The following is a 113,490-nucleotide window of genomic DNA, read 5'->3' on the forward strand; positions in this document are numbered from 1 at the left end:
CCTTGCGCGTGACTCTTGTGACGGTTGTGGCCCAGCGGCGGGCATGAGCGGCGAGCGCCAGGGATTCCACCCATCCGTCAGTGCTGGCATGCAGGGGCGTCCAGCGGTAGGCGTCGATACCGAACGCACCGTCGGGGCCAATCACGAAACTGTAGGCCATGGACACCCGGCAGTCCCCTGCCGGGAACGACCAGCCTTCTGCGGGCATCTCCTCGGGGCAGCCGGCGTCCAGGACGCGCGGACCGCCCTCGTAGAACGGGGCCGGTGGCAGGGCGAGGCCGCCCCAGCGGTCCTGGAAGGCAGTGGCCCGTTCGATCTCCGTAGCGGGGATCCCGTGCTCGAGCCACGCGTCGCGGTGTCGCCGGAAGTCCTGCCGGCGAACGCGGATGCCCTCCGTCTCGATGAACCGCTGGGCCCTGCGGCTCAGGCCGGCAGGCGCGATCGGGACGGGCGATACGGGCTGGTCAGCCATTACCGCTGCTCGCCATCACCGGCGTGGAGCACGGTTGACGCAATCTCCCGCACGCGCTCCAGGCTGATCCCTGTGCGCTGCTCGATGGCGAGGGGGTGGTCGGTGGGCTCCAGCTCGACGAAGGGGCGCTCGCCGACCGGACGGGTATGAACGCGCGTCTTCAGGTTGAGCGTCGTCGCTGGGTACACCGGAAGATCGGTGGTGAGCCAGCCGAAGTACGGCTTCTCGGCCTCGCGGCCGGGCCTATCCCACAGATCTGAGGCCCGGGAGAAGCCTTCTCGGCTGAGCGAGACCCAGACGCCCCAGGAGAACACCTCGTCACTGCCGATGATCGGTATCTCGATCAGGCCCTTTACGAAGTAGTGCTGCCCGCGGACCACGCACTGGTCCGTAGAGAGCAAGCAGTCGTCGGCGCCGGCGAAGGCTGGATCCCACACGGCGGGGGCCTCGGCTGTGTAGTTCATCGGCAGCTCAGGGTGGTGGGCCCCGCAGCACGCGCAGGTGAACCCCAAATCACTGGTCATGGGCCCGGAGCCTAGCGACGGACTTCAGACGTACCCGAAGGGGGCTTGCCGGGCCACCGCTCTCTGCGCGGCCAACTACCGCGCTACCCGACCACAGCTGGTTGCCCCGAGGACAGGTGATGGCAAGCGGCTTCCCTGGCGCCTTGGCACTGGAATACCGCAGCTACGGAAACAAGTGCACTCCGCCAACAGAAAGCGAACAAAGCCGACTGTTTCGTCACGTCGGCCGCTTCCCTCGGTATCGGGATCGACGTGGCCAGCGCTCCCGAACTGGTCAGGGCCCTGGCCGGCGGGGTTCCTGGACACCGGATCGGGATCTCCGGTCCGGAGAAGGGCGACACGCTGCACTCCCTTGCCGTGCAGCACGGCTGTCTGGTCGCCGTCGACTCGATCAGTGAACTCCGCAGGCTTGCCGCGACCGCTCGGCTCGCGCAACGGCAGGCGAGTGTGCTGCTGAGGTCCCGGACGGTCGGGCAGCCGGCAAGTCGCTTCGGGCTTTCCGCCGCTGAAAGAGAGGCCGCTGTCGGTCTGTGTGTGGAACTCGCCGACCGCATCAGCCTCCGGGGATTCTCGTTCCACCTGAACGGTTATTCCACAGCGGAACGCGCGACTGCGGCGAACGAGATGATCGAGCACTGCCTCGACGCCCGGCGGCGCGGCTCGCTCTCCGCGGAACTGGTGAACATCGGCGGCGGGTTGCCGGTTCGCTATGTCGAGCCGCGGCTCTGGGACGAGTTCCTTGAGCAGAACAGGCCGGCCGATTACCACGCGGCCAAGGATTTCAAGGACTTCTATCCGTACGGGGGACAGTCCCCGGCCCAGGCCGTGCGCGCGATCATGACGCACCCGGTCGACGGGGACGAAAGCCTGGCGGCGAAGGCGGAACGCAGCGGCGTCCGCCTCGTGGTCGAGCCCGGCCGGGCCTTGTTGGACCAGGCCGGATTCACCGTGTACCGGGTGCAGCAGGTCGACGACCGGCGGGACACCGACGGGTACGCCATCGTCACCGTCGCGGGCAGCAGCTTCAGCCTCTCCGAACAGTGGTTCAACAGCGACTACCTGCCCGACCCGCTGCTGATGTCCGCCCAGCCGGCCGCGGACGAGTTGTTCCCGGCCTGTGTCGCGGGTTCGACCTGTCTGGAGAGCGACCTGGTCACCTGGCGGAAGATCGGCTTCCCGCGGCCCGTACGCCGCGGCGACCACCTGGTCTACCTCAACACCGCCGGCTACCAGGCTCGAACGGCGAGCCGTCGGAGCGGGGCGTCCAGCCGCTCGACCGCGCGGCCCGGACTCCCGCGGCGACTCGCGTGGCAGGACGGGCTCGGCCGGCACCGGGCCCGGTTCCATGGCGGCCGGTCGACCGGTCTCCACGACGAGTGCCGTCCCGGGGCGGGTCGCATCCTCCACCACGTAGCCCAGGGTGCCGAGGTGGTATTCACAGCACCGGCGGTTCCTGCTCACCCGCCAGCGACGCTCGACACCGTCGACGACGATACGGCGGGAACCCCTCTTCGTCAGTGCCGCTCTCTGCCCCTCCGCGAACGGCCGACCGGTCGCCACACCCGCGCCCCGAGGCGAGGAAGTGGCTGCCCCTTTGTTCGTACCGGATGGTCAGACGGCGGTATCCGAAGAGCCAGGAGATCGCCCTCTCGATTTTCCATCGGTGCCTTCCGAGGCGCTCGGAGGACTCCACGCCCGGCCGGGCGATCCGTGGAGTGATGTGGCGTTCGCGCGGCCACGCCAGGTTGCCGGCCGAGTGGTACGCCTTGTCGGCACGAACCTCGTCAGGACGTCGCCGACGAGGGCCGCGGTGCGAGCGGACGGCCGGGATCCCGCGGATGAGCGGGCGAAGCGCTTGGACATCGTTGACGTTCGCGGCAGACACCCCGACGACCACAGGCAGCCCCTGCGCGTCGGTCAGAACGTGCAGTTTGCTGCCCGCTTTGCCTCGGTCGACCGGATTCGGCCCCGTCAGCGAACCCCTTTCGCGCGCACCGAAGCGGCATCGGCGATCACGGAACTCCAGTCGAGTCCGCCACGGAAAGACGGCAGTACCGGCTCGATCATGGCCCATAGATCATCCGGCACGAGCCGCTGCGACAGATCCCCACCCATGAACGGTCACGATGCCGTCGCCGGCCACCCCGGCGACGGCCGGTGGAGGCGTTGGGCTGGTTGCCCCGCCACCTCAGAATGGGCGCATGGCCCCTCTTTCCATCGACCCGCGCTCCTTGAACGCCGACGAGCGCGCAGTACTCGAACACATCCTGTCGACGGAGTTCGTCGGCGCCTCGCAACTGCGAAGTCAACTGGACCGCACCAAGGTGACCGCCGTCTGGGGACCCGATTCCGTGAGCGTTGTCCTACAGGTCCGGGAACCTTGCGAACATGCAGCACTGCCGACAGAGCTCGTGCCCGTCGATGCGCATGTCCATAACTCGTCCGGCAACTACGTCGGCGAGATCCTCGTATGGACGGACCGCGGAGCCACGCTCGCGGCCCTGGAGTTCGCCTGGGTCACCGACGAGATGCCCACGTCTCTCCCGGCGGTCGTGAATGGTCGGCTCAGCTGGTCGTCCTGACGGCTGTGCCCGCCTCAGCGCCTACGGCCTCGCAGCGGGCGAGATCGCCACGTGAGGCACCGTCCAAGGCCTGTCCCATAACTGATCTTTGGCACGAGAGTGGTCGGCTGAGATCGGATCCTGGGCCCCACCTTTGGAAGAGGCGCCGACGTCGGTTCCCCCCTGTGACCGCACGACACAGCAGCGGATGGCATGGGCCGTCCTCCCGGCAACGTGTGGATCCACCCGCCCGGGGAGATGAGCAGGGCCCCTGTTATCGTGCGCCGATGTCAACGATCAGGCAGTTCCAAGTGACCTTCGACTGCGCGGAACCTGCGCGCCTCGCCGCCTTCTGGTGCGAGGTGCTGGGGTACGTCGTACCGGCAGCCCCGGAGGGCTTTGCCACGTGGGAGGAGTACCACCAGTCGCTGCCGCCTGAGGACGAGGTCTACTTCGCGTGCGCTGATCCCTCGGGTGGGGGCCCGCGCGTGCTCTTCCAGCGGGTTCCCGAAGGCAAGGTCGTCAAGAACCGGGTGCATCTTGATGTGCGGGTCGGCACAGGGCTCGTGGGTGATGAGCGCCTGGCCACACTCGAGGCCGAATGCGCACGGCTGATGGCGCTCGGCGCGAAACACGTGCTGACGCAGCGGGCCGATGGCGTCAACGAGTCGTGCATCACGATGCAGGACATCGAGGGCAACGAGTTCTGCCTCGCCTGATTCGATGCACTCGAACGACCGTGGAGTCGACAGACACCACCCAGCTCAGGTCCTCATCGGCATCTGCCTGAGCCGGCAGGGCGGTGAACACCCGTTCCCAGGTCCCGTCAATCGCCCAGTTCCGCAGACGACTGTAGGCGCCTTTCCACGAGCCGAACTCCCCAGGCAGGTCCATCGGCAACGGCATCGATAACCTGCCGGTGAACACGCCACCGCCCTCCTCGGCGAGGAGTCCGGTCCGGCAGCAGGGGCTCGATCCTGGCCCACTGGGCGTCGGTCGACACGCTCAAGACAACGACAGGCGGCCTGCGCCGAAACGGCTCAGAACCCGGCCATGGACTTGTCGAGCACTCCGCCCAGGGCACCGTAGGCGCTGCAGCGAACCGAGTGCATTGCCCTGCGGCGCAGCCCGAATCCCACGCCGAACGACAAGGCGAAGAGTCCGCCAAGGACCATCGTCACGACCGGGTTGTAGACGAAGTACGTGAAGCACGACACTCCAGTCCAGACAAGGACCGGCAGGAGCGAGCCGCGCAGTACCGTCCAGAACCCGATCCGCTCAGGTCCTGACGGCAGCGCACGGTCATGCCACACCTCGATGTGGTTCCTGGTCACACAATGCTCAGGTCGCATGGATCCATGACATCACCGGTAGCTCGGTACTTGTCCAGTGATCCATAAGAAGCGGCCTAGGTGTGCTGGGCTGATGCCAGGTGGTGCAGCCGGGCCCCGGCAGTCGCATGATGAGGCCTGGCCTAAGGCCTACCGGGTGGCTTGAGGAGCTCAGACGGTGAGGAGGTCGGGGCTGGCGGCCTTGTCGGTGGCGATGACTCCGTCAGGATCGGGGTACTGGCCGAGGACGATGGGGGGGATCGCGGAGTGCATCGCTTCGACGGAGGCGCGGCGGCGGTATTGGCAACGCCGACGTCCTCCGCGGCGAGGTTACGCGGGCAGGGCTCCCGGCCACGCACCGAGGACAGGGCCCGACCGGCGCCGCGCCATCCGGAGTCCGGAGAAGAGCGACGCCGGGTCAGATGCGGGCGGTGGGTGGTGTTTACCGGGGGGGCTACGGCGCGTCGAGGGCGTCGTCGTCGCTTCCGGTGATGTCCCCGCGGGAGGTCACCAGGCGGGCGCTGCCCTCGGTGAGCTGGTAGCCGAGACCGACCACGGCGATCTCCCCGGCCTCGACCTGCTGCGAAAGGAGACGGGAGCGGTCGAGGAGCAGGTCCACGGTGTGCCGGATGTGCTCGTCGATGATGTCGCTGTCGCTGGTCAGACCGGCCGCCCGGGCGGCGAGGATGCTCGGGGTGACGCGCTCGACGACGTCACGGACGAAGCCGCCGGCCGAGAAGCCGTCTTCCACCGCCGCGCGGGCGGCGGCGACGGCGCCGCACGAGTCGTGTCCGAGGACGACGACCAGACGGGCGCCGAGCACGCTGGTGGCGTACTCGACGCTTCCCAGCACCTCGGACCCCAGCACATGGCCTGCGGTCCGGACGACGAACAGGTCCCCGAGGCCCTGGTCGAAGATGATCTCCGCGGCGAGGCGCGAGTCGGAGCAGCCGAGGACGACGGCGAACGGGTCCTGACCGGGGGCCAGCTCGGTACGACGGGCGGCGTCCTGGTTCGGATGCTCGACCGTGCCCGCGACGAAGCGCTTGTTGCCGGAGAGGAGGGCGTCGAAGGCGATGTGGGGTGAAGTTCTGGGCATACCCGCAGCCTATGATCCGGCCTCGCTCCATGCCCGGCCGGGTGCCCGTTGACGCGCGCTCGCTTCACTCCGGCGCCCAGGCCGGGTGTTGAGTGCTCAACCGGTTATGAATCAACCAAATATGGTGGGATATGGGTGTTTTCATCGCCCGGGGACGGAAAGTCGCGCGGTGACCGCGACAGAATCAGGAGGGCCATCATGATCGCCCAGGAACAGATCCCCGCGGTGGTGGACCACCCGGTCTACGACGCCCAGGGCAAGAAGATCGGCGACGCCAAGCACGTCTATGTCGACGACGCCACCGGTCGCCCCGAATGGGTCACCGTCAAGACCGGGCTGTTCGGCACCAGCGAGTCGTTCGTACCGATCAAGGACGCGTCCATGGTCGACGACCACCTGGAGGTCCCGTACCCCAAGGAACGGATCAAGGACGCCCCCCACGTCGACGTGGACGGCGGCGGTCATCTGTCCACCCACGAGGAACGGCGCCTGTACGAGCACTACGGCATCGCCTGGGACGAGGCCTGGCAGCGGGCGAACCAGCCCGGTGACGGCGGCTGGGCGCACGGCATGGCGGACACCGACACCGCCCGGCGTGGAGACGGCGACGCCGCCCGCGCCCGCGCCCGTGCAGACAGTGGCACGGCACGCACGGGCGACGACTCGATGACCCGCTCCGAGGAGCAGATGCACGTCGGCACCGAACAGGTCGAGACCGGCCGCATCAGGCTGCGCAAGTACGTCGTCACCGAGGACGTCCAGCAGACCATCCCCGTCAGGCACGAGGAAGTCCGCGTGGAGCGCGAGCCCATCACCGAGGCGAACCGCGACCAGGCTCTGACCGGACCCGAGATCTCCGAGGCCGAACACGAGGTCACCCTCCACGAGGAGCGCCCGGTCGTCGAGACCCGGGCCGTCCCCGTCGAGCGGGTCAGCCTGCGGACGGACGAGGTCACGGAGGAGGAGACGGTCGCAGGCCAGGTCCGCAAGGAGCGGATCGACATCGAGACCGATGCCGTCGACGACGCCGAGGCGTCCGACGAACTCCGTGAGCGCCGCGGCCGGACGGACGAGGGCCTTCTCTGACCCCTCTGTCGGAGGAGACCGACCCGTACCGACCCGTACCGATCCGTAAGAACGCACGTGCCCGGAGGAACGACGGCCACCCGGCCACTGTCCCTCCGGGCCGTCGTCCTGCCGACGGCCGTCGAGGCGACTGCCGAGGCGCCCCCCAGCCGTTCGCCGCCGGACCCGTGCGGACCACGGCCTGGTGCGAATCACGGCCTCGTGCGGATCACGGCCTGGTCCCCGTGAGGGCCGAACAGGTGCAGGATCTCCACCGCTTCGCGGCCTGCGGGTCCGAACCAGTGCGGTTCACCGGTGTCGAACTCGGCCACCTCGCCCGGCCGGAGGACGACCTCACGTTCCCCGAGGATCAGCCGGAGCTCCCCGGCGAGCACGTAGAGCCACTCGTAACCGGCATGGGTCACCAGTTTCGGTTCGCGGTGGGCGAGGACCTGCTTGAAGACCTGGACGCGGCCCGGGTACTGCGTCAGCGGGACGAGCACGCTTCCCCGCTCCCGGCTCCGCGGTGTCAGATGGACCCGCGGATCGCCGGTGGCCGGGGCCGCCACCAACTGGTCGAGCGCCACGCGGTGGGCCCGGGCTAGCGGGATGAGGAGGTCGAGGGTCGGCCGCCGCCGGCCCGATTCCAGGCGCGACAGCGTGCTGACGGAGATCCCGGTGTCCTCCGCGAGGGCTTCGAGGGTGAGGTCGCGGTCGTGCCGCAGGGCGCGCAGCCGTGGCCCGATGCTGTCGAGGAGTTCCGCGAGTTCGGCGTCCATGCGCCCATTTTGCAGTCTTCGCAAAGTTCCTGGTCCCGGGCCCTTCCCCCGCCCGAACCTGGCGGCGTCCGGTCGCGTCGAAGTCGAAGGGGGAACTCCCGTGCTCACCACGTCCCTGTCCGCTCCACCCGTGCCACCCGTTCCGCTGAGCCCACGCCGGCGCTGGACGGTGCTCGCGGTCTGCGCGCTCAGCATGTTCCTGGTCGGTGTCGACACCACCATCGTCAACGTGGGGCTGCCCGAGATCGGGCGCGGCCTCGACGTGGGCACCCGCGGTCTCGAGTGGGTCGTCGACGCCTACACCGTGGTCATGGCCGGCCTGCTCATCGTCTCCGGCGCCCTCGCGGACCGCTTCGGGCGCCGCCGGGTCTTCCGGTGCGGACTGCTCGTCTTCGGTCTCGCCTCCCTCGCGTGCGCCCTCGCCCCTTCCCTCGGCGCGCTCGTCGCCGCCCGGGCCGTTCAGGGGATCGGGGCTTCGATGCTGAGCCCGGTGGCCCTGGCGATCGTGGTGAACGCGATGCCCGACCCCCGGGAACGCGCCCGCGCGATCGGGGTGTGGGCCTCGGTCTTCGGCCTCAGCATGGCGGCGGGCCCCGTCACCGGCGGGGCGCTCATCGCCGCGTTCGGCTGGCGCTCCGTGTTCTGGATCAACGTGCCGGTGGTCCTCGCCGCTCTCGTCCTCGTCGCCGTCTTCGTGCCGGAGTCCCGAGGGGAGCGTGCCCGCCGCCTCGACCTGCCGGGTACGGCGCTCCTCACCGTGATCCTCGGTCTCTCCGTCGGCCTCCTCATCGAAGGGCCCCGCATCGGCTGGACGTCACCCCTGGCCCTCACCGGTTACGTCCTGACCGCGGCGGCCACGGCCGGCTTCGTCCTGGTCGAACTGCGCCGCGACGACCCCCTGATGGACCTCGGCCTCTTCCGCCGGCCGCCGTTCGTCACGGCCGTACTCGGGGCGACGGCGGTGTTCGTCGCGCTGAACGTGACCCTGCTGCTCAACACCCTCCACCTCCAGCACGCCCGCGGCTGGACCCCGCTCGCGACCGGCGCCGTCACCCTGCCCCTGGCGCTCGGGGCCACGCTGTGCGCGCCCTGGTCCGGCACCCTGGTGGGGCGGCGCGGAGCGAGGCTGCCGCTGATGCTCGCGGGCGGGTTCACCGCGGCCGGCGGGCTGTGTCTGGTGAACCTCGACCGGGACACGAGCGTATGGCTGATCCTCCTCGCCTTCCTGCTCGTCGGCATCGGGTTCGGTTTCGCCAACGCCCCGCTGACCAACACCGCCGTCAGCGGCCTGCCGCCGTCCCGCGCCGGAGTGGCGGGCGCGATCACCTCCACCGCCCGCCAGGTCGGCGCGGCGGTCGGCATCGCCGTCGCCGGAGGCCTGGTCGCGGGCGTCGACCCCGCGGGACTCGCCGACGCGACCCGTCCCGGATGGCTGCTCGTCGCGGCCTGCGGACTCTTCCTCCTCGTCGTGGCGCGCGCGGCGACGCCCTTGCTCCGTAAGGGAGTTGACTCCACGTCTGACAAGAGAGAGCGTTCGGTGGGGTGAACATCCGGCCCCGGTGACGGCAGGACGGACGGGGGAGTCGGTCATGTGGGCACGAGTGCTGCGCGTTTCCGCGCTGCGGAAGCAACTGCTGTGGACGGTGCTCGCCGTCGTCGTCTTCCGGCTGGGGCAGAACCTGCCCCTGCCGGGCGTACGCGGCGGGGCGCCGGCCGAGGCCGTCGCGGGTGACGGGGGAGGGCCACCACTCCACGGCCTCGTCGAGCTGCTCACCGGCGGCGGGCTCGGGCAGCTCTCGGTGTTCGCGTTCGGGATCGCGCCCGTCATCGCCGCCCGCCTCGTCGTGGACGTCGTGGGCCCGCTCGTCCCGCGTATGCGGTCTCTCAAGGCCGCCGGCGAGGAGGGCGCCGCCGTGATCGCGCGCGGAACCCGCTGGGTGGCCGTCATCCTGGCCGCCGTGTTCGCCGGGGTGGTGGCGGTGGCGGTGACCGACGGCGGATGTGTCCCGCTCACCGGCGTCTGCGCCCCGGGCGACTCGTCCCCGCTCCACGCGCGCGCGGACGGCCTGCTCGTACAGATCGCCCTCGTGGCCTGTATGACGGCGGGTACGGCGGTCGTCGTCCTGCTGGCCGGACTGATCACGGCCCGGGGCGTCGGCGAGGGGTTCTCCATCCTCTTCCTCGCCCAGATCGCCGCGGTCGTCCCGGACCAGGTGCTGAGCGCCGCGCGGGAGACCGGAGGCACGCGGGGCGCCGTCGTCCTCCTTCTCGTCGCCGTCGCCCTCGTGGTCATGGTGGTGGTCGTCGTCACCGTCCAGCAGGGGGAGCGGCGCATCCCGGTACAGCAGGCGCGGCGGATGATCGGCCGCCGCCTTCACGGTCCCACGCCGACGTACGTACCCGTCAGGGGCGGCCAGGGCGGCTTCGGCGTGATGATCCCGGCGTCGCTGCTGCTCCTCGTGCCGGCGCCGGTGGGGCCTTGGCTGTTGCCCGTGTACGTCCTGGTCGTCTTCGCGCACGCGTGGCTGCGGGCGGGCATCGAGCCGGACGCCGCCGGACTCGCCGACCGACTGAAGGGGGCGGGGCTCTTCGTCCCCGGTATCCGCCCGGGCCGGCCGACCGCCGAGTACATCGCCTACGTCCAGTCGCGGATCGGACTCGCCGCCGCGCTGTGCATGACGGCTGTGGCCCTCATCCCCGTCGTCACGCTCCTCGTGCTCGACGGGCCGGCCGAGAGGTTCGCCCTCAGCACGACGACCCTGCTGATCACCGTGAGCGCCGCCGTGGGCACCGCTCTTCCGGTGACGAAGCGGATGGAGACCGTGGCGGCGCTCCACAGATACGCCCCGACCCTCCGCTGACCGACGCCGACGAACCCGACCGCGCTGACCGCGCCTGCTGTGACGCCCGCACGCCGGGCGCCTGCCGCGACGCCCACACGCCGGGCGTCACGCCCCGGCGGCCGTGCCGGTCACGCCGAGGCGCAGGTGTTCCACGTGGTAGAGGGCCTGGTCGAGGAGGCCGGCGACGTGGTCGTCGTGGAGCGCGTAGACGACGGAGCGGCCCTCGCGGGTGCCGGTGACGAGACCGAGGTTGCGGAGCAGGCGCAGCTGATGGGAGCAGGCCGACTGCTCCATGCCGACGGCCCCCGCGAGCTCCGTCGCCGCGCAGGGCCCCTCGCGGAGACGGGCCAGGATCAGGAGCCGCGACGGCGTGGAGAGCGCCTGGAGCGTGGTGGCGACCTGCTGCGCGTTCTCCGGGGTCAGACGGGTGCGCGGTGCCGCGCTGCTGTCCGGTGCGTTCACTCCGTGGCCCATGGCAGCATCCTACGGAAATGAACACATGAATGGATGTTCAAGTGTTCCTGTACGGTGTGGGCGTACGACTCCTCCCGTGAAGGGACTCCCTCTGTCATGGTCTCCACCCTGACCAAGCCCGCACCCCCGTCAGCCGACCCGGGGAACGCCCGGCGGCGCACCCGCGTCCTGGCGCTGCCGGAGGCCCGCTGGGCCCTGGCCGCCCTGCTGCTGTTCCTGGCCGGCCTCCCCCTGGACCTCCTCGGGGCCCCCGCCTGGACGTGGGGCCCGCTCTTCGCCGCCACCTATCTCACCGGTGGCTGGGAACCGGCGTGGGAGGGCCTGAAGGCGCTGAAGGGCAGGACCCTGGACGTGGACCTCCTGATGGTGGTCGCCGCCCTGGGCGCCGCCGCCATCGGGCAGGTCCTCGACGGGGCTCTGCTGATCGTCATCTTCGCGACCTCCGGAGCCCTTGAGGCGGTGGCGACCGCCCGTACCGAGGACTCGGTACGGGGCCTGCTCGACCTCGCCCCGGCCACCGCCACCCGGATCCTGGACGCCGACGCGGCCGACGGCGCCGACGCAGAGGAGAGCGTGCCGACCGGGGACCTGGTGGTCGGGGACGTCATCGTGATCCGCCCCGGTGAGCGGATCGGGGCCGACGGACGCGTCCTGTCGGGGGCGAGCGAGGTCGACCAGGCCACCATCACCGGCGAGCCCCTGCCGGTGGCCAAGGAGACCGGGGACGAGGTCTTCGCGGGCACCCTCAACGGCAACGGAGTGCTGCGGGTCGCGGTCGGACGGGACGCCTCCGACTCGGTGATCGCCCGGATCGTACGGATGGTCGAGGAAGCCTCCGAGACCAAGGCGCCCACGCAGCTGTTCATCGAGAAGATCGAGCAGCGCTACTCGCTCGGCATGGTCGCGGCCACCCTGGCCGTCTTCCTGATCCCGCTGGCGTTCGGCGCCGACCTGACCGCCTCCCTGCTGCGCGCGATGACCTTCATGATCGTCGCCTCGCCGTGCGCCGTGGTCCTGGCCACCATGCCCCCGCTTCTCTCGGCGCTCGCGAACGCCGGCCGGCACGGCGTCCTCGTGAAGTCCGCCGTGGTGATGGAGCGCCTCGGACAGGTCGACGCGGTGGCCCTCGACAAGACCGGCACGCTGACCGAGGGCACCCCGCGGGTCACCGCTGTCCGCCTGCTGTCCGTACCGGACCCGGCGACGGACGACCTGGACGAGGACGGGCTCCTCGCCCTCGCGGCGGCCGCCGAACACCCCAGCGAGCACCCGCTGGCCCGCGCGGTCGTCCTCGCCGCGCACGCCCGCGGCCATCGGCTCGCGCCGGCCGAGGACTTCGGCTCCACCCCCGGCATCGGAGTCACCGCCACCGTCGCCGGCCGAACGGTCCAGGTCGGCGCCCCCGCCCGGCTCCTGCACGGCGCCGACGACCCTGCCGACGACCCGCTCTCCACCCGCGCCGCCGACGTGGCGGCCGAACTCGAAGCGGGCGGACACACCGCCGTACTCGTCAAGGTGGACGGAGCACCGGCCGGCCTCCTCGGCATCGAGGACCGCCTCCGCCCGGACGCTGCCGCCACCGTCGCGGCCCTCACCGGCCTGACCGGCACCGCGCCGACGCTCCTCACCGGCGACAACCCGCGCGCCGCCGCCCGCCTGGCGGCGGCGGTCGGCATCACCGACGTCCGGGCCGGACTCCTGCCGCAGGACAAGGTCGCCGCCGTCCAGGCCCAGGAGAAGGCCGGACGCAAGGTCTTGGTGATCGGCGACGGCGTCAACGACGCGCCCGCCCTGGCCGCCGCCCACACCGGCATCGCCATGGGTCGCGCCGGCTCCGACCTCGCCCTGGAGACCGCCGACGCGGTGATCGTCAGGGACGAACTCGCCACCGTCCCCACCGTCGTCGCGCTCTCCCGCCGCGCCCGGGGCCTGGTCGTGCAGAACCTCGTCATCGCGGGATCCTTCATCACGGTCCTGGTGCTCTGGGACCTCCTGGGCACCCTGCCGCTGCCCCTCGGCGTCCTCGGCCACGAGGGCTCCACCGTCCTCGTCGGCCTCAACGGCCTGCGGCTGCTCCGCGAATCCGCCTGGCGCCACGCCGCCGCAGACGCCGTCGAGCCACGTCCCGTACGCACGGGGTGAGCCGAGGCGGGCGGGTCACCAGGCCCGGCCGGCCTCGATCAGCAGGTCACGGACGCGGGTGACGTCCGGGTCGGCGGGGCGGCCGGGGCGCTGGGCGAGATAGGCGGTGTTGATGGGCGGGTCGTCCGGACGGTGGAGGAGGACGAGGGCTCCGGAGGCCAGTTCGGCCTCGCAGAGATAGCGCGGCAGGACGGCGAAACCGGCTCCGGCGGTGACCGCGGCCAGGACACCGCGCAGGTCGGGGACGGTCACGGCGGCAGGCCGTGACAGCCGGGCGCCGAAGACGTGCCGCCAGTAACGGCGGGCGATCGGCAGGTCCTCCGCGTACGAGATCAGCGGGATCCCGTGCAGCGCCGCCGGAGCCTCCTCGGCCGGCCGGTCCTTGATCCGGTCGGCCCAGGAGGGTGCGGCGACCAGCACGAACTCCTCGTCCATGAGCGGTACGGCCGTCAGGGCGCGCCCGCGCGGCCGGAACGTGGCGATCACCAGGTCGTGGCGGCCCGCGCGGAGTTCGTCCAGGAGCGGTTCGGTCAGGCCCGGCGTGACGCGGAGCCGTACCCCTTCGGCCGTCAGCGGGGCCAGGGCCGGGAGGACGCGGGTGCAGAGCAGTTCCGCGGGGCCGGCCAGGTGCACCGGGGCGGCCCGCTCGTGGGGTGCGGACTCGTGGCCGCCCGCGGCGGCGAGCGCGTCGAGAGGGGCGGCGACACGGGCAGCGAGATCATGGGCGACGGCGGTGGGGGCGACACCGCGTGGCAGCCGCTCGAACAACTCCCGGCCGGACTGCCGCTCCAGGGCGCGGATCTGGGTGGTCACCGTGGGCTGCGACAGGCCGAGGAGCCCGGCGGCGGCGGTGAACGAACCGGAGCGGTAGACCGCGAGGAAGGTACGCAGCAGATTCAGGTCCGCCACCGGCGCCGCGGCGGGCCGCGCTCCACCCGTCGCCCCATCAGGATCCGTATGCCTCACGCGGAAAGCCTACGTGTTCCCTATGGCGGGCAGCGTCACGGACAGGCGACGACCCCGGTCGAGGGCGTCCGACCGGTGTCGCCACCCGACCGATGGCGTCAGCCGGCCAGGGCCTTGAGGACCTGGGCGGCGAGCGGGGCGGAGGAAGAGGGGTTCTGGCCGGTGATGAGGTTGCGGTCGACGACCACGTTCGGAACCCACGGCTCGCCCACCTGGACGTTCACGCCGGCTTCACCGAGACGGCTCTCCAGAAGCCACTTCGCCTTGTCGGCGAAACCGGACTGGGTCTCCTCGTCGTTGGTGAAAGCGGCGACCCGGTACCCGGCGAAGGCGTTCGCGCCGTCGGCGTCCGTCGCGGCGAGGAGTGCCGCGGGGCCGTGGCAGACGACGGCCAGCGGCCTGCCGGAGTTCAGGGCGTCGACCAGCAGCCTGCCGGAGGTCGGGTCGACGGCGAGGTCCTCCATGGGGCCGTGGCCGCCCGGGTAGAAGACGGCGGCGTAGTCGGCCAGGTCCACGTCCTCGAGGCGGAGCGGGTGCTGGAGCTCGGTGATCGAGTCGAGGGTGGCGGCGACCTTGTCGGCGCCGTCCTGGCCGCCGTTGAACTCGGGGGCGAGGCTGCTCCTGTCGACAGTGGGGACGACACCGCCGGGGGTGGCGACGACGACCTCGTACCCGGCGCCGGTGAACGCCTCGTACGGGGCGACGGCCTCCTCGGCCCAGAAGCCGGTCGGGTGCTTCGTACCGTCGGCCAGGGTCCAGTGGTCGGCGCCGGTCATCACGAAAAGGATCTTGGGCATGTGGGTTCTCCCGGGAGGTACGGGCCAGGGTCCGGCCCGAGGGGCGGTGATCGCGTACCCGGCGCCTCGGTCCGAGACCGTCGGGGTGGCGATGTCCTCGAACGTAGTCCCGTTCCGGAGAGCTTTCCAATGCGGAATCCAATGGCTGCCATGGGAACTCCGATGGGTTCCGGGGAATAACCTCATGCCTCTGGCCTGCGAGAACAAGATTCCCGCGGCGCGGGCACGGACGAGGGCGCGTGCCGCGACGTCCCGTGCCCGAGCCGGGGAGCGTGTGGGCCCGGCGGGTGACGACGGGCCCGTGCGTCAGATCCGGTGCACGGTGTGGAGCTTCGTGGCGTACGTGCCCGTACCGTCCAGGGTGGAGGAGCCCGCCAGGTCCGACATGGTCGGGCCGTTGCCGGTCTTGCGGCTGGAGAGGAAGCGGCGCTTGCCGTTTGCGTCCTTGCCCAGGTAGATGCCGACGTGGTCGACCGTGACGGTCGCGCCGTCGTCACCCGAGTCGGCGTTGAAGAGGACGAGGTCGCCCGGCTGCAGCAGGACAGCGGCCGGCGGGGTGCCACCGGCCGTCCGGTCGATACGGACCCCCGGCGCGTGGTCCACCATGTCACGGGACTTGCGCGGCAGCCGGGTCCCGGAGGTGTCGGCGCCGGCCGCCAGCGGGACCTTGTGGTGGTAGCCGAACACCATCCGGGTGTAGCCGGAGCAGTCCAGGTTGCCGATCTGCTTGCTGGAGGGGCCGGTGTACGTGCCGTCCGGGAAGGTCCAGCCGAGGTTCATGTACTCGTGGAAGTCGGCGCCTTCGTAGCGGTTGCCCTGCGGGTCGAGGTAGCCGTAGCCGGCCTCCCCCAGGACCTGCTTGCCCGCGGCGGTGCCCGCGCCCGCGGTCACCTTCGGCGCGCCCGGCAGGAACATGGCCGCGTAGGCGAGTACGTCGGGCGCGGTCGAACCGGCCCAGGCGCGGATCTGGGTCTCCACGGCCGGGGTCCAGGTGCCGTCGAAGGGCTGGTCGAGGACCCGCACCCAGTCGCTGTGGGTGACGGTCGGCGGCGCGTCCCACGTGGCGTCGGTGACCTCGAAACGGCTGACGGTCAGCTTGACCGGGAGGTTGGTGCAGCCGTCGTTGGCGAGGGCGCGCAGGCCCACCCGGCCCTTGGCGAACGTGGAGTCGTCGGTTTCGGTGGCCCAGGCGTCGGGCTCGGCGGAGGCCGTACGCCAGGCCTTGACCTGGATCCTGGTTCCCTCGCGGCGGACCCGTATGGCCCAGTTGGTGCCGGCGGGGACTCCGGTGGCCAGGGTGACGGCCGGTGCCAGCTGTGTGACGGCGTCGGCGACCTCCTTCTCGACGCGGAGTTCGACGGCCCCCGTGGTGGTGAAGGACAGCCGGGCCCGGTAGTTGTTGTGCGAGTCCTGGTAGCCGAAGGACAGGGCGTACGAGCACGCCTGGCCCGTGGGTACCTTGTCGAACCTGGCCACCGAGCGCACGTCGACATCGGTGATCTCACCGTCGCGGATGCTGGCGTGGCGGCTCGCGAAGTCCGTCGTCAGGTTGATGACGCCGGCGCCGGGGGTCACCGAGAAGTCGGTGGCGGAGCCGCCGAGGGTGGTCCAGCCACCGCCTTCGGGGGCGGTGCCCCAGTACACACGGTCGGCCTCGGGGACCGCCAGGTCCGGCAGGGTGCGCTGGAAGTCGTCGATGAAGAGCCGCTTGTCCTCGGTGAAGGTGCGCTCGGGCCCGGGGAGGACCACCGTGCGGGCGCCGTGCGTCAGGAGCGCGACGCGCTTGCCGCCGGAGGTGACCTCGGTGCGGGCCGGGGTGCCGGCCAGCACGCCGACACCGAGCGCGCCGAGAGCCACGGAACCGAACCAGTCGGCACCGAGAGAGGCGATGGTGACGGCGGATCTGGGCCCGCCGAGCCCGGTCACGGGGGCGGCGAGCGGAGCCGCGGCGGGCGCGGCGGCCGGAGCGCCCGCCTGCGCGGCGCGTGCCGGGGAGGCGGTGAGCGACGCGAGGGGGACCGCGGCCGCCGTAGCGGTCAGGGCGGCGAGGAGACTGCGCCGGGAGGTGCCGGCGACACGAGATGTAGGGATCATGACAGTCATCATCCGGACGCCCCGCGAACAGCCCTCACCCGGGTGCCTCTTGGGGCGTGTCGGGCGGCGGGCAGAATGCCCGGGGGTACGTACCCGACCGGAAGGCATCCTCATGAACCTGCCCGCATCTGGCCGCCGCGTCCTTGTCAGCGGTGCCTCCCGCGGTCTCGGGCGGGCCGTCGCCCAGGTGTTCGCGGCCAACGGCGACCGGGTCGCCGTCCACTTCGGCTCGCGCGCCGACGAGGCCCGCGCGACCCTGGACTCACTCGACGGCACGGGGCACACCCTGGTCGGAGGCGACCTCGCGGACCCGGCCGGAGCCGTGGCCGTGGTCGACACGGCGGCCGAGGCGCTCGGCGGGATCGACGTCCTGGTCAACAACGCGGCGGTGAACGTCCGCCACCCGCTCGCCGAGACGCCGTACGAGGAGTGGGTGGCGGTCTGGCAGCGGCACGTGTCCGTGAACCTGCTCGCCACGGCGAACCTCAGCCATCTCGCCGCTCGCCGGATGATCGACCAGGGCTCGGGCGGCCGGATCGTCAACATCGGCTCCCGGGGCGCCTTCCGCGGCGAACCCGACCACCCGGCCTACGGGGCGACCAAGGCCGCCGTCCACGCCCTCGGCCAGTCGCTCGCGGTCTCTCTCGCCCCGTACGGGATCGCCGTCGCCTCGGTCGCGCCCGGCTTCTTCGCCACGGAGCGTGTCGCGCCCCGCCTGGAAGGGCCCGAGGGAGCCGCGATCCTCGCCCAGAGCCCCTTCGGCCGGGTCGCCGAGCCCGCCGAGATCGCGGCCGCGGTCCTCTGGCTGGCCTCTCCCGCCGCCGAATGGTCGTCCGGCACGATCCTCGACCTCAACGGAGCCTCGCACCTGCGCGGCTGACTCCGGCCGCGGGGGTGGTGGAACCCGCGGCCGTCCCCGTGCGCCCCGGCCTCCGTGGATGGATCCTGGAGGGAGAGGAAGGGGCCGCGCTTCGATGTCCGCACGGCCCGGTGTACGAGGAGGCAGGCCATGACCCGCAACCTGGAATGGACGGTCGGCGTGGAACTGGTCGAGGAGGGCGGCAGGACCAACGCCGAGGCCCGGCTGAGCACCGGGAACTCGACCCTCACGGGCCACGGCTCCGCCCGGTGCAACCCGGCGGACGTGGACGTGCCGGCGATCGGTGACGAGCTCGCCGCGAGCCGGGCGATGAAGGACCTGGCCGGCAAGCTCATGCGCGAGGCCAACCGGGAGATGGAGGCGGTGGGCGCGGGGACCGTACCCCAGCACACCGGCCCCGGATACGGCTGGCCGGAGGCGGTCTCCTGACGGGACCGCCGCCCGCGGCGAGGGCCCGGCGGGCAGCTGTCAGGCGCCCGCCGGTCGCTGGTCCGCGCCTTCGGCTCCCGCCACGCCCTCGGCCGCTCCCGCCGCGCCTTCGGCTTTCGCCGCGTTCTCCATGTCCTCGGCCGCGCCCTCGGCCGCACCCTCGGCTCGCGCCGCGTTCCCCATGCCCTCCGCCGCGTCCTCCGTGCCCTCGATCTCCTCGTACGCGAGCCGGTCCGCGACCTCCACCACCCCGTCCACCGTCTCGCACAGCCGGACGAGGATCGGGCCGAGCCCCGGGCGGTCCAGGGTGCCGCTGAGCGTCACCCGGCCCTCGTCGACGTCGATGTGTACGGCGGAGGGGGAGAGGCGCAGGATGCGGACGACCACGTCCTCGCGGATCTCCTCCTGGATCGAGCGGTCCCTCCGCAGGAACAGCTGGAGCAGATCGCTCCGGCTCAGCACCCCGATCAGCCGTCCCTCCGCGTCCACCACCGGCAGCCGCTTCACCCGGTGCCGCTCCATCAGGCGAGCCGCCTCGACCGCCGTCCAGGAGGGCCGGGCCGTCACGACGGGACTCGACATCATGGCCTCCGCCGTGCTCGGCCCGTCCTTCGCCGTGTGCCGCCGGAGCAGGTCCGCCTCGGAGACCACGCCCACCGGCCGGTTCTCCTCGTCGACCACGGGGACCGCGGTGATGCCGTACTCGTCGAGGAGCCGCGCGATCTCCTTGAACGGCGTCCCGGGCTGCACCGCCACCGCGGTCGGCGTCATCAGGTCGGCGACACTGCGGTGCCTCATCGTCCGTTCCGTCCCTTCTGGGTTCCGGATCCCATGATCTCCTACCGGGAGCCGTCCGAGTCGCACATGTGCGGAAAACGGGCGGGGGAAGGGCTTGCGAGACTTGTCATGTCCATGGTTACTTCGGGTAAGCCACCCCAGGCGCAACCCTGCGAGCCGGAAGAAGGACCCCCGCATGCCCTCTCCCCGCCCCCGCCCTCCCCGCCCCGGGCCCCGCCGCCACACCGCGGCCGTCGCGGTCGCCCTCGCACTCGTCGCCACCGTCGGTGGCACCGGTTCGGCCGCCCCCGAGGGGACGGCGTCGCCCGCCGGGCTCCGCGAGGCGATGTTCGTCGGCAACAACTGGGACGGGACGGCCGACGTCATCGCCTCCCAGGGCGACTTCCACCGCATCGGCCGTCTGAACGTGATCCCCGACAAGGAGCAGCGCCTCCGGGAGATCTATCTCAACCCCGTGAAACTCGCCTTCTTCCTCGGCGTCCGCAACGGCCCGGGGGAGGGCCACGACCAGTTCGTCGACGACATGTACGCGACCCCCGACGGCTCCGCGATGGTCGTCTCCCGGCCCAGCTTCGCCGACGTCGTCTCCCTCGACCTGCGCACCGGGCGCGTCAACTGGCGCTTCCCCGTGGCCGGTTACCGCGCCGACCACATGGCCGTCTCGCCCGATGGCACCCGCGTCGCCGTCTCCGCGTCCACGGCGAACACGGTCCACGTCCTCGACATCACCACCGGCCGCGAACTCGGCTCCTTCAAGACGGGTGACAAGCCGCACGAGAACGTCTTCACCTCCGACGGACTCCTGTGGAACATGTCCATCGGCGAGGTCACCACCGCGCTCGACGCGCCCTGGCTCGACTGGACCAAGGGCGACCGCCGTATCACCGTCGTCGACTCCCGCACCTTCGAGACCGTCCGCGTCATCGACATGCGCGGACGCCTCGATGCCTTCGGACGCGGTGACCTCTCCGACGCCGTCCGCCCGCTCGTCTTCACACCGGACGAGAAGAAGCTCTACTTCCAGGTCTCCTTCCTCAACGGCTTCCTGGAGTACGACATCGCCACGGACAGGATCACCCGCGTCAAGGCCCTCCCCGGCAACCCGGCGACCGATCCCGACCGCACCACCTGGGTCAACGACTCGCGCCATCACGGCCTTTCGATGAGCCCCGACGGCACCAAGCTCTGCGTCGCGGGCACGATGGACGACTACGCCACGGTGGTCGACCGCGCCACCCTCCAGGAGGGCCCGCTCGTCGAGGCCTCCAAGCCGTACTGGGCGACCGTGAGCGGCGACGGGCGGTCCTGCGTCGTCTCCGAGAGCGGCGCCGACCGGGTGACCGCGATCGACTTCGCCACCGGGCAGCGGGTGGCCTCCGTGGACGTCGGCGACCATCCCCAGCGCGTACGGCTCGCCCGCATCCCCGCCGACTGGACCGGCGCGAACGGGAGTTGACCGCCGGGAACGGGGCCGGCTACAGGGCCGGCCCCGTTCCCGTACGGCTCTCAGGCCCTGTGGACCGCGACCTCGTGGAGCGAGTACCCCCACGTGGTCGCCCGCCGTTCCCCATGGATCCGTACGTAGCGGGCCGACGTCGACGAGAACACCGCCGTGTCGTACCCGCCGTCCCCGGCGTCCGTGGACCACACCGTCCGCCAGTCCGCGCCGTTCTCGGACACGTCGATCCGGTACTGACGCGCGTACGCCCGTTCCCAGTCGAGCGTGACCCGGCCGACCCGGCGTACGGCCCCGAGGTCCACGCCCATCCACTGGTCGTCCGACCAGTCGCTCGCCCAGCGCGTGCCCACGTCGCCGTCGACGGCACGCCCCGGGGCGTAGCTCGTGAACGGGTTCCACTCCGACGAACTGGCCGAAGAGGCCGCGCCCGCAGCGAGGTTGACGCCGGGCTGGTGGTCCTCGGTCGACTTCCAGGTGGTCAGGTACGACTCGGCGCCACCGGCCAGTTCGTCCACGACTCCGGGCCCGCCGGCCGTGAGCCGGATCTGCTCGATCCAGTCCGGCACCAGACCGTTGTGCGCGGCGCCGTCGGTGTTGAGGTCCCAGGGGCGCTCGCCCGTCACCTGCCGGTCGATCACCGAACCGCCGTCGAAACTCCGGAAGGGGTACTTCACCGCGTTCGGCGCGCCCGCCCCGACCGGGCCCGGCCAGCCGCCGACCCCGTTCATGTCCGTGCCGTAGCCGAGGCCGACCCCGTACTTCTCGCGCAGGTCCGCCTTCTGCCCGGCCTCCCCGATGAAGCCCTCCGCGCCGTGCATGTACTGGGCGACGAAGCCGCCCAGGCGGTAGAGCCGTTCGGTCCAGTCCAGGTCCATCCAGCTGTGGGTGGAGAGAACGCCCGGGTATTCCTCGGACTCCAGGATGTCGAGCGCCCGCCCGGCCGCCTTGACGCTCATGTGGTCGAGCTCCAGCATCATGCCCCGGTCCATCATGCCCCGCAGCGCGTACTCGCCGAGCCGGCTCAGACCGCGGGTGTTGCACCGGGCGTCGGAGGCGTACGAGGGGACGCTCACGCCGGGCGGCAGCTTGGAGGCCATCACCGGGGCGGCCGCCAGACCGATCGGGTTGTCGTGCTGCGGGCCCGCGCACTTCTCGGTGGCCCAGAAGGTGCCCGTCGACAGGAACTGGCCGATGTTGACCGCCGTGCCGATGGTCCCCGAGTCGAAGCGGACACCGCACAGCGCGTTGTCGAACTTGTGGCAGAGGAACATGCTGCGCACCCCGAGCCCGTACAGCTCGTCCAGGCCGCGGTCGATGTCCTCCTTGTCGCACTGGGCCACGTCGAGGATCATCTTGCAGCCGAACGGCTCCGAGGTCTCCACGCCGAGGACGACCGCGAGCTTGCCCTGCTCTACCACCGAACGCGCCTGCGCGGCCGAGGTGACGATACGGAACCAGCCCTTGCCTGGGCCGCCGTACAGCCCGTCGACGTAGTCCTGGAGCTCGTACGTCTTACGGGCCTGGAGGCGGATCGACGTCATCTCGTCGCAGCTGCGGTCCCGGGGCAGGATCGAGCAGATCAGGCCGTTCGTCACCAGGTCGTTGACGAGCACGCGCTGCCCGCCGCGCCAGGCCCGCTCCACCCACGCGTAGTAGTTCTGCTGGTGCGTCAGCGAGTCGTGGGCGGGCCAGTCCTTGAACGTCGGCCAGCCGACCGGGTCGTGATGGCCGTCGGAGCCGCCGGTGATGTTCTCGAACAGCGCGCCCGAACCGTCGGGGTAGTGCTCGGGGCAGTCCTTGAGCGCCTCGGCGGCGCCGCCCGTGGCGAACGTCTTGCCGCAGATCAGCCTGCCGCCGAAGCCCTCGTCGGACATCAGGTGGTTGTGCGCGTCGACGAATCCGCGCACCTTCCCCTGCGCGTCCGTTCCCGTGAACGGCGCGCCCGTGACGTCGATCCGCGAGTCGGCGGCGGGCCGGGACGTGGGCTCCCACCACGAACCGGCGGCGTCCGCCGCGGGGACGGGGCCGGAGCCGAAGAGGACGGCGGCCAGGGCGAGGAACAGCGCCAGGAGGGCGGATCGGCCGCCGGTCCCGCGCGAGTGGGGTCGAGTCATGGTCAGCGATGCCTCCGGTCGGTGGGGGTGTACCGGGCGCCCCGAGGATCGCGGTGTCGGTGGATCGAGTCAATAGTCCGGGACAGATGACCTGTTGACGGGCGGGAGAGGCCGCCGGGTCCGGACCGGGCCCGCCGCCGGGGCCGTCACCCCTCGATCAGGACCACCAGCTGATCAGCCGACAGATCGAGCTGCTGCGCGGCCGCCTTGTCGTCGCCGAGGACGAGGAACTGCAGAGTGAGCCCGTCGATCACCGCCGCCAGATACCGCGCGATCGTCTCCACCGGCACCCTCGGCTCAAGGCCCCGCAGTGCGAGGACCTGCTCGACCAGGGCGCCCGCCGAGAGCGTGTACTGCTCGTACTGGGCGCGCGCCAGATGCTCGAACCCCGGCTCCCGCAGGGCGTACTGGGTGAGGTCGTACGTCAGCATGTGCTCACCGGGGTGGGCCGTGACGTGGTCCCAGTACGTCTGGAGCGCCCCGCGTACGGTCTCCCGCAGCGTGGCGCCCGGCTCGACCGCCGACATCACCCGCGCCACGTAGTTGCCGGTGATCGTCTCGATCGCCGCCTCCAGGAGCGCTTGCTTGGACTCGAAGCAGTAGTGGAAGACACTCAGCGACACCCCGGCCTCGGCGCAGATCGACCGGGTCGTGGTCCGGGCGACTCCGTCCCTGGTCATCGCCCTGATCGCCGCCTCGACCAGCTGCCTGCGTCGTTCGGCCGACGGCATCCGCCCCATGATTCCTCCTCGCGTCCGGCGCCAGGGTAGGCGAGAGCCACGGCCGGTGTAACCGCCTCAGCCGAGGTCCCGGCCCAGGACTTCGCGCAGCGCCGCCACCGCGTGGGCCCGGTGTTCGTCGAGCCATCGGACGGTGGCCTCCTCGTCGCCGTGGCGGAGCGCGGAGATGACGGCGCGGTGCTCGCGCACGGCCTGCTTCCGGTGCGGTCCCTCGGTGTAGTAGAGCGAGCGGTACGCGTCGGTGGAGTCCCACAGGGTCGCGATGAGGCGGACCAGGCGCGGCATGCCCGACGCCTCGATCAGGGTGAAGTGGAAGAGCCGGTTCGCCGCGGCCATCCCCGGCACGTCACCCTCGTCGGCGGCCCGTTCCACCTCGCGCTGGATGCGTTCGAGGGTGGCCACCGTGCCGTCCGGCATCCACCGGACGGCCATGCGCACGGCCTCCGTCTCCAGGAGCTCACGGATCCGGTAGATCTCCTCGAGGTCGTCGAGCGACAGCTCCGCGACGAAGTAGCCCCGGTGAATGTGATGGACGACCAGGCCCTCGGCCTCCAGGGCCTTCAACGCCTCGCGCAGCGGCACCCGGCTCACCTCGAACCGGGCCGCGAGCGCGTCCTGCCGGATCTGCCCGCCGGGCCTGAGTTCCCCGCTGGTGATGGCGCGCCGCAGTTCCTCCAGGACGAACTGCTGGGCGGTCTGCGGCCGCCTCTTCTGCACCGCGCTGCTCATCGCCTGTGACCTTCCGTTCCCTCGTGTCGCCCACCCGCGCATTCCTGCGCCGGTGCCGACCATCTTCCTACGTGCGTCCGTTCGCCGCTGAGCCCCTGTGGACAGGCCGTCCCAGCTCCTCCAGCAGGCCGTCCGTGTGTTCGCCGAGGCGCGGGGGAGCGGCGCGGTACGTGGGCGGCGTCGCGTCGAGCCGGATCGGGTGGGCGACCTGGCCGGGACCGGCCGCGGACTCCGGGACCCGGGGGGCGAGCCCCAGCCGGTCGGCGAGGTCGAACGCGGCGGCCAGGTCGTTGATCGGCCCGCACGGCACGCCGGCCGCCGTGAGCTCCTCGAACCAGCTGTCGGCCGTACGGGCGCCGAGCGGCCCGACGAGCGCCGCGACCAGCTCCTCCCGGTGGGCGACCCGGGCCGTGTTGGTGGCGAAACGGGGATCCCCGGCGAGCCCCGGCAGGCCGAGCCGCTCGCAGAGGGCCCCGAACTGCCGGTCGTTGCCCACGGCGAGGACGAGTGGCCGGTCCTGGGCCTCGAACACCTCGTACGGGGCGATGCTCGGGTGCCGGTTGCCCATCGCGCGCGGTACGACCCCGGCCCCGAGGTGGGCGGCCGCCTGGTTGGTGAGCGCCGAGAGGAGCGAGGAGAGGAGGGAGACCTCGACCCGCTGGCCCTCGCCGGTTCGTTCCCGGTGCCGGAGGGCGGCGAGGACGCCGAGGCCCGCGTGGAGCCCGGTGATGACGTCGACCAGCGCGACCCCGGCCTTCGTCCCCTGACCGCCCGGTTCGCCCGTCACGCTCATGAGACCGCCCATGGCCTGGACGAGCAGGTCGTAACCGGGCAGCCGGGCGCCCTCCGCGGTGCCGAAACCGGTCACGGAGCAGTAGACGAGCCCGGGGTTGGCCGCCCGGACGTCCTCGTAGCCGAGGCCGAGCTTCTCCATGGTGCCGGGACGGAAGTTCTCCACCAGGACGTCCGCCCGGGCCACGATCGCGCGTGCCGCCGCCAGGTCCTCGGGGTCCGTGAGGTCGAGGGCGACGGAGCGCTTGTTCCGGTTCACCCCGAGGAAGTACGTGGCCTCCCCGGCGGCGAACGGCGGCCCCCACGCGCGCGTGTCGTCGCCGGAACCCGGACGCTCGATCTTGATGACGTCGGCGCCCAGGTCGGCGAGGAGCATCGTCATGTACGGCCCGGCGAGGACCCGGCCGAAGTCGGCGACGACGATCCCGGAGAGGGCGCCGCCCTCGGACGTCGGTGTGCCAGGCTGATCTGCGCGCATTCCGCTCTCCCTCACCGGCGATCGGATCCAATCGATCGGATCCGGTCGGTCGGACCGTACGGCCCGGATATCGGATTTTCAATACTGGATCCAATATCCGATCTGGCGCTACGCTTCGGCACGCCGAGTCGCCACAGCCGCCAGGAGGCCGTCCGTGAAGTCGCCGCAGTCCAGCACCGCCCCCGTCCACCCCTTCGACCTGCTCGCCGTCGACGGACTGCTGACCGACGAGGAGCGCGAGATCCGCCGAACCGTGCGCGCCGTCGCCGACCGCGAGCTGCGCCCGCACGTCGCCGGCTGGTTCGAGAAGGGCGAGATCCCCGCCCGGGAACTGGCCCGCACCCTCGGTTCCCTCGGCGTGCTCGGCATGCACCTGGAGGGCTACGGCTGCGCGGGCACCGGCTCCGTCGCGTACGGCCTCGCCTGTCTGGAGCTGGAGGCCGTCGACTCGGGCCTGCGCTCCCTGGTCTCCGTACAGGGCTCCCTCGCCATGTACGCCATCTGGAAGTACGGCTCCGAGGAGCAGAAGCAGCGCTGGCTGCCGCGGATGGCGGCGGGCGAGTACATCGGCTGCTTCGGCCTCACCGAGCCCGACGCGGGCTCGGACCCGGGCGCCATGCGGACCAACGCCAAGCGCGACGGCTCCGACTGGATCCTCAACGGCACCAAGATGTGGATCACCAACGGCTCCGTGGCCGATGTGGCCGTCGTCTGGGCCCGCACCGAGGACGGCGTGCGCGGCTTCCTCGTCCCGGCCGGCACTCCCGGCTTCAGCGCCCCGGAGATCAAGCAGAAGCTGTCCCTGCGCGCGAGCGTCACCAGTGAACTGGTCCTGGAGGACGTACGCCTCCCGGCCGATGCGATGCTGCCGGACGCCCGCGGTCTCTCCGGCCCGCTCGGCTGCCTCAACGAGGCCCGCTTCGGCATCGTGTTCGGCGCGCTCGGCGCCGCCCGCGACTGCCTGGAGACGGCGATCTCGTACGCCCGCGACCGGATCGTCTTCGACCGCTCCCTCGCCTCGTACCAGCTGACGCAGCAGAAGCTCGCCGACATGTCCGTCGAACTCGGCAAGGGCATGCTGCTCGCCCTCCACCTGGGACGGCTCAAGGACGCGGGCGCGCTCACCCCCGAGCAGGTCAGCGTCGGCAAGCTGAACAACGTCCGGGAGGCCATCGCCATCGCCCGCGAGTGCCGCACGATCCTGGGCGCCAACGGCATCACCCTGGAGTACCCGGTGCTGCGCCATGCCAACAACCTGGAGTCGGTGCTCACCTACGAGGGCACGAGCGAGGTCCACTCCCTGGTCATCGGCAAGGCGCTCACCGGCGAGCAGGCCTTCCGCTGAGCCGAGCACGGCCAGGCCCGTCGCCGTGACGCCGATCTCACCCCGGCCCGGCCCGTGGCCGTCACGCCGATCCCGGCCCGGCCCGGCTCAGCCCGACGTCACCCGGCCGACGAACGCGTCCAGGTTGCCCGTCAGACGGGCGACCTGCTCGTCGAGCGTGAGGGACTCCTCGTGGCGCCCGCCGCGCAGCTTCGGCAGCCGCCTGCCCCGCACGTACAGGGAGCAGGCCAGGTCGGCGCAGAGGTAGATACCGACCGTGTTCCCCTCGCGGCCACGGCTGCCGGCGAGGGGCGCCACGAGGAGCGTCACACCCGAGGAGGCGTGCCCGGTCAGACAGACCTGGCACATGCTCGACTTCACGGCGCTGGTGCGGCCGGAGGCCGGCACGCGCAGGGTCACGCCGACCGGCCCGTCCGCGCGCGGGACGACCAGGTGCGCGCGCAGCGGCGCGCCCGGGTCGACCCAGCCCAGGAAGTCCAGGTCCTCCCAGGGGAGTTCGGCGAAGTCGAGCGGCAGCTTGAGGCGCGCCGCCTCGCCCTTCGTGCAGTTCACGAAGGACGAACGGATCTGTTTGTCGGTCAGTGCTTCCACTCGGTGGACCGTACACGGATCTCCGCGAGCGGGCATCCGAATAACACCTCGTGCCCGGCCGGGCCGCCGTGCTCCACGGCACCATCCGCGGCCGCGAGCCGCGCGTGTCCTCGGGCAGGGGTACGTGCCCCGGATGCTGCCCTCACGGCCCTTCTCCCGCATGCCGCCCTACCGATGGGCTCGGGTACGTCCGGTACCCGACGAAAGGCACCCCATGAGGCACGACCAGAGGCCGGACCAGGCGTCTGCCGTCAGGAAGCCCGACCGGCTGGGAGGCCGGGCTCCGGCGGAGCGGCCCGGGCTCCCGGAAATCCAGCGCCTCGCGGGAAACGCCGCCGTCGTGCAGCTGCTCCGGCAGGCGGGGCACCCCTGGGCGCAGGAGACGGCCGTCCAGCGGGCACCCGCCGGGACGCCCGGCGGTTCCACGGCGGTGGTGCAGCGCGTGAGGAACGACAGGAAGAACAACGGGGAGGGCACCTCGGGGAAGGCGGCGGCCTCCCAGGGAGGCAAGCGCCAGGGGGACCACGTCTTCAACTCGCTCGACACCACTGCGGGCGATGTCTGTACCCTCCTCGAGAACGCGTGGAGCACGTTCTTCGCGGGCGTGGACGACGATACGAAGACGACCATCGTGAAGACGCTGAGGACGCAGTTCGCCCCTCTCCACCAGGCACGCAAGGACGCGTTGGCGGCCCTGACCGCTGCCGCCGCAGCCGCCAAGGAGTACGGACACCCGGACAAGGGCTCCGACTTCATGTCCTACATCGCCACTCTCCCGGAGCACTCGACCTCGGGGTCCGACGCGAACTCCGCCACGTTCGGCGATTTCAGTGACGAGCTCAAGGCCTTGGCCTCCGCATGCGGCGGGGGCACGTGGGCGGTCCCCGCGGACATGGCGACGGCGGCGGGAGCGGCCACCTGGCCGACGTATCTCGCCGACCGGATATACGACGCCGACGCGGCGGGCAAGGTGCTCAACCGGCGTCTGACCGTCACCGCGGACAAGAGGAGGTTCACCGTCTGGGAGACCGAGGCCAAACGGCGCTACACCGCCCTCTTCACCGCCATCGTCACCGCCATGACCGCGACGCGCGCCGCCATCGTCTGGACGCGCCGGCAGAACGACGGTCCGCAGCAGCCCGACGCCGCCACCTGACGGCCGCAGCCGGCGGCGCAGGCCGTCAGGCCACCGCCTGCGGACCGGGGACCGGAAGCGAGGCTGGGCCCGAGACCGTGGCCGAGTCGGCCGGGGGTGACAGCGGGGAGACGGTCGCGGGAGAGCCGACCGAGGCCGAGCGGTCGGCCTCCTCGCTGGTGGTGGTCAGATCCGCCGGACCCTCCGTGGCGGGCGACGACCCCGGATCCGACGTCTCGGTCGACGGCGACGACTCGGTCGGCGGCGACGAGTCGGGCGAGGACGTGTCCGTCGACGGAGACGTGTCCGAGGGGGACGTCGGCGGCGAGGACGTGTCCGTCGACGGGGAGTCGGAAGGCGAGGACGGGGATGTGGAGGCCGACGTGGGCGCCGAGGCCGTAGGGGACACGAAGGGAGGCCGCGGAGGCGGCGGGGTCGGCTTGTCCTGCCGGCCCGTGTCGCCGTGCTTCCGCGCGAACCACTTCTCGTCCTCGGGGTCGTACACGACGAAGACGTTCACGACCGTCACCGAGGGCGCCACGACGACGACCTGGGAGGTGCTGTACCCCTGCCACGGCGTCCCCGTCGTCCTCGGCGCCTTCTGCGCCACCGGATCGGTCAGCGGGTTCCCGCAGGCACAGCGCACCCGGGGCGCTCCCCGGTTGTCGACCAGGACGGCCGTCCCTGCCTGGAGCACCGCCTGGTACGTGGTGGCGGCGCCGTCCCGGAAGCCGTGGTTGGTCACCCGGGTGTCGGCACGGAGCTGAAGCGGGGTCAGGGAGCGGAGATAGGCCGGTACCTCGTTCGCGGAGATGCCCAGGACCGAGGCGAAAGCCGTGTTCTTCGCGGGCTCGGCGGAGAGGTAGCGCACCTGCTGTTCCACGTCGCAGCTGGCCACCGACCGCGTCCCGCCGTAGAGGCCGGGTGTCGACCCCGACACCTCGGTGGTGGCCGACGCGGTACGGGGCGGCAGCGAGGCCGGCGAGGCGGAGGCGCCGCCGGTGCGGGCCGTCGACCGGGTGAACGGGTCGGGTCCCGCGGCGGCGGCGTTCTGGAGGAACACCTCACCGCCGCCCGCCCCGCCCGTGTCGCCGCCGCCACCGTCAGGGCGGCTGGTGAGCACGACGGCCAGAGCGGCGGCCGCCACCACGACGGCGGTGACCGAGGCGACCTTCGGGACGGAGCGCCACCAGGGGCCCTTGCCGGGGCCGCCGCTGCGGGAAGCGCCCGAGCCGCCGCTCCCTGAGCCGCCGGAGGAACCGCCGCCGCCCGAGCCTCCCCCCGAACCGTCGTGGGGAGGCCCGGCGGGTGGCGGCGGACCGGCGGTCCCGGGGCGTGTGCTCCGACCCGAGAGGGGGCCGGAGGGGGGACCTGCGGGAGGGACCGACGGAGGGCCGGACGGCGGGTGGGAAGTCACGTTTTTCCCTTTCTTCCGTTCCGGGCCCATTGTGTGCGCCGAACGGTGCCCGCCCGCAAGCGGAGGGACGCGCGCCCCGGCACCCGGCGGCAGTCCGGGCATCCGGCAGTCCCGGCATTCGGCAGTCCCGGCGCCCGGCGGCCCCCGCAGCCCCGGCAGCTTCACGGTCGTCCGCAAGCGGTCGTCCGCAAGCGGCCGTCCGTAGCCGGTACTAGCGTGGTCAGCGTGATCAGTCGGCCCCCCACCTCCACGCGGCCCGCCGCGACCTCCACCGGGCCCCTCGCCCGCATCGGCCTCCAAACCCTGGCGGCTGTGGTCGCCGGGTACCTCGCGATGGGCGTCACAGCCGGTCTCGGCCTCTGGGCCGCGGGCGCGGCCGACCTGCCCGGCGGCTTCACCACCGTCCTCGCCGCCGTCGTCGTGATGGCCGTGGGCGGCAAGGTCGAACTCTCCGGCGACGCCGGCTCCCTCGCGGGCACTCAGGGCGAACTGACCGCCATGCCCCTCACCGTCACCCTGGTGGGCGCACTGGTCACGGGTTTCTGCTTCCTGCTCCCGCTGCGCCACCACGCCGTGGCGAGCTCCCGTGAACTCCTGCTGCGCGCCGCGAGCACCGTCGTCCTCTGGCTGGCCGCCCTCGCGGGGCTCTGCGCGCTCGCCCGGCACGACTTCCCCCTCACCATCGGCGGCGGCCGGGAGCAGACCGGAGACCTCGCGGACCTCTTCGGAGAGCTCCTCGACGCCGTGAACCCCACCGTCGGCTTCCGCACCGATGTCGGGCCCACCCTGTTCTACGGCCTCCTGTGGATCCTCGGCGTGCTCGTCATCGCGCTCCTCGTCTCCCGACGGGCCCCGCTGCCGCCCCGGCTCGTCCGCTACCAGGAAGCCGTCAGGCCCGCCGCCCACGCGATGCTCCTGCTCCTCCTCGCGTACGTGGCAATCGGCCTCGTCATCGGCCTGGTCGTGGCGGTGACCAAGGGCCACGCCCCCGAAACCCTCGCCGTCCTCCTGCTCGGCCTGCCCAACGTCACCTGGCTCGCCCTCGGCGTGGGCATCGGCGGCTCCTGGGAGGGCCGGGCCGAAGGCCCCTTCGGCCTGCCCATGCCGCAGATCCTGGACGCCGTACTGCGCCAGGGCGGCGGCACCCGCGACACCCCTGACCTCTCGACCGTCGACCTGAACTCGCTCGCCGCACAGGACGCACGGGCCTGGTGGCTGCTCCCCGTCGCCGCCGTCCTGGTCCTCGCCGCCGCCTTCGTGGCGGCGGTCCGGTCCCCGGCCCGGACCCGGCTCTGGCAGCACGCCCTGCACCTGGGGGTCGCGTTCGCCCTGACCATGCTGGTCGCCGTCCCGCTCACCCTGGTCGAGGCCCGCTTCGGCCTCTCGATCCTCGGCATCGGCGACCTCGGCTCGCTCGGCGGAGAGGTGCTCCTGCGCCCCCACATCTGGAAGACCGTCGGACTCGCCCTCCTCTGGGGCCTGTTCTTCGGCTTCCTCGGCGGGCTCCTCGCCACGCGGGTACGCCGCAAGGGCGAGATCGAGGACCAATAGCTCACGATCGAGGGCCTACAGCTCCCGGAACACCGGCCGCGCCCACACCGGCGGGTCCCGCGGCGGTCCGAGGGGCTCGGGGCCCTTCGTCACCACCGACCCCGTCCCGCCGCCCGCGGGACCGAGCGAGGCGAGCGCGGCGCGCAGCTCCGCGACGAACTCCAGGCACGTCCCGTACCGCTCCTCCGGCGTCTTCGCCAGCGCCCTCGCGAACACCGCGTCCGCAGCCTCCGGCAGCCCCGGCCGTACCTCGGAGAGCGGGGGCGGCGGGTCGTACTGCTGCGCCCACAGCACCGCCCAGTCGGTGTCACGACGGAACGGCGGCGCTCCCACCAGGGTCTCGAAGACCACGCACGCCAGGCTGTACACATCGCACCGGCCGTCCACCGGCTTCCCCGAGATCTGTTCGGGTGCCACGTAGTCGAGGGTGCCGACGAACTCGCCCACCGTCGTGAAGCCGGTGAGCGACAGGGACTTCTTCGTCAGGCCGAAGTCCGTGAGGTACACGTGCTCGGGATGGTCGCGGTCCGTGCCCTCGGCGACCAGGATGTTGCCGGGCTTCACATCCCGGTGCACGAGGTCGTGCGCGTGCGCCGCGTCGAGGGCCGAGGCTATCTGTACGGCGATCCGACCCGCCTTCACCGGCGGCAGCGGCCCCTCCCGGTCGAGCAGCGCCACCAGGTCCTGCCCCGCCACGTACCGCATCGCGATGTACAGCACGCCCTCCGTCTCGCCCGCCTCGAAGACCGGCACGATGTGCGGGTGGTCGATGGAGGCGGCGACCCGCGACTCGTGCGCGAAGCGCTTGCGGAAGGTGTCGTTACGGGCCAGCTCGGGGGCGAGCAGCTTCAGCGCCACCGTCCGGCCGAGCCGCAGATCCCGCGCCCGGTAGACGACCGCCATCCCGCCGCGCCCGATCTCGCCCTCCACGCGGTAGCCCGCGACCTCCTTGCCGAGGAGCCCCGAGGGGCGGCCCGCCGGGAGCTCGGGGTCGTCGCGCGGCCCGCCGGCCATCAGCCCTCACCGACCGGTCCTGTGGGCGGGCGTTCCACGACCTGCGTCGGCGGGGGCGCGTCGGCGTGCGGGCGCGCCACGACCTGCGTCGGCGGTGGCGGCCCCGCGGCGGCGGACGGGTCGCCCCGCACCGCCACCTGCGTCGGCTTGTGCACGGGGGGCGTGGGGCCGGTCCGTTCCTCAGGGGTCTTCTCGGGTGCGGACGCGGATCCGGCGACGGCGGGGGAGGAGGCGACCGAGGGCGCGGCCGAAGCGGCGTACGTACTCAGCCCCACGCCGTCGCAGTACACCCAGCGCTCGTGCTCCGCGTCGTACAGCCACACGGACTCGCCGTCGACGACCATGCCCACCCGCAGGCCCCGGGTCCGCAGCCGGAAGTGCTCGCCGTCGAGGCGGCCCGACCCCAGCTCCTCGGCGGCGCGCCGGTAGCGGCCGAGCGCGTCCTCCGCGCGGGCGATCAGCGGGCGCGGGTCGGCGGTCCTGGTGAGCGGCCTTCCCGCCGCCGGAGGGTCGTCGGGAACGGAGACGAGGAGGCGGGCGTCGACCCACGCCGTCCAGCCGTTGGAGCACTGGACCCGCCCCCAGTCGCCGGTCCGCTCCTCCAGGCGCACCGGCAGGAACCCGTCGAGCGGCACCGTGGGCAGCGCCGGGTCCGGCGCCTCCCAGGCGGCGAGACCGGCACGCGGTACGACATGGGTGGGCCGGAAGTCCGGCAGGTACTCGAACACGGGGACGCTCACGGGCCTACCTCCGCATGACGACCGGCTCGTGGCGGCGCAGCAGCCGGGCCACGAGAAGGCCGAGGACGAGACAGAGCAGCACCATCATGCCCATGTCGAACAACCAGGCCTCCGCCGTGTGGTGCATCAGCGGATCAGCCGTCTTGTCGCTCGGCGCGACCTTCCCGATGTCGATCGTCGCGCCCATCGCCGCGAACGCCCACCGCGAGGGCACCAACCAGGCCAGCTGCTCCAGGACGGGCGTGCCCCGTACGGTCAGGAGCGCCCCGCAGAACACCACCTGCACGATGGCGAGGAGGACGAGCAGCGGCATCGTCACCTCCTCCTTGCGGACGAGGGCCGAGACGAGCAGGCCGAGCATCATCGCGGTGAAGGAGAGGAGCGCGACGGCGAGCGTGATCTCCACGAGCGGAGGCAGCAGGACGCCCTTGCCGCCGGGCACGTTCAGCGGCACGCCGATCAGGGCCACCAGGGTTAGGACGACCGCCTGCACCACCGTGATCAGGCCGAGGACCACCACCTTGGAGGCGAGGTACGCGGAGCGGGACAGGCCCACGGCTCTCTCGCGCCGGTAGATCGTGCGCTCCTTGACCAGTTCGCGCACGGCGTTCGCCGCGCCCGTGAGGACGCCGCCCACACACAGGATGAGCAGCACGTTCAGTGTCGACTCCGGGTTGAGGCTGCCCTCCGAGAGCGCCCTGGCCATCGCGCCCATCACGAACGGCAGCGCGATCATGATGGCGAGGAAGGTGCGGTCGGCGGAGAGCGCCGCCGCGTACCGGCGTACGAGCGTCCGCAGCTGCGAGCCCCAGCTCTGCGCCTTCGGCGGCGGGGCGGGCTCCGGCGGCGGGACGGCCCCGGCTCCTGTCCCGGTCCCGGGTACGGGGACCAGAGGGCGGGCCGTGGCGTCCGCGATGTACCGGCGGTGGAAGCGCGAGGACCCGTACTGGCCGGCCCAGTCACGGTACCGGTCGTTCTCGAAGGCCTCGAAGGCCTCGGGCCACTGTTCGTAACCGAAGAAGCCGAGGGCGTCCCCGGGCGGCCCGTAGTAGGCGACCCGACCGCCCGGCGCGAGTACGAGCAGCCTGTCGCACACGTCCAGACTGAGCACGCTGTGCGTGACCACGACGACCGTGCGCCCGTCGTCCGCGAGCCCGCGCAGCATGTGCATCACGGACCGGTCCATGCCCGGGTCCAGGCCGGAGGTCGGCTCGTCGAGGAAGAGCAGCGACGGCTTGGTGAGGAGCTCGAGGGCGACGCTCACCCGCTTGCGCTGGCCGCCGGAGAGACTGTGGATCGGCTGCTCCGCGCGCTCCACGAGACCCAGCTCGCGGATCACCTCGTCCACCCGGGCCCGCCGCTCGGCCGGGACGGTGTCCTCGGGGAAGCGCAGCTCGGCGGCGTAACCGAGGGCGCGGCGCACCGTGAGCTGGAGGTGCAGGATGTCGTCCTGCGGGACGAGCCCGATGCGCTGGCGGAGCTCGGCGTAGTCCCGGTACAGGTCACGGCCGTCGTAGAGCACCGTGCCCCGGTCGGCGGGGCGCTGACCGGTGAGCGCGCCCAGGAGCGTCGACTTGCCCGCGCCGGACGGCCCGACGACGCCGAGCAGGCACTTCTGGCCCACCGGGAAGGACACCTCGTCGAGAAGCGTCCGGCGGCCGTGGTCGACGGTGACGGCGAGCTGCTGGACATCGAGGGAGACCTCGCCGGTGTCGGTGAACTCGACGAGCTGCCCGCCGATCAGGCAGAACGCGCAGCGGCCGATGCCGACGATGTCCTCCGGCGTCACCCGGGCGTCGACGACGGGAGCGCCGTTGAGGAAGGTGCCGTTGTGACTGCCGAGGTCATGGATCCAGTACGTACCGTCGGGCTGGGCGCGGAGCTCGGCGTGCCGCCGGGAGACGACGAGGTCGGAGACGACGACGTCGTTCTCGGGGGCGCGGCCGATCCGGATGGTGTGCGCGGGCAGCGGCCGCACGGAGGTCGGCCGCCGGAAGGTACCGGTGGCGGCGGGATGGGAGACGGAAGGGGGCCGGGGGGCCGCCGCGGGCGGGAAGGGCTCGGGCCGGGGGGACTCGGGCCGAGGCGGCGGGGGTGGCGCTTCCCGTACGGGGGGCGGTTGAGGTGGGGCGATGGGCTCCGGTAGGGCGGCCGGCGTATCCGGTACGGGGGCCGGGGGTTCCGGTACGGGCGGCGACATCGGTACGGCCGGAGGTTCCGGTACGCCGACTGGGGGTTCCGGTACGCCGACCGGCGTATCCGGTACGACCGCCGGGGGTTCCGGTACGGCGGCCGGCGTATCCGGTACGACCGCCGGAGGTTCCGGTACGGGGTGGGGGCCCGGCACGGCCGACGGTGACGCCGCCGAGAACACCGCGCGCGGCCCGTCCTCCGGGTGCCCGAACCGTACGACCGTCCCGGGGCGGACCTCCCGGGTTCCGGCCACGCGCAGGCCGTCGTCCGTGTAGGTGCCGTTCGTGCTGCCCTCGTCCGCAAGGGTCCAGTGGCCGTCGGTGGCGCTGAGCACCGCGTGATGCCAGGACGCCCGTGCGTCCGCGAGGACGACGTCGCTGGTGGGGTCTCGTCCGACGCGGTAGACGCGGCCGGGACTCATGCGCGTCGCGTCCCCCGCGATCTCGAGGATCAGGTCAGGCGCCGCAGGCGCGACGGGTCGCTCTCCCATGGGTGAATTTTATCCGCCGGTGCTCATCCGTGCCCGGGATGGGACCGCCGGTAGGGTGGGCGTCCGCCGCAGCAGCGGCGCCCGACGAAGGAGGAAGCACCCGTGCCGAAAGGTGTCACCAGGCGGCGGCCCCGTACCCGCGCGGCGCTCCTGAAGGCCGCCCTGGAGACCTTCGCCGAGCACGGCTTCCACGCGACGACGATCGAGCAGATCTGTGAGCGCGCCGGCTACACGAGGGGCGCGTACTACTCGAACTTCGCGAGCAAGGAGGAACTCTTCCTCGCTCTGTTCGACGAGCACAGCGACCGGACCGTGCGACGGCTGGCCGAGGCGATCGACGCGCTGTCGGCGGAGGAGTACACGCTGACGCGGCTCGCGGAGCTCGCCGCCCGCGTCGAGGCGGACGAGCGGGACTGGTACCTGGTCACCACCGAGTTCACCCTGCACGCCATCCGCGACCCGCAGGCCGCCTGGGTGCTCGCCCGCCACGACGAGCGGCTGCGGGCCGAGATCGCCCGCGGGATCACGCTCGTGCTGCGGCGGGCGGGGCGCGAACTGATCGTGGACGCGGACCGGTTCGCGCGGCTCCTCATCGCCCTGCGCGAGGGGGGTCTCGCGCAGAGCTATGTGGAACCGGACGCGCTGCCGCCCGGCAGCCTGGAACGGCAGTTCCTCGCCCCGCTCCTGGAGGCGTCGACGCGGGAGATCCCCGCCCCGGCGGATCAGTCGAAGAGGTCGGGGTCGGACGCGGTGATCTGATCCCAGAGCGGGCGGGCCTGGAACCAGCCGGCCAGATGGCCGCCGACCTGGCCCCGGGTGAGGAGGGCCGTCTCCCGGTCGATGGGCTGCGGAGTGCCCGCCGCCATCGCGAGGAGCTGCGCCTGGCAGGAGCGCTCCATGGTGACGAACCACCAGACGGCCTCGGCGACGGAGTGGCCGACCGTGAGAAGGCCGTGGTTCTTGAGGATGACCGCCTTGTGGTCGCCGAGGGCCTTGGCGACCCGCTCGCCCTCCTCGGTCTCGTTCACGACGCCCCGGTAGTCGTCGTAGATCCCGTGGTCCTCGAAGAACGCGCAGGCGTCCTGGGTGATCGGGGCGAGCGGGATGCCGAGGCTGGAGAACGCCTTGCCGTGAAGGGAGTGCGAGTGCGCGGCGGCGACCGCGTCCGGCCGGGCGGCGTGGACCCGGGAGTGGATGACGAACGCGGCCCGGTTGACGGGCCGGCGCCCCTCGATGACGGTCCCCTCGTGGTCCACCAGGATGAGATCGGAGGCCTTGATCTGACCGAAGCTCATGCCGAACGGGTTGACCCAGAAGGCGTTCGGTTCGCCGGGATCGCGGACGGTGATGTGCCCGGCGACCCCTTCGGAGAACCCGAACCTTCCGAAGATCCGGAACCCGGCGGCGAGTTGCTCCTTGCGGTACCGCCGCTCCTCCTCGACGGAGCCGAAGGTGGGCGGCAGCGGCAGGACCACCCCGTCGGGCAACGCCCCGACGACGGCGGCGAGCGCGGGAGGCACGGTGCTCATGACGGCTCCTCGGTGAGCGGGTGGGGCACGGCGCGCCAAAAGATACAGAGATGTATCCGATCCGACAACGGATCACGGGCCGGTCGGTGCCACCGGGATCAGACCGCCGGCGCCCCCGTGTGTGCCGGAGGGGCGGGGGTTGCGGCGCGGTGTTTTCGGTGACTACGGTCGACGGGAGGGGAAAGCGCTTACCCTCCGGGGGTTGTCCGTCCTCCGCCCCGCCGCCTCTGGAGTCCGCCCCGTGTCCACCGCCGACGTCCTGATCTACACCCGCACCACGGGCTACCGCCACGAGTCCATCCCCGACGGCGCCGCCGCGCTCTCGGAGCTCGCTCGGGAGCTCGGGCGGGCGGCCGAGGTCACCGAGGATCCGGGTGCCTTCAACCCCGGACGTCTGGCCGGGTGTGCCGTCGTCGTGTTGTTGTCCACGACCGGGAACGTCCTGACGCCCGAAGGCCGCGCCGCCTTCGAGGCGTACCTGCGCGGCGGCGGCGCGCTCCTCGCCGTCCACGCCGCGGCGAACGCCGAACCGGACTGGCCCTTCTACGGCGAACTGCTCGGCACCCGCTTCGACGGACACCCCGAGGTCCAGCCCGGAGTCGTCCTCGTCGACGGCCACGACCATCCGGCGACCGCCCCGCTCCCGGACCGCTGGCCCTGGACCGACGAGTGGTACAACTTCACCTCCCACCCGGCGGGCCAGGACGGCGTCCGGATCCTCGCCCGGGCCGACGAGTCCACCTACCGCGGCGGCACCCACGGAGACGACCACCCGCTCGTCTGGTGCCGGGACGTGGACCGGGGCCGTGTCTTCTTCACCGCCCTCGGGCACGCCCCGGAGACGTACCGCGACCCCGTCTTCCGCGCCCACCTCTCCGGCGCGCTCGCCTGGCTGACCGCCTGACACGCCCCGCGCCCCCACCCCCCCGGTCACCCCACCGCCCCGCCCCTGTTGCGCTCCGCCGTGCTTGGCGGAAGGTTGCAGACGGGGGACCGGGGCAGGTGCAGACGGGGGCAAGGACACAGACGGGGACGGACGGCAGGAGGAGGCAGGGCATGGGCATCGCCAGCGTGAACCCCGCGACCGGCGAGACGCTGCGTACCTACGAGGCCCACGGGCCCGAGGAGGTCGAGCGGCGCATCGCCGCCGCCCACGAGGCGTACCGCCAGTACCGCACCACCTCCTTCGCCGAACGCGCCCGCCTCATGCGTGCCGCGGCGAGCCTCCTCGACGAGGACACCGAGGACATCGCCCGCACGATGACCGTCGAGATGGGCAAGCCGATCGCCGCCGCCCGCGCGGAGGCCGCCAAGTGCGCGAAGGCCATGCGCTGGTACGCCCGTAACGCGGAGGAGCTGCTCGCCGACGAGCACCCGGCCGAGAGCGACGTCCAGGACTCCGGCGCGGACGTGGCCCGCGTCCACTACCGGCCCCTCGGCCCGATCCTCGCCGTGATGCCGTGGAACTTCCCGCTCTGGCAGGTGATCCGCTTCGCCGCGCCCGCCCTCATGGCGGGCAACACCGGCCTCCTCAAGCACGCCTCCAACGTGCCCCAGACCGCGCTCTACCTCGGTGACCTCTTCCGCCGCGCCGGATACCCCGAGGGATGCTTCCAGACCCTGCTCATCGGCTCCGGCGACGTCGAGACGGTGCTACGGGACCCCCGCGTCGTCGCCGCCACCCTCACCGGCAGCGAACCGGCCGGCCGGGCCGTCGCCGCCGTCGCGGGCGACGAGGTGAAGAAGACCGTCCTGGAACTCGGCGGCAGCGACCCGTACATCGTCATGCCCTCCGCCGACATCGTCGGCGCCGTGAAGACCGCCGTCACCGCTCGCGTACAGAACAACGGGCAGTCCTGCATCGCCGCCAAACGGTTCATCGTCCACCGGGACGTGTACGACGACTTCTCCGAGCGCTTCACGGCCGCCATGAACGCCCTCACCGTGGGCGACCCCCTCGACGAGTCCACCGACGTCGGCCCCCTCGCCACCGAACAGGGCAGGACCGACCTGGAGGAGCTCGTCGACGACGCCGTCCACCACGGCGCCACCGTCCTGTGCGGCGGCCACCGTCCCGAGACCCCGCAGCTCCGGAACGGCTGGTACTACCGGCCCACCGTCCTCACCGGCATCACCCCGCAGATGCGGATCCACCAGGAGGAGGCCTTCGGCCCGGTCGCCACGGTCTACCCGGTCAGCGACATCGAGGAGGCCGTGGCCGTCGCCAACGACTCCCCGTTCGGGCTCAGCTCCAACGTCTGGACCCGCTCCCAGGAGGAGCTGGCCTTCTTCGTCCGGGACCTGGAGGCCGGCGGCGTCTTCGTCAACGGCATGACCGCCTCCCACCCGGCGCTGCCCTTCGGCGGAATCAAACGCTCCGGTTACGGACGCGAGCTCGCGGGCCACGGCATCCGCGAGTTCTGCAACCCGACCACCGTCTGGCAGCGCGCCTGACCGCCCGCCCCCCGCACCCGGCCCCCTCAGGCCCGCGTCCACTCCAGCAGCCGCTCCGCCGGCCACGTGTTGATCACCCGGTCCTCCGGCACCCCGCACTCCTCCGCCCGCGCGCACCCGATGATCTGCCACTCCAACTGGCCGGGCGCGTGCGCGTCCGTGTCCACCGCGAAGTACGCCCCCGCCGCCACCGCGAGCCTCAGCAGCCGCCGCGGCGGATCGAGCCGCTCCGGGCGGCTGTTGATCTCGACGGCCGTCCCCGCCTCCGCGCACGCGGCGAACACCCGCTCCGCGTCGAACTCGGACTCCGGCCGCAGCCGTCCGCCCGCCACGAGACGGCCCGTGCAGTGCCCGAGGACGTCCATCAGCGGGTCGCGCACCGCCCGTTCGAGCCGCCGGGTCATCGACCTCGCGTCCATCCGGAGCTTCGAGTGGACCGAACCGACCACCAGGTCGAGGCGGTCGAGCAGCTCCGGCTCCTGGTCCAGCGAGCCGTCCTCCAGGATGTCGCACTCGATCCCGGTCAGCAGTCGGAACGGCGCCCACTCCTCGTTCAGCCGCGCCACCACGTCCAGTTGCTCCCGCAGCCGCTCCGGCGAAAGACCCCGCGCCACCGTGAGCCGGGGCGAGTGGTCCGTGAGCACCGCCCATGCGTGGCCGAGCTCCGCCGCCGCACGGCCCATGTCCTCGATCGAGGCTCCGCCGTCCGACCAGTCCGAATGCAGGTGGCAGTCGCCGCGCAGGGCCGCCCGCAGCGCCTCGCCGCCGGTCCCCGGCTCGGCCGAACGCAGCGACTCCGCCAGTTCCTCCTCCAGGTGCGCCAGATACTCCGGCACCCGCCCCGCCAGCGCCTCGCGCACCACAGCCCCCGTCTTCGGCCCGAGACCCTTCACGGACTCCAGGGTGCCCGCGGCCGCGCGCCCCGCCGCCTCGCCCTCCGGCAGGGCGGCGACCGCGGCGGCGGCCGTACGGAAGGCCTTCGCCCGGTATCCCGGCGCCTGTGCCCGCTCAAGCAGGAACGCGATCCGGTTCAGGGCGGCCACTGGGTCCATGACGCTCCTCCTCAGGCACCGTTCGCCGCGGTGCCGGTCGGCACCGTCGCCGGACCGATCTCGCACCACACGGCCTTGCCCTCGCCGCGCGGTTCGACCCCCCACCGGGAGGCCAGCGCGTCGAGCAGCATCAGTCCACGGCCCGAGGTCGCGGCCTCGCCGGGGGTACGCCGCCGGGGCCACGCGCTCGACCGGTCCTGCACCGAGAGCCGCACCCGCCGCACCGGCTCGGGCAGCACCTCGAGGGTGAGCACCGCACCGCCCTCGGTGTGAAGGAGCACGTTGACGAGCAGCTCGCCCGTCATCAGCTCGGCGTCGTCGGCGAGTTCCGGCATGCCCCAGTCCCGCAGCGCCTGCCCGACGGCCGCGCGCGCGTCCGAGAGGCCCTGCGGATCGGCCTGGTGGATGTACTGGTGGATGCGCGGCGCCTTCGGCGTGCCCGGGTCCGGGCTGCGCCGCAGCACCAGCAGCGCCACGTCGTCGCCCGAGCCCCAGCGCTCCCACAGCCGCTCGGAGAGGTGGTCGGCGAGCGCCTCCGCCTGCGGCGGGCCGCTCCCGATCGCCTCCGAGAGCGCGGCGAGCCCGGTCTCGATGTCCGAGCCGGGCTGCTCGACGAGACCGTCCGTGCACAGCACGAGGGTCTCTCCCGGCACGAGGTCGAGCCGTGTCTCCGGGAACTCCTCGTCCCCGAAGAAGGTCGCGAGCCCCAACGGCAGCCCGCCCCGCAGATTGGGCTGTCCGACCCGGCCGTCGGTGTGCCGGATGAGCGGCCCCAGATGCCCCGCCCGCACCGCCCGCAGCGTCCCGCTCCCCAGATCCACCTGGGCGTACGTGCAGGTGGCGAAGCGGTTGGTGTCCAGCTCGGCGAGAAACCGGGAGGCCCGGGCCAGCACCGTCGAAGGGGCGTGGCCCTCGCCGGCGTACGCGCGCAGGGCGATCCGCAGCTGCCCCATGATGGCGGCGGCGTGGGTGTCGTGCCCCTGGACGTCGCCCACGACGATCCCGACCCTGCCCCGGGGCAGCGGGATCACGTCGTACCAGTCGCCGCCTACCTGCCGGCCGCTCCACGCCGCGTGGTAGCGCACGGCGATCTCGCCGCCGGTGATCGCCGGGATGCGGCGCGGCAGCATCGTCGCCTGGAGGCCGGTCGCCAGCTCCCGTTCCTCGTCGAAGAGGATCGCCCGCTGGAGCGACTGGGCGACGATCGCCGCGAGCCCGAGCGCGAGGTTGCGCTCGTCTGCGTTGAACGAGGTACGGCCCCGGTAGAAGAGGGCCATGCCCCCGAGGGAACGCGCCTGCGCCACCAGCGGCAGATAGCAGGCGGCCCGGAAGTCGAGTTGCGCCAGGTAGGGGGCGAGTTCGGGGAAGTCCTGCCCGAGCGACGGGAACGAGGAGACGAACCGGGGCCGCCCGCTCAGTACGGCCTCGGCCAGCGGAAGCGCCCGGTCGAGACGGCGGATGCGGAGGTCGTCGAGCACGTCGAGCGACTCGCCGCTGAGCGCGATGATGTTGAGCGAGCCGTTCTCGACGAGTCCGAGCGCCAGACCGTCCGCGCCGAGCCGGGCGAGCCCGCCGGGGCCGGTCAGCGCGGCGGTCACGTCGTCGACCGTCACCGCGCGCGACAAGGCGTTCGTCGTCCGCTCGACGATGCTCGTCTGGACCTCGCGCCGCTTCTCCAGTTCCTGGACGAAGGCGAAGCGGGTGACCTCGGCGGTGGTGTCCCGTACGACGCCGACGATCCGCCGGGCCCAGCCGTCGGCCGAGCGCAGGATCCGGGCCTGCACATGGATCCAATGGGGTGTTCCGTCGTCCTGCGGGATGGGGAAGTGCGCGGTGTACGAGACCTCGCCGCCGGTGACCGCCTGCCGTACGACCCCGTCGAGCCGGGCCCGCTCCTCGGGGGCGAGCCGCGCGACGAGCGTCTCCGGGTGCCCGTCGAAGGCGTCCGGAGACAGCCCGAAGACCAGCAGCCCCGACGTGTCGACATCGATGGTGCCCGTGTCGAGATCCCAGTCGAAGCTGCCGGTCCTGTTCATGGCGAGCCACTCGGCGGGCCCGATCTCGCCATTGCGCGGAGGCCGGTCTTCATCGGTCATCCTCCCCATTGTCGAACCCGCACCCCGCCGACGCCATGGCGATGACACGGCGTGGCGCGAGTTCGCCTCGGCCGGGCCCGGGGTGCCGGGGGCCGGGGAAATGCCGGTGGGGCACCAGTGTCCGGCGGGGCAGAATGGGCCGGTGAAGCCGTCCTACCGTGTTCTCGGTCCGTGCCAGGCCTTCCGTACCGACGACGGGACGGAGGCCGGCCTCGGCGGTATCAGGCTCCGGGCCCTCCTGACCGCGCTCGCCGCGGCGGGCGGGCGCGCGGTGAGCCCGCCCGCGCTCATCGACCAGGTGTGGGCCGCCGACGCCGATGCCGACCCCGCTCTCGCCGGGGACCGTGTCCAGGACCGGACGGCGGCGCTCCAGGCCCTCGTCGGCCGTCTGCGCCGGGCCGTGGGCCGGGACGCGGTGGAGTCGGTCCCCGGCGGCGGCTACCGGCTTGCCGCCGAGCCCGATGCCGTCGACCTGTACCGCTTCGAACGCCTCGCCGCCGAGGGAGCCGCCGCCCTCGCCGCAGGGCACGCGGCGAGCGCCGCCGACCTACTCGACGAGGCCCTGGGGCTCTGGCGCGGCCCCGCCCTCGCGGACCTGCCCGGCCGGGACACCGACCCCCTGGTCGTACGGGTCGACCAGCGGCACACCCAGGCGCGGCGCGACCGGCTCGCCGCCGACCTGGCCCTCGGGCGGGCCGGCGAGGTCCTCGCGCCGCTCGCCGCCCTCGCGGCCGGACAGCCGCTCGACGAACCACTCCAGGCCCTGCGGATCCGGGCCCTGCGCGCGGCAGGGCGGCCCGCCGAGGCCCTCGCCGCGTACGAGGAGGTACGCGCGGGCCTCGCGGACCGGCTGGGCACGGACCCGGGACCCGAACTGCGCTCCCTGCACGCCGAACTCCTGACCGACGGGACACCGCCCCCGCCCCCGGGGGTCCCGACCCGCGCGCCCGCCCTGCCCGCCCGGCTCACCTCGTTCATCGGCCGGGACGGGGAACTCGGCGCGCTCGCCGCCGCGTGGGACGACCGGCGGCTCGTCACGCTCACCGGCCCGGGTGGCGTGGGCAAGACCCGCCTCGCCCTGGAGGCGGCCGAGACGTACAGCGGCCCGGTCCATCTCGCCGAACTCGCCTCCGTACGCGAGGGGGCCACGGTCGCCGCCGCAGTCCTCAGCGCGCTCGGGGCGCGCGAGACCCATCTCTGGCACCGCCCCGCCGCCCCCGGGACCGGCCCCGACGACCGGTTCGCCGACCTCGTCGAGCACTGCGCCGGGCGGCGGATGCTGCTGGTCCTCGACAACTGCGAGCATGTGATCACCGAGGCGGCCGAACTCGCGCAGGCCCTCCTCACGCGCTGTCCGGGAGTGACCGTGCTCGCCACGAGCCGGGAACCGCTGGGAGTGCCGGGGGAGGTGGTGCGTCCGCTGGGGCCGCTGCCGATGGCGATGGCGCTGCGCCTCCTCGGGGAGCGGGGCGCGGCGGCGCGACCGGGGTTCGCGGTCGGGGAGGACCCCGAGGCGGCGGCGGAGGTGTGCCGCCGTCTCGACGGGCTGCCGCTGGCCATCGAGCTGGCCGCGGCGCGGTTGCGGCTGCTGTCGCCGCGGCAGATCGCGGACCGCCTCGACGACCGGTTCCGGCTCCTGACCTCGGGTGCCCGGACGGTGCTGCCGCGCCAGCAGACCCTGCGGGCGGTGGTGGACTGGTCGTGGGAACTGCTCGACGGGCCGGAGCGGGCGGTGCTGCGCCGCCTTGCGGTGTTCACGGGGGGCTGCGACCCGGCGGCGGCGGAGAGGGTGTGCGCCGACGGCCAGGGTCCGGACGGACGGGAGGATCCGGACGGCCGGGATGTACGGGACGCGCCGGACGTGCTCCATGTGCTGGGCGCCCTTGTCGACAAATCGCTGGTCGTGGCGGCACCGGGAACAGGACCGGGGGTGGGCCCGGGGACGGGGGCGGGCCCGGGGCCGGTCCCGGACGGCGAGGGGATGAGGTACCGACTCCTCGAGACCGTCGCGGAGTACGCCGGGGAACGGCTCGACGAGGCCGGGGAGCGGGCCGCGACCGAGCGGCGCCACCTCATGTACTACCGGGAGCTCGCCCGCCGCACCGACCCCGAGCTGCGAGGGCCGGGACAGGTCACCGCCATCGCCCGACTTGAACGCGAGCACGACAACCTGCGCGGCGCCCTACGGACGGCCGTGGCGCTCGGCGACGAGCAGGAGGCGCTCTGCCTCGTCCACTCCCTCAGCTGGTTCTGGCAACTGCGCAACCACCAGATCGACGCCAGGACCTGGGCCGTGGAGTCCGGCCGCCTCGGACCCGACCCGTTCCAGGAGCCCGTCCGCCGCGCCGAGCCGTTCGACGGCCGGTGCACGGACGTACCGCCGCCGTGGACCGGCGAGCGGCTGCTGGAAGCCCGGCGCGGCGGCCACCTCTACGCGCTCGCCACCCAGGGCGGTCAGGGCGCCGCCGCGCTCGAACACCCCGAGACCCGCGCCCGCCTCGACGCGCTGGTCTCCGCGTACCGCCCCGGCCTTCCGCAGACCTGCCGCCAGCCGGGGACGATGTGGCACTTCGCACGGCTCATGACCGGAGAGCTCCCGAGCCTCGACGCCACCCTCACCTCGATCGTCGACGCCTGCCGCGCCCACGCCCCCGGCTGGGACCTGGGCTTCGCGCTCCTCATCCGGGCCAAGCTGGTAGGACACGGCCCCGCCGCCGCCGCCGAGGCACTTGCCCTCTTCGAGGCCGCCGCGGACGCCTGGGGCATCGCGGAATCCCTCGCGGCCCGGGGCGAGGCGTACGAGCGCGCGGGCCGGCTTGCCGAGGCCGCCGCCGACTTCGAGCGGGCCACGGACGCCGCCGCCCGCGTCGGCGCGCGCTCCCAGGTGCCCGTCTTCACCGCCCGCCTGGCGGCGGCCAGGCTCAGGCTCCGCCCGGACGGGGACCCGGAGGCCGAACGACTCCTGGCCGAAGCCGCCGACGAGGCGGGGGAGTGGGGCGCCGAGGCCGCGGGCTCCGCGCGGATGCTGCTCGCCCAGCACTACGGCGACACCGGACGCACCGACCTCGCCCGCGCGCAGCTCTCCCTCCTTGAGGGCGAGTTCGGGGACGCGACCCCGGCCCTCTTCTGGGGCCTCGTCGGCGGGATGTGGGCATGGCTGGACTGCGTGGACGGCGGCCCGTACGACCGGGCGGTGCGGCGCCTCGCGCGCGCCGCCGCGGACGTGGAGACCCTCGCCCACCTGGTCGCCCCGTACCTCCTTCTCGTCCAGTTCGCGACGGGCGCATGGGCGTTCGCCGGGCGCGGCGGACCGGGCGACGCCGAGACCGGCGCCCGGCTCCTCGGCGCGTACGACGCCCACGCGGGCTCCACGACGGACGGCGGCTTCCGCCCCTTCAGCCCGGAGACGGAGACCCTGATCAGGACCCGCGCCGAGGAGACGGTCCGCGCCTGCCTCCCCGCGGCGGCATACACCCACCACCATGAGGAGGGCGCCACGCTCTCCCTCCGGGCGGCCGCGGAACTCGTCCGCGGCGGCGGGGAGCCCCCGGACGCCTCACCACGGCCCCGTACGGGCCCGAGCGCCTGACCACGGCCCCGCCGGGCCTCAGCCGTGGGCCCCCCGGGCACGGCCCCCGCCTCGCCCGGATGCGGTCCGGGTGGTCGGACACGAGAATGGCCAGTGCCGGAAGAACACGTAGGAGGCGGCATGAACGCTGAGCCCGACAAGACGTCCCTGGGGGACTTCCCGACGCCCGACCGGTTGCTGCACGCCGGGTCGGAGGGCGAGTTCACGGCCGAGGACCTGGTCCTCGCCTCAGGCCGTGACGTGAATCCGAAGAGCCTCGCCTGGGCGGAACGCCGTATGGCGGAGAAGGGTCGCGCCTCCATGGACGAGCTGTTGCCGTAGGCCGCGTGCCTCGGCCCCCTCTCCGTACCCCTCCCCACCCCGTCGGCCCCGGCTCGGCAGCTCCGAGCCGGGGCCGCGGGCTGCCCGGAGCCGTTCCGAGGCGTCCCGAGCCGTCCCGAGCCGTCCCGAGGCTTCCGCATTTGTGGAACACGTTCTACCGTGGCCGCCGTCGCGCGTCGCAGGTCCGCCGCCACGGGAGGCCCCATGCACCTCGAGTACACGCCCGCCCAGAACCGCCTCCGCGCCGAGCTGCGCGCGTACTTCACCGAGCTGGTCCCGAACGACGTCCACACGCGATACGCGGACCCGATCGCGCAGAAGCGCTTCTACCGCGAGACCGTGCGACGGCTCGGCGCCGACGGCTGGCTGGGGGTCGGCTGGCCGACCGAGTACGGCGGCCGCGGGCTGACCCCGATGGAGCAGTTCATCTTCTTCGACGAGGCGGCGCAGGCGGGCGTACCGCTGCCCCTCATGGCCCTGAACACGGTCGGGCCGACGATCATGCGGTACGGCACCGACGAGCAGAAGGCGTACTTCCTGCCCCGGATCCTCTCCGGCGAGATCGACTTCGCCATCGGCTACAGCGAGCCCGACGCGGGCACCGACCTCGCGGCCCTGAAGACCCGAGCCGTACGGGACGGGGACACGTACGTCGTCAACGGGCAGAAGATCTGGACCACCAACGGCGACACCGCCGACTGGGTCTGGCTCGCCGTCCGCACCGACCCCGAAGCCCCGCCCCACAAGGGCATCACCATGCTCCTCGTCCCCACGGCCGACCCCGGCTACTCCTGCACGATCATCAACACCCTCGCCTCGCACGACACGACCGCCAGCTACTACGACGACGTCCGGGTCCCGGCCTCCCGCCGGGTCGGCGAGGAGAACAAGGGCTGGCGTCTGATCACCAACCAGCTCAACCACGAACGCGTCACCCTGGCCGCCCACGGCACCATGGCGATCCGCGCGCTCCACGACGTGCAGCGCTGGGCCGCCGCCACCCCGCTCACCGACGGCCGCCGCGTCATCGACCTGCCCTGGGTTCGCCGCACCCTCGCCCGCACCCACGTCCGGCTCGACGCGATGAAGCTCCTCAACTGGCAGATGGTGAGCGCCGTCCAGCACGGCACGCTCACCCCGCAGGACGCCTCCGCCGTCAAGGTCTACGGCTCCGAGGCCCGCCGGGACGCCTACGCGGCCCTCATGGAGGTCGTCGCCGCCGCCGGCGCCCTCAAGGAGGGCTCGGCGGGCGCGGTCCTCCACGGCGAACTGGAACGCGGCTACCGCTCGGCCGTCATCTTCACCTTCGGCGGCGGCAACAACGAGATCCAGCGCGAGATCATCTCGTGGATCGGCCTGGGCATGCCCAGGGTCCGCCGCTAGGACGCACCGGACACCGACCGGTACGGCTCAGTCCTCGACGTCCTCGACGTCGACGATGACCCAGTCGCTGATCTCACGCCACAGCCGGACCGACTCCTGGTGGAAGGGGTGCACGATGTACCGGTCGACCGCTTCCATGTCGTCCAGGACCCCCTCGGCGAGGAAGTCGTAGGCGATCGCCCTGGTGGAGACGTTGCGCCCGTAGCGCCACGCGCGGAGCTCGGGCACCTCGCCGCCCACCTTGGCGGTGGAACGTTCCGCTTCCACGGCGCGCGGGTCGTTCCAGTCGATCCCGGGCTTGAACTTGAACAGCACGACATGACGTATCACGGAGCATCTCCTGCGGATGGGTGAGGGGGTGAGCGGGTGGGGGCTGTGCCTCAGGCCGGTCGGCCGTTCGCTTCCTGTTCGGTGGCGTTCCAGAACGCGGACAGTCGGGCGACCGCTTCCCGGAGCCGTTCCTCCGGCGCGAGCAGGCTCACCCGTACGTATCCCTCGCCGTGCGCCCCGAACCAACGGCCGGGCGCCACCGCGACCTTGGCCCGGGTAAGGAGCTCGTCGGCGAAGGCGACGGACCCTCCGCCGCCGGGTATCGGCAGCCAGGCGAAGATCGACCGCGGTACGTCGATCCGCCAGCCGGCCTCCCGCATCCCGGCCACGAAGACGTCCCTGCGGCGTTCGTAGATCCCTGTCAGTTCCCGGACGCAGTCCTGCGGGCCGGACAGGGCCGCGACGCCGGCCCGCTGGATGAACGGCGGGAGCGAGACGTAGTAGTGCTCCTGGATGAGGTTGATCGCGGCGACGACGTCACGGTTGCCGACCACGGCGCCGATCCGCCAACCGGCCATGTTGAACATCTTCGACAACGAGATGAACTCGACGCCCACGTCCTTGGCGCCTTCCGTCGCCAGGAACGAGGCCGGGACCTGTCCGTCGAAGCCCAGGGCCCCGTAGGCGAAGTCGGACGCCACGATCACGTCGTGCTCGGCCGCGAAGCGGACCGTGTCCTCGTAGAACTCCGGTGGCGCCGTCACCGAGGTGGGGTTGTTGGGGTAGTTGAGGAACATCAGCTTGGCCCGCTCGCACGTCGCCGGGTCGAGCGCGGTGTAATCGGGCAGGAAGCCGTTCTCCCTCAGGAGCGGGAGGGGGTGCATATGGGCCCGGGCGAGGACCACGCCCGCCCAGTAGTCGGGGAAGGCCGGGTCGGGCATCAGACACACGTCGCCCGGGTTCAGGAAGCACTGACTGATCTCCACCAGTCCGGCCTTCGCGCCGAACAGGATCGCCACCTCCGTCTCCGGGTCGAGCTCGACCTGGTGGTTCGTCTCGTACCACTGGGCGATGGCGGCCTTGAGCTCGAGCAGTCCCGAGAAGGACGGATACCGGTGTGTGCCGGGGTCGAGCACCTCGCGGCGCAAGGCCTCGACGATGTGCGGCGGAGTGGGCAGGTCGGGATTTCCCTGGCAGAGGTTGACGACGTCCTCACCGGCTCCGACGAGCTGGTCGATCCTGCCCACGGTCGTCGCGAAGGAACTCCTGGGCAGATCGAGGAGCCGTCGCGCGAACTCAGTCTTCATGTGCCGCAACCCCCGCCTCGCGCGCCCTGTCCTTGTCCTGGCCCCTGTCCGCGTCCTTGCCGGTGCCCGGAGCCGCGTCGCCATCCGGGGATCCCTCGTGGCGACGCCTGTACACCCACCCGCTCAGGCCGAACGCGACGAGCGTGATCCCGGCGCAGACATAGCCCACGGCGGAGAATCCGTACGCCGTGAACAGCGGGCCGAGCAGGGCCGCGCCGAGGGCCACGCCGAGGTTGGTCGCGAGGCTGTAGAAGGCCAGGATGGTGCCGCGGTGCTGGGCCGAACACTCGCTCAGCAGAGTGCTGAGCAGCGTGACGACCAGGCTCTGCATCGCGCCCCACAGGAAGAGGCAGACGACGAGCAGCGGTGTCCACCCGGTGACGAGCGGGATGGCCACCAGAGCCGGGACCAGCCCCGCGAGCAGGGCGACCAGCACCCTCTCCTTGCCCAGTTGGTCGGCCCACCTGCCGGTGAGGAAGCTGGTCGCGAACCCCAGCCCGTAGAGGAGGATCATGACGCCGGTCATGGAGCTTCCCGAGCCGAACCGGTACTGCAGAGCGCTGCCGAGGAAGGTGTACATCCCGTAGAAGGCGAACATGTTCAGGAAGGTGGCCAGCACGTACACGGACACCTTCGGTCCACGGAGCGCCTGGGCAGCCGATCGCGCCCAGCCCTCCTCCGACGGCTCCGCGGCCTTCCCCGACGGGGCCGCCCCGGCCTCGGCTCCGGCGGGCTTCCCGCCACCGAACAGGAGCAGTACGAAGACGACGAGGGCTCCCAGGATCGCGAGCAGCCCGAAGGTCCAGCGCCAGCCCGCCCATTCCCCGACGAACGACCCCATCGGCACGCCGAGGACGAGCGAGATCGACCAGCTCGACACGAGGATGCCCATGGCCCTGGCACGGTGCTGGTACGGAATCCGGTCACCGACGAAGGCATAGGCCGTGGGGACGAACGCACCTGTGGCGAGTCCGGCCAGCACCCTGCCCGCGAAGAACATCCCCGGCCCCGTGGCGGAAGCGCACAGGATGGTGCCCAGGACGAACATCACCATCCCGACGACCAGGCTGAGCCTGCGCGACACCCGGTCCCCGAGCGGAGCGAAGAGCAGTGCGCCGACCGCCGTACCGATGCCGTAGACGCTGACCGACAGCGCCATCAGGGCCACCGTCGCGCCGAAGGACTCGGCCATGTTCACGAGCAGCGGTGAGACCACCAGTTCCTCGGAACCGACGGCGAAGATCCCCGCCATCAGCGCGAGGACTGTCAGGACGGGAAACCCCTGGGGGTGCTCCTCGTCGGTCGAACGGTCCGACACTCCAGCCAACCTTTCATTCGTGCATGGGGAACAAGACGGCTAGATGGCCGTGTAACCGCCGTCTACCGTGAGCGCGCTGCCCGTGATGAACGACGACTTCTCCGAAGCGAGGAACAGGATCGCGTTCGAGACGTCCTCCGGCGTTCCCAGGCGTCCGATCGGATTCAGTTTCGCCTTCTGTTCCTTGATCTCGGCGTCGTGTCCGTTGGACACGTCCGTCATCGGGGTGTCGATGATGCTGGGGCAGACGCAGTTCGCCCTGATGTTGTACCGGGCGTAGTCGACGGCGAGCGATTTCGTCAGCATCATCACGCCCCCCTTGGTGGAGTTGTAGGCGGCGATGCCGGGCCAGGCCACCAGACCGCTCACGGAGCAGACGTTGACGATGACTCCGCTCGTCGCCGCGATCATCTCGCGCAGCGCGTGCTTGGAACACAGGAACATGCTCTTCAGGTTGGTGTCGACCAACCTGTCCCACTCGTGCTCCGACATCTCGTGGAAAGGAGTGGTTATCTCGATGCCGGCGTTGTTGACCAGGACGTCGAGCCGGCCGTAACCGTCGACGGCGGCGGCTATGAGGTTCCGGCAGTCCGCCTCGACCGTCAGATCCGTCGGCACGAAGACGGCGTCGTGTCCGTCGCTCCGGAGCGCGGCGACGACCTCGGCACCCCCCTTCTCGTCGATGTCCGCGACGACGACCTTCGCGGACTGCCGCGCGAAGTCGATCGCGGTCTGCCTGCCGATCCCCGATGCGGCGCCGGTGACAATGACCACCTTGTCCTCGAACATGAGCAGGTCTCCTCTCACACGCATGTCAGTTGACCGCCGTCGACCGAGATCTGCTGCCCGGTGACGTAGGACGATTCATCGGATGCCAGAAAGCCGATGAGGGCGGCGACCTCCTCGGCCTCTCCCGGCCGGTCCATCGGGATCGCCTTGCGCAGGCGCTCTTCCGCCTCCTGCCGCGACATGTCGCCGGCCCGGCTCATATGGGCGACGGCGTTGTCGTAGCGCTGGGTGCGGATGACCCCGGGGTGCACACAGTTCACGGTCACGTGGTGTCTCGCGTACTGACTCGCCAGGTACTTGCCGGCATTCGAGACGGCCGCGTTGACCAGGCCGGAGAGAAACATGCCGGCGGCGGGTTCCTTGCCGATGTTGCCGACGATGTTGACGATCCGGCCGAATTCGTTGCGGATCATCACCGGGGCGACGGACTTGATCAGATCGAGGTACGGGACGAGTTTCTGATCCATCGCGGAACGTATGTCGTCGACCTCGACCTCGTCGAAGTGCCCGGGCGCCGGGCCCGGCGCGTTGTTGACCAGGACGTCGATCCTGCCGAATCGGCTCTCGACGTCGCTCACCAGTTCCTCGCGGAAGGACCGCGAGGTGACATCGCCCGGGAGGACGTACGTGGTCTGCCCGCCGTCACCGGTTTCCGCGTGCGACTCGGCGGCGACCTTCTCCAGGTCGTGGGAACTGCGGGCGCACAGAACGGTCGTGTACCCCTTGGCGCTCAGGTGCAGTGCGGTCGCCCTCCCGATGCCGCGGCCGGCGCCAGTGATGATCGCTACCCGCGTCACGGGGTCTCCTGCTCGGCTTCCTGCTGGGGGACCCGGTGATACCGCGGCGGGATGAAGATGTTGAGGGAGCGGGCCAGGCTCTCATGGGGGTTCGCGGCACCGTGCCCCTCCTGGCTCCCGCAGAAGTAGGTGGCGCCGAACTGCAGCTCGTGGCGCGTTCCCTCGACCGTCATCTCGTACCGGCCGTCCAGGCACGTCCCGATCTGTTCATGGGAGTGCTTGTGGTACGGCATCTCGCCGCCGCCGGGGATGTCGGCGAGCATCAGCTCGATCCAGTCGGCCAGGAAGAAGGTGACGTCCATCTTGACGAACTTGCGCGATTCGAGCGGTTCGAGGAAGTAACCGCTCGGCGCGGGGTAGGACTCGCCCGACTTGGAGCGCCTGATCTCCAGGAGGACGGATTCGGCCGAGGCCGTGTTCACGACCGAGAGTCCGACGCCGGGAGGGGCGACGTACACGTCGTGCTCGGGCTCCATCAGCTTCGTGACGTCTCCGACCGTCGCGGTGATCTCGCCGCGGATGACCATTCCGACGTGCGCTTCCCGCCGGGATTCGTCGCTCCGCAGGGTGGCCCCGGGGGCGATGAAGAGGAGCCGTACTTCCGTGTCCTCGCGTCGGTAGGACTCGATCCGGATCCCGTTGTCGTGCAGCGCGACGCCGGGAGCCGGGAAATAGGGGTGCTCACGCACTTCCGCGGTCATTGAGATCCTTCCTCCGTGCGAAAACCGTCCAGGTCATGGGGATCCGTGAAAACCTGTAGACGAACTTCAGGTTGTATTCCTCGACCGCTTGCTCGTTCGTGAGAGCGATGTTGTACAGACCGCTGGCGACGTGATCGGCGGCCTGGCTCGTGGAGCTGACGGTGGCCAGCTTCACGGGACGGTCGAAGTGGTGTCGCAGCATGGGAACGGGAGCCGGGTGAGTGGCTACGACCTCGGTGCTGAGCAGTTCTTCGTCGAAGGAGAAGTCGGCCCGTGCGGCAAGGCCGTACTCCGGCGTACTCCCGTGGAAGAGGCTCACCGGCTCCAGCGCCGGATGCATGTAGAAGGCGTTTATATGTGAATACGCGTGCGGCACCAGAGCCAGATCGATGCGGGCGCCGACGAGCGCGTCCATGCACTGCTCGAAGGTGTCCTTCAGGACGATCCGGCAGGATTCGGGGTCACCGACGCAGTGCAGCATCAGTCGTGCGATGTGCTCGCTGCTCGTCCCCTTCGGACCCAATGTCCCGATCGCGACGCGTTGTGTGGCGTCGGTGGGAATGAGCGCCATCAGTGCCTGTTTTTCACTGTCAGGAATTCGGACTGTATCCATGTCTCGACCCCTCTGTGGCGTCGGCACTCATGGGTGAACGGTGCCGGCCGTGGCGCTTTGCCCTGGTGATCTTGGGCTGGAGTGAACCCTAGGACTCCCTCGGACGGGCAATCAAGCGTGACCATGAATTGCCGTCAGGTCGCGGCTGATTCCTTTCGGAACGGACGATTCGTTTCGCTCTCGTTTCGGGCGAATTAAATGAGCCAGATGGCGCGATGGTGCCGGTCCTTTTGTTGCGTATGGTCGGCTTGGGCCTGTCTTCGAGGGGAGGCGGATGACCGGCCGGCGTATACGGAGAGTCTTGAGGTACGGCCTCCGGTGGACCGCCCCCGGCCACCGGAACCCCCTCCCCGGCGCCCCCGCCCCCGCATGGTTGGCGGGATCATGTCAGTCCGCGGGTCGGGAAGACGGCGTCCCGGACCGACGCACGGGCTTCGGCAAGGGGGCTGTTGCGGCCTCACGAGGTCTGTTCGCGCTCCGGGCACCCGGCGTAGCCTGAGCGCCATGACGCAGGATGCCGACCCCGGGCTCTTCGGTCCCCGCTCCGTCACCTGGCAGCTGCACAGCGATCCCGTCATGTGGCTCGCGGGCGTCCGCGCCCTGTGGCTCCAGGCGTTGCACCCCGTGGCCGTCCGTGGCGTCATGATCAACAGCAGCTTCCGGCAGGACCCCTGGGGCCGGCTCATGCGGACCGCGAGCTTCGTCGGGACCCTCAGCTACGGGACCGCCGAGGCCGCCGAGGCGGCCGGCGCCCGTGTGCGCCGGATCCACCGGCTGCTCGGGGTGGACGACCCCGAGCTGCTCCTCTGGGTGCACTGCGCCGAGACCGACTCGTACCTCTCCGTCGCACGGCGCTCCGGCATCCCGCTCACCGACGCCCTCGCCGACCGCTACGTCGACGAACACCGCATCTCGGCCCGCCTCGTCGGACTCGACCCGGCCACCGTCCCGGGCTCCACCGCCGAACTCGCCGCCTACTTCGACGCCGTGCGTCCCGGGCTCACCTGCGGGCCGGACGCGCGCACCGTCCGGGACTTCCTCCGCAGGCCGCCCGTGAAACCCGCCCTCGTACCGGCGCGCGAAGTGATCTGGCGGCGCGTCACCGCGCTCGCGTACGACACTCTGCCCCCTTACGCCCACGCGCTCTACGGCCGCCCCGCCCCGCCGCCCGAGACCGTCACCCGGCGGCTCGTCGCGACGGCCGACCTCCTCCGCCGCGTCCCCGCCCACCTGCGCTGGCGTCTCCCGCCCGGCCACATCATCCGCGCCATGGACCGGCTCGGACCGGAGACCCGACCCGACCCTTACGCGTACCCCGCCCCGTACCCACTGTCCGAACCGGCGTCCATACTGGACGAGCCGGGGAAGGCGCAGAAAACCGACGGGGGCGGCAGCACACGATGGGGGACTCCAGACTGATCCAGGGCCGGTACCGCCTGCACGAGGTCATCGGCCGCGGGGGTATGGGCGAGGTGTGGCGCGCCACCGACGAGGCGCTCGGGCGCGGTGTCGCCGTGAAGTGCCTCAAACCGCTCGGACCGCAGCAGGACCCCCAGGTCCTCACCGTGGTGCGCGAGCGGTTCCGGCGCGAGGCCCGGGTGGCCGCCGCGCTCCAGCACCGCGGCATCACCGTCGTGCACGACTTCGGCGAGGACGACGGCGTGCTCTTCCTCGTCATGGAGCTCCTGGAGGGGCGCAACCTCAGCCAGCTCCTCGCCGCCAACGCCCAGCACCCGCTGCCCGTCCCGGACGTCGTCGAGATCGCCGACCAGGTCGCCGACGCCCTCGCCTACACCCACGGCCACGGCATCGTGCACCGTGACCTGAAGCCCGCGAACATCATGCGGCTGCGGGACGGGACGGTGAAGATCTGCGACTTCGGGATAGCGCGCCTGGGCGCCGACATGGGCTTCACCTCCCGCCTCACCGGGACCGGCATCGCCATGGGCACGCCCCACTACATGTCCCCCGAGCAGATCGGCGGCGGCGAGATCGACCACCGCAGCGACCTCTACTCGCTGGGGTGCGTGCTGTACGAACTGGCCACCGGCGCCCCGCCCTTCGACCTCGGCGACTCCTGGGCCATCCTCATCGGACACCGGGACACGGTGCCGCGCCCGCCCCGCGCGCACCGCGCCGAGCTGCCCGACTACTTCGACCGGATCGTCCTCGACCTGCTCGCCAAGGTGCCGGAGGAGCGGCCCGCCGACGCGGGCGATCTGCGCCGCCGGATCGTCTCGGGGCGGGTCTCGCTGTCCTCTCTCGCGGCCACGGTCGGCATGCCCCTTCCGGGAGGCACCGTCGTTCCGGGGCCAATTCCGGGGCCGGTCGCGGGTCTCGGTCCGGGTCCGAGCGCGGGTGCGGGCCCTGGGCCGGGTGCCGCCGCCGGCACCGCCACCGGCACGCCCGATCCGGCTCACGCGCCCGCGTGGGTCCGGGGCATCACCGGTGGGCACCGGCCCGCCGAAGCGGGCGCCGCGCCGCGCCCGGTCGCCCACGACCCCGCCGCGGCCGTGCTCACCACCGAGTGGACCACCGCGGGCCCCGCCCCGGACGCGCCCGCGTACGTCGCGCCCTCCGCCGAGCTGATCGCCGTGCTCGCCGGCCGGTACCGGGCCGGGATGGGCCTCGGCCGCCTCGGCCGCTGGGACGAGGCCGAGTCCGTGCACCGGTCCGTCGCCGAGCACCGCGCGGCCGCCCTCGGCGAGGACCACCCCGACACCCTCGCCAGCCACTACGAGGTCGGCTTCGCCCTCGCCCGGCTCGACCGCCCCGCCGACGCCCTGCGCGTCTTCGACCGGGTCGCCGCCACCCGCGCCCGCGTCCTCGGCGAGGACCACCCCGACACCCTGGCGGCCCGGCAGGAACGGGCGTACGCCCTGGGACGCCTCGGACGGCACCCGGAGGCGTACGAGGTGTACGTCACCGTCCTCGCCGCACGCGAGCGCACCGTGGGCCCCGACCACCCCGACACCCTGCGCTGCCGGCACAACCTGGCGTTCACGCTCGGCCGCCTCGGCCGCCTGGAGGAGTCGTACCGTACGGCCCACGAGGTCGCGGAGGCTCGGGCCCGGCTGCTCGGCGAGGAGCATCCCGACACGCTGGTGACCCGGCACGAAGTGGCGTACACCCTGGGGCGCCTCGGCCGAGGACAGGAGTCGCTCGCCCATTACCGCGCCGTCGCCGACGGCCGCGCCGCCGCCCTCGGCCCCGACCACCCGGACACCCTCGCCGCCCGCTACGAGACCGGCGTCTGCCTCGGGCGGCTCGGCCAGGCCGCCGACGCCCTGGAGGTGTGCCAGGACCTCGTCGCGGCCCGCACCCGCGCGCAGGGCGCCGACGGGCCCGAGACCCTGCGCGCCCGCCACGCCCTCGCCGTCAACCTCGGCCGGCTCGGTCGCTGGCCGGAGGCGCTCGGCGAGTCCGAGAGCGTCCACGCGGACCGGGAGCGGGTCCTGGGCCCGGACCACCCGGACACCCTGCTGAGCCGCCGTGAGACCGCCGTCGCCCTCGGCCGGCTCGGCCGCTGGAGCGAGGCGCTGGAGTCGCACCGCGCGATCGCCGCCGCCCGCGCCCGACTCCTCGGCCCCGCCCACCCCGACACCGTCGCGGCCCTCGACGACGAGGCCCACTGCCTGGAGCGCCTGGGCCGCCACGCCGAAGCGGCCGCCCTCCTCCTGAGAGCGGCCACGCCGCCACCGCCCTGACCCCCCCACCCCCGGGATCCCCACCGCCCAGGTCCACCGCCCAGCTCGACCGCCCCGGTCCACCGCCCTGACCCCGCTACCGCCCAGACGCGCCCCCCGCGTGTCCACCGCCCCGGTCCGCCGCCCGGCTCCGCCGTCCCCTTTCCCGGCTCGGCGCCCCGTGTGAGCATGAGCCATGACCGCTTCCGCACCGTCCGCCGCCGCCCGTTCCTACGACGCCGTCGTCGTCGGAGGTGGTCACAACGGCCTGGTCGCCGCCGCCTACCTGGCCCGTGCCGGACGTTCCGTGCTCGTCCTGGAGCGGCTCGGTTCCACCGGTGGCGCCGCCGTGTCCACCCGGCCCTTCGCCGGGGTCGACGCGCGGCTCTCCCGGTACTCGTACCTCGTCTCGCTCCTCCCCGAGAAGATCGTGCGCGAGCTCGGGCTGCGGTTCGCCGTACGGAAACGGTCCGTCTCCTCGTACACCCCGAAGGGCGACGGAGGCCTCCTCGTCGGCGGCGGCCCCGACCGCACCCGCGCCTCCTTCGCCGCACTCACCGGCTCCGACCGCGAGTACGAGGCCTGGCAGGCCTTCTACGCCCGCACCGGCCGGGCCGCCCGCCGCATCTTCCCCACCCTCACCGAGCCCCTCCCGACCCGCGCCGCGCTCCGGGACCGCGTCGACGACGCGGACACCTGGCGGATGCTGTTCGAGGAACCCCTCGGCGCCACCGTCGAGCGGACCTTCGCCGACGACCTCGTCCGTGGTGTCGTCCTCACCGACGCCCTCATCGGCACCTTCGCCGACGCCCACGACCCGACGCTCCTCCAGAACCGCTGTTTCCTCTACCACGTCATCGGCGGCGGCACCGGCGATTGGGACGTGCCCGTCGGCGGCATGGGCGCCCTCACCGACGCCCTCGCCGACGCGGCCCGCGCCGCCGGCGCCGACCTCCGCACCGGCCACGAGGTCACCCGGATCGAGACCGACGGGAGCCGCGCCGCGCTCACCTACCGCACCGCCGACGGCGAGGGCACCGTCGAGGCGGGCCACGTCCTCGTCAACGCCTCCCCGCGCGACCTCGCCGCCCTCCTCGGCGAGACGCCACCGCCCGCCCCGGAAGGCGCCCAGTTCAAGGTCAACATGCTGCTCACCCGGCTGCCGAAACTCCGCGACCGCTCCGTCGACCCGCACGAGGCCTTCGCCGGCACCTTCCACATCGCCGAGGGGTACGGGCAGCTCGCCACCGCCCACGCCGAGGCCGCCGCCGGCCGGCTGCCCTCCGCCCCGCCCTCCGAGATCTACTGCCACTCCCTCACGGACCCGACGATCCTTGGCCAGGAACTCGCCGCCACGGGCCACCAGACGCTCACCCTGTTCGGGCTCCACACCCCCGCCCGGCTGTTCACCACCGACAACGACGGCACCCGGGCCGCGCTCCTCACAGCCACCCTCGACCAGCTCGACGCCCATCTGGACGAGCCGATCGCCGACTGCCTCGCGCTCGACGCGGACGGCCGGCCCTGCGTCGAGGCGAAGACGCCGCTCGACCTCGAACGCGAACTGCGCCTGCCCGGCGGTCACATCTTCCACCGCGACCTCTCCTTCCCGTACGCGGAGGAGGGCGCGGGCCGCTGGGGCGTCGAGACCCGGCACGCCAACGTGCTGCTGTGCGGAGCGGGCGCGATCCGGGGCGGGGGAGTGAGCGGCATCCCCGGCCACAACGCGGCGATGGCGGCCCTCGGCCGGTGACGTCAGGCGCCTTCGCGCGGGGCCTCTCCGTTCGGCCGTGTCGACAGCGCTCCGCCCCCGCCCGGGGTGTGAAGCTGATCTGCGAGCGCGCTTAAGAAATCCTCGATGGACCGCGAGCGCTCCGTAGGGAAGATTCTCTTCCAGGGATCTTGGGCACGCAGCTGTGCCCGCGCCCCCACATCACAGGACACGCACGTCGGGAGCCGTGGCATTGAAGGCGTTGGTCAAGCTGAAGGCGGAGCCGGGACTCTGGCTCACGGACGTGCCCGAGCCGGAGACCGGCCCCGGAGACGTACTGATCCAGGTCAAGCGGACCGGTATCTGCGGGACCGATCTGCACATCCGCTCCTGGGACGGCTGGGCGCAGAAGACGATCGCCACGCCCCTGACCATCGGGCACGAGTTCGTCGGCGAGGTCGTCTCCGTCGGCCGTGACGTCGAGGACATCGCCGTCGGCGACCTGGTCAGCGGCGAGGGCCACCTCGTCTGCGGCAAGTGCCGCAACTGTCTGGCCGGGCGCCGTCACCTCTGCCGCGCCACCGTCGGCCTCGGCGTCGGCCGGGACGGAGCGTTCGCGGAGTACGTGGCACTGCCCGCCTCCAACGTGTGGGTGCACCGCGTCGCCGTCGACCTCGACATCGCCGCGATCTTCGACCCGTTCGGCAACGCCGTGCACACGGCGCTCTCCTTCCCGCTGGTCGGCGAGGACGTCCTCGTCACCGGCGCGGGCCCGATCGGCATCATGGCCGCCGCCGTCGCCAAGCACGCCGGCGCCCGAAACGTCATGATCACCGACGTCAGCGAGGAGCGCCTCGCCCTGGCGCGCAAGACGGGCGTCACCCTCGCCCTCAACGTCGCCGAGCAGACCATCGCCGACGGCCAGCGCACCCTCGGTCTCAAGGAGGGCTTCGACGTCGGCCTGGAGATGTCCGGCAACCCGCACGCCATGCGCGACATGGTCGCCAACATGACCAACGGCGGCAAGATCGCCATGCTGGGCCTGCCCAGCGAGGACTTCGCCGTCGACTGGGCGAAGATCGTCACCTCCATGATCACGATCAAGGGCATCTACGGCCGCGAGATGTTCGAGACCTGGTACGCGATGTCGGTGCTCCTGGAGGGCGGTCTCGACCTCGCCCCCGTCGTCACCGGGCGCTACGCGTACACCGACTTCGAGGCCGCCTTCGACGACGCGGCCTCCGGCAAGAGCGGCAAGATCATCCTCGACTGGACTGCGGGAGCCTGACCCATGTTCGATTCCGTACGCGACGACATCCGCACCACCCTCGACGAGATCCGGCAGGCCGGGCTCCACAAGCCCGAGCGCGTCATCGGCACCCCCCAGTCGGCCACCGTCGCCGTCACCTCGGGAGGCCGCCCCGGCGAGGTGCTCAACTTCTGCGCCAACAACTACCTGGGCCTCGCCGACCACCCCGAGGTGGTCGCCGCCGCCCACGAGGCGCTGGACCGCTGGGGCTACGGCATGGCGTCCGTCCGCTTCATCTGCGGCACGCAGGAGGTGCACAAGGAGCTGGAGGCGCGCCTCTCGTCCTTCCTCGGCCAGGAGGACACGATCCTCTACTCCTCCTGCTTCGACGCCAACGGCGGCGTCTTCGAGACGATCCTCGGCCCCGAGGACGCCGTCATCTCCGACGCCCTCAACCACGCCTCGATCATCGACGGCATCCGCCTCTCCAAGGCCCGTCGCTTCCGCTACGCCAACCGTGACATGGCCGATCTGGAGCAGCGGCTGAAGGAGGCCACGGAGGGCGGCGCCCGGCGCAAGCTCATCGTCACCGACGGTGTCTTCTCCATGGACGGCTACGTCGCCCCGCTCGACGAGATCTGCGACCTCGCCGAGCAGTACGACGCCATGGTCATGGTCGACGACTCGCACGCCGTCGGCTTCGTCGGCCCCGGCGGCCGCGGCACCCCCGAGCTGCACGGCGTGATGGACCGCGTCGACATCATCACCGGCACCCTCGGCAAGGCCCTCGGCGGCGCCTCCGGCGGTTACGTCGCCGCCCGCGCCGAGATCGTAGCCCTGCTGCGCCAGCGCTCCCGCCCGTACCTCTTCTCGAACACCCTCGCCCCGGTGATCGCCGCCGCCTCCCTCAAGGTCCTCGACCTCCTGGAGTCCGCCGATGACCTGCGCGAGCGGCTGCGCGCGAACACCGAGCTCTTCCGCACCCGGATGACGGCGGAGGGCTTCGACATCCTCCCCGGCGACCACGCCATCGCCCCGGTCATGATCGGTGACGCCTCCGAGGCGGGCCGCATGGCCGAACTGCTCCTGGAGCGCGGTGTGTACGTGATCGGCTTCTCGTACCCGGTCGTGCCGCAGGGCCAGGCCCGGATCCGAGTGCAGCTCTCCGCCGCCCACTCCACGGACGACGTGAACCGGGCCGTCGACGCCTTCGTCGAGGCCCGCGCCGCCCTGCGCGGCTGAGACGGGGGCGGCCCCGACCTGCGCGGCTGACGGCGGCCGGCAGGCACGGGCCGGCCTCGCGGCCTGCGAGACTGGGGGCATGATCGAAGCGCGGCGGTTGCACATCCTCCGTGCGGTGGCCGACCACCGCACGGTCACGGCGGCGGCCGCCGCGCTCTATCTCACCCCCTCCGCCGTCTCCCAGCAGCTCGCCGCCCTGGAGCAGGAGACGGGTCACCGCCTGGTGGACCGCAGCGCCCGGGGCGCCCGGCTCACCCCGGCCGGCGAGATCCTGCTGAGCCACGCCAACGCCGTCCTCGCCCAGCTGGAGCGCGCCGAGTCGGAACTCGCCGCCTACAGCTCCGGTGACGCCGGTACGGTCACGGTCGCCGCCTTCGCCACCGGCATCGGGCTCGTCGTGGCCCCCGCCCTCACGGCCCTGTCCCGCACCGCGCCCGGCATCCGGGTCCGGGTGCGGGACGCCGAGGGCGACGAGAGCCTCCTCATGGTCCTCGACCGTCAGGTGGACGTGGCCGTCGCGGTCGAGTACCGGGGCGCTCCCGGCGAGGACGACGCCCGCCTCACCCGGGTCCCGCTCTACGCGGAGCCCTTCGACGCGGTCCTGCCGCCCGGCCACCCCCTCGCGCACGGCGAGCGGGTCGCGCTCGCCGACCTCGCCAAGGACACCTGGATCGGCCAGTCCAGCGGTAACCCCTGCCACGACGTGACGGTCCTGGCCTGCGAGTACGCGGGGTTCGCGCTGCGCCTGGAGCACTCGTCCGACGACTTCCGCGCGGTCGTCGCCCTCGCGGAAGCGGGCGCGGGCGTGGCGCTCGTGCCCCGTTCGGCCCTGCGCGGCGTGGAGCTCGCGGGTGTGGAGGTCCGCCCGATCGACGGAGTCGCCCCGACGCGCAGGGTCTTCGCCGCCGTCCGGCGCGGCGCGGAGGGGCACCCCCTGATCAGCCCGGTACTGACCGCTCTGCGCACGGCCTCGGAATCCGGCGCCTAGGAGCCGTCGAGGGTCGAAATACGTAGCCGTGGCGCCCGGGTGGGCCACACTGGCCGGGTGCGAATCGTGATGATGACGGCGGGGTCGCGCGGTGACGTCGCGCCGTACACGGGTCTGGGCGCCGGCCTCGTACGGGCCGGGCACGAGGTGACGCTGGCCGCGCATGCGGTGTTCGAGCCGCTGGTGGCCGGTTCGGGGGTGCGCTTCCATCCCCTGCCGGTGGATCCCCGGGCCGAGTTGCACTCCGAGCGGGGCCGACGGCTGCACGTCGCGAGGACCGGCGCGGGAAAGCTGGTACGGCTGGTGTCCATGGCCCGGGAGGTGGCCGACGAGCTGACCGGGGCCTTGGTGGAGGCGTCGAGGGACGCCGACGTCCTGCTGATCGGCGGGGCGCTCGGACCACTCGGAGACGCCATCGCCGAGGGCCTGTCGGTACCGTCCGTGGGCCTGCATCTGCAACCTCTGCACCCCACCGGCGAGTTCCCCGCCCCGATGCTGGGGACGCGGCCGCTGGGCACGGTGGGGAACCGGCTGAGCGGACACGCCGTCATGACCTCGGTGGAGCTGGTGTTCGCCCGTTCCGTACGGTCATTGCGGCGGCACGGCCTCACGTCGGGCGGCCGGTCCCGAAGCCACCGGGCCCGAGGCCACCGGGCACGCCCGGTGCTCCACGGCTACAGCGAACTCGTCGTCCCCCGCCCCCGGGACTGGCCCACCGGGCTCGAGGTGGCCGGGTACTGGTGGCCGCACGAGACCGGGCGGCTCTCGCCGGAGCTGGAGGACTTCCTCGCCGCCGGACCCCCGCCGGTCTTCGTCGGCCTGGGGAGCGCCACCGTGCCCGACCCAGAGCGGGCGAGCCGTGACATCGTCGCCGCCTTGCGCGCTGCGGGCGTCCGCGGCGTCGTCCAGCGGGGCTGGGCGGGGCTGAACGCCGAGAGCGAGGACATCCTGACCGTCGGCGACGTGCCGCACTCACTGCTGTTCCCCCGGATGGCAGCCGTCGTCCACCACGCGGGCGCGGGCACGACCGGCGCCGTCCTGCGGGCCGGAGTGCCCACGGTGCCTGTGCCGGTCCAGTTCGACGCCGCCTTCTGGGCGTCCCGGCTGACCGCGCTGGGAACGGCACCCGGGGTGGTGCCGCTGCGCCGTCTCACCTCCGACGCCCTGGCCGACGCCCTGCGCCGGGCGACGACGGACGTCTCCCACCGCGAGCGCGCCCGCGCGGTGGCCGACCGCCTGGCCGCGGAGGACGGCGGCGCGCCGGTACTCGCCGTACTCGACCGGCTGGAGCGCTGAACGCCTCCGCCCTCGGGCCGATCATCCGACGGATGGTCCAGAAGGTGGGGAAGCGGCCCGAACACGGGAGGAATACCCGTGTGGGTGACTGTGGGACGGGAGTGGGCGGGCCATGATCACCGGCATGAGTGCCTCCTTGATCTACCGCGCCTGTGTCGCGGCACTGCTCATGACGTCCACGCTCGCTCCCGCGGTGGCTGCCGTCCCCCAACCCGGCGGTCCCGGGCCGGAGTCGGGGCGCGCGGTGCAGGCCCGCCTGCTCGGCGAGAAGATCGTCCCGCACAAGTTCGATTTCCTGGGCACCACGGTCGGTGGCCTCTCCGGCGTCGACCGCGACCGGTGCACCGGCGAGTACGTGTTCATCAGCGACGACCGCTCCTTCCTCCAGCACGCGCGGTTCTACACCGCGCGGCTGGACGTCGACGCCGACGGCGTGCACTCCGTCGCCTTCACCGGAACCCGGCCCTTCCGTCAGGCGGACGGGTCGGTCTACCCCTCGCCCGCCCTCGGCGACGGCAAGGCCGTCGACCCGGAGGAGATCCGTGTCGACCCGCTCGACTGCCGTTACTGGTGGGGGCAGGAGGGCGACCGGCCCGCCGTGTCCGGCCCGCCGGTGATCCAGCCGTCCATCGAGATCTCCGACCCGGACGGCGCCCACCGCGGCAGCCTGCGCCTGCCGGAGAACTACGCGATCACGGCGGAGCGCGGACCGCGCCGGAACCAGGCCGTCGAGGCACTCACCTTCGGTGCCCGGGGCAAGATGGTCACCAGCGCGGTCGAGGGCCCGCTGCTCCAGGACGGCCCGGTGCCGGACCTGACGCAGGGTGCGCTCGTCCGCGTCACCCAGCAGACCCGCGGCGGCCGGGTGCTCGGACAGTTCGCGTACCCGATCGAGAAGATCTTCGCCGAGTCCGACCCGGACAGCCCTTGGGGCCCCGACACCGGCGTTCCGTCCCTCCTCGCCTTCCCCGACGACCCGGACCGCTACCTCGTGCTCGAACGGACCTGGGTCGCCGGTTCCGGATACAAGATCCGCCTGTACGACGCCACCACACGGGGCGCCACCGACGTACGGTCGGTGGACGCCCTGGCAGGACAGCGCGTCGTGCCGATGCGCAAGAAGCTCGTCGCGGACTTCCACACCCTCGGGCTGTCCACCGTCGACAACACCGAGGGCATGACCTGGGGACCGGTCCTGCCGTCCGGCGAGCGGTCGCTGATCCTCGTCAGCGACGACAACTTCGACAAGGACGCGGTCACCCAGATCGTCGCCCTCGCCCTCCGCTGAACCGACCGAACGGCGGGCCGTCGGCGACATGACCGGCCGGAGCTGCCCCGAGGGCGAGTGGCTCTACCAGATGGTGGAGAAGCCGAGCCGGAGACGTTCGTCCTCGGTGGCCACGTCGAGCGAGCCGCCCTTCACCAGGGCGGCCTCCTCCGGGGTCAGCGCGCCCCGGAAGAGCCGTACGTCGTCCAGGGTGCCGCGGAAGAGCTGCGCCACCCCGGGCGGCTGGTTCGGGAAGTCGGGCCGGGCGCCGATGTGGATGTTGAACTCGGCGGCGGGGGTGACGTTCCTGTCCGCCGCCGTCGTCCCCTGCGGCATGACGGCGGTGGCCGGAGCGCCCCCGTCCACCGCGAGGCCGAGGGTCAGGCCCGCGCGGGTGAACACGACGTGGTGCCATCCGCCGTCGTTGTACGAGGAGGGGAGCGTCACCTCGGTGGAGCCGATGTCCGTGCCGACGGTGGCCCGCAGGACGTCGCCCGCGCCGGGTTCGGCCCGGACCGAGAAGTGCCGGCCCTTCTTCAGCGGGTCGGTGCCCGGCATCCCGTACGCCCACACGATCGGCAGCGTGCCGGTGGTGGCCGAGTGCCGGAACCACGCCGTGACGGTGAAGTCCTGGTCGTCGACCCGCAGGGACGGCGAGCAGACGAGGCGCAGGTAGTCGTCCGTACCGTCGAACTCCATGGCCTTGCCGCTGAGGCGCGACCCGAGGACGGCGCCGCCGTGGATGACGGCGTGGTTGCCGGCCTCGCCGGGCGCCCGCACGCGGGTGTCGGCGGTACGGGGCCGGCGCAGCTCGGTCGCGGCGGCGTCCATGTCCTTCTCGGTGAAGGCCGCGAAGACGAGGTTGCCGTGCGGGATGTTGCCGGCCGTCTCGTACAGGATGCCGAGGGAGCCGTCCGGCAGCACCGTCAGATCGGAGTAGCCGGTGCGGGCCGCCGAGACCAGGGTGCCGACGGTCTTCCACGTTCTGCCCTCGTCGTACGAGGAGCGGACGGCCAGTTCACGCCGGTCCTCCAGCGGGTTCGGGCCGAGGCGTGAGGGCCCCGAGTAGAGCAGCCGGTCGGGCTTGCCGTCGAGGTCCTGCGCGTGCAGCCGCAGGAGCGAGCCGAACGTCGGGGAGGTGTCCAGGTTGGCCACGGGGGTGAAGGGCGCGGCGAAGGAGGCGCCGCCGTCGGCGCTCGTGGTCTTCAGCCGGTGCTCGTTGGTGGCGCAGCGGGTGGGCTCCGAGTTGCGCGCGTTGACGTACACGGCGCCGTCGGTGGTCTGGGCGACCGTCAGCTCGCCCGGGTACGCGCCGGCCTTGCTCACGGTGCTGGTGGCGCCGAGCTTCCAGGTCAGGCCGCCGTCGTCGCTGTAGTACAGCTGGCCGCCCCCGGTCGTGTCGCCCCCCGCCGTGTGGTCGCCGGGCACGATCAGCCGGCCCTGGTGCGGCCCGCGGTCGAGCTGGATGCCGTGGCCGGGTCCGGTGGACACCCAGCCCCACCCCGGTGCCTTCAGCTGCGGCAGCGCGACGCTCGGGGACCAGGTCACTCCGCCGTCCGTGCTGTGCACGGCGTGGACCGTGCGGGGGAAGCCCTCGCGCTTGGGCTTGGCCGCGTCACGGTTCCAGTCGCTGCTGGAGTACAGCAGGGTGATCCGCCCGGTGACGGCGTCCACGACAGGGGCGGGGTTGCCGTGCGCGAGCGCGTCGCCCGCGCCGACGACGACCTGGAGCTCCTCCCAGTGCGCACCGCCGTCGAGGGACCTCCTGAGCACGATGTCGTTGTCGCCGACGTCGTGGCATCCGGTCGCCGTCAGCCGCGTGCGGCCCTCGGCGAAGGCCAGGAGGACGCCGCCCGACTTGCTGGTGACGACGGCGGGAATCCGCGTGCAGAAGTATTTCTCGCGCGCTTCGAACGGCGTGTTGAGCACCTGCGTCGTGAGCGACGCGGTGGAGGCGGTGGACGCCGTGGACATGGTGGACGCCGTGGACGCGGTCGCGCGCGTCGACGGCGTGACCGCGAGGAGGGTCGCGGCGAGGACGGCGAGGGAGAGCGCGCTCAGCCACGCGGACCGTGCGAAGCGGCGCGCGCCCGGTGGACGGCGCGGGGGCAGGGACGACACGAAGGAACACCTCGTTACGAAGGCGAAGGCGAAGGCGAAGAGGAAGGGCGAGGGAGGCGGGCGAAGGCGATGGACGGGGGGCGAACGGCGAAAGCGAGGGGCGGCTAGGCCTGGAATCGGCCGTCCGTCCGCCGGGACGGTACCTCATGTGATCACTCGTACGCGGTCCGTACTGACGGTTCGCCCGATGGGCTCAATCGGCCGATCTGCTCCAGCCGTTCGCTTCGATCCGCACTCCATCCGCCGACCGGGCCTCGTCGAACACCGGGCGCCCCGCCCCGTCGAGAAGCCGCAGCTCGTCCACGTACACGCCCCGCCCCACGTACCGCCCGCCCGCCGCGTGCCGCCAGCGCACGCGCCCGTCCGTCCCGGGCAGCGGCGCCGACACCGTGTGCCACACGCGTCCGGACCAGCCGCCGACCGTACCCGCCGGGTGCTCGGTGCGCCCGTCGGTGGTGAAGGGAAGAGGCCGCCAGGTCGTCCCGCCGTCCCCGGAGGTCTCCAGGGCGAGGTCGGCGCCCGGCGCGGTGTCCCACCACAGGGCACACTCGAACCGCGCCGCACCCGGCACCGGCGGCAGGGTGAGCGTGCCGGTGCCGCCGCACTCCATCCCGGAGAACCAGGCCGCGCCGCCCCGGACCGGCCGTACGGGCACGGCCCTGGCCAGCCGGTCCGCGAGGGCGACGCGCGGGACGGAGCCGGAGCGCCAGGAGCGCACCGGGTGCACGGAGTTGCCGAGGACGATCAGGAACGTGTCGGTCGTCGGGTCCAGGACCAGGCTCGTACCGGTGAAGCCGGTGTGTCCTGCCGTACGGGGAGTGGCCATCGCGCCCATGTACCAGCGCTGGTCCAGCTCGAAGCCGAGACCGTGTCCGTCACCGGGGAAGGCGCTGTTGAAGTCGGAGAACATCAGCCGCACCGAGGCGGGGGAGAGGATACGGGCCCCGCCGTACACCCCTCCGTCGAGCAGGGTGCGGGCGAGGATCGCGAGGTCCCAGGCGCGGGAGAAGATCCCGGCGTGGCCCGCGACCCCGCCCAGGGCGTGGGCGTTCTCGTCGTGGACCTCGCCCCACACCATGCCCCGGTCGAGGCCGGACCACGGCGGCCGTGCGTCCTCGGTGGCGGCGATCCCCGGCCGCCAGGAGAGCGGTGGATTGAAACGAGTGCGGTGCATCCCGAGCGGAGCGGTGATCTCGTCGTGGAGCAGGGCATCAAGACCGCGACCGGTGATCTCCTCCAGGACCAGCTGGAGCGCGATCAGATTCAGATCCGAGTAGAGGTACGCGGTCCCCGGCGGCTGCGCCGGCGCCTCGTCCCAGAGCAGCCGCAGCTTCCCCTCCCGCGTCGGCTCCCGGTACAGCGGGAGCCACGACCGCAACCCGGAGGTGTGGGTGAGCAGATGACGGACCGTGACCTCCCGCTTCCCGCCACCGCCGAACTCCGGCAGGTACGCGGTGACCCGCTCCTCCCGGTCCAGCGTCCCGCGCTCGATCTGCTGCACCGCCAGGACCGAGGTGAAGAGCTTGGTGACCGACGCCAGGTCGAAGACGGTCTCCTCGGTCACGGGGATCCGGCGCTCCGGCGGCAGTTCGACCCCGGTGTCCGTCGTCTCGTCGTAGGCCGCGTACCGCACGGCCGAACCGATCGCCCGGTGCAGGGCGACGGTCCCGCCCCGCCCGGCGAGCAGCACGGCACCCGCGTACCAGGGGTGCGTGGGGGAGGGGGCGAGGAACTTCTCCGCCTCCGTGACCAGCCCGTCCAGGTGCACGGAGAGCAGCCCGGCCCGCTCGGTCGACCCCCGCCGCAAGGTGCTCCGCCGCCCGGCCCCACCGACTCCGCCCGTCACGGTCGGCCCACCCTCTCGTCGCCTCCTCCGTCGAGCCCACCCTCCCTCACGCCCGGCCGTTGCGGCACCCGCGTACCGACGTGCCGCCCCCAAAGAATCTGACGATGCATCAGAAAACCTCTTCCCTCCGGCGCGCCGCTGCGGCATCCTGCCGCCCATGAAGACGGAGCTGAGTCGCACCCTGGGGATCGAACACGCCATCTTCGGCTTCACGCCCTTCCCGGCGGTGGCCGCCGCACTCACCAGAGCCGGCGGGTTCGGCGTCCTCGGCGCCGTCCGCTACACCGACCCCGACGAGCTGGCCCGCGACCTCGACTGGATGCAGGCCCACACCGACGGGCTGCCCTACGGCCTCGACGTCGTGATGCCCGCCAAGAAGGTGGAAGCCCCGGACAAGGGGATCCTGACCGAGGCCGACGTCGAGGCCATGATCCCGGAGGAGCACCGGGCGTTCGTCCGCGCCACCCTCGCCAAGCACGGCGTGCCGGAACTCGCCGAGGGCGAGGCCTCCGGCTGGCGCATCACCGGCTGGATGGAGCAGGTCGCCCGCAACCAGCTCGACGTGGCCTTCGACTACCCGATCAAACTCCTCGCCAACGCCCTCGGCTCCCCGCCCCCCGACGTCGTCGCCCGCGCCCACGACCACGGCGTGCTCGTCGCCGCCCTCGCCGGCAGCGCCCGCCACGCCCGCCATCACGCCGAAGCCGGCATCGACATCGTCGTCGCCCAGGGGTACGAGGCGGGCGGCCACACCGGCGAGATCGCGTCCATGGTCCTCACCCCCGAGGTCGTCGACGCCGTGTCCCCGCTGCCCGTGCTCGCCGCCGGCGGCATCGGCAGCGGCGAGCAGATCGCCGCCGGACTCGCCCTCGGGGCCCAGGGCGTCTGGCTCGGCTCGATCTGGCTCACCACCACCGAGGCCGAGCTGCACTCCCGCGCCCTCACGGCCAAGCTCCTCGCCGCGGGCTCCGGCGACACCGTCCGCTCCCGCGCCCTGACCGGCAAACCCGCCCGGCAGCTCCGCACCGAATGGACCGACGCCTGGGACGACCCGTCAGGGCCTGGCACGCTCCCCATGCCGCTCCAGGGCCTCCTCGTCGCCGAGGCCGTCTCCCGTATCCAGCGGTACGAGGTCGAGCCGCTCCTCGGCACCCCGGTCGGACAGATCGTCGGCCGGATGAACTCCGAGCGCAGCGTCCAACAGGTCGTCGACGAGCTCACCCGCGGCTTCGAGAAGGCCGTCACCCGCATCAACCGCATAGCCGGACGGAGCGCACAGTGAATCAGAGTCCCACCGGCTTCTGGTCCCAGGCCGCCGCCGACCCCGGCCGTACGGTCCTCGTCGCACCCGACGGCGAGGAGTGGACCGCCGGCCGTCTGCACACCGAGGCCAACCGGCTCGTCCACGGGCTGCGCGCCGCCGGGCTCGAACGCGGCGACGCCTTCGCCGTCGTCCTGCCCAACGGCCCCGAGTTCTTCGCCGCCCATCTCGCCGCCACCCAGGCCGGGTTATACCTCGTCCCCGTCAACCACCACTTCGTCGGCCCCGAGATCGCCTGGATCGTCGCCGACTCCGGCGCCAAGGTCCTCCTCGCCCACGAACGGTTCGCCGAGGCGGTGACCCTCGCCGCCGACGACGCCGGTCTCGCCGCCACCCACCGGTACGCCGTCGGTACGGTGCCCGGCTTCCGCCCCTACGCCGAACTGCTCGAAGGCCAGGACGGGTCCCCGCCCGCCGACCGCACCCTCGGCTGGGTCATGAACTACACCTCCGGCACCACGGGCCGCCCCCGCGGCATCCGCCGCCCGCTCCCCGGCAGGCTCCCCGAGGAGACCCCCCTCGGCGGGTTCCTCGGCATCTTCGGCATCAGGCCGCACGACGGAAACGTCCACCTCGTCTGCTCACCGCTCTACCACACCGCCGTGCTCCAATTCGCCTCGGCGGCCCTGCACATCGGGCATCCCCTCGTCCTCATGGACCGGTGGGCGCCGGAGGAGATGCTCCGCCTGATCGACCGGTATGCCTGCACCCACACCCACATGGTCCCCACCCAGTTCCACCGGCTCCTCTCCCTCCCCGAGGAGGTACGGGAGCGGTACGACGTCTCCTCGATGCGCCACGCCATCCACGGCGCCGCACCCTGCCCCGAGCACGTGAAGCGGGCGATGATCGACTGGTGGGGCCGGTGCGTCGAGGAGTACTACGCCGCCAGCGAGGGCGGTGGCGCCTTCGCGACCGCCGACGAGTGGCTGAAGAAGCCCGGCACGGTCGGCAGGGCCTGGCCCATCAGCGAACTCGCCGTCTTCGACGACGACGGCGTCCGGCTGCCGCCCGGCGAACTCGGCACCGTCTACCTGAAGATGAACACCGGCGGCTTCCGGTACCACAAGGACGAGGCGAAGACGGCCAAGAACCGCATCGGTGACTTCTTCACCGTGGGCGACCTCGGTACCCTCGACGAGGACGGCTATCTCTTCCTCCGCGACCGCAAGATCGACATGATCATCTCCGGCGGGGTCAACATCTACCCCGCCGAGATCGAGGCCGCGCTCCTCGCCCACCCCGCCGTCGCGGACGCCGCCGCCTTCGGCATCCCGCACGCCGACTGGGGCGAGGAGGTCACGGCCGTAGTCGAGGCGGCCGAGGGACACGAGCCCGGGCCCGCGCTCGCCACCGAGATCCTGGCCCACTGCGCCGCCCACCTCGCCGGCTTCAAGTGCCCCAAATCGGTCGACTTCGTCCCCACCATGCCCCGCGACCCGAACGGCAAGCTGTACAAGCGCCGCCTCCGCGACCCGTACTGGGAGGGCCACGAACGCCCGCTCTAGGAGCCGCCCGCCGACACCTGTCGTGCTGCTTGAGAGGGACGACACGATGGCGGGCCGCGAAGCACGTGACCTTCCGCGGCTTCCGCACGCCGTAGGGCGCGCGTCCGGTCTCAGGACCGGGGCGCCGACAGTTCGATCCGGTCCAGCGGGCCGGACAGCTCCGGGAACTCGCGCTCCAGGAGGCCGAAGGCGCCGGCAAGGGCCGAACCGGTCGAAAGCCCCCTTTGTGGCAGGATGCGGATCATGAGTTCGAGCACGGCGTCATTGACACGGCAGTGGACCACCTGGGGGCCGGTGGTGGCGGCGCTTGCGCTTGTGGCGGCCTGGGGGCGCGACCTTCCGGGCTTCGCCGTCGGACTCATCACGCTCTGTCTGATCGCCGCCGTCCTCGCCGCGGTCCACCACGCCGAGGTCATCGCCCACCGGGTGGGCGAACCGTACGGCTCGCTCGTCCTCGCGGTGGCCGTCACCGTCATCGAGGTCGGGCTCATCGTCACGCTGATGGCCGGTGGCGGTGAGAAGACCTCGACCTACGCGCGCGACACCGTCTTCGCCGCCGTCATGATCACCTGCAACGGCATCGTCGGCCTGTCCCTCCTCGTCGCCGCGCTCCGCAACCGGGTCGCGGTCTTCAACGCCGAGGGGTCCGGCGGCGCACTCGCCACCGTCTGCACCCTGGCCACGATGACGCTGGTCCTGCCGTCCTTCACCACCAGCCACGCCGGCCCCGAGTTCTCCACCCCGCAACTCGCCTTCGCCGCCGTCGCCTCACTCTGCCTGTACGGCGTGTTCGTCGGCGTCCAGACCGTACGGCACCGTGACTACTTCCTTCCCGTGCCGCGTCCGGGCCAGGACTCGGCGGAGGAGCACGCCGACCCGCCCACCGAGCGCGACGCCTGGACCAGCCTCGGCCTGCTCCTCCTCGCCCTCGTCGCCGTCGTCGGACTCGCGAAACTGATCTCGCCCACGATCGAGGACGGCGTCGAGTCGGCGGGCCTGCCCAAGGCGGTCGTCGGTGTCGTCATCGCCCTGATGGTGCTGCTGCCCGAGACCCTCGCCGCCGTCCGCGCGGCCCGCCGGGACCGTATGCAGACCAGCCTCAACCTCGCCTACGGCTCCGCCATCGCCAGCATCGGACTGACGATCCCGGCGATCGCGCTCGCCTCGATCTGGCTGTCCGGGCCCCTCGTGCTCGGGCTCGGCCCGCTCCACATGGTCCTGCTCGTCCTCACCGGCGTGGTGAGCGCCCTGACCGTGGTGCCCGGACGCGCCACCCTCCTCCAGGGCGGCGTCCATCTCTCGATCTTCGCCGCCTTCGTCTTCCTCTCGTTCAGCCCCTGACGCCGAGGCCCGGCAGAACCGTTCAGCCCCTGACGACCACCACCCGCAGCGCCGGCGAGCGCAGGATGTCCTTCTCGCAGAACCGGGAGGTCACCCAGCGCTCGCCCGCGTACAGCCGGGTCTGGTCGCTGAAGTGCGGCGACGCCGGGTTCGACGACTGGGAGTACGAGAGCAGGGTGCGGGCCACCGGGCACCGGCCGCCGTCCCAGCCCACCGCCTGCACATGGCTGGTCCCGTGCGCGACCTCCACGTAGCCGCCGCCCGCCGCGTCCCACACGGGCTCCGTCTTGTTCCAGACGCCGAGCGACTCGGTGCCGCCGCTCACCGGGATCCGCTGCCCGTTCCGTACGACGAACTGGTGGGCTCCCAGCGGCGCGTCCAGCGGGATCCCGGCGGCCCGCAGTTCCGCGGCCGCGTCCGTCAGCGCCTTCGCGAAACCGGGCGCCGCCGTGTTCAGGGTGTGCGGGGTACGCACCGGGTCGGCCGGCGAGAACGGCACCTTCCACTGGTCGGCCGGCTTCACCGCGGCGGTGAACTTCCGCCAGAACCGGTCGAACAGCAGCGCGCCCCGGCTGTCCGTGTCCACCGTCCGGTCCCAGGCGCCGATCACCCGGCAGACCTCCGGGTCCGCGGGCAGCGCGGACGCACAGGCCTTCGCCGCGTCGGCGGCCGCCATGTCACCGGCCGGCGCCCGGTTGGCGAACTGCTGCCGCTGGAGGTCGGCCACCGTCAGGCCGCCGCGCCCGGCCATCGCCGCCACGTCCTCGACACCGCCCCGGGTCCGCAGCGAGCGCGGAGTCGCGATCGTCCCGAAGATCCGCTCGTAGCCGGTCAGCGGCCGGTCGGCGTTGGTCAGCCAGGCGCTGTCGTTGGAGTTCTCCACGTACGGGGTGTCCCGCAGGACCGGCATCCGCGCCGGGCCGAAGATCCCCGGCTGCACCGCGTCCGGGTCGGAGCCGAGCGCGCAGTCCGACCGCGAACCGTCGAGCACCGCGACACCCGAGGACGGATACGTGGCCCGGCCGAGGGGGGTGGAGCAGCGGGCGGCCAGTTCGTCGGTGATCCGGGGGAGCACCTGCGACTGGCTGAAGTACGCGTGCCCCGCCGAGTCGGCCGCGATCGTGTTGACCCACGGCAGCCCCTGCGTACGGCGCAGGGTGTCGGCGATGTCCTGCGTGGACCGGGCCTTCGCGAAGCCGAGCGCGGTGTCGGAGCCGCGCAGGTTGACCGCGTTGGGGTCGTGGAGCGCGTACGCCGTGGTCGTCGTCCACGGCAGCGGGAGCTGCGGACCGAGGCCACCGACGACCGGGCCGTACCGGGTCCACCACTGGGTACGGGTGACGGGTGCGCCGTCCTTCACCGGCACGGTCACCTGGCGCGGGGTCATCCGCTCCGGCCGGCCGTCCACCAGGTACGAGGTCGGGTCACCGGGCGCGAGCGACAGCTGGTGCAGGTTGAGCGGGACGCCCGTGGCGACGGTGTGGCTCCAGGCCACCTTCTCGTTGAAACCGATGTTCACGACGGTCGTCCCGAGGAGCGAGGCGCCCGAGACGTTCAGCTCGCCCGGGATGGTCTGGTGCGACTGCCAGAAGCGGCGGCCGCCCTGCCACGGATAGTGCGGGTTGCCCAGGAGCAGCCCGCGCCCGTTCGCCGTCGTTGCTCCCGAGAACGCGACGGCGTTGGAGCCCATGGTGGCGTTCTCGGCGGCGAACAGCTCCCGGGCGGTCGCGGCCGCTCGGTCCGGGTCGGGCGCCTGGACGGGCGCACCCGGGGGAGTGGCCGGCGGCCGGGCGGCGGTGATGCCGTCGACGGCCCGTCCCTGCCCGCCGAGCACCGACACGGCGAATCCGCGCCGGGCCACGTCGAGGGCGGACACCGGGCGGACCCAGCCGGCCCCCGCGCAGGCGGGGTCCGACACCCGGTTCTTCCGGAGCCAGGCGTTGTAGCCGGCCGCCCAGCCACGCATCAGCTCCTTGAGGTCGCGGCTCGGCCCGGCCGGCGCCGGGGTCGCGAGCAGCTCCTCGACCGTCCCCGCGTCCTTCACCCCCCGGAAGTACAGGTCGCTGGAGAGGTTCGTGGCGGCGGAGGAGAGCGCACCGTCCGTGGCGGCGTCCGGGCCGAAGTACCGGGAACGTTCCCCGTTCACGGTCAGGAAGCCGTCCGCGAGCGTGCAGATCTGGTCGGCGGCCTGGGCCCAGCCCGTCCCGAAACCGAGGTTCGCGTAGTCCTTGGCCACGATGTGCGGGACGCCGTACTCGGTGTACCGGATGACGGCCGACAGGCCCCGGTCTGACGGATGGTGGCCCCGGCCACCGGAGCCGTCACCGGGGTCGGCGACCGCCGCGCCCGGCAGCGAGGCGGTGACGACGGCCAGGGCGGCGCCGGTGAGTGCCAGGTGCTTCAGTCGGGTGCGGAGATGCAAGGTGTCTCCCAACGGACGGACGGACACTGCGGGTTGTACCATGCACGCAGTCACCCGCCCCCTTGTCAACATCCCGTTCGGTATCCGAGGTCCGGGCGGGTACGACCCGCCTCCCGGTACTTGACCTTCCACCCGGTACGCGCCGAGGATCGCCGCATGGACCGACTCCCCAGCCGCACCGTCGACGGTTTCCTGCGCGCGAGCGCCCGGCGTGTCCCCGACCGGATCGCCGTCCGGTACGCCGACCGGACCTGGACGTACGCGGAGCTGGACGCGGCCGTCTCCACCGCCGCCGCCGTCCTGCGGGAGCCACACCACCTCGGGCTGCCCGAGGCGGCGCGGGTCGCGACCTACGGCCACAACTCGGATGCGTACCTGGTCGCGTTCCTCGCCTGTTCGCGGGCGGGCCTGATCCATGTGCCGGTCAACCACCACCTGACCGGCGACGACCTCAGCTACCTCCTGGAGCAGTCGGACACCTCGCTCGTCCTCGCCGACCCCGCCCTCGTGGAGCGCGTACCGGACGGATTCGCCGTCAAGGCGCTGCGGGACGCGCCCGGTTCACTGCTCGCCGCGCTCGCCGTACCGGAGACGTACGACACCGACCGCGACGCCCGCGACATCGCCCAGCTGCTCTACACCTCGGGGACCACTGCCCTCCCCAAGGGCGCGACGATGACCCACCTGGCGCTCGCGCACGAGTACGCGAGCGCCATCGAGGCCCTCGACCTGCGCGAGGACGACCGGCCGGTACACGCCCTGCCGCTTTACCACTCCGCGCAGATGCATGTCTTCCTGCTGCCCTACCTCGCCGTCGGCGCGGAGAACACGATCATCGACGGCCCGGACCCGGCGGCCCTGTTCGACCTGATCGAGGCGGGCCGGGCCGACAGCCTCTTCGCGCCGCCGACCGTCTGGATCGGCCTCGCCAACCACCCCGACTTCGCGACGCGCGACCTGTCGGCCCTCCGCAAGGCCTACTACGGGGCCTCGATCATGCCCGTACCCGTCCTGGAGCGACTGCGGGCCAGGCTGCCCGACCTCGCCTTCTACAACTGCTTCGGCCAGTCCGAGATCGGCCCGCTCGCCACCGTCCTCGGCCCCGACGAGCACGAGGGCCGGATGGACTCGTGCGGCCGTCCGGTCCGTCACGTCGAGGCCCGCGTCGTCGACGAGCACGGCAAGGACGTCCCCGACGGCACCCCCGGCGAGATCGTCTACCGCTCGCCGCAACTCTGCGACGGCTACTGGCGCAAGCCCGACGAGACCAAGGCGGCCTTCCGGGGCGGCTGGTTCCACTCGGGTGACCTCGCGGTCCGCGACGCCGAGGGCTACTACACGATCGTCGACCGGGTGAAGGACGTCATCAACTCCGGCGGCGTCCTGGTCGCCTCGCGCCAGGTCGAGGACGCGCTCTACACCCACCCCGGCGTCGCCGAAGTGGCGGTGATCGGCCTCCCCGACGACCGCTGGATCGAGGCGGTCACGGCCGTGGTCGTCCCGCGCGGCGAGGTCACCGAGACCGAACTCCTCACCCACGCACGGGAGAAGCTCGCCCACTTCAAGGCCCCGAAGCGCATCCACTTCACACCGGAACTGCCCCGCAACGCCAGCGGCAAGATCCTCAAACGCGAACTCCGGGACCGGTACGCGGAGGCCTGAGGCATCTCACTGACCCGCGGAGCAGCAGCTCGGCACCCTCGATAACCGCTTCCCGCGTCCACCGCCGACCGTGATGATGGAGGCGTGACCATCCCCACACTCCCCAGCACGCTCGCCCTCCGCCATGTGCCGCCGGGCCCGTACGCGATCGAGCCCTGGACGGAGGTGCGTCCCCTCGTCGACGGCAGGGACGTGCTCGCGGACATCCACCCCGACGGGGTGTCGAGCTGCTCGGCCCGGGACTGGGTCCGTCCGCCCGGCGAATGGCCGCTGTCGGCGCCGGAGGAACCGCGCGAGGTCGAGCTGTCCAACAACAACTGCCACACCGACTGCTGCGGTGGTGTCTTCGTCACGATCCGCCGCGAGGGCGACCGCGTGGTGTGGTCCTCCTGGCGGAACACGAACGACACCCGGGTGCCCGTTCCCGCGGAGGTCCGCTTCGACGCAGCCGAGTACGACGCCGAACTGGCACGCGCCGCCGCGGACAAGACCTGGGAGGAGCCCGTGGACACCGTCGCCCGCCTGACGGCCACGGAACTCACGGACAGCGGCTGGTTCGAGCGGTGGGACTGCGTGCTGGAGAACGTCTCCATCGTGCGCGAGGAGCCCCTGGGGGTAGAGGTGTATTTCAGCCAACGCATGGACAGGCCCGCACGGTCGAACGGTCCGCGTTTCGCCTTCGAGCTGCCCGTCACGCGGGACGAACCGGCCGAGGCCCAGGCCCGGCGGTTCATCGATCTGATCATGGCCGACGACCCCCGCGAGACCGCCGACCGGTTCTGAGGCCGAGCCCTCGCTCCGACGCACTTCCGACGGATCGGGGTCGGGGCCGAGCCCCCATCCGCCCGGCGGACCCTAGTCCGACGTCCGCAGGTCCACGATCCGCTTGATCTTGCCCACCGAGCGCTCCAGCGTCTCCGGGTCGACCACCTCGACCCCGACCGAGACCCCGATGCCGTCCTTGACCGCCGTCGTGATCGCCCGGGCCGCCTCGGCGCGCTCCTCCGCCGTCGCTCCCGCGCGGGCCTCGGCGCGGACCGTCAGGGCGTCGAGCCGGCCCTCGCGGGTCAGCCGCAGCTGGAAGTGCGGGGCCACGGACGGGGTACGGAGCACGATCTCCTCGATCTGCGTCGGGAAGAGGTTCACCCCGCGCAGGATGATCATGTCGTCGCTGCGGCCCGTGACCTTCTCCATCCGCCGGAACACCCGCGCGGTCCCCGGCAGCAGCCGCGTCAGATCGCGGGTCCGGTAGCGGATCACCGGCATGGCCTCCTTGGTGAGCGAGGTGAAGACCAGCTCCCCCTCCTCCCCGTCCGGCAACACCTCGCCCGTGAACGGGTCCACGATCTCCGGGTAGAAGTGGTCCTCCCAGATGTGCAGACCGTCCTTGGTCTCCACGCACTCCTGAGCCACCCCCGGGCCGATGACCTCCGACAGGCCGTATATGTCGACCGCGTCGATCGCGAAGGCCTCCTCGATCTCCTTCCGCATCGCCTCCGTCCACGGCTCCGCGCCGAAGACGCCCACCTTCAGGGAGGTCGAGCGCGGGTCGACGCCCTGCCGCTCGAACTCGTCGAGCAGCGTCAGCATGTACGAGGGGGTCACCATGATGATCTCGGGGCGGAAGTCCTGGATCAGCTGCACCTGCCGGGCCGTCATACCGCCCGAGGCGGGGATCACCGTGCACCCGAGGCGCTCCGCGCCGTAGTGGGCGCCGAGCCCGCCGGTGAACAGGCCGTATCCGTACGCCACATGGACCTTGTGGCCGGGGCGGGCCCCGGCGGCGCGCAGGGAACGGGCGACCACGTCGGCCCACATGTCGAGGTCGCCGTCGGTGTAGCCGACGACGGTCGGTCGGCCGGTGGTGCCGCTGGAGGCGTGGACCCGCCGGATCCGGGACTGGTCGACGGCGAACATGCCGAAGGGGTAGTGGTCGCGCAGGTCCGTCTTGGTGGTGAAGGGAAAGCGGGCCAGATCCGCGAGCGTCCGGCAGTCGTCCGGGGTCACCCCGGCCGCGTCGAAGGAGCGCCGGTAGAAGTCCACGTTCTCGTACGCGTGGCGCAGGCTCGCGCGCAGCCGCTCCAGCTGGAGCGCCGCCAGCTCCTCGCGTCCGAGCCGTTCGCCACTGTCCAGCAGGTCCCTCATCGCGCCACTCCTCCACGGTCCCGCTCGTAAAACGGACGACCGATCATTCGGTAGATGCGTTCCGGGTCAGTAAAACCGGAGGGACCGGGGGCTTGGCAAGGGGGCTGCGGGACTTTTCCCGGCACGGCCGGGTGCGGGCCGGTCATCACACCTTGGGGTGTCTTTCCGGCGGCCCCGGCACGGCGCGCGTCCGGGGCGGGGAAGGGTGGATCAGCCGAGGTCCGCCCGGTCTCGGTTCCGCCGCCCGGCTCCGCCGCCCCGGTTCCGGACGGCGGCCCGCCCGCGTGCCCGGACGAAAGTGAACGTCATGCCCGACCCGCACCGTCCCGCCGTCGCCGTCGCCGTCGCCGTCGCCGTCGCCGCCACCGCGACCGCCACCGTCACCGCCCCCGAGGGGACGGCCCCGTGACCACCACCACGGCCACCGACGCCGACACCCCTCAGGTCCACTTCTGGGCCGTGCCCGACCTCACCGGCCTCGACTTCGACCCGCTGCTCGCCAAGCTGCTGCACGAGGACCCCGTCACCCGGGTCCGGCTGCCGCACGGCGAAGGGCACGCCTGGCTCGTCACCCGGTACGAGGACGTCAAGTTCGTCTCCGTCGACCCCCGCTTCAGCCGCCAGGCCGTCTGGGGCCGCTCCATCACCCGCGTCGCCCCCCACTTCATCCCGATGGAAGGCGCCGTCGGCTTCGCCGACCCGCCGGACCACACCCGGATGCGACGCGTCGTCGCCCGCGCCTTCAGCGCCCGCGCCCTGGGCGCCCTGCGCGACCACGCCCAGGACGTCATGGACCGGCTCCTGGACCGGGTCGAGGAGCACGGCGCCCCCGCCGACCTCATGGAACTCGTCAACCGACCCTTCCCGCTCGCCATGGTCAGCGAACTCATGGGAGTGCCCGAGGGCGACCAGCCACTGATGGCCCGCTGGTCCGACACCATCATCTCCGCCGCCGCGGGCCGGGAGGCCAGCGAGCAGGCCAAGGCCGACATGGGCCGCTACTTCACCGAACTCGTCGGCCGCAACCACGGCACCGGCAAGGAGACCCTCGCCGCCGTCCTCGCCGACGCAGTCGACGACGAGACCCTCACCGAGACCGAGGCCGTCGGACTCGCCGTCCTCATCCAGATCGGCGGCGCCCACGCCGTCCGCAACAACAGCGCGAACATGGTGTACGCGCTGCTCACCCACCCCGAACACCTCGCCAGGCTGCGCGCGGAACCCGAACTGATCCCGCAGGCCGTCGACGAGCTCCTCCGCTACATCCCGCACCGCAACGCCGTCGGCCTCTCCCGGATCGCCCTGGAGGACGTCGAGGTCGGCGGGATCACCATCCCGGCCGGCGACCCCGTCTACGTCTCCTATCTGACCGCCAACCGCGACCCCGCCGTCTTCCCCGACCCCGAACGCCTCGACTTCGACCGCGGCTACAACCCGCACGTCGCCTTCGGACACGGCCCCCACTACTGCCCGGGTTCCGCGCTCGCCCGCATCGAGTCGGAGATCCTCGTCGACTCCCTGTGGACCCGCTTCCCCGACCTGCGGCTCGCCGTGCCCGATGACCAGCTCCGCTGGCAGCGCGGAGCCCTCATCCGGGGCCCCGAGACCCTCCCGGTCACCTGGTGAGAGGAGCCCGTACACCGTGACAGCCACCGCGATCGGACCGGGCGGCGGCCTCATCGTGCCGCCCGGCCACGGCAAGACCCTCACCACCGCCGCGCAGCACGTCACCTTCAAGGTGACCGGCGAGCACTCCCGTACCGCCTCCACCTTCGAGGTCGTCGTCCCGCCCGGCTTCGACGTCGGCGCCCACGCCCACGGGCACAGCGAGGAACTCTTCTACCTCCTGGAGGGCGAACTCGACGTCCTCGCCTTCGAACCGCTCGTCCGTACCAAGGACAGCTGGCGGGAGTGGGAGTCCTCCTCCGGGCAGCGAGCCGTGCGCGCGACCCCCGGCACCCTGATCCTGGTGCCACCCGGCTGCCCGCACGCCTTCGCCAACCCCACCGGCGAACCCGTCCGCATGCTCTTCCAGGCCTCGCCGCCGCCCGACCACGAGCGGTACTTCGAGGAGCTCATGGAGATCCTCGGCTCGGGCGGCGAGGTCGACCACCAGGCCGTCGAACGGCTCCGTATCCGCTACGACATCGACCAGATCACCCCGCTCCGGCACGACGCGGGAAGCAGCGACGTGTCACAGGTGCCCGCGAAGGCGACCCCCGGCCCATGACCCCGCGCGACGGTGGAAATCCCGTTGCCGCAGGTCGGACGCGATGCTGGAGTGACCCCCATGGAACCCCAGCCCCAGCACCTGCGTGACCTGTACGACCGTCAGCTCCGCCGAGGGGCCCGCCCCGACGGACCCGGCTGCCGGATCGAACGCGTCGGCGACGTCGTCCGCCAGACGGGACCCGCGCACGCCTGGAACGGCGTGCTCTGGTCCCGCCTGGACGCCCCCGCCGCCGACCGGGCCATCGCCGGGCAGATCGACCACTACCGCACCGCCGGCCTGTCCTTCGAGTGGAAGCTGTACGCCCACGACACCCCCGCCGACCTCGGCGAGCGGCTGCTCGCCGCGGGCTTCACCGCCGAGGCCCCCGAGACCCTGATGGCCGCCGAAGCCGCCTCGGGTCCCCTGGACGTACCGCTCCCCGAAGGCGTGGAACTCCGCGCGGTCACCGACGAGGCCGGGGTACGCCAGGTGGTCGAGGTCCACGAACGCGCCTTCGGCACCGACAGCACCCACATCGGCCGCCAACTCCTCGACCGTCTCGCGGCCGACCCCGACGCCGTCACCGCCGTCGTCGCCCTCGCGGCCGGCGAACCCGTCAGCGCGGCCCGCCTCGAACTCTGCCCCGGCACCGACTTCGCCGGACTCTGGGGCGGCGGCACCGTCGAGAGCTGGCGGGGCCGCGGCCTCTACCGCGCCCTCGTCGCCCACCGCACCCGCCTCGCGGCCGAACGAGGCCACCGCTACGTCCAGGTCGACGCCGCCGACACCAGCCGCCCGATCCTCCAGCGCCTCGGCTTCCTGACCCTCTCCACCACGACCCCTTACACCTACGACGTACGGACCGCCCCGGCGCCCCGCCCGTAGGCCGCGCGGCGGGCCGGACCGTCCCGCGACGGTAGGGTGCCGTCCGGCAACACAGGTCAGCGTGGGGAGACATGAATTCATGAGTGGTCAGCAGCCGGGTCGAGGCGACGCGGGCGAGATCTTCCAACCGCTCGCCGCGGACGACCCCACCACGGTCGCCGGGTACCGGCTCGCCGCCAGGCTGGGGGCAGGCGGCATGGGGAAGGTGTACCTGTCGTACACGCCCGGCGGCCGGCCCGTGGCGATCAAGCTGATCCGCCCCGAGTTCGGCGAGGACGCGGAGTTCCGCCGCCGCTTCGCCCAGGAGGTGCGCTCCGCCCAGCGCGTGCAGGGACTCTTCACCGCGCCCGTGATCGACGCCGACCCCGAAGGCGCCCAACCCTGGCTGGCCACCGCCTACGTCCCGGGCCCGTCGCTCGCCGACGCGGTCGTCACCCACGGAGCGCTGCCCGTGGAGACGGTGCTGCTGCTCGTCGCCGGGATGGCCGAGGCCCTGCACGTCATCCACGGCGCCGGGATCGTCCACCGCGACCTCAAGCCGTCCAACGTGCTGCTCGCCTCCGACGGGCCCCGCGTCATCGACTTCGGCATCGCCCACGCGGCCGACGCGACCTCGCTCACCGGCAGCGGCGTCACCATCGGCACCCCGTCGTTCATGGCGCCCGAGCAGGCCGCCGGCCGCAAGGTGACCCCGGCGACGGACATCTTCGCGCTCGGGCAGGTCGCGGCCTACGCGGCGACGGGAGCCCCGGCGTTCGGCGAGGGCACCTCGCACGGCGTGCTGTACCGCATCGTGCACGAGGAGCCGGACCTCAGCGCCGTGCCGGAACGACTGAGCGAACTCGTCACCCGGTGCCTCGCGAAGGACCCCGAGGCGCGGCCCACGCTCGCCGAGGTCATCCGGCTCTGCCAGGAGGCGAACGCGGCGACGGTCCTCCGCCGCCCCGAGGACTGGCTGCCGGGCGCGGTCTCCGCCGAGATCACCGCCCGGGCCGCGGCTCCCGCCCCCGTCCAGACACCCCCGCCCCCGTCGACCGCCCCGGCCGCCGGCTACTCACCCACCGCTCCGTCGGGCCCGACCGCCCCGGCCGTCGGCTACGCGCCCACGGCCCCCGCCGCGGCGTACGCGCCCACCGCCCCGGCCACCCCGGCCCCGCCCACCGCCCCGCCCGGCGCCTACGGGCCTCCCGCCGGACAGCAGCCGCCCCCGCATCCCGGGCCGTACCGCACGCCCGTGTCCCACCCGGCGCCGGCACACGCCACCCCGGCCCATGCCTACGCGCCGACGCGGGGGCCCGTCCCCACGCCGTACCAGCACCTCGGGGTCCCGGGCGGGCAGCCGCACGCCGCGCCCGGAGCCTCGCGGGGCCGGCCCGGGCGAGGGCTGCTCGTGGCCGTCGCCGCCGTCCTCGCCTTCGGTGCCGTCGGCGGTGTGACGGCGTACGCCCTGTTGAAGGACAAGGGGCAGGAGACCACGGCCAACGGCGACAAGCCGAGCGGTGGTACGTCGAACGGCCAGGGCGGCGGGACGACACCCGGCGCCACCGGCAGCCCCGCCGACGCGCAGCCCTCGACCGGCGCCGCAGACCCGCAGCCCGCCGACTTCAAGGCCGTCAACCTCACCGCCGGCTACCACCTGACCCTCGGCGACGACGTCGTCCGGCCCCAGAAGGGCGAGGACGGCGGGTACGAACTCTCCTACGACACGGGCGGGTACCTCGACTCGGAGACCAGCGGCGGCAGCCTGGCACTCCTCGACCCGGGACAGAAGGGTTCCCTCGCCGCGTGCCGGGCCGAGACCCGCTTCATCCAGGAGGTCTACGTGAACAAGCTGTCCAAGGGCCGCCAGATCTGCGTCACGACCGGCACGGGGCACCTGAGCCTCGTCACGGTCAAGGGCATCTCCCCTGAGGACTCGGCCAGCACGTACCTGACGCTCGACGTCACGGTCTGGCGCGACGCGGCGGCCTCCTCCTCGTAAGCGGGTCGGTCAGGCCGTCCAGTGCGCGGGGCGCTCGAAACCCTCCGGGAGGCGGGTGGCGGCGCTCCCGCGCGCCGCGTTCAGCTGGGGCTGCGTCAGGAAGAGGGCGCCGGTCAGATCCGCCTCCGACAGATCGGCGCCCCGCAGGTCCGCGCCGATCAGATCCGCGAGCGACAGGTCCGCCCCCGTCAGATCGGCGCCGATGAGCAGCGCCCCGCGCAGGTCGGTGCCGCGCAGCTTCGCGCCGCGCAGCCGTTTCCCGACCAGGTCCGCCCCACGCCGGCTCCTCGGCTTCCCGCCCGCCGTGGCGCGGACCAGTTCGCTCGTCCGCAGCAGCAGCCGGTTCACGTCGGCGCGCACCTCGGGAACCCTCAGCTCCTCCAGCGCGTCCGCCGCCCCGCGGGTGAGCTCCTCGACACGGTCGAGCGCCTTCCGCAGCTCGGCATGGACCGGGCCGGCCGCCGGCCGGGCCAGCCCTTCGGTGAGGTAGCGCATCAGCTCGTGGAGCTGACGCATCACATAGAACACGCCGAACATGCTGCTCGCGGTCTCCGGCGCCTCGCGCCAGGACACCCCGCCGAAGGTCACCTGGGAGACCTGCTGGCCCGCGCCGAAGCAGTCGTACACCGTGCAACCCTGGAAACCGCTGGGCCGCAGCCGGGTGTGGATACCGCAGCGGAAGTCCTCCCGGAGGTTCCGGCAGGGTTCGCCCGGCGCCTTGTCCACGGCGAAGTCGGCCGACTTGGCGAAGGGCAGCGCCACGCAGCACAGGCCGAAGCAGTTCGCGCAGTCGCCGCGCAGCGCGGGATCCCCGGTCTCAGGCACGGTGAAACGGTTCCTTCGCAGATCGGGGACGGTCCGTCCACCGTATCGCGCTCTCGGTGAAACCGATTGCGAAGATCGCCGGGAGCGGGTGAGGATCGGCGCCATGCCGAAATTCAGGACGTACGACGGGACCGAACTCGCCTACCGGATCCACGGGGAGGGCGAGCCACTGGTGTGCCTGGCGGGCGGGCCGATGCGCGACGCCGACTACCTCGGCGACCTCGGCGGACTCGCCGCCCACCGCGCCCTCGTCCTGCTCGACGCCCGTGGCACGGGGGCGAGCGCCGAACCCGCCGACCCCGGCTCGTACCGCTGCGACCGGCAGGTCGGCGACGTCGAGGCGCTCCGCGCCCACCTCGGCCTTGAGCGGATCGACCTCCTCGGCCATTCGGCCGCGGGAACCCTGGCCACCCTGTACGCCGCCGCGTACCCCGAGCGGATCCGCTCCCTCGTCCTCGTCACCCCCGCCGGCCGTGCGGTCGGTGTCGACACCACCGACGAGGAGTGGGACAAGGCCGTCGAGGTCTTCGCCGACCGGCCGTGGTACCCGGAGGCCCGCGCCGCACTCGCCACGATCGGACCGGACACCCCGCTGCCGCGCGTCCTGGAGATCATCGGGCCCTTCTCGTACGGGCGGTGGGACGCCGCCGCCCAGGAGCACGCCGCGGCGCGGCGGATGCGCTGGGATGCCGTCTCCGCCTACCACGGCGACGGCGCCTGCGATCCGGTGTCGACCCGCCGCGCCCTCACCGCGCTCACGGCACCCGTGCTGATCCTGGCGGGGGAGTACGACGCGGGCCCCACCCCGGCCAAGGCGGCCGAGGCCGCCTCCCACTTCCCGGGCGCCGAACTGGTCGTCCTGCCGGGCGCCGGACACTTCCCGTGGGTGGACGACGCGGACGCCTTCGTCCGCCCGGTCGCCGCGTTCCTCGACCCGGACTGAGCGACCGGCCCGGCCGCTACGGTTTCGACGTCTTCCGTGACGAACTCGGCGGCTTCCTCAAGGCCCGCGGTCTCACCGGCGCCACGGTCGTCGCCCACTCGATGGGCGCCGCCGCGGCCTTCCTGCTCGCCCAGCGGGAACCGGACCTGATCGGCCGGCTCGTCCTGGAGGAGCCCCCGGCGTTCATCCCGCTCGACCCGCCGCGACCGGTGGCCGAGCGCCCCTCAGGTCCCCTCGGTTTCGACTGGGGGATCGTCCTTGCCACCGACGCCCAGTTGAACGCCCCCGACCCGGCCTGGCGCGAGGAGCTGCCGGCGATCAAGGCCCCCACACTGGTCCTCGCGGCCGGCCCGGCCGGCCACGTCCCGCAGGAGCACCTCTCCGGGCTCGCCGAACGCATCCCCGACGCCCGCCTCGTCAGGATCGGGGCGGGGCATCTCGTCCACACCGACCGTCCCGAGGAATTCCTGTCGGCAGTACGGGAGTTCGGGCTCTAGCCGGCGGTCTCCGCGCCCGCGCCCGTCCCCGTGACCGCCGCGTCCGCCTCCACCGCGACCGAGCGGGCCCAGCGGTAGTCCGCCTTGCCGCTGGGGGAGCGCTGGATGCGGTCGGCCAGGACCAGCTGGCGGGGGACCTTGTACCCGGCGAGGCGGGGACGGCAGTGGGTCTGGAGGGATGCCAGGTCCAGCGGCGGGGCGTCCGCGCGGAGCTGGACGACCGCGGCGACGTGGTTGCCCCAGCGGGCGTCGGGGACTCCCGCGACCAGCGCGTCGTACACGTCGGGGTGCGACTTCAGGGCCTGCTCCACCTCCTCCGGGTAGACCTTCTCGCCGCCCGTGTTGATGCACTGGGAACCGCGCCCGAGGACGGTCACCACCCCGGCCTCGTCCACGGTCGCCATGTCCCCGAGGAGCACCCACCGGACCCCGTCCCGCTCGAAGAAGGTCTCGGCGGTCTTGGCCGGGTCGTTGTAATAGCCGAGCGGCACATGGCCGCGCTGGGCGAGCCGGCCGATCTCGCCCGGGGCGACGGGCGCGCGGGTCGCCGGGTCGACCACCTGCGTGCGTTCGTTGACGTGGAGCCGGAAGCCCCTGGCGGGACCGGAGTCGTCGGTCGCGCGGCCGTTGGAACCGGACTCGGTGGAGCCGAAGTTGTTGAGGAGCAGCACGTTCGGCATGAGCTCCTGGAGCTGGGCCCGCACGGTGTCGGACATGATCGCCCCGGACGAGGACAGGCTGAACAGGGCGGAGAGGTCCGTGCCGCTCAGCGGCCCGCGCAGCGCGTCCACGAGGGGGCGCAGCATCGCGTCCCCGACCAGGGAGATGCTGGACACCTTCTCCTTCTCCAGGGTGCGGAGAACCTCCTCGGGCACGTACTTGCGGTGCAGGACGACCCGCTGGCCGTAGTTGAGGGCGATGAACGCGGTCAGCGTGGACGTGCCGTGCATGAGCGGCGGCGCGGGGAAGAAGGTGATGCCGGAGCCACCGGCCGCGACCCGCTCGGCCAGCTCCTCGGGGCGCTTCACGGGCTCGCCCGCGGGGTCCCCGCCGAAGAGTCCCGCGAAGAACAGGTCCTCCTGGCGCCACAGGACGCCCTTGGGCATCCCGGTCGTCCCGCCGGTGTAGATGATGAAGAGGTCGTCGGCCGAGCGCGGCCCGAAGCCCCGCTCGGGCGAGCCGGCGGCCTCCGCCTCGGCGAACGGCACGCAGTCGAGGACCCCCGCTCCCTCGGCCGGGGTCCCCACCCGTACGAGGTGCCGCAGCTTCTCGGTCTGCGGCTGCGCCGCCGCGACCCGGTCGGTGAACTCGGCGTCGAAGACGAGTGCGGCCAGGTCGGCGTCCCGGTAGAGGTAGACGAGCTCCTCCTCCACGTACCGGTAGTTCACGTTGACCGGCACGATCCGCGCCTTGAGGCAGGCGAGGACGGTCTGGAGGTACTCGACGCCGTTGTAGAGGTGGAGCCCGAGGTGTTCGCCGGGCCGGACGCCCGCGTCGACGAGGTGGTGGGCGATCCGGTTGGCCGCCGCGTCCAGTTCGGCGTAGGTGAGCCGCCGTTCCGCGCCGGTGCCCGGATGGTCGACGTACACCAGCGCCTCGCGGTCGGGGACCGCGTCGACGACCGATTCGAACAGGTCGGCAAGGTTGTACTCCACCGTTCCTCCTGACCCCGGCACGTACGGACTCGGCGGTCATTAGAGCGCCGTACGCCGACGGGGGGAAGAGGTCGCGCCGAAGAATCTGACTAGGTGTCAGAAAACTATTGAACTGGGCCCCGGGCTACTGCAACCTGTTCCAGAACTGGAGACGGGAGACCCCCATGGGTGGCACCGAACACCTGACCGTGCGGCGCGAAGGCGGCACGCTCGTACTCACCTTGAACCGCCCCGAGGCCAAGAACGCCCTCTCGCTGCCGATGCTCGTCGGCCTCTACGACGGCTGGCTGGAAGCCGACGCCGACGACAGCATCCGCTCGGTCGTCCTCACCGGCGCGGGCGGCGCCTTCTGCGCCGGAATGGACCTCAAGGCCCTGGCCGGCAAGGGCATGGAGGGCGAGCAGTACCGGGACCGGCTGACGGCCGACCCCGACCTCCACTGGAAGGCGATGCTGCGCCACCACCGCCCCCGCAAACCCGTCATCGCCGCCGTCGAGGGGTACTGCGTCGCCGGCGGCACCGAGATCCTCCAGGGCACCGACATCAGGGTCGCCGCAACCTCCGCCACCTTCGGCCTCTTCGAGGTCAGGCGCGGCCTCTTCCCCATCGGCGGCTCCACCGTCCGGCTGCCCCGCCAGATCGCCCGCACCCACGCCCTGGAAATGCTCCTCACCGGCCGCCCGTACACCGCCGAGGAAGCAGCCCGCATCGGCCTCGTCGGCCGCGTCGTCCCCGACGGCACCGCACTCGACGCGGCCCTCGCCCTCGCCGAACGCATCAACGCGTGCGGGCCGTTGGCGGTCGAGGCGGTGAAGGCGTCGGTCTACGAGACGGCCGAGATGACCGAGACGGAGGGCCTTGCCGCGGAACTGAAGCGGGGGTGGCCGATCTTCGACACGGCGGACGCGAGGGAGGGGGCGAGGGCCTTCGCGGAGAAGCGGGCGGCGGTGTACCGGCGGGAGTGACCGAAACCGGGGGCTCCGCCCCCGGACCCCCGCGCCTCAAACGCCGGCGGGGCTGATTTTTCACCACCCCCGCACCCATCCCCCCACCCCGACCAAGGAGCCCACCCATGACAACCGCCGCACCCACCCCCACCCCACCGCCGGAGGCCCTCCGCGCACCCCTCGTCGTCGAGTTCCCCTTCACCCGCTCCCTCGGCCCCGTCCAGTCCGCCTTCCTCACCGGACTCCGCGAGCGGACCGTGCTCGGCGTCCGCACCGAGGCCGGCGAGGTGCTCGTCCCTCCCGTCGAGTACGACCCCGCCACCGCCGCCGAACTCCGCGACCTGGTCGAGGTCGCCGCCGCCGGCACCGTCACCACCTGGGCCTGGAACCCCGAGCCCCGCCCCGGCCAGCCCCTGACGACCCCCTTCGCCTGGGCCCTCGTCCGTCTCGACGGCGCCGACACCGCCCTCCTCCACGCCCTCGACGCACCGGGCCCGGAAGCCGTCCGCACCGGACTGCGGGTCAGGATCCGGTGGGCCGCCGAACGGTCCGGCGCCATCACGGACATCGCGTGCTTCGAGCCGTACAGCAGTGCCCAGGCTGCCGAACCCGAGCCGCACACGGGCGAGTTCGACGCCCCCGTCACCGGCATCATCGCCCCCGCCCGCCTCGACTACACCTACAGCCCCGGCCGCGCCCAGACCCGCTATCTCCACGCCCTCGCCGAGCGCCGTACCGTCGGCGAACGCTGCCCCTCCTGCGCCAAGGTGTACGTGCCACCCCGCGGCGCCTGCCCCACCTGCGGCATCGCCACCACCGACCAGGTCGAGGTCGGCCCCCGGGGCACCGTGACCACCTACTGCATCGTCAACATCAAAGCGAGGAACGCCGGAAACGACGCCATCGAGGTGCCGTACGTCTACGCCCACATCGCCCTCGACGGCGCCGGGCTCGCCCTCCACGGCCGGATCGGCGGCATCCCGTACGACCAGGTCCGCATGGGCCTGCGCGTCGAACCCGTGTGGAGCGAGGACGGCCGCTACCCCGACCACTACCGGCCCACCGGCGAGCCCGACGCCGACTACGACACCTACAAGGAGCTGCTGTGACGCCGCACCGGCCGGGCCGAGAGGTGGCGATCGTCGCCTTCGCCCAGAGCGACCACCGCCGTCGCACCGACGACCTCTCCGAGGTCGAGATGGTCATGCCCGTCCTCCACGAGGTGCTCCGGCAGACCGGACTCAAGACCTCCGACATCGGCTTCACCTGCTCCGGCTCCTCCGACTACCTCGCCGGCCGGGCCTTCTCCTTCACCATGGCCCTCGACGGCGTCGGCGCCTGGCCCCCCATCTCCGAGTCCCACGTCGAGACCGACGGGGCCTGGGCGCTGTACGAGGCCTGGGTGAAGCTCCTCACCGGCGAGGCCGACACCGCCCTCGTCTACTCCTACGGCAAGTCCTCGCCCGGCTCCGTCCGGGACGTCCTCACCCGCCAGCTCGACCCCTACTACCTCGCCCCGCTCTGGCCCGACTCCGTCGCCCTCGCCGCCCTCCAGGCGCAGGCGCTCCTCGACGCGGGCGACACCGACGAGCCCGCCCTCGCCGCGATCGCCGCCCGCAGCCGCGAGGACGCCACGACGAATCCGCACGCGCAACTGACCGGCCCCCGACCTCAGGGCGACTACGTCGTCCAGCCGCTGCGCACCGGCGACTGCCCGCCCATCGGCGACGGCGTCGCCGCCGTGATCCTCGCCGCCGGGGACCGGGCCCGTGAGCTCTGCGACCGGCCCGCGTGGATCCGGGGCATGGACCACCGCATCGAGGCGCACTCCCTGGGCGTCCGCGACCTCACCGACTCGCCCTCCACCCGCCTCGCGGCCGAACGCGCCGGAGCCTTCGAGCGGCCCGTCGACACCGCCGAACTCCACGCGCCCTTCACCTCCCAGGAGGTCGTGCTCGCCAAGGCCCTCGGCCTCGACGACACCGTCCGGATCAACCCCTCCGGCGGCGCCCTCGCCGCCAACCCCGTCATGGCCACCGGCCTCATCCGGCTCGGCGAAGCCGCCGCCCGCATCCACCGCGGCGACTCGGACCGCGCCCTCGCCCACGCGACCTCGGGCCCCTGCCTCCAGCAGAACCTGGTCGCCGTCCTGGAAGGGGAGAACCGTGTCTGAGGAGCGCGTGTCCAAGGAGCCCGTGGCCGTCGTCGGCATCGGCCAGACCAAGCACGTCGCCGCCCGCGCGGACGTGTCGATCGCCGGACTCGTCCGCGAGGCCGCCGCCCGCGCCCTGGCGGACGCCGAGCTGACCTGGGCGGACATCGACGCCGTCGTCATCGGCAAGGCCCCCGACTTCTTCGAGGGCGTGATGATGCCGGAGCTGTACCTCGCGGACGCCCTCGGCGCGGTCGGCAAACCCATGCTCCGGGTGCACACCGCCGGATCGGTCGGCGGCTCCACCGCGCTCGTCGCCGCCAACCTGGTCGCGGCGCGCGTCCACCGGACCGTCCTCACCCTCGCGTTCGAGAAGCAGTCCGAGTCGAACGCCATGTGGGGCCTCTCCCTGCCCGTCCCCTTCCAGCAGCCGCTGCTCGCCGGGGCCGGAGGCTTCTTCGCCCCGCACGTCCGGGCCTATATGCGCCGCACCGGCGCCCCCGACGCGATCGGCTCCCTCGTCGCGTACAAGGACCGGCGCAACGCGCTCCTCAACCCGTACGCCCACCTCCACGAGCACGACCTCACGCTGGAGAAGGTGCAGGCATCCCCGATGCTCTGGGACCCGATCCGCTACTCGGAGACCTGCCCCTCGTCCGACGGGGCCTGCGCGATGGTCCTCACCGACCGTACGGGCGCGGCCCGTTCGCCCCGGCCACCCGCCTGGGTGCACGGCGGCGCGATGCGCAGCGAACCCACCCTCTTCGCGGGCAAGGACTTCGTCTCGCCGCAGGCCGGACGGGACTGCGCCGCCGACGTCTACCGGCAGGCCGGCATCACCGACCCCCGGCGGGAGATCGACGCCGTCGAGATGTACGTGCCGTTCTCCTGGTACGAGCCGATGTGGCTGGAGAACCTGGGCTTCGCCGAGGAGGGCGAGGGCTGGAAGCTCACCGAGGCCGGGGTCACCGAACTCGACGGCGACCTGCCCGTGAACCCCTCCGGCGGGGTGCTCTCCACCAACCCCATCGGCGCCTCCGGGATGATCCGCTTCGCCGAGGCCGCCCTCCAGGTACGCGGGGCGGCGGGCGAACACCAGGTCGACGGCGCCCGCAGGGCGCTCGGGCACGCCTACGGAGGCGGCGCCCAGTTCTTCTCCATGTGGCTCGTGGGGGACACCCCGCCCACGAGCTGAGCGACCGGCCGGTACGCCGGCCGGTACGCCCCCGTCCCGTCGCCCATGTGCCCGGGAGTGCGGGTGCCACCCTGGGCGACCGGGTCGGCGCCCAGCGTGCCCGCCGGGGCCTCCGCGCCCCCCGGACCGGCCCGAGCGGCGCGGGGTGCCCGGCGCGTCGCGTCGCGCGCCCGGGCACGTACCATGGCCGTATGTCCTTCCTCCGCCGCCGCAGCGCCGCCACTCCCGCGGGCCCGGACTTCGATGTCCTGGCCATGGACCCGGGGGACTGGCCCGGCAACCTCGGCGCCGGTCTGCTGCCCGCACCCGACGGTTCCTGCCAGGGTGTCTTCCTCCGGTACGACCTGTTCGGCGGCCGGGGCCCCGCGATGATCATCGGCAATCTGCCGGAGGGCTCCCCGGCGCGCGAGCTCGCGGAGGGCCAGATCCCCTTCGAGGTGGCCCAGCTCCTCGCCGCCCTCGAGAACGACGAGCCGATCGAGGTCCTCGACACCGAGGACGTCCCCGTGATGCAGGGCGACAACCTCCTGATCGTCCGCCGCCTCAAGCTCTCCGAGAGCCGCATCTCCTGCGTCCAGTTCGACCGCAGCGACAACGTCCTCGTGACGATCGCCAGTTGGGACCGGCCGATCACCGACGACCTGTACGCGCTGCTCAAGCCGCTGCCCGCCGAGCTGTTCCAGCAGGGCTGACGGGGGAGCGGGGGCCGATGAGCGCACGCGTCGACAGCTGGATCTGGGCGGTCAGGCTCACCAAGACCCGCTCCCAGGCCGCAGCGGCCTGCCGGGCCGGGCACGTCAAGGTCAACGGCGAGCGGGCCAAGCCCGCCCAGCCGGTGAAGCCCGGCGACGAGGTCAGGCTCTTCCACGGCGGCCGTGAGCGGATCGTCGAGGTCAAGGAGCTCCACACCAAGCGGGTGGGCCCGCCGGTCGCCGTCGAGGCGTACGTGGACAACAGTCCGCCTCCGCCGCCACGCGAGGAGGTGGCCGTCGCCGCCGTACGCGACCGGGGCGCCGGCCGCCCCACCAAGCGCGACCGCCGCGAACTCGACGAGCTGCGCGGCCGACGCCCCTGACGCCCGGCCGATGCCTGCGAGGGCCGTCCACGGAGCCTCCCGTGGACGGCCCTCGCGTGTGTCAGCGGGTCGCGGAGCCGATCAGCGAGGCCACCCGCGCGGCCGCGGTGCCGAGCCCGGTCGGACCCCGGCCCACCAGCGGCGTGCCGCTGCCCACATGGACGTCCTCGGCACGGTAACGCCGCACCTTCCGGTGCCAGTTGAGGATGCCCGCGAGCCAGTCCTCCAGCTCCCGCAGATACTCCTCGAAGGCCGCCCTGCCCTCCTGGTCGAGACCGAAGTCCTCGTAGAGCACCGGTACTTCGGTCTCCTTGAGGTGCTCGTACTGGCGCAGCCGCCCCCGCATCAGGTCGTCGACCATGGCCACCGCCGTCGGGTAGTCGCAGTCGAAGAACTTCTGCAGGACGAGCACGCCGTTGTGCACCTCGCCCTCGACCTCGATCTCCTTCTGGTACGAGAAGAGGTCGTTGAGGAGCGTCGCGTAGTCGGCGACCGAGTGCTCCAGGGCGCGGACCGTGCCCGTCCGGTAGATCTCCGGTGGCAGCGCCTCGGTGTGCCGCAGCCGGCACAGGAGCATCGTCAGTTCGGAGCCGAAGGTGGTCCGGCGCATCTCGATGTAGTCCACCGGATCGGGCACCCGGTGCTGCGCCTGGTTGTGCAGCTCCCACAGCCAGCTGTCGAGCATCGCGTCGAGCGCGGCCCGGAGTTGGGCCCGCGACTCCGGGCCCATCGGGCCGGACGTACGCGCCCACAGGTCGGCGAGCGACACCTCCAGGGGATGGGAGGCGAACGTCCGCCCGGCCGCCGGGTCCTCCACCGGCATGCACGACTTGAGCCGCTCCGTGAACCGCTTCGCGCCGGCCAGGTCACGAGGCCGCCCGAAGACCAGGGGGTAGTAGTCGTCCCCGTACGTCCCCCAGGTCAGCCACTCGGCGCTGAGCTCCAGCTCCTCCAGGGTGGCGTCCGGGTCGAGCCCCGCCGAGCAGAGCGCGAGGTCGAAGCCCTCCATCATCGGCCGGTCCCAGATGTCGTCCAGGAGCCCCATCCGCTCCGCCCAGTCCTCGGAGCGCCGCCTCGCCTCCTGGTGGTGCGGGCTGAGCGTCAGCGGATACGGCAGGTCGAACTCCGGAAGGAGCGAGGGACCCACGTGCTGATGCGGCACATGCGTGAGCGCCCGCAGCCGGGAGGCGGCCGGGCGGCCGAACAGGGTCCGGATGTCCAGGGCGGAGGTGCCGAGCACCCCGTCGAGCCGCGAGGGCCCGGCGACCATCCCCTCGTTCATGTACCGGCTGGAGCGCATGTGCCACTCGTGGCCGCCGGACTGCCAGTCCTGGAGCCCCTTGGCGTACGCCGCCACGGCAGCGCACTCCTCCGGGCCCAGGCCCTTCTCCGCGGCGAGCAACGGCACCTCGGTCAGGGCCGTGTTCTCGAACTGCTGGAGCCGTGAGGTCAGCAGGTCGTTGACGGCGTTCGCCGCCTCCTGCGTCGTACAGCCGAGGAACCGCTCCAGAACGAGCACGCCGTTGCTGTTCTCGCCCTCGTCCTCGACCTCACGCTGGTACGAGAAGAGGTCGTTGCGCAGGTGGACGGCGTCGGAGAAGGCGTCCCTGAGGACGCGGAGCGGCCGGGAGTACGCCACCCGGTCCGGGACCTCGGCCCCCGCCGCGTACTCCACGAGCCCGGCCGACCAGGGCGCGCCGCCCACCTTGCGGCGCATCTCGATGTATTCGACGGGATTGGCGACGCGCCCCCCGTTGATGTTGTCGAGCTCCCAGAGCGACTCGTACAGGAGGTGCTCGGTCGCCTCCGCGAACCGCACCCGCCAGCCCTCGGACATCGAGGGGACGGTCCGCCGCCAGAGGTCGGCGAGCCCCGCCTCGACGGGGTTGGTGGGCTCGGGCATGCCCGTCGCCGGGTCGGCCGGCATGAACATCGGCAGCCGGTCGAGGTACGCCTTGCTGCCCGCCCGGTCCTGGGTCCGTTTGAAGACCTCCAGGAAGTGGTCGTCGAAGAAGAAGACCCACGTGTACCAGTCCGTGACGAGGTTCAGAGCCTGCTCGCCGCAGTCGGGGTGCGTGTACGCGCAGAGGAGCGCGTAGTCGTGGGAGTCGAGATCGTGCTGCTCCCAGACCCCCGAGCCCTCCAGCATCCCCATCTCCCGCGCCCAGTTCCGGGTGTGCGTGCGGGCGGTCTCCACATGGGGATTGAGCCGCGCCGGATACGGAACATAGAAATCCGGCATAACGAAGGGCTGAGGCATGTGCGGAGGGGCCTTCCGGTGAGCAAACGCTGTGTCCGGCCCACCTTTACCCGTCGCCCGTACGGCGCACGCGATCTCCCGAATAGTCCTATGAACGCCGAAGGGGGTGGTGCCGGACCGCACGTCCGGCACCACCCCGCACCTTTCGGTCACTCCTCCGTCAGGCCCGGGAAACCCGCACGTCCGCGGCCTTCACAAAGGCCACGCGATGGCCGAACTGGATCTGGTAGTACTTCTCCTGCCCGCGCACGACCGTGTGCCCGCTGCTGTCGAACACCGGCGCGAAGTAGTACTCGCCCGGGGTCCGGTCACCCACCACGTACCGCTGATCCGCGAGCAGCTTGTACGGCAGCGGCGACACCGCCTGCACCGGCACACCCGCCGGATACGCGGAGGCCTCCGGGTACGCCCGCCCGTACACCGGCACCGCGGCGAGACCCTCCCGGGGAGTCAGGACGAGCCCCCGCGCGTTCACCGCGGTCGGCTCCTTCCCCGGATTGTGGAACCACGCCTTCTGCCCGAGGTACCAGACCGCCGTCCAGTCGCCCCTGCGCTCCGCCACCGCGTAGCTCTGCCCCGTCGAGGCACGCGCCCCGGTGTCGTTGACCCCGGTCGTCGAGTCCTGCCCACCCGGCCGCAGACCGATGTCCTTCACCAGGGGAGCGTCGGCGCTCGGCCCGGTGTGCAGGCGCACCGCCCCGCTGCCGTGCGGCGCGCACGCCTGCCCTGCCACCGCGCAGCCCGTGTACACCGGCTGATGGGCGCTGTACTCGGGCCGGATCGTCACCACTCCGGCGGCCGGACCGGCGCTCGGCGTGATCGGCCGGCCGAGGAGCCGGAAGTAGTGCGCCCAGTCCCAGTACGGCCCCGGGTCCGTGTGCATGCCCCTGATGGTGGAGGTCACCGTGCCCGGCACGTTGTCGTGACCCAGGACGTGCTGCCGGTCGAGCGGGATGTCGTACCGCGCGGCGAGGTACCGCACGAGCCGAGCCGACGTCCGGTACATCGCCTCCGTGTACCAGGAGTCCGGAGAGGTGAGGAAGCCCTCGTGTTCGAGACCCACCGACTTGGCGTTCACGAACCAGTTGCCGGCGTGCCAGCCGACGTCCTTGAGCGGCAGGTGCTGGGCGATGTGCCCGTCGGAGGAGCGCAGCGAGTACTGCCAGGACACGTACGTCGGATCCTGCACCAGCTTCAGGGTGACGTCCCAGACGGCCTCGGTGTCATGGATGACGATGTAGTCGATCGACTGCGAGGAGGGCCGGTCCGCCTTGTCGTGGTTGCCGTAGTCGCCGTCGCCGAACTCCTCGTACGGCGCGGGGATCCACTCGCAGGCCACCGTGGACGGGCACTCCACCGGCCCGGCCGCCGGGCTCCGCAAGCCGAGGGCGGCAACCTGCCCCGTCTCCGGCGCGACCGCCGGCGCGGCCGGGAGCGTCACCCTCTGCCCGCTGTCCGTCGTCCGGGACTCCCCGCTCCGGATCACGTCGAACACGTCGTTCGCGTACGTCCTCGCCGTGGCCGAGTCGTCCGCGCCGGAGTACCGCGCCACCGCCCCGTACCAGTCGGCCGGGTCCGCGCTCGCCGGAAGCCCGGCCTCCCGCTGCGCGGCGGCGAGCAGCGCCGCACCGCCCTCGATGTTCGCCGCCGTGCCGGTACGCAGCTCCTCGGCCGGAATCCCGGACAGCGCGGACGCCCGCTCGAGCGTGCGCAGCCGCGGCGGCAGCGACTCGGCCGTCGGGACCGGTGCCTCCGCGCCGGAGCGCACCGCGCGCGAGGAGTCGCCGCGCGGGTCCTCCTCACCCTCCGAGTGGTGCGGGGCGGCGCCGGCGAGCGCCGTCACCGCGTCCGTCAGATGCATCGGCCCGTAGCCGCCGGTCACACTCGGCGCACCACCGTGGCCGTCCCAGCGCGACTGGAGGTACGAGACGGCGAGCAGCACGCTCTCCGGTACGCCGTGGCGCGCGGCCGCCCGGGCGAACTGGTCCTGGAGTGATCCCGCGTCGGGCACGTCGGCACCGGCCGGAGGGGCGGCGGAGAGCAGGGGGAACAGCAGGGCCGCGGACGCGAGCACGCCCACGGCTCCGGTGAGACGGGGGGACGGCATGCGTCCGGGGGACACGGAACGGAGCAAGGCAGCCTCCAGGGGCGGGGGGTGACACCGGGGCGTGCGGGACCGAACCCGTACAGGGGTATCGGCTCCCGAACGATCCGTCAATCACGCCCGCAGGAAAGCAAGTTCCCACGTCAGAGCGGGAATGGAGGCCGTATGGCGGACTTTCGCGCAGACGGGCCCCGGGCCTGGGACGCGTCAGTGGAGTGGACCATTGGCTCGTCGGCCACGGGCGGTCCGGCGGCGGAGAAGCCAGTGCGCCGCGTCCCGGTGTGTCGGCACCGGGCGCACGGCGCACCTCCCCGTGTCGTCGGTCGGCCCCGCCCTTCAGCGCGTCCCGACCGCCGCGCGCACGGCCCGCCGTGCCATGGCGCAGTCGTCGTGCAGCCGCCTCAGGAGCAGCCGCTGTTCCTCGCCGGGGGCGAGCGCCCCCGTGGGCACCGGCACGGAGCCGGCCGGCGGGGCCTCCTTCATGGTGCGCTGCACCGCCGTCTCGTAGGTACGGATCTCCCGCGTCAGCACGATCATCAGGTTCACCAGGAAGGCGTCCCGTGAGGCCATGCCCGCCTGCTGGGCGAGCTGACTGATCTGGCGCCTGGCCAGCGGCGCGTCGGCGAGCACCGCCCACAGCGTCGCCAGGTCGTATCCCGGGAGGTACCAGCCGGCGTGCTCCCAGTCGACGAGGACCGGTCCGGTGGGGGAGAGGAGGATGTTGGAGAGCAGGGCGTCACCGTGACAGAACTGGCCCATGCCCTGACGGCCGCCCGCCTGCGCCAGACCGTGCAGCAGCTTCTGCAGGTCGTCCCGGTCCCGGTCGGTGAAGAGCCCGAGCTCGTGGTAGCGCGCGATCCGGGTGCCGTAGTCCAGCGGGGCGTCGAAGGTGCCGGCCGGCGGCCGCCAGGCGTTGAGCCGGGCGATCGCGCCGAGCGCGGCCCGCACGTCGGCCCGCGGCGGGGCCTCGACGGGGTGGCGCGAGAGCGCCGCGGCCCGTCCGGGCATCCGCTCGATCACCAGCGTGCAGTTCTCCGGATCCGCGGCGATCAGCCGCGGCGCCCGCACCGGCGGACGGTGCCGGACGAAGGAGCGATAAGAAGCTATCTCGTGCTGGAACCGCTCGACCCACGCGGGGGAGTGGTCCAGTAAACACTTCGCGACCGCCGTGGTCCGCCCGGTCGTCCCGACGATCAGTACGGAACGTCCGCTGCGCCGTAGCACCTGCACCGGGTTGAACTCCGGACAGATGCGGTGGACCGAGGCGATCGCCCTCTTCAGCTGCGCCCCCTGAGGGCCGGACAGGTCGATTCGTCCGCTGATCGGCTGAGTGCCGGTGCCGCCCGTCCAGCGCCTCGGCCGGACGGCCTGGGGCGCGGGAGCGAGGTAGGGTCCGGCGCCGGCCTGGACGATGCGGTGCTGCGGCCGGGGCGGGGCGGACACGGAGGACGATGCTGTGTACATGGAGGTGACAGATCCCTTCGTGTGCCGACGAGTTGCGTGCGTCGCCCCGCCCGCCCCCCGGTCCGCACCCTGGGGAATGAGGGCCGGTCGGCGGGGCGGGGTGGCGCATTCCTACCTGACACCCGGGCGCGGGTGGCGGAACATCGGGCGCACCCTGGCGAACCCTGGCGAATAGTCGCCAGCCCTATGACAGGGGGTTACTGTCAACTCAGCCGAGAACCTGGGGGCTTAGACGTGACCGGACAAACCAACACCCGCCTGGCAGACCTGTTCGGCCTGGCCGGCTGGTCCAAGGGCGAACTCGCGAGACTCGTCAACCGGCAGGCGGCGGCCATGGGCCACCCCCAGCTGGCGACCGACACCTCGCGGGTCCGGCGCTGGATCGACCGCGGTGAGATCCCGCGCGATCCCGTCCCCCGGGTGCTGGCAGCACTGTTCACCGAGCGACTCGGCCGTGTCGTGACCATCGAGGACCTCGGGTTCGTACGACACGGGCGCGCCGGAAGACGGCAGGACGTCAGGAAGACGGAGAACCCTGACGGGCTGCCATGGGCACCCGATCGTACGGCGGCGGTCCTCACCGAATTCACGGGAATGGACCTCATGCTCAACCGACGCGGCCTGGTGGGCGCGGGTGCCGCGCTTGCCGCGGGCTCCGTACTCACCAACGCCATGCACGACTGGCTGCAGACCGACCCCTCACGCCGGTCCGCCCCCCAGCGGGCCACCGATCCCCTGCACGCCGATCCCGCCGGGTTCGACCGTTACGAGGCCGCCCCCATCGGGTCGCAGGAGATCGAGGCCCTGGAGCACTCGGTGGAGGTGTTCCGTGCCTGGGACGCCTCCCGGGGTGGCGGTCTCCAGCGCAAGGCCGTGGTGGGCCAGCTCAACGAGGTGGGCGGCATGCTCGCCTACCGCCACGCCGACCACCTCCAGCGACGCCTGTGGGGCGTCGCCGCCAACCTCGCCGTCCTCGCCGGCTGGATGTCGCACGACGTGGGCCTCGAACCCACGGCGCAGAAGTACTTCGTGATCGCCGCCCACGCGGCCCGCGAGGGCGGCGACCGGCCCCGGGCCGGCGAGGCGCTGTCCCGCGCCGCGCGCCAGATGGTGCACCTGGGCAGGCCCGACGACGCCCTCGATCTGCTGAAGCTGGCCAAGGACGGTTCGGGGGAGCGGTTGCTGCCGAGGACCCAGGCCATGTTCCACACGATCGAGGCCTGGGCGCAGGCATCGATGGGCCGAGGCCAGGCCATGCGCCGCACCCTCGGCGAGGCCGAGGAGCTGTTCGTGTCCGACCGGCGCGACGAGAAGACGCCGAGCTGGATGCAGAACTTCGACGAGGCCGACATGCACGGCATGCAGGCCCTCGCCTACCGCACACTCGCCGATCACGAGCCGGCCGCCGCGATCCCCGCGCAGCGCCACGCCAAGCTGGCGATCGAACTCCGGCGCGGCGGCCACGACCGCTCGAAGCTCTTCGACCACATCTCGCTCGCCTCGGCCTGCTTCATCGCCGACGATCCCGAGCAGGCCGACCGGTACGCCCGGCTCGCGCTGATGTCGATGGGAGAGACCTCGTCGCACCGCACCTGGGACCGGTTGCGGGAGATGTACCGGCTCACCGGGCAGTACGCCGGCTACACGAGGATCGAGCACCTGCGCGAGGAGATCGCGGAGGCCCTGCCGCAGTCGCCGGTCAACCGGCCGAGGACCGGCCAGGCCTGAGCGGGGGTCACGGTCACCGGTCGACGTTCGACGGTCGGCGTTCGGTACGGGAACGCCGGAAGGCGCATGTCACCCCGGGTGCCTCAGCGGCCGACCCGCACCACCATCACGCAGGCGTCGTCCTCGCGCCGCTCCTCACCGAACTCCTCGACCACCGCACGCACACCGTCCTGGGCGTCCCGCGCCCCGGCGAGCCGGTGGCCGAGGGCGAGCAGCCGTCGCGCGCCCGTGTCGTCGCCCGTGCCGCCGCCACGGGTCAGCCCGTCGGTGTGCAGCACGAGCAGGTCGCCGGGGAGCAGCCGGGTTTCGGTCTCGCCGTACACGGCCCCGGTCGTCGCCCCGAGGAGCACACCCTCGGGACGGCGGAGGAGGTGCCCCGTCCCGTCGCGGAACAGCAGCGGGGCGGGGTGACCGGCCTGCGCCCAGGTCAGTGTCTGGGCGACCGGGTCGTAGCGGCAGCACATCGCACTGCCGAGCGCGGGCTGGACGGAGGTCTCCAGGAGCTGGTTGAGGTGTCCCATCAGGGCGGCGGGGCGGATGCCCGCGACCGCCATCCCGCGCAGCGCGCCCAGGAGCATGGCCATCGACGAGGTCGCGGCGACCCCGTGGCCCGTCAGGTCACCGACGGTCAGCAGCGCGTCCCCGTCGGGCAGGGCGAGGGCGTCGTACCAGTCGCCACCGATGAGGCCGGTACTGGCGGCCGGCAGGTAGTGGGCCGCCACGTCGAGCGGGGCGGGGCCGTCGTGGGCGAAGCGGAGCGAGCCGCGCCACGGCGGGAGCACCGCCTCCTGGAGCTCGACGGCGACCCGGCGCTCGGTCCGCTCGATGTGGCGGCTGCGCTCCAGGCTGTCCCGGCTCTCCCTGACCGCCCGCTGGCTGCGCCGCAGCTCGCTGACGTCACGGAGGACCGCCCACATCGAGGCGGTGCATCCGTCGGCGTCGAGGACGGGCTCGCCCGTCATGTGCACCGTGCGCACCCGTCCGTCGGTCCGCACGATCCGGAACTCGCCGTCGATCGGCTTCCCGTCGATCAGACAGTCCGTCACCAGACTCTGGAGGACGGGCTGGTCCTCGGCGAAGACCATCGTGGGCATCTCGTCCAGCGACATCGCGCCGCTCTCGCGCGTACGTCCGAAGATCTGGAACAACTCTTCGGACCAGCTGACCTCGTCGGTGAGCAGGTTCCACTCGGCGCTGCCGACGCGGGAGAGCAGCGAGCCCGTACGCGCCGGGGGGATCTCGCCGTACGCGGTGCCGGGGTCGGTCGCGAGGCGCGTGTCGAATACGGCCTCGGTGGTCGCGTCGGCGCTCGTCCCAGGGCTCGTCGCGGGGGCGGTCTGCTCGGGGACGCCCGCCCGGAGCTGACCCAAGTGGGCGCCCAAATCGTCCAGTTGGCTGACCGCGAGGTCACAGAGGGCGCGCTGCCAGCGCTGCTGGGGATCGTCGTCGTCCACCACGGCGTCCTGGCGCACGGCCACGAGCTCGCCGCGCAGGCGGCGGGTCTGCGAGATCAGTGCGTCCACCGCGCCCGGCTCCGGCTGCTGGGCGGGGCGGTCCGCGAACAGGGGGGACGGCATGTCGTACTCCGATACAGACGCGGCACGGCCAGGCCAAGTGCGAGGGGAGAGGCCCGGATGCGACTGTGGCACAGCGCGGGAGAGCCCGTAAGGGATTTGGCAACACTCGATCCGGTGGTGCTTCTGGCATATGTCAAAGGCCCGGCGATTACCGGCCAGTGCACGACGCGTTACGGTGCGGGGGTGGTGAACGACGACGGAATCGGCACGGTGGGCACGCGTACGGCGGCCATGGGCGGGGCGGGCACGGGAACGGGCACGGGCACGGTGGGAACCGCCTTCCTGATCGCGGCGGCGCCCGCCGGGCGGGGGCGCGCCATGGACGCCGCCTCCGTGCTCCCGGCCCTCGCCGCCGTGCCGCCCGGGGTCCTCACCGGCACCGCCACCGCCACGGTCGTCGAACTCGCCGACCCGCTCGACCCGCAGACCGTGCTCACCCGCCTGCGCGCCGCCGCGGCGAGCCCCGGCCCGCTGCTCGTCTGCCTCGCGGGGCAGCTCCACCTCGACCGCCGCCAGCAGCGGCCGCACCTGGCGCTCGCCCGCACCACCCCGGCGACCCTCCGCTACACGGCGCTGCCCTGGCACTGGCTCGCCGGCGAACTCGCGGTACGGCCCCCCGGCACCACGACCGTCGTCGCGGACCTCGCGGCGGACCCCGAACTGTGGGCCCGCCTCACCGCCGCCCCCGACCTGCTGTCCCTGGGGCCCGGACCACTCCTCTACGGGCGGGTGACCCCCGCCCCCCGCCGGGGAGATCCCATGACCCCCGACTATCTGCGGTCCTGGGCGGAACTCTGGCGTTCCGGCGCGCGGCTCCCGTACGCCACGCTCCACGCGGAGTCCGCCGCCCACGCCGCCTCGGCCGTACCCGAGTCGCGTCTCCTGGCCCCCGCCCCCGCGCCGGTCTCCCCGCAGGAGCAGGACCCGCACCCCGCGATCCTCGCCGCCGCCATGGCCGGACGGCACGGGGAGGCGGCGGCGGTGGCCGCGGCCTGGGAGCGCGAGGCCCTCCGCGGTCACGGGCCCCGGTCCGTGGAGGCCGTCCACTGGACGGAGGTACGGGCCGACCTCGCCCGTCTCGCCGGGGATCCCGCCCGCAGCTGCGAACTGTGGCTCGCCGCCGCCGAGGCCCGGCTCGGACTGCGGCAGCCGACGGACGACCCGGACGTCGAAGGGGCCGTGGACCGGGCCCACCACCAGTGGGAGCAGATCGGCGACCCGGCACGGGCCCGCGCCCTCGGCCCCACGCTGGTCGCCCTCCGGCGACGCGTCCCGGGCCGTCAGCCAGGTGCCCTGGCCGCGCTGACCCGCCGCATGGCCGACTGAGTCCGGGCCGTGGCGGACCGGAGGCGTACGGAGTAGGGGCCGCGGGCCGCCGGAGACGTACGGAGACCTCGTCGGCCGCGGCACGTACCCACCGCCCCACGTACGGACCGCCCTACGAGCCCACCGCCCCACGAGCCCGAAAGGCCCCGCGTGACCTCGCTCGCCCTCGCCCAGCGTTCGCTCGCCGACCCGTCCGTACACCACCCGCTCTGGCCGCCGCTCACCCAGGGCTGTCCGGTGACCTCCACCGACGAGATCGCGTACCCGCTGGACATCGACTACGCCTACGACGACGTCCCCGCCGACCTGTTCACCCGGCCAGCCGCCCACGGTCTCGAACGGTGGGCCCCGCTGCTCCCGCCGCTCGCCGCCCCGGGCCTCGGCGAAGGCAACACCCCGCTGGTCCGACTCCCCGACGGCGTCCGGGTCAAGGACGAGTCCCGGAACCCGACCTGGAGCCACAAGGACCGACTCAACCGGGTCGCCGTCAGCGCCGCCGTCGCCTCGGGCGCGCGCGGCATCGTCGTCTCCTCGTCCGGCAACCACGGCGCCTCCGCCGCCGCGTACGCCGCCCGCGCCGGGCTGCCCTGCGCCGTCTTCACCTCCCCGGACGCCCCGCCCGCCGTCGCCTCCCACCTCCGCGCCTACGGGGCGACGGTGCTGACCGTCCCGTACGCGTCGGTACGCCCGCTGATGCGGCGGATCGTCGACGAACTCGGCTTCCAGAGCGTCAGCAGCGTGACGGACACCGCCCACACCGGTCACCCCTTCGGGCCCGAGGGCTACAAGACCCTCGCGTACGAGGTCGCCCTCGACCTGGGCCGCGCCCCTGCGGCGGTCCATCTCCCCACCGGCTACGGAGAGTTGCTCTTCGGAGTGGCCAAGGGCTTCCAGGAGCTCGTACGGCTCGGGGTCACCGACTCCGTACCCCGGTTGTACGCCGCCGAGCCCGCCGCGGCCGGCGCCCTCACCGAGGCGCTCCGCACCGGCCGGCCCGTCGCCCGGGTGCCGGTGGGCCCGACCGCCGCGTACGCCATCGACTGCGAGATCAGCGGCTACCGAGGCGTACTCGCCGTCAGCGAGACCGGCGGAGCGGCCCGCACGGTGACGGACGCTCAAATGCAGGCCGCTCAAGCGGAGTTGGCGGCGCAGGGCATCTGGTGCGAGACCTCCTCCGCCGCCGGTCTCGCCGCCCTGCGCGCGCACGGGCCGCACGAGAGCGAAGGCCCCGTGGTGTGCGTGGTCACGTCCAGCGGCTACAAGGACATCGCCACGGCCAGGCAGACGTACGCGCCGACGGCCCCGGACTGGCCGTCGATCGAGGCCGCCCTGAGGGGCGCCTGGAGCGAGTAGGGCACACCCCAGGGCCGCCCGGTCGCGACGAACGGCCGGGCCGGGCGGGCGAGCGCACCCGCGCCCGCCCGCCCGTCCCCCCACGGCCCGGTCGTCCTAGTGGCCGAGGCCGCTGCCGCCCCCCGCGGGGAGGACCACCCGGATGCCGAACTCGTAGGTGCCGGCCGCCTGTGCGATGCCGATGAAGAGCAGGGCGAAGTGCTCCTGGCCCCGCGCCGTGGCGATGCCGCCCAGGTCGAGCACCGCGTCGTCGGACCAGCCGAGATCGGTGAGCAGTTCGCGTACGGTCTTCTTCGCCGCCGTGTCCTCACCCGAGAGGAACACGGTGCCGGGACCCTCCAGGGAGTCCGGCGCGACCATCACCTTCCGGTCGATCGTGCAGAGCGTCTTCACGACCCGGGTCTCCGGGAACGTCTGCTGGATCTCCTCGCCGAGGCTGACGACGGGGTGGGACAGTGTCCCGTCCGCGAGGAAGCCGACACCGACGTCGAGGATGACCTTCCCGGCGAGCGCGGGGGCCCCGATCGTCGTCAGGAGGGCCACGGAGTCCGTGCCCGGGGTGGCGTTCACCAGCACCTCGGCGTGTGCGGCGGCGCCCGCCGAGCTGTCGATCCGTACTCCCGCCGTGGTGAGTTCCGCGAGCTCGGCCCGCAGCTCCTGGTCGTCCGGCCGCCGTGACCCGACGACCACCTCGTGACCGGCCCCCGCCCACGCCGAGGCGAGCGCCCGTCCTACGTTTCCTGTTCCGAGAATCCCGATTCGCATGCCGCTCATCGTGGCCGTCCGGAGCCCGCCCCCACCTCGGCCCCGGTGCCGAACCCCCGTCGGCCGATGGGTCTAGGACTTCAGGCACCCGCGTACTGGGCGGCGTACTCCTCGCTGGGCGGGATGACGGTGATGACGTCGATCAGCACGCCGTCGGGGGCGGAGACGATGAAGTGGCGCTGGCCGAAGTCCTCCGTGCGGAGCGGCAGGACCTCGGGCAGGCCGGCCTTCGCCACGAGCCGCTGGTGTTCGGCGTCCACGTCGTCCACCTCGAAGTTCAGCAGCAAGCCGCCCCGGAGCGCGGCCCGGTGGCCTTCGGGGACGGTCGGGTGGGCGTGGTCGAGGAGGGCCAGCTCGTACTGGGGGGCGTCGGGGCGGCGCAGGCTGACGTACCAGTCCGCCTCGAAGGTCACCTCGAACCCGAAGTGGCGGGTGTAGAAGTCGCGGGAGGCCGCCACGTCCCCGGTGGCGAGCACCGGGTAGAAGCTGCCGAGCCCGGTCGTGCGTTCGTTCGTCATGGAAGGTCCTTCACTCTCGTTTTCGCGTACCCAAGGTATGTGAGTCGTGGAGTTAACATACCTTGGGTACGTGAAATGGGAAGGGCGGTGTGCGGGCGATGGCGATCAACCGGGCGGAGCAACGGGCGGCCACGCGAAGGGCGTTGCTGGCCGAGGGGCGGCGCCGGTTCGCCGCCGACGGGTACCACCACGTGGTGCTGGCCGAGGTGGCGCAGGCCGTCGGGGTCACCAAGGGGGCCGCCTACCACCACTTCGACAGCAAAGCGGGGCTCTTCCGGGCGGTCGTCGCCGGGGTCCAGCAGGAACTGGGCGAGCGGGTCGCGACCGCGGCCGAGCGGCACGAGGACCTCTGGGAGCAGCTCCGGGCCGGCTCCCGTGCCTTTCTGGCGGCGGGGACCGACACGGCGGTGCGGCAGATCCTGCTGGTCGACGCGCCGACCGTTCTGGGCTGGGACGAATGGCGGGCCCTGGACGAGGAATCCTCCGCCCGGCACCTCACGGAGGCCCTGACGGCGCTCGCCGCGGCCGGAATGATCGCCGATCAGCCGGTGGAACCCCTGGCCCGGCTGCTCTCGGGGGCTATGAACGAGGCCGCGCTCTGGATCGCGCGGGGCGGGGACCCACAGGCCGCGGAGCAGGCACTCGACCGGCTCCTGGCGGGGCTGCGCACCCCGGCCTGACGGCCCCCCGCGGCACCGGCACATGGGGCGAGGAGGTACGGCGCCGACGGGTGGTTCCGGGCTCGGGACGGATCTACGGCGTCCCCGAGGCCAGGTCAGCACCATGCGGTTCCGGTCACTCGTCATGGTGGCCTCGGCGCGTGTCACCCGCCGGCACTGACCCGGTCCGGCAGCGTGGGCGCCATGCACCCCCGTCGTACGACTGTCCTCCTCCTCGCCGCGCTCCTCACCGGTGGCTGCGTGGCCGTCCCGCACTCCGCGGCCCCGCCGTCACGCGACCGCCCCGCCGAGCTCGTACCCGCCGCGGACCGGCCACCGGCCCCTCTCCCGACATGGCCGGAGCCCACCCAGGCCGCACCCCGCGAAGACCTCGCCACCACCGACCCCCGACGCGCCCCGGCCCCCGCGAAGACCGCGGCCCCGGCGCCCGTCGCACCTGCCACCGCACGGCCGAAGCCTGCCCGGCCCGACCGCCGTACGCAGCCGCAGGAGCACCCCGCCACCACTCCGGTGAGGAAGAAGCCCCGCAAGCAGGTGCGGCCGCCCGCGACGAGGACGACACCGAAGGCCCAGGCCCCGAAGAAGCAGGTCCCCCGTCGGCAGCAACCGACGGCCGGGCAGACGCCGGACATGCGCCGGCTCTGCCGTCAGGCCCAGGACATCCAGGCCCCCATGGGCGCCGCCGAACTGTGCCGCAGCATGTACGGCCGCTGACCGGATCCGAGGCACCAGGACGTGTCCGGCCGAGGTTCGCCCTGAGATGATCGGAGGCGTGGCTATCCCTTCGGACTCCGTACCCGCTCTCGTGCCGGCCGTCCCCGCCGAGCCGCCGAGCACCGAGCCGCCGAGCACCGAGCCGGGCGTCCGTGCCGAGCCGCCGAGCCCCGGCCCGCCGCTCAATACCCGGCGTCTGCTCCTGCGGCCCGTCCGGGACACCGATCTGGACGCCGTGACCCGACTGTGGACCGACCCCGACGTGCGGCGTCACCTCGGCGGCCCCGTCATCGACTCCGTCATCCGGATCCGCCGCGGCCGGATCGTCGCGGCGCCCGGGTTCCACGCCGTGGTCCGGGCCGAGGACGGTGTCGTCCTGGGCCTGGTCACGGTGGAGCCGGGCGCGCGAGGCGGGGAGACGGAAGTGTCGTACCAGTTCCTGCCCGAGCACTGGGGCAGGGGCTACGCGCGGGAGGCGGTCGGCGCCGTCGTCGCGTGGACCCTGGAGGGCACGCCGAGCGTCGTCGCGGTCACCCAGGAGGGAAACCAGCGCTCACGCCGGCTCCTGGAAGCCGTCGGTCTGGAGTACGCCGAGTCCTTCGTGGAGTGGGACGCCCACCAGGTGCTGTACCGGCGCCGCGCCTGACGTGTCGCCGCCGCGCCCGAACGGCGTGCGCCGTCAGCGGGGCGGCTCGCCCGCCGCGAGCGCCGCCACCGCCCGTTCGAGCCGGGCCGTCCTGGTCTTCGCGGTGCGCGCCTGGAGCAGGCTGAGGATGACCAGGTAGCGGTCGGTCTTTCCCAGCGCCTCGAAGGCCTCGGCGGCCCGCGGCTGCGCCGCCAGGGCCGCCGCGAGGTCGTCCGGCACGGTCGCGTCCTTCTGAGAGGGGTACGCGGCCTCCCACCGCCCGTCGGCCTGCGCCGCCCGCACCTCGGCGAGGCCCGGCTCCCGCATCCGGCCGGCGGCGGTCAGCGCCTCGACCTGCCGCACGTTGACCTGGGACCAGAGGCTGCGCGGCCGGCGCGGGGTGATCTTCTGGAGGTAGGACCGCTCGTCGAGCGCCTTGCGCTTGCCGGTGATCCAGCCGTAGATCAGCGTGCCGTCGAGGATCTCGTCCGCGTCCGGCGAGGCGAGGTCCGAGCCCTTGCGGGCGAGCAGCAGCCAGATGCCCGGGGTGTCCCCGTGGTGCCGCTCCAGCCAGCCCTCCAACTCCTGCCCGTCGGCGAACGCCATGACCGCGAGCCCCTCGACCGTCTCCACCGGAACGCCCCTCACCCCTGCCGACCGGCACCGCCGGCGATTCCGGGGGTGCCCTGACATGAACAGGATATTGACACCGGCCGGAGAGCGGTCGTCCACGCGCGCGTCCGGGTCTCCGCCCCGGGAGGGCGCGGGGCCGCTGTACGACGCCGGGCCGCGTAGCATCTGCGGATCGTCCACCGGGGCAACCCATGCCGAGGAGCTCTGACCCATGTCCTTCCTGGTGATCGGCGAGTGCGTCGCCGACATCGTCCGCGCCCCGGCCGGTTCCGGCGCCGCCGACCGCGTCCACCCGGGCGGCAGCCCCGCCAACGTCGCCTACGGCCTCGGCCGCCTCGGCCGGGACGTCACCCTGCTCACCCAGCTCGCCGACGACTCCACCGGCCGCCTCATCGCCGAGCACCTCAGGACGGCCGGGGTACGGCTGGAGGTCGGCGGCGTCCCCGCGCGCACCCCGTCGGCGGTCGTCGGACTCGATGCCCACGGCGCGGCCACGTACACCTTAGACATCGCCTGGACGCTCACCGGCGGCGCACCGGCCGGGCTCGCGCCCGCCCATGTGCACATCGGGTCGATCGCCGCCGTCACGGCACCCGGCGCGGCCACCGTCCTCGCCGAGACAGAGCGGCTCAGGGACCGGGCCACCGTCAGCTACGACCCCAACGTACGGCCCGGACTGATGGGGGAACACGGCGCGGCGGTCGCCCGCGTCGAGCGCTGCGTCGCCCTCAGCGACCTCGTCAAGGCCAGCGACGAGGACCTCGCCTGGCTGTACCCGGGGGAGGACCCGCACACGGTCGCCGCCCGCTGGCTCACCCTCGGCCCGGCCGTCGTCCTGGTCACCCGGGGCGCGGCCGGCTCGCTCGCCGTCACCCGGCGGGAGACGGTCACCGCGGACGCGCCACCCGTCGCCGTCGTCGACACCGTCGGCGCGGGCGACTCCTTCATGTCCGCCGTCCTCGACACCCTCGCCGGGCGGGGGCGGGAGGAGCTCGGAGGGCTCGACGCCGAGTACCTCGCGGGGCTGCTGCGGAGGTCGGGCGCGGCGGCGGCCGTGACCGTCTCCCGGGCCGGCGCCCACCCGCCCGACCGCGCCGAACTGGACGCGGCCGGGGAGGAGTTCGCCCTCAGGTCCGGGCGTGCGTGGTGATGTCCGACGCGAACTGCTCGACCATCTCCGGAGTGACCGTCGGACGGCACTCCCCGATGGCCTCCAGATAGTCCGCGGTGCTCGCCCCGAACGCCGCCCCGTCGCCGCTCCGCCCGCCTGCTGCGAGCAGGTCACGCTCGAAGGAGGACTGGGCGGCGATCCGGGCGGCGTGCTCGATGTCGGCGGGCGTGAACAGCTCGCTCGCGAGGACCAGTTCGTCGATGTCGACGTCCGCGCGGCCGTCCGTGTACCGGGCCCAGATCGCGGCCCGCGCCGCCTTGTCGGGCGTACCGATGGGGATGAGGTAGTCGAAGCGTCCGGGGCGCAGGAAGGCCGGGTCGAGCGAGCGGATCGAGTTCGTCGCGCAGACGAGCAGCCGCTCGTCCCGCTCGCGGAAGCCCGGTATCAGCTTGAGGAGTTCGTTCGTCACCCCGTGCATGCCCCCGGGCTGCGCGGGCTCCGAACGCACCGGCGCGATCTCCTCCACCTCGTCGATGAAGACGAGGACCCGCTCCAGCTCGGCGATCCGCGCGAACGCGGACCGCAGGGCCGCCGCGAGGTTCCCCTCGTCCGCCAGACGGGACGGCAGGATCTCCACGAACGGCCAGCCGAGACGCGAGGCGATACCGCGCGCGAACGTGGTCTTGCCGGTGCCCGGCGGGCCGAACAGACAGACCGCGCGCGGCGGCCGCACCCCGTGCCGGCCGGCCCGCTCCGGCTCCGCGAGCGGCAGCACCACCCGGCGTTCGATCAGGTCCTTCTCCCGCTCCATCCCGGCCACCTTGGCCCACAGGTCGCCGGGGAGCAGCCGGCCGCCCAGGTCGTCGAGGAGCCCGGCGGCCGGCCCGTGCAGCGGCTCCACCTTCTCGAAGTACGCGACGGCCGGCTGACGCGTGTACCCGGCGTTCAGGAGGCCCTCGCCGAGAAGCTCCTCCTCGGGCAGGACGTACGCGATCCGCCCGACGCGGGCGGCGACGAGCCGCCGCTCCAGCTCCACGAGGAGGGCACTGGCGACTCCACGGCCGCGCCACGCCGAGGAGATCGCGATCCGCATGACCCATGCCCGCTCGCCGGACACACAGGCGAGCGCCGCCCCGATCGGCACGCCCTGGTGGACGGCGACCACGGCCGGCTGGCGTGTGGTGAGGGCCCCGATGCACTCGGCCAGGGAGAACACCGACTCCTGCCCGAGCTCCGCGGTGGTGTCGATCAGATGGACGACGGCGGCGAGATCGCTCTCGCGGTAGTCGTGGATGTGCCAGTTCACCGGTGGTGCCGCCCCTCGTCGATGCCGTTGCGGCGAGGCTAGGCGCGGCCCGGGACCCCGGTCGTGCGCCATCCTGCACAAGCCGGTACGGGCGAACACGCCGTACCGGCTCTGTACGGGCCCGGGACGAACCGGCATGCGAAAGGCCCCAGGAAGGAGTTCCTTCCGGGGGCCTTTCACCCGCAGGTGCCTCAGTAGGCCAGGGCGGCCTTCGGGTTCGCGCCGTAGGCGTTGTCGTGGCCCTCGCTGTCGGAGCAGGTGAAGACCAGCAGGATGATGCCGCCGACGAGCGGGACGAAGGCGATGAAGTACCACCAGCCCGACCGGCCCGTGTCGTGCAGTCGACGCACGGTCACGGCGAGGGACGGGACGAGGACGGCCAGGGTGTAGACGGCGGTCAGCAGCGGGTACGTGCTGAGGGCGAAATCGACGGCCATGAGAACGACGGCCGCGATGGCGTTGAACAGGATGTACATCCAGTACTCCTTGCGGCGCGCGCGACCGCTGAAGACTGCGTACTTCTTGAGAACGTCGAGGTACCAGTTCACTTTGTCCCCCCAAGGACTGCGTATGCGAGTGGGAGCCTGTCCCTGTGGGGCAAGCTTTACGCAGAACTTATGTGGCTGAAACCATGTGGGTCAATTCGTTACCGGGCAGCGGCCGTTCCGCAGCGGGACGCAGTGAACGGCGGTACCTCCGGGAGGGGAGGTGCCGCCGTTCCGGGAGAGGATCAGAACGTCACGTCCTTGACTTGGTCATGAGCAGCCCGCCGGCCGTGAGGGAGAACAGGCAGACGCACGCGCCGGTGATCACGTTGCTGAGGATGGTGCCGGTGTCGGCGCCCTGTCCCACCACCCACGGTGCGATGATCAGCCACGCGCCCATCAGCAGGA

96 protein-coding genes and 2 pseudogenes (2 of these 98 cut by a window edge) are annotated in these 113,490 nt (G+C 72.5%); 50 read left to right on the plus strand and 48 right to left on the minus strand.

The features are described 5' to 3' along the window. Positions 1-472, minus strand: partial view of a hypothetical protein gene (locus tag ACIRB7_RS11690; RefSeq protein WP_403595846.1) — the 5' portion only. 191 nt of this gene lie to the left of the window's left edge; the window shows 472 of its 663 coding nt (coding positions 1-472); its start codon is at positions 470-472; its stop codon lies beyond the left edge, outside the window. After that, a complete protein-coding gene (locus ACIRB7_RS11695; RefSeq protein WP_403596217.1) occupies positions 472-936 on the minus strand; it encodes a DUF2199 domain-containing protein in 465 nt (154 codons plus the stop codon). The genes ACIRB7_RS11690 and ACIRB7_RS11695 overlap by 1 nt, the downstream gene beginning before the upstream one ends. A 195-nt stretch (positions 937-1,131) precedes the next feature. Between ACIRB7_RS11695 and ACIRB7_RS11700 the strand changes: the two genes are divergently transcribed. Then, positions 1,132-2,715 (plus strand): hypothetical protein, encoded by a 1,584-nt coding sequence (locus ACIRB7_RS11700; RefSeq protein WP_403596219.1) that lies wholly within the window; start codon positions 1,132-1,134, stop codon positions 2,713-2,715. On the opposite strand, the pseudogene ACIRB7_RS11705 reads toward ACIRB7_RS11700, so the two are convergent. Then, a pseudogene (locus ACIRB7_RS11705) lies at positions 2,648-2,893 on the minus strand (transposase); the annotation flags it as partial. The gene ACIRB7_RS11700 and the pseudogene ACIRB7_RS11705 overlap by 68 nt on opposite strands. A gap of 74 nt (positions 2,894-2,967) precedes the next feature. Continuing rightward, complete coding sequence (locus ACIRB7_RS11710) at positions 2,968-3,111, minus strand: hypothetical protein (RefSeq protein ID WP_403595849.1); 144 nt, start codon at positions 3,109-3,111, stop codon at positions 2,968-2,970. A gap of 86 nt (positions 3,112-3,197) precedes the next feature. Between ACIRB7_RS11710 and ACIRB7_RS11715 the strand changes: the two genes are divergently transcribed. Both ACIRB7_RS11715 and ACIRB7_RS11720 read left to right on the plus strand, forming a co-directional pair. Continuing rightward, positions 3,198-3,578 (plus strand): hypothetical protein, encoded by a 381-nt coding sequence (locus tag ACIRB7_RS11715; protein WP_403595851.1) that lies wholly within the window; start codon positions 3,198-3,200, stop codon positions 3,576-3,578. Between the two features lie 266 nt (positions 3,579-3,844). Next, entirely contained in the window at positions 3,845-4,276 is a 432-nt protein-coding gene (locus ACIRB7_RS11720; RefSeq protein WP_403595854.1) for a VOC family protein, read from the plus strand. A 321-nt stretch (positions 4,277-4,597) separates the two neighbouring features. On the opposite strand, the gene ACIRB7_RS11725 is transcribed toward ACIRB7_RS11720, so the two are convergent. Together ACIRB7_RS11725 and ACIRB7_RS11730 are read right to left on the minus strand one after the other, a co-directional pair. Beyond that, positions 4,598-4,870, minus strand: coding sequence for a hypothetical protein (locus ACIRB7_RS11725; protein WP_403595857.1), 273 nt, complete (start codon positions 4,868-4,870; stop codon positions 4,598-4,600). Positions 4,871-5,342: 472 nt separating this feature from the next. After that, positions 5,343-5,987: a carbonic anhydrase gene (locus ACIRB7_RS11730; RefSeq protein ID WP_403595859.1), complete on the minus strand. Its 645-nt coding sequence runs from the start codon at positions 5,985-5,987 to the stop codon at positions 5,343-5,345. 198 nt (positions 5,988-6,185) lie between these two features. Between ACIRB7_RS11730 and ACIRB7_RS11735 the strand changes: the two genes are divergently transcribed. Next, complete coding sequence (locus ACIRB7_RS11735; RefSeq protein ID WP_403595862.1) at positions 6,186-7,073, plus strand: DUF2382 domain-containing protein; 888 nt, start codon at positions 6,186-6,188, stop codon at positions 7,071-7,073. A gap of 191 nt (positions 7,074-7,264) precedes the next feature. Here the strand turns inward: ACIRB7_RS11735 and ACIRB7_RS11740 are convergent, their stop codons facing one another. Further along, positions 7,265-7,831, minus strand: coding sequence for a helix-turn-helix domain-containing protein (locus ACIRB7_RS11740; RefSeq protein ID WP_403595864.1), 567 nt, complete (start codon positions 7,829-7,831; stop codon positions 7,265-7,267). Positions 7,832-7,931: 100 nt separating this feature from the next. Here ACIRB7_RS11740 and ACIRB7_RS11745 point away from each other — a divergent pair, with 100 nt between their 5' ends. Then, complete coding sequence (locus ACIRB7_RS11745; RefSeq protein WP_403595867.1) at positions 7,932-9,377, plus strand: MFS transporter; 1,446 nt, start codon at positions 7,932-7,934, stop codon at positions 9,375-9,377. A 43-nt stretch (positions 9,378-9,420) separates the two neighbouring features. Continuing rightward, positions 9,421-10,692, plus strand: coding sequence for a preprotein translocase subunit SecY (locus ACIRB7_RS11750; protein WP_403595870.1), 1,272 nt, complete (start codon positions 9,421-9,423; stop codon positions 10,690-10,692). A gap of 87 nt (positions 10,693-10,779) precedes the next feature. Here ACIRB7_RS11750 and ACIRB7_RS11755 read toward each other — a convergent pair whose 3' ends face one another. Further along, positions 10,780-11,148: an ArsR/SmtB family transcription factor gene (locus ACIRB7_RS11755; RefSeq protein ID WP_403595873.1), complete on the minus strand. Its 369-nt coding sequence runs from the start codon at positions 11,146-11,148 to the stop codon at positions 10,780-10,782. 96 nt (positions 11,149-11,244) lie between these two features. Between ACIRB7_RS11755 and ACIRB7_RS11760 the strand changes: the two genes are divergently transcribed. Then, positions 11,245-13,290, plus strand: a complete 2,046-nt coding sequence (locus ACIRB7_RS11760) for a heavy metal translocating P-type ATPase (RefSeq protein WP_403595876.1) — start codon at positions 11,245-11,247, stop codon at positions 13,288-13,290. Between the two features lie 15 nt (positions 13,291-13,305). Here ACIRB7_RS11760 and ACIRB7_RS11765 read toward each other — a convergent pair whose 3' ends face one another. The 3 genes from ACIRB7_RS11765 to ACIRB7_RS11775 all read right to left on the minus strand — a co-directional run bounded on the left by ACIRB7_RS11765 (position 13,306) and on the right by ACIRB7_RS11775 (position 17,147). Further along, the gene (locus ACIRB7_RS11765) at positions 13,306-14,256 is read right to left on the minus strand and encodes a LysR family transcriptional regulator (RefSeq protein ID WP_403595879.1); all 951 of its coding nucleotides are present in this window, start codon (positions 14,254-14,256) and stop codon (positions 13,306-13,308) included. A gap of 98 nt (positions 14,257-14,354) precedes the next feature. Next, positions 14,355-15,053, minus strand: coding sequence for a type 1 glutamine amidotransferase domain-containing protein (locus tag ACIRB7_RS11770; protein WP_403595882.1), 699 nt, complete (start codon positions 15,051-15,053; stop codon positions 14,355-14,357). Positions 15,054-15,359: 306 nt separating this feature from the next. Further along, complete coding sequence (locus ACIRB7_RS11775) at positions 15,360-17,147, minus strand: NlpC/P60 family protein (RefSeq protein ID WP_403595885.1); 1,788 nt, start codon at positions 17,145-17,147, stop codon at positions 15,360-15,362. A 112-nt stretch (positions 17,148-17,259) separates the two neighbouring features. On the opposite strand from ACIRB7_RS11775, the gene ACIRB7_RS11780 reads away from it, so the two are divergent. Together ACIRB7_RS11780 and ACIRB7_RS11785 are read left to right on the plus strand one after the other, a co-directional pair. Continuing rightward, positions 17,260-18,027 (plus strand): SDR family NAD(P)-dependent oxidoreductase, encoded by a 768-nt coding sequence (locus ACIRB7_RS11780; RefSeq protein ID WP_403595887.1) that lies wholly within the window; start codon positions 17,260-17,262, stop codon positions 18,025-18,027. Positions 18,028-18,156: 129 nt separating this feature from the next. Next, entirely contained in the window at positions 18,157-18,456 is a 300-nt protein-coding gene (locus tag ACIRB7_RS11785; RefSeq protein WP_403595889.1) for a DUF1876 domain-containing protein, read from the plus strand. Positions 18,457-18,495: 39 nt separating this feature from the next. Here ACIRB7_RS11785 and ACIRB7_RS11790 read toward each other — a convergent pair whose 3' ends face one another. After that, on the minus strand, positions 18,496-19,254 hold the full coding sequence (locus tag ACIRB7_RS11790) for a CBS domain-containing protein (RefSeq protein ID WP_403595891.1): 759 nt from the start codon (positions 19,252-19,254) through the stop codon (positions 18,496-18,498). Positions 19,255-19,429: 175 nt separating this feature from the next. On the opposite strand from ACIRB7_RS11790, the gene ACIRB7_RS11795 reads away from it, so the two are divergent. Continuing rightward, positions 19,430-20,710, plus strand: coding sequence for a YncE family protein (locus ACIRB7_RS11795; RefSeq protein WP_403595893.1), 1,281 nt, complete (start codon positions 19,430-19,432; stop codon positions 20,708-20,710). Positions 20,711-20,760: 50 nt separating this feature from the next. Here the strand turns inward: ACIRB7_RS11795 and ACIRB7_RS11800 are convergent, their stop codons facing one another. The 4 genes from ACIRB7_RS11800 to ACIRB7_RS11815 all read right to left on the minus strand — a co-directional run bounded on the left by ACIRB7_RS11800 (position 20,761) and on the right by ACIRB7_RS11815 (position 25,566). Continuing rightward, positions 20,761-22,827, minus strand: coding sequence for a discoidin domain-containing protein (locus tag ACIRB7_RS11800; protein WP_403595896.1), 2,067 nt, complete (start codon positions 22,825-22,827; stop codon positions 20,761-20,763). Positions 22,828-22,973: 146 nt separating this feature from the next. After that, a complete protein-coding gene (locus ACIRB7_RS11805; protein WP_403595898.1) occupies positions 22,974-23,567 on the minus strand; it encodes a TetR/AcrR family transcriptional regulator in 594 nt (197 codons plus the stop codon). A gap of 57 nt (positions 23,568-23,624) precedes the next feature. Beyond that, entirely contained in the window at positions 23,625-24,296 is a 672-nt protein-coding gene (locus ACIRB7_RS11810; RefSeq protein ID WP_403595901.1) for a GntR family transcriptional regulator, read from the minus strand. 67 nt (positions 24,297-24,363) lie between these two features. Next, complete coding sequence (locus tag ACIRB7_RS11815) at positions 24,364-25,566, minus strand: CaiB/BaiF CoA transferase family protein (protein ID WP_403595903.1); 1,203 nt, start codon at positions 25,564-25,566, stop codon at positions 24,364-24,366. A 154-nt stretch (positions 25,567-25,720) separates the two neighbouring features. On the opposite strand from ACIRB7_RS11815, the gene ACIRB7_RS11820 reads away from it, so the two are divergent. Continuing rightward, positions 25,721-26,911, plus strand: a complete 1,191-nt coding sequence (locus ACIRB7_RS11820; RefSeq protein WP_403595906.1) for an acyl-CoA dehydrogenase family protein — start codon at positions 25,721-25,723, stop codon at positions 26,909-26,911. A gap of 87 nt (positions 26,912-26,998) precedes the next feature. Here the strand turns inward: ACIRB7_RS11820 and ACIRB7_RS11825 are convergent, their stop codons facing one another. Then, on the minus strand, positions 26,999-27,538 hold the full coding sequence (locus ACIRB7_RS11825; RefSeq protein WP_403595909.1) for an FBP domain-containing protein: 540 nt from the start codon (positions 27,536-27,538) through the stop codon (positions 26,999-27,001). Positions 27,539-27,716: 178 nt separating this feature from the next. Between ACIRB7_RS11825 and ACIRB7_RS11830 the strand changes: the two genes are divergently transcribed. Then, the gene (locus ACIRB7_RS11830) at positions 27,717-28,658 is read left to right on the plus strand and encodes a hypothetical protein (protein WP_403595912.1); all 942 of its coding nucleotides are present in this window, start codon (positions 27,717-27,719) and stop codon (positions 28,656-28,658) included. Between the two features lie 25 nt (positions 28,659-28,683). Here ACIRB7_RS11830 and ACIRB7_RS11835 read toward each other — a convergent pair whose 3' ends face one another. After that, the gene (locus ACIRB7_RS11835; protein ID WP_403595915.1) at positions 28,684-30,084 is read right to left on the minus strand and encodes a DUF6777 domain-containing protein; all 1,401 of its coding nucleotides are present in this window, start codon (positions 30,082-30,084) and stop codon (positions 28,684-28,686) included. A gap of 186 nt (positions 30,085-30,270) precedes the next feature. On the opposite strand from ACIRB7_RS11835, the gene ACIRB7_RS11840 reads away from it, so the two are divergent. Further along, positions 30,271-31,605: a streptophobe family protein gene (locus ACIRB7_RS11840; RefSeq protein ID WP_403595918.1), complete on the plus strand. Its 1,335-nt coding sequence runs from the start codon at positions 30,271-30,273 to the stop codon at positions 31,603-31,605. 15 nt (positions 31,606-31,620) lie between these two features. Here the strand turns inward: ACIRB7_RS11840 and ACIRB7_RS11845 are convergent, their stop codons facing one another. The 3 genes from ACIRB7_RS11845 to ACIRB7_RS11855 are packed head-to-tail and all read right to left on the minus strand — an operon-like array spanning position 31,621 to position 36,042. Further along, entirely contained in the window at positions 31,621-32,619 is a 999-nt protein-coding gene (locus tag ACIRB7_RS11845; RefSeq protein WP_403595921.1) for a serine/threonine-protein kinase, read from the minus strand. Continuing rightward, on the minus strand, positions 32,619-33,359 hold the full coding sequence (locus ACIRB7_RS11850; protein WP_403595924.1) for a hypothetical protein: 741 nt from the start codon (positions 33,357-33,359) through the stop codon (positions 32,619-32,621). Before ACIRB7_RS11850 ends, ACIRB7_RS11845 begins: the two co-directional genes overlap by 1 nt. A gap of 4 nt (positions 33,360-33,363) precedes the next feature. Further along, positions 33,364-36,042, minus strand: coding sequence for an FHA domain-containing protein (locus tag ACIRB7_RS11855; protein ID WP_403595927.1), 2,679 nt, complete (start codon positions 36,040-36,042; stop codon positions 33,364-33,366). Positions 36,043-36,144: 102 nt separating this feature from the next. Here ACIRB7_RS11855 and ACIRB7_RS11860 point away from each other — a divergent pair, with 102 nt between their 5' ends. Then, positions 36,145-36,801 carry a TetR/AcrR family transcriptional regulator gene (locus tag ACIRB7_RS11860; RefSeq protein ID WP_403595930.1) on the plus strand — a complete coding sequence of 219 codons (657 nt, stop codon included), beginning with the start codon at positions 36,145-36,147 and terminating at the stop codon, positions 36,799-36,801. Here ACIRB7_RS11860 and ACIRB7_RS11865 read toward each other — a convergent pair. Then, positions 36,765-37,571: a class II aldolase/adducin family protein gene (locus ACIRB7_RS11865; RefSeq protein WP_403595933.1), complete on the minus strand. Its 807-nt coding sequence runs from the start codon at positions 37,569-37,571 to the stop codon at positions 36,765-36,767. The genes ACIRB7_RS11860 and ACIRB7_RS11865 overlap by 37 nt on opposite strands. 241 nt (positions 37,572-37,812) lie before the next feature. Here ACIRB7_RS11865 and ACIRB7_RS11870 point away from each other — a divergent pair, with 241 nt between their 5' ends. Next, positions 37,813-38,475, plus strand: coding sequence for a ThuA domain-containing protein (locus ACIRB7_RS11870; RefSeq protein WP_403595936.1), 663 nt, complete (start codon positions 37,813-37,815; stop codon positions 38,473-38,475). 152 nt (positions 38,476-38,627) lie between these two features. Beyond that, entirely contained in the window at positions 38,628-40,025 is a 1,398-nt protein-coding gene (locus ACIRB7_RS11875; RefSeq protein ID WP_403595939.1) for an NADP-dependent succinic semialdehyde dehydrogenase, read from the plus strand. 26 nt (positions 40,026-40,051) lie between these two features. Here ACIRB7_RS11875 and ACIRB7_RS11880 read toward each other — a convergent pair whose 3' ends face one another. Next, positions 40,052-41,077 (minus strand): PHP domain-containing protein, encoded by a 1,026-nt coding sequence (locus tag ACIRB7_RS11880; protein ID WP_403595943.1) that lies wholly within the window; start codon positions 41,075-41,077, stop codon positions 40,052-40,054. An 11-nt stretch (positions 41,078-41,088) separates the two neighbouring features. Beyond that, positions 41,089-43,173: a SpoIIE family protein phosphatase gene (locus tag ACIRB7_RS11885; protein ID WP_403595946.1), complete on the minus strand. Its 2,085-nt coding sequence runs from the start codon at positions 43,171-43,173 to the stop codon at positions 41,089-41,091. Positions 43,174-43,273: 100 nt separating this feature from the next. Between ACIRB7_RS11885 and ACIRB7_RS11890 the strand changes: the two genes are divergently transcribed. The 3 genes from ACIRB7_RS11890 to ACIRB7_RS11900 all read left to right on the plus strand — a co-directional run bounded on the left by ACIRB7_RS11890 (position 43,274) and on the right by ACIRB7_RS11900 (position 48,466). Continuing rightward, complete coding sequence (locus ACIRB7_RS11890) at positions 43,274-46,762, plus strand: AfsR/SARP family transcriptional regulator (protein WP_403595948.1); 3,489 nt, start codon at positions 43,274-43,276, stop codon at positions 46,760-46,762. A 120-nt stretch (positions 46,763-46,882) separates the two neighbouring features. Next, positions 46,883-47,083 carry a hypothetical protein gene (locus ACIRB7_RS11895; protein ID WP_030216321.1) on the plus strand — a complete coding sequence of 67 codons (201 nt, stop codon included), beginning with the start codon at positions 46,883-46,885 and terminating at the stop codon, positions 47,081-47,083. A 204-nt stretch (positions 47,084-47,287) separates the two neighbouring features. Beyond that, a complete protein-coding gene (locus ACIRB7_RS11900) occupies positions 47,288-48,466 on the plus strand; it encodes an acyl-CoA dehydrogenase family protein (RefSeq protein ID WP_403595951.1) in 1,179 nt (392 codons plus the stop codon). Between the two features lie 27 nt (positions 48,467-48,493). On the opposite strand, the gene ACIRB7_RS11905 is transcribed toward ACIRB7_RS11900, so the two are convergent. Genes ACIRB7_RS11905 through ACIRB7_RS11935 form a run of 7 tightly spaced genes read right to left on the minus strand, consistent with a single transcriptional unit; the run spans position 48,494 to position 54,261 of the window. Continuing rightward, on the minus strand, positions 48,494-48,796 hold the full coding sequence (locus ACIRB7_RS11905; protein WP_403595955.1) for a Dabb family protein: 303 nt from the start codon (positions 48,794-48,796) through the stop codon (positions 48,494-48,496). 50 nt (positions 48,797-48,846) lie between these two features. Next, on the minus strand, positions 48,847-50,043 hold the full coding sequence (locus ACIRB7_RS11910) for an aminotransferase class I/II-fold pyridoxal phosphate-dependent enzyme (RefSeq protein ID WP_403595958.1): 1,197 nt from the start codon (positions 50,041-50,043) through the stop codon (positions 48,847-48,849). Next, positions 50,033-51,361 carry an MFS transporter gene (locus tag ACIRB7_RS11915; RefSeq protein ID WP_403595961.1) on the minus strand — a complete coding sequence of 443 codons (1,329 nt, stop codon included), beginning with the start codon at positions 51,359-51,361 and terminating at the stop codon, positions 50,033-50,035. The genes ACIRB7_RS11910 and ACIRB7_RS11915 overlap by 11 nt, the downstream gene beginning before the upstream one ends. A 39-nt stretch (positions 51,362-51,400) precedes the next feature. After that, positions 51,401-52,150, minus strand: a complete 750-nt coding sequence (locus ACIRB7_RS11920) for an SDR family NAD(P)-dependent oxidoreductase (protein ID WP_403595964.1) — start codon at positions 52,148-52,150, stop codon at positions 51,401-51,403. A gap of 14 nt (positions 52,151-52,164) precedes the next feature. Then, positions 52,165-52,947 carry an SDR family oxidoreductase gene (locus ACIRB7_RS11925; RefSeq protein WP_403595966.1) on the minus strand — a complete coding sequence of 261 codons (783 nt, stop codon included), beginning with the start codon at positions 52,945-52,947 and terminating at the stop codon, positions 52,165-52,167. Next, entirely contained in the window at positions 52,944-53,648 is a 705-nt protein-coding gene (locus ACIRB7_RS11930; RefSeq protein WP_403595969.1) for a cupin domain-containing protein, read from the minus strand. Before ACIRB7_RS11930 ends, ACIRB7_RS11925 begins: the two co-directional genes overlap by 4 nt. After that, on the minus strand, positions 53,629-54,261 hold the full coding sequence (locus tag ACIRB7_RS11935) for a hypothetical protein (RefSeq protein WP_403595972.1): 633 nt from the start codon (positions 54,259-54,261) through the stop codon (positions 53,629-53,631). Before ACIRB7_RS11935 ends, ACIRB7_RS11930 begins: the two co-directional genes overlap by 20 nt. 504 nt (positions 54,262-54,765) lie before the next feature. Between ACIRB7_RS11935 and ACIRB7_RS11940 the strand changes: the two genes are divergently transcribed. From ACIRB7_RS11940 to ACIRB7_RS11975, 8 genes are all read left to right on the plus strand, one after another. Then, the gene (locus tag ACIRB7_RS11940; protein ID WP_403595975.1) at positions 54,766-55,680 is read left to right on the plus strand and encodes an oxygenase MpaB family protein; all 915 of its coding nucleotides are present in this window, start codon (positions 54,766-54,768) and stop codon (positions 55,678-55,680) included. Next, positions 55,662-57,968 (plus strand): tetratricopeptide repeat protein, encoded by a 2,307-nt coding sequence (locus ACIRB7_RS11945; RefSeq protein WP_403595978.1) that lies wholly within the window; start codon positions 55,662-55,664, stop codon positions 57,966-57,968. Before ACIRB7_RS11940 ends, ACIRB7_RS11945 begins: the two co-directional genes overlap by 19 nt. Before the next feature lie 175 nt (positions 57,969-58,143). Further along, positions 58,144-59,700: a phytoene desaturase family protein gene (locus ACIRB7_RS11950; protein WP_403595981.1), complete on the plus strand. Its 1,557-nt coding sequence runs from the start codon at positions 58,144-58,146 to the stop codon at positions 59,698-59,700. Between the two features lie 211 nt (positions 59,701-59,911). Continuing rightward, on the plus strand, positions 59,912-60,946 hold the full coding sequence (gene tdh, locus ACIRB7_RS11955; protein ID WP_403596222.1) for an L-threonine 3-dehydrogenase: 1,035 nt from the start codon (positions 59,912-59,914) through the stop codon (positions 60,944-60,946). Between the two features lie 3 nt (positions 60,947-60,949). Continuing rightward, complete coding sequence (locus ACIRB7_RS11960; RefSeq protein WP_403595984.1) at positions 60,950-62,149, plus strand: glycine C-acetyltransferase; 1,200 nt, start codon at positions 60,950-60,952, stop codon at positions 62,147-62,149. A 79-nt stretch (positions 62,150-62,228) separates the two neighbouring features. Then, complete coding sequence (locus ACIRB7_RS11965; protein WP_403595987.1) at positions 62,229-63,137, plus strand: LysR family transcriptional regulator; 909 nt, start codon at positions 62,229-62,231, stop codon at positions 63,135-63,137. Between the two features lie 72 nt (positions 63,138-63,209). Next, positions 63,210-64,433 carry a glycosyltransferase gene (locus ACIRB7_RS11970; protein WP_403596226.1) on the plus strand — a complete coding sequence of 408 codons (1,224 nt, stop codon included), beginning with the start codon at positions 63,210-63,212 and terminating at the stop codon, positions 64,431-64,433. Between the two features lie 124 nt (positions 64,434-64,557). Continuing rightward, positions 64,558-65,721 carry an esterase-like activity of phytase family protein gene (locus tag ACIRB7_RS11975; protein ID WP_403595990.1) on the plus strand — a complete coding sequence of 388 codons (1,164 nt, stop codon included), beginning with the start codon at positions 64,558-64,560 and terminating at the stop codon, positions 65,719-65,721. Between the two features lie 63 nt (positions 65,722-65,784). Here the strand turns inward: ACIRB7_RS11975 and ACIRB7_RS11980 are convergent, their stop codons facing one another. Together ACIRB7_RS11980 and ACIRB7_RS11985 are read right to left on the minus strand one after the other, a co-directional pair. Further along, positions 65,785-67,821 (minus strand): exo-alpha-sialidase, encoded by a 2,037-nt coding sequence (locus ACIRB7_RS11980; RefSeq protein ID WP_403595993.1) that lies wholly within the window; start codon positions 67,819-67,821, stop codon positions 65,785-65,787. A 193-nt stretch (positions 67,822-68,014) separates the two neighbouring features. Beyond that, positions 68,015-69,814, minus strand: coding sequence for a serine hydrolase (locus ACIRB7_RS11985; protein ID WP_403596228.1), 1,800 nt, complete (start codon positions 69,812-69,814; stop codon positions 68,015-68,017). A gap of 10 nt (positions 69,815-69,824) precedes the next feature. On the opposite strand from ACIRB7_RS11985, the gene ACIRB7_RS11990 reads away from it, so the two are divergent. Beyond that, positions 69,825-70,949 (plus strand): NAD(P)H-dependent flavin oxidoreductase, encoded by a 1,125-nt coding sequence (locus ACIRB7_RS11990; RefSeq protein WP_403595996.1) that lies wholly within the window; start codon positions 69,825-69,827, stop codon positions 70,947-70,949. Beyond that, on the plus strand, positions 70,946-72,496 hold the full coding sequence (locus ACIRB7_RS11995; protein WP_403595999.1) for an acyl-CoA synthetase: 1,551 nt from the start codon (positions 70,946-70,948) through the stop codon (positions 72,494-72,496). The genes ACIRB7_RS11990 and ACIRB7_RS11995 overlap by 4 nt, the downstream gene beginning before the upstream one ends. A gap of 110 nt (positions 72,497-72,606) precedes the next feature. Here ACIRB7_RS11995 and ACIRB7_RS12000 read toward each other — a convergent pair whose 3' ends face one another. Further along, a complete protein-coding gene (locus ACIRB7_RS12000; protein WP_403596001.1) occupies positions 72,607-72,741 on the minus strand; it encodes a hypothetical protein in 135 nt (44 codons plus the stop codon). Here ACIRB7_RS12000 and ACIRB7_RS12005 point away from each other — a divergent pair. After that, a complete protein-coding gene (locus ACIRB7_RS12005; RefSeq protein WP_403596004.1) occupies positions 72,740-73,837 on the plus strand; it encodes a calcium:proton antiporter in 1,098 nt (365 codons plus the stop codon). The two genes, ACIRB7_RS12000 and ACIRB7_RS12005, sit on opposite strands and share 2 nt — an antisense overlap. 22 nt (positions 73,838-73,859) lie before the next feature. On the opposite strand, the gene ACIRB7_RS12010 is transcribed toward ACIRB7_RS12005, so the two are convergent. Beyond that, entirely contained in the window at positions 73,860-76,259 is a 2,400-nt protein-coding gene (locus ACIRB7_RS12010) for a penicillin acylase family protein (RefSeq protein ID WP_403596007.1), read from the minus strand. Positions 76,260-76,415: 156 nt separating this feature from the next. Here ACIRB7_RS12010 and ACIRB7_RS12015 point away from each other — a divergent pair, with 156 nt between their 5' ends. Together ACIRB7_RS12015 and ACIRB7_RS12020 are read left to right on the plus strand one after the other, a co-directional pair. Beyond that, complete coding sequence (locus ACIRB7_RS12015; RefSeq protein ID WP_403596010.1) at positions 76,416-77,921, plus strand: fatty acyl-CoA synthetase; 1,506 nt, start codon at positions 76,416-76,418, stop codon at positions 77,919-77,921. Between the two features lie 84 nt (positions 77,922-78,005). Beyond that, on the plus strand, positions 78,006-78,704 hold the full coding sequence (locus tag ACIRB7_RS12020) for a hypothetical protein (protein WP_403596013.1): 699 nt from the start codon (positions 78,006-78,008) through the stop codon (positions 78,702-78,704). 72 nt (positions 78,705-78,776) lie between these two features. On the opposite strand, the gene paaK is transcribed toward ACIRB7_RS12020, so the two are convergent. Beyond that, a complete protein-coding gene (paaK, locus tag ACIRB7_RS12025; protein ID WP_403596017.1) occupies positions 78,777-80,066 on the minus strand; it encodes a phenylacetate--CoA ligase PaaK in 1,290 nt (429 codons plus the stop codon). Positions 80,067-80,471: 405 nt separating this feature from the next. Between paaK and ACIRB7_RS12030 the strand changes: the two genes are divergently transcribed. From ACIRB7_RS12030 to ACIRB7_RS12045, 4 genes are all read left to right on the plus strand, one after another. Beyond that, entirely contained in the window at positions 80,472-81,692 is a 1,221-nt protein-coding gene (locus tag ACIRB7_RS12030; protein WP_403596020.1) for a cytochrome P450, read from the plus strand. A gap of 16 nt (positions 81,693-81,708) precedes the next feature. Beyond that, the gene (locus ACIRB7_RS12035) at positions 81,709-82,296 is read left to right on the plus strand and encodes a cupin domain-containing protein (protein ID WP_403596023.1); all 588 of its coding nucleotides are present in this window, start codon (positions 81,709-81,711) and stop codon (positions 82,294-82,296) included. A gap of 60 nt (positions 82,297-82,356) precedes the next feature. Next, the gene (locus ACIRB7_RS12040; protein ID WP_403596026.1) at positions 82,357-83,163 is read left to right on the plus strand and encodes a GNAT family N-acetyltransferase; all 807 of its coding nucleotides are present in this window, start codon (positions 82,357-82,359) and stop codon (positions 83,161-83,163) included. A gap of 79 nt (positions 83,164-83,242) precedes the next feature. Next, positions 83,243-85,144, plus strand: coding sequence for a serine/threonine-protein kinase (locus ACIRB7_RS12045; protein ID WP_403596029.1), 1,902 nt, complete (start codon positions 83,243-83,245; stop codon positions 85,142-85,144). A gap of 9 nt (positions 85,145-85,153) precedes the next feature. Here ACIRB7_RS12045 and ACIRB7_RS12050 read toward each other — a convergent pair whose 3' ends face one another. Beyond that, on the minus strand, positions 85,154-85,969 hold the full coding sequence (locus ACIRB7_RS12050) for a pentapeptide repeat-containing protein (protein ID WP_403596032.1): 816 nt from the start codon (positions 85,967-85,969) through the stop codon (positions 85,154-85,156). A 103-nt stretch (positions 85,970-86,072) separates the two neighbouring features. Between ACIRB7_RS12050 and ACIRB7_RS12055 the strand changes: the two are divergent. Further along, a pseudogene (locus tag ACIRB7_RS12055) lies at positions 86,073-87,409 on the plus strand (alpha/beta fold hydrolase). Here the strand turns inward: ACIRB7_RS12055 and ACIRB7_RS12060 are convergent. Then, complete coding sequence (locus tag ACIRB7_RS12060) at positions 87,406-89,064, minus strand: acyl-CoA synthetase (RefSeq protein ID WP_403596034.1); 1,659 nt, start codon at positions 89,062-89,064, stop codon at positions 87,406-87,408. The pseudogene ACIRB7_RS12055 and the gene ACIRB7_RS12060 sit on opposite strands and share 4 nt — an antisense overlap. A gap of 164 nt (positions 89,065-89,228) precedes the next feature. Between ACIRB7_RS12060 and ACIRB7_RS12065 the strand changes: the two genes are divergently transcribed. The 6 genes from ACIRB7_RS12065 to ACIRB7_RS12090 all read left to right on the plus strand — a co-directional run bounded on the left by ACIRB7_RS12065 (position 89,229) and on the right by ACIRB7_RS12090 (position 94,433). Next, positions 89,229-90,029 carry a crotonase/enoyl-CoA hydratase family protein gene (locus ACIRB7_RS12065; protein WP_403596037.1) on the plus strand — a complete coding sequence of 267 codons (801 nt, stop codon included), beginning with the start codon at positions 89,229-89,231 and terminating at the stop codon, positions 90,027-90,029. Positions 90,030-90,136: 107 nt separating this feature from the next. Beyond that, positions 90,137-91,120, plus strand: a complete 984-nt coding sequence (locus tag ACIRB7_RS12070) for a Zn-ribbon domain-containing OB-fold protein (RefSeq protein ID WP_403596039.1) — start codon at positions 90,137-90,139, stop codon at positions 91,118-91,120. Next, complete coding sequence (locus tag ACIRB7_RS12075; protein ID WP_403596042.1) at positions 91,117-92,184, plus strand: thiolase domain-containing protein; 1,068 nt, start codon at positions 91,117-91,119, stop codon at positions 92,182-92,184. Before ACIRB7_RS12070 ends, ACIRB7_RS12075 begins: the two co-directional genes overlap by 4 nt. A 7-nt stretch (positions 92,185-92,191) precedes the next feature. Continuing rightward, positions 92,192-93,358 (plus strand): thiolase domain-containing protein, encoded by a 1,167-nt coding sequence (locus ACIRB7_RS12080; protein ID WP_403596230.1) that lies wholly within the window; start codon positions 92,192-92,194, stop codon positions 93,356-93,358. Between the two features lie 191 nt (positions 93,359-93,549). Beyond that, positions 93,550-94,050, plus strand: a complete 501-nt coding sequence (locus tag ACIRB7_RS12085; protein WP_351214365.1) for a hypothetical protein — start codon at positions 93,550-93,552, stop codon at positions 94,048-94,050. Between the two features lie 17 nt (positions 94,051-94,067). Then, positions 94,068-94,433, plus strand: coding sequence for an RNA-binding S4 domain-containing protein (locus tag ACIRB7_RS12090; RefSeq protein ID WP_351214363.1), 366 nt, complete (start codon positions 94,068-94,070; stop codon positions 94,431-94,433). 61 nt (positions 94,434-94,494) lie between these two features. On the opposite strand, the gene ACIRB7_RS12095 is transcribed toward ACIRB7_RS12090, so the two are convergent. The 3 genes from ACIRB7_RS12095 to ACIRB7_RS12105 form a co-directional block, all read right to left on the minus strand. After that, entirely contained in the window at positions 94,495-96,693 is a 2,199-nt protein-coding gene (locus tag ACIRB7_RS12095) for a germacradienol/geosmin synthase (RefSeq protein WP_403596045.1), read from the minus strand. Between the two features lie 160 nt (positions 96,694-96,853). After that, complete coding sequence (locus ACIRB7_RS12100; RefSeq protein ID WP_403596048.1) at positions 96,854-98,800, minus strand: N-acetylmuramoyl-L-alanine amidase; 1,947 nt, start codon at positions 98,798-98,800, stop codon at positions 96,854-96,856. Between the two features lie 333 nt (positions 98,801-99,133). Then, entirely contained in the window at positions 99,134-100,261 is a 1,128-nt protein-coding gene (locus ACIRB7_RS12105; RefSeq protein WP_351214357.1) for an aminoglycoside phosphotransferase family protein, read from the minus strand. 234 nt (positions 100,262-100,495) lie between these two features. Between ACIRB7_RS12105 and ACIRB7_RS12110 the strand changes: the two genes are divergently transcribed. After that, positions 100,496-101,989, plus strand: a complete 1,494-nt coding sequence (locus ACIRB7_RS12110) for a hypothetical protein (RefSeq protein ID WP_403596051.1) — start codon at positions 100,496-100,498, stop codon at positions 101,987-101,989. Positions 101,990-102,072: 83 nt separating this feature from the next. On the opposite strand, the gene ACIRB7_RS12115 is transcribed toward ACIRB7_RS12110, so the two are convergent. After that, positions 102,073-103,566 carry a PP2C family protein-serine/threonine phosphatase gene (locus ACIRB7_RS12115; protein WP_403596053.1) on the minus strand — a complete coding sequence of 498 codons (1,494 nt, stop codon included), beginning with the start codon at positions 103,564-103,566 and terminating at the stop codon, positions 102,073-102,075. A gap of 231 nt (positions 103,567-103,797) precedes the next feature. Between ACIRB7_RS12115 and ACIRB7_RS12120 the strand changes: the two genes are divergently transcribed. Together ACIRB7_RS12120 and ACIRB7_RS12125 are read left to right on the plus strand one after the other, a co-directional pair. Further along, positions 103,798-104,892, plus strand: a complete 1,095-nt coding sequence (locus ACIRB7_RS12120) for a hypothetical protein (RefSeq protein ID WP_403596231.1) — start codon at positions 103,798-103,800, stop codon at positions 104,890-104,892. A gap of 150 nt (positions 104,893-105,042) precedes the next feature. Then, entirely contained in the window at positions 105,043-106,245 is a 1,203-nt protein-coding gene (locus tag ACIRB7_RS12125) for a pyridoxal-phosphate dependent enzyme (protein ID WP_403596055.1), read from the plus strand. 96 nt (positions 106,246-106,341) lie between these two features. Here ACIRB7_RS12125 and ACIRB7_RS12130 read toward each other — a convergent pair whose 3' ends face one another. Beyond that, a complete protein-coding gene (locus ACIRB7_RS12130; protein WP_403596058.1) occupies positions 106,342-107,010 on the minus strand; it encodes an NADPH-dependent F420 reductase in 669 nt (222 codons plus the stop codon). Positions 107,011-107,090: 80 nt separating this feature from the next. After that, complete coding sequence (locus ACIRB7_RS12135) at positions 107,091-107,528, minus strand: VOC family protein (protein ID WP_403596061.1); 438 nt, start codon at positions 107,526-107,528, stop codon at positions 107,091-107,093. Positions 107,529-107,626: 98 nt separating this feature from the next. Here ACIRB7_RS12135 and ACIRB7_RS12140 point away from each other — a divergent pair, with 98 nt between their 5' ends. The 3 genes from ACIRB7_RS12140 to ACIRB7_RS12150 all read left to right on the plus strand — a co-directional run bounded on the left by ACIRB7_RS12140 (position 107,627) and on the right by ACIRB7_RS12150 (position 109,568). Then, the gene (locus ACIRB7_RS12140) at positions 107,627-108,208 is read left to right on the plus strand and encodes a TetR/AcrR family transcriptional regulator (RefSeq protein WP_403596064.1); all 582 of its coding nucleotides are present in this window, start codon (positions 107,627-107,629) and stop codon (positions 108,206-108,208) included. Positions 108,209-108,391: 183 nt separating this feature from the next. Further along, complete coding sequence (locus tag ACIRB7_RS12145; RefSeq protein ID WP_403596066.1) at positions 108,392-108,922, plus strand: hypothetical protein; 531 nt, start codon at positions 108,392-108,394, stop codon at positions 108,920-108,922. A 58-nt stretch (positions 108,923-108,980) separates the two neighbouring features. Continuing rightward, positions 108,981-109,568, plus strand: coding sequence for a GNAT family N-acetyltransferase (locus ACIRB7_RS12150; protein ID WP_403596069.1), 588 nt, complete (start codon positions 108,981-108,983; stop codon positions 109,566-109,568). Between the two features lie 33 nt (positions 109,569-109,601). Here ACIRB7_RS12150 and ACIRB7_RS12155 read toward each other — a convergent pair whose 3' ends face one another. After that, complete coding sequence (locus ACIRB7_RS12155) at positions 109,602-110,153, minus strand: YdeI family protein (RefSeq protein ID WP_403596234.1); 552 nt, start codon at positions 110,151-110,153, stop codon at positions 109,602-109,604. A gap of 238 nt (positions 110,154-110,391) precedes the next feature. On the opposite strand from ACIRB7_RS12155, the gene ACIRB7_RS12160 reads away from it, so the two are divergent. Further along, positions 110,392-111,330 (plus strand): carbohydrate kinase, encoded by a 939-nt coding sequence (locus ACIRB7_RS12160; RefSeq protein WP_403596071.1) that lies wholly within the window; start codon positions 110,392-110,394, stop codon positions 111,328-111,330. Here ACIRB7_RS12160 and ACIRB7_RS12165 read toward each other — a convergent pair. The 3 genes from ACIRB7_RS12165 to ACIRB7_RS12175 all read right to left on the minus strand — a co-directional run. Continuing rightward, positions 111,308-112,597, minus strand: a complete 1,290-nt coding sequence (locus ACIRB7_RS12165; RefSeq protein WP_403596074.1) for an ATP-binding protein — start codon at positions 112,595-112,597, stop codon at positions 111,308-111,310. The two genes, ACIRB7_RS12160 and ACIRB7_RS12165, sit on opposite strands and share 23 nt — an antisense overlap. Positions 112,598-112,788: 191 nt before the next feature. Beyond that, positions 112,789-113,145, minus strand: coding sequence for a DUF805 domain-containing protein (locus ACIRB7_RS12170; RefSeq protein WP_403596077.1), 357 nt, complete (start codon positions 113,143-113,145; stop codon positions 112,789-112,791). 190 nt (positions 113,146-113,335) lie between these two features. Continuing rightward, positions 113,336-113,490: the 3' end of an SPW repeat protein gene (locus ACIRB7_RS12175; RefSeq protein WP_403596080.1), read on the minus strand. 205 nt of this gene lie beyond the right edge of the window; only the last 155 of its 360 coding nucleotides appear in the window; its start codon lies beyond the right edge, outside the window — the gene reads right to left on this strand; the stop codon is at positions 113,336-113,338.

Source organism: Streptomyces sp. NPDC093795 (assembly GCF_044764665.1).
Lineage (GTDB): Bacteria > Actinomycetota > Actinomycetes > Streptomycetales > Streptomycetaceae > Streptomyces.

What these genes read in the sequence shown, in the direction of transcription:
- ACIRB7_RS11695 (WP_403596217.1), bottom strand. Translation starts at nt 936, where the DNA reads ATGAACTACACAGCCGAGGCCCCCGCCGTGTGGGATCCAGCCTTCGCC.
- ACIRB7_RS11710 (WP_403595849.1), bottom strand. Translation starts at nt 3,111, where the DNA reads ATGGGTGGGGATCTGTCGCAGCGGCTCGTGCCGGATGATCTATGGGCC.
- ACIRB7_RS11715 (WP_403595851.1), top strand. Translation starts at nt 3,198, where the DNA reads ATGGCCCCTCTTTCCATCGACCCGCGCTCCTTGAACGCCGACGAGCGC.
- ACIRB7_RS11720 (WP_403595854.1), top strand. Translation starts at nt 3,845, where the DNA reads ATGTCAACGATCAGGCAGTTCCAAGTGACCTTCGACTGCGCGGAACCT.
- ACIRB7_RS11730 (WP_403595859.1), bottom strand. Translation starts at nt 5,987, where the DNA reads ATGCCCAGAACTTCACCCCACATCGCCTTCGACGCCCTCCTCTCCGGC.
- ACIRB7_RS11735 (WP_403595862.1), top strand. Translation starts at nt 6,186, where the DNA reads ATGATCGCCCAGGAACAGATCCCCGCGGTGGTGGACCACCCGGTCTAC.
- ACIRB7_RS11740 (WP_403595864.1), bottom strand. Translation starts at nt 7,831, where the DNA reads ATGGACGCCGAACTCGCGGAACTCCTCGACAGCATCGGGCCACGGCTG.
- ACIRB7_RS11750 (WP_403595870.1), top strand. Translation starts at nt 9,421, where the DNA reads ATGTGGGCACGAGTGCTGCGCGTTTCCGCGCTGCGGAAGCAACTGCTG.
- ACIRB7_RS11755 (WP_403595873.1), bottom strand. Translation starts at nt 11,148, where the DNA reads ATGGGCCACGGAGTGAACGCACCGGACAGCAGCGCGGCACCGCGCACC.
- ACIRB7_RS11760 (WP_403595876.1), top strand. Translation starts at nt 11,245, where the DNA reads ATGGTCTCCACCCTGACCAAGCCCGCACCCCCGTCAGCCGACCCGGGG.
- ACIRB7_RS11770 (WP_403595882.1), bottom strand. Translation starts at nt 15,053, where the DNA reads ATGCCCAAGATCCTTTTCGTGATGACCGGCGCCGACCACTGGACCCTG.
- ACIRB7_RS11775 (WP_403595885.1), bottom strand. Translation starts at nt 17,147, where the DNA reads ATGATCCCTACATCTCGTGTCGCCGGCACCTCCCGGCGCAGTCTCCTC.
- ACIRB7_RS11780 (WP_403595887.1), top strand. Translation starts at nt 17,260, where the DNA reads ATGAACCTGCCCGCATCTGGCCGCCGCGTCCTTGTCAGCGGTGCCTCC.
- ACIRB7_RS11785 (WP_403595889.1), top strand. Translation starts at nt 18,157, where the DNA reads ATGACCCGCAACCTGGAATGGACGGTCGGCGTGGAACTGGTCGAGGAG.
- ACIRB7_RS11790 (WP_403595891.1), bottom strand. Translation starts at nt 19,254, where the DNA reads ATGAGGCACCGCAGTGTCGCCGACCTGATGACGCCGACCGCGGTGGCG.
- ACIRB7_RS11795 (WP_403595893.1), top strand. Translation starts at nt 19,430, where the DNA reads ATGCCCTCTCCCCGCCCCCGCCCTCCCCGCCCCGGGCCCCGCCGCCAC.
- ACIRB7_RS11800 (WP_403595896.1), bottom strand. Translation starts at nt 22,827, where the DNA reads ATGACTCGACCCCACTCGCGCGGGACCGGCGGCCGATCCGCCCTCCTG.
- ACIRB7_RS11805 (WP_403595898.1), bottom strand. Translation starts at nt 23,567, where the DNA reads ATGGGGCGGATGCCGTCGGCCGAACGACGCAGGCAGCTGGTCGAGGCG.
- ACIRB7_RS11810 (WP_403595901.1), bottom strand. Translation starts at nt 24,296, where the DNA reads ATGAGCAGCGCGGTGCAGAAGAGGCGGCCGCAGACCGCCCAGCAGTTC.
- ACIRB7_RS11815 (WP_403595903.1), bottom strand. Translation starts at nt 25,566, where the DNA reads ATGCGCGCAGATCAGCCTGGCACACCGACGTCCGAGGGCGGCGCCCTC.
- ACIRB7_RS11825 (WP_403595909.1), bottom strand. Translation starts at nt 27,538, where the DNA reads ATGCCCGCTCGCGGAGATCCGTGTACGGTCCACCGAGTGGAAGCACTG.
- ACIRB7_RS11830 (WP_403595912.1), top strand. Translation starts at nt 27,717, where the DNA reads ATGAGGCACGACCAGAGGCCGGACCAGGCGTCTGCCGTCAGGAAGCCC.
- ACIRB7_RS11835 (WP_403595915.1), bottom strand. Translation starts at nt 30,084, where the DNA reads ATGGGCCCGGAACGGAAGAAAGGGAAAAACGTGACTTCCCACCCGCCG.
- ACIRB7_RS11845 (WP_403595921.1), bottom strand. Translation starts at nt 32,619, where the DNA reads ATGGCCGGCGGGCCGCGCGACGACCCCGAGCTCCCGGCGGGCCGCCCC.
- ACIRB7_RS11855 (WP_403595927.1), bottom strand. Translation starts at nt 36,042, where the DNA reads ATGGGAGAGCGACCCGTCGCGCCTGCGGCGCCTGACCTGATCCTCGAG.
- ACIRB7_RS11865 (WP_403595933.1), bottom strand. Translation starts at nt 37,571, where the DNA reads ATGAGCACCGTGCCTCCCGCGCTCGCCGCCGTCGTCGGGGCGTTGCCC.
- ACIRB7_RS11875 (WP_403595939.1), top strand. Translation starts at nt 38,628, where the DNA reads ATGGGCATCGCCAGCGTGAACCCCGCGACCGGCGAGACGCTGCGTACC.
- ACIRB7_RS11880 (WP_403595943.1), bottom strand. Translation starts at nt 41,077, where the DNA reads ATGGACCCAGTGGCCGCCCTGAACCGGATCGCGTTCCTGCTTGAGCGG.
- ACIRB7_RS11885 (WP_403595946.1), bottom strand. Translation starts at nt 43,173, where the DNA reads ATGACCGATGAAGACCGGCCTCCGCGCAATGGCGAGATCGGGCCCGCC.
- ACIRB7_RS11890 (WP_403595948.1), top strand. Translation starts at nt 43,274, where the DNA reads ATGCCGGTGGGGCACCAGTGTCCGGCGGGGCAGAATGGGCCGGTGAAG.
- ACIRB7_RS11895 (WP_030216321.1), top strand. Translation starts at nt 46,883, where the DNA reads ATGAACGCTGAGCCCGACAAGACGTCCCTGGGGGACTTCCCGACGCCC.
- ACIRB7_RS11900 (WP_403595951.1), top strand. Translation starts at nt 47,288, where the DNA reads ATGCACCTCGAGTACACGCCCGCCCAGAACCGCCTCCGCGCCGAGCTG.
- ACIRB7_RS11910 (WP_403595958.1), bottom strand. Translation starts at nt 50,043, where the DNA reads ATGAAGACTGAGTTCGCGCGACGGCTCCTCGATCTGCCCAGGAGTTCC.
- ACIRB7_RS11920 (WP_403595964.1), bottom strand. Translation starts at nt 52,150, where the DNA reads ATGTTCGAGGACAAGGTGGTCATTGTCACCGGCGCCGCATCGGGGATC.
- ACIRB7_RS11930 (WP_403595969.1), bottom strand. Translation starts at nt 53,648, where the DNA reads ATGACCGCGGAAGTGCGTGAGCACCCCTATTTCCCGGCTCCCGGCGTC.
- ACIRB7_RS11935 (WP_403595972.1), bottom strand. Translation starts at nt 54,261, where the DNA reads ATGGATACAGTCCGAATTCCTGACAGTGAAAAACAGGCACTGATGGCG.
- ACIRB7_RS11940 (WP_403595975.1), top strand. Translation starts at nt 54,766, where the DNA reads ATGACGCAGGATGCCGACCCCGGGCTCTTCGGTCCCCGCTCCGTCACC.
- ACIRB7_RS11945 (WP_403595978.1), top strand. Translation starts at nt 55,662, where the DNA reads ATGGGGGACTCCAGACTGATCCAGGGCCGGTACCGCCTGCACGAGGTC.
- ACIRB7_RS11950 (WP_403595981.1), top strand. Translation starts at nt 58,144, where the DNA reads ATGACCGCTTCCGCACCGTCCGCCGCCGCCCGTTCCTACGACGCCGTC.
- ACIRB7_RS11960 (WP_403595984.1), top strand. Translation starts at nt 60,950, where the DNA reads ATGTTCGATTCCGTACGCGACGACATCCGCACCACCCTCGACGAGATC.
- ACIRB7_RS11965 (WP_403595987.1), top strand. Translation starts at nt 62,229, where the DNA reads ATGATCGAAGCGCGGCGGTTGCACATCCTCCGTGCGGTGGCCGACCAC.
- ACIRB7_RS11970 (WP_403596226.1), top strand. Translation starts at nt 63,210, where the DNA reads ATGACGGCGGGGTCGCGCGGTGACGTCGCGCCGTACACGGGTCTGGGC.
- ACIRB7_RS11975 (WP_403595990.1), top strand. Translation starts at nt 64,558, where the DNA reads ATGAGTGCCTCCTTGATCTACCGCGCCTGTGTCGCGGCACTGCTCATG.
- ACIRB7_RS11985 (WP_403596228.1), bottom strand. Translation starts at nt 69,814, where the DNA reads ATGCCGCAGCGGCGCGCCGGAGGGAAGAGGTTTTCTGATGCATCGTCA.
- ACIRB7_RS11990 (WP_403595996.1), top strand. Translation starts at nt 69,825, where the DNA reads ATGAAGACGGAGCTGAGTCGCACCCTGGGGATCGAACACGCCATCTTC.
- ACIRB7_RS12005 (WP_403596004.1), top strand. Translation starts at nt 72,740, where the DNA reads ATGAGTTCGAGCACGGCGTCATTGACACGGCAGTGGACCACCTGGGGG.
- ACIRB7_RS12000 (WP_403596001.1), bottom strand. Translation starts at nt 72,741, where the DNA reads ATGATCCGCATCCTGCCACAAAGGGGGCTTTCGACCGGTTCGGCCCTT.
- ACIRB7_RS12015 (WP_403596010.1), top strand. Translation starts at nt 76,416, where the DNA reads ATGGACCGACTCCCCAGCCGCACCGTCGACGGTTTCCTGCGCGCGAGC.
- paaK (WP_403596017.1), bottom strand. Translation starts at nt 80,066, where the DNA reads ATGAGGGACCTGCTGGACAGTGGCGAACGGCTCGGACGCGAGGAGCTG.
- ACIRB7_RS12040 (WP_403596026.1), top strand. Translation starts at nt 82,357, where the DNA reads ATGGAACCCCAGCCCCAGCACCTGCGTGACCTGTACGACCGTCAGCTC.
- ACIRB7_RS12045 (WP_403596029.1), top strand. Translation starts at nt 83,243, where the DNA reads ATGAGTGGTCAGCAGCCGGGTCGAGGCGACGCGGGCGAGATCTTCCAA.
- ACIRB7_RS12065 (WP_403596037.1), top strand. Translation starts at nt 89,229, where the DNA reads ATGGGTGGCACCGAACACCTGACCGTGCGGCGCGAAGGCGGCACGCTC.
- ACIRB7_RS12070 (WP_403596039.1), top strand. Translation starts at nt 90,137, where the DNA reads ATGACAACCGCCGCACCCACCCCCACCCCACCGCCGGAGGCCCTCCGC.
- ACIRB7_RS12085 (WP_351214365.1), top strand. Translation starts at nt 93,550, where the DNA reads ATGTCCTTCCTCCGCCGCCGCAGCGCCGCCACTCCCGCGGGCCCGGAC.
- ACIRB7_RS12090 (WP_351214363.1), top strand. Translation starts at nt 94,068, where the DNA reads ATGAGCGCACGCGTCGACAGCTGGATCTGGGCGGTCAGGCTCACCAAG.
- ACIRB7_RS12095 (WP_403596045.1), bottom strand. Translation starts at nt 96,693, where the DNA reads ATGCCTCAGCCCTTCGTTATGCCGGATTTCTATGTTCCGTATCCGGCG.
- ACIRB7_RS12100 (WP_403596048.1), bottom strand. Translation starts at nt 98,800, where the DNA reads ATGCCGTCCCCCCGTCTCACCGGAGCCGTGGGCGTGCTCGCGTCCGCG.
- ACIRB7_RS12105 (WP_351214357.1), bottom strand. Translation starts at nt 100,261, where the DNA reads ATGTACACAGCATCGTCCTCCGTGTCCGCCCCGCCCCGGCCGCAGCAC.
- ACIRB7_RS12115 (WP_403596053.1), bottom strand. Translation starts at nt 103,566, where the DNA reads ATGCCGTCCCCCCTGTTCGCGGACCGCCCCGCCCAGCAGCCGGAGCCG.
- ACIRB7_RS12120 (WP_403596231.1), top strand. Translation starts at nt 103,798, where the DNA reads ATGGGCGGGGCGGGCACGGGAACGGGCACGGGCACGGTGGGAACCGCC.
- ACIRB7_RS12130 (WP_403596058.1), bottom strand. Translation starts at nt 107,010, where the DNA reads ATGCGAATCGGGATTCTCGGAACAGGAAACGTAGGACGGGCGCTCGCC.
- ACIRB7_RS12135 (WP_403596061.1), bottom strand. Translation starts at nt 107,528, where the DNA reads ATGACGAACGAACGCACGACCGGGCTCGGCAGCTTCTACCCGGTGCTC.
- ACIRB7_RS12140 (WP_403596064.1), top strand. Translation starts at nt 107,627, where the DNA reads ATGGCGATCAACCGGGCGGAGCAACGGGCGGCCACGCGAAGGGCGTTG.
- ACIRB7_RS12145 (WP_403596066.1), top strand. Translation starts at nt 108,392, where the DNA reads ATGCACCCCCGTCGTACGACTGTCCTCCTCCTCGCCGCGCTCCTCACC.
- ACIRB7_RS12155 (WP_403596234.1), bottom strand. Translation starts at nt 110,153, where the DNA reads ATGGCGTTCGCCGACGGGCAGGAGTTGGAGGGCTGGCTGGAGCGGCAC.
- ACIRB7_RS12160 (WP_403596071.1), top strand. Translation starts at nt 110,392, where the DNA reads ATGTCCTTCCTGGTGATCGGCGAGTGCGTCGCCGACATCGTCCGCGCC.